The sequence below is a fragment of the Pseudoalteromonas sp. N1230-9 genome, assembly GCF_032716425.1.
Classification (GTDB): domain Bacteria; phylum Pseudomonadota; class Gammaproteobacteria; order Enterobacterales; family Alteromonadaceae; genus Pseudoalteromonas.
The window spans coordinates 1720687-1836029 of the sequence record NZ_CP090419.1; the positions used below are offsets into that span (position 1 = coordinate 1720687).

General features: G+C 39.8%; 104 protein-coding genes (2 of these 104 only partly in view). 59 read left to right on the forward strand and 45 right to left on the reverse strand.

The window, feature by feature from the left end; translation table 11 throughout:
• Together LY624_RS08055 and ubiG are read right to left on the reverse strand one after the other, a co-directional pair.
• Positions 1-644, reverse strand: the 5' portion of a protein-coding gene (locus LY624_RS08055; protein ID WP_341804275.1) for an HAD family hydrolase. 31 nt of this gene lie to the left of the window's left edge; the window shows 644 of its 675 coding nt (coding positions 1-644); its start codon is at positions 642-644; the stop codon falls past the left edge of the window.
• On the reverse strand, positions 644-1354 hold the full coding sequence (gene ubiG, locus LY624_RS08060; RefSeq protein ID WP_130149810.1) for a bifunctional 2-polyprenyl-6-hydroxyphenol methylase/3-demethylubiquinol 3-O-methyltransferase UbiG: 711 nt from the start codon (positions 1352-1354) through the stop codon (positions 644-646). The genes LY624_RS08055 and ubiG overlap by 1 nt, the downstream gene beginning before the upstream one ends.
• Positions 1355-1530: 176 nt before the next feature.
• Between ubiG and gyrA the strand changes: the two genes are divergently transcribed.
• From gyrA to pyrF, 9 genes are all read left to right on the forward strand, one after another.
• The gene (gene gyrA / locus LY624_RS08065) at positions 1531-4227 is read left to right on the forward strand and encodes a DNA topoisomerase (ATP-hydrolyzing) subunit A (protein WP_341804276.1); all 2697 of its coding nucleotides are present in this window, start codon (positions 1531-1533) and stop codon (positions 4225-4227) included.
• A 69-nt stretch (positions 4228-4296) separates the two neighbouring features.
• Positions 4297-5385 (forward strand): 3-phosphoserine/phosphohydroxythreonine transaminase, encoded by a 1089-nt coding sequence (gene serC / locus LY624_RS08070; RefSeq protein WP_341804277.1) that lies wholly within the window; start codon positions 4297-4299, stop codon positions 5383-5385.
• Positions 5386-5387: 2 nt separating this feature from the next.
• A complete protein-coding gene (aroA, locus tag LY624_RS08075; RefSeq protein WP_341804278.1) occupies positions 5388-6668 on the forward strand; it encodes a 3-phosphoshikimate 1-carboxyvinyltransferase in 1281 nt (426 codons plus the stop codon).
• A gap of 104 nt (positions 6669-6772) precedes the next feature.
• Positions 6773-7486, forward strand: coding sequence for a (d)CMP kinase (gene cmk, locus LY624_RS08080; RefSeq protein WP_130149814.1), 714 nt, complete (start codon positions 6773-6775; stop codon positions 7484-7486).
• Between the two features lie 93 nt (positions 7487-7579).
• Positions 7580-9247 (forward strand): 30S ribosomal protein S1, encoded by a 1668-nt coding sequence (gene rpsA, locus LY624_RS08085; RefSeq protein ID WP_062569026.1) that lies wholly within the window; start codon positions 7580-7582, stop codon positions 9245-9247.
• Positions 9248-9309: 62 nt separating this feature from the next.
• Positions 9310-9597, forward strand: a complete 288-nt coding sequence (gene ihfB / locus LY624_RS08090) for an integration host factor subunit beta (protein ID WP_062569027.1) — start codon at positions 9310-9312, stop codon at positions 9595-9597.
• 20 nt (positions 9598-9617) lie between these two features.
• Positions 9618-9899, forward strand: a complete 282-nt coding sequence (locus LY624_RS08095; protein WP_062569028.1) for a lipopolysaccharide assembly protein LapA domain-containing protein — start codon at positions 9618-9620, stop codon at positions 9897-9899.
• A 2-nt stretch (positions 9900-9901) separates the two neighbouring features.
• On the forward strand, positions 9902-11038 hold the full coding sequence (gene lapB, locus LY624_RS08100) for a lipopolysaccharide assembly protein LapB (RefSeq protein ID WP_130149815.1): 1137 nt from the start codon (positions 9902-9904) through the stop codon (positions 11036-11038).
• Between the two features lie 32 nt (positions 11039-11070).
• Positions 11071-11775 carry an orotidine-5'-phosphate decarboxylase gene (gene pyrF / locus LY624_RS08105; RefSeq protein ID WP_058585077.1) on the forward strand — a complete coding sequence of 235 codons (705 nt, stop codon included), beginning with the start codon at positions 11071-11073 and terminating at the stop codon, positions 11773-11775.
• 280 nt (positions 11776-12055) lie between these two features.
• Here pyrF and LY624_RS08110 read toward each other — a convergent pair whose 3' ends face one another.
• From LY624_RS08110 to LY624_RS08125, 4 genes are all read right to left on the reverse strand, one after another.
• Positions 12056-12976 (reverse strand): DUF2971 domain-containing protein, encoded by a 921-nt coding sequence (locus tag LY624_RS08110; RefSeq protein ID WP_341804279.1) that lies wholly within the window; start codon positions 12974-12976, stop codon positions 12056-12058.
• A 189-nt stretch (positions 12977-13165) separates the two neighbouring features.
• Positions 13166-14440 carry a PIN-like domain-containing protein gene (locus LY624_RS08115; RefSeq protein ID WP_341804280.1) on the reverse strand — a complete coding sequence of 425 codons (1275 nt, stop codon included), beginning with the start codon at positions 14438-14440 and terminating at the stop codon, positions 13166-13168.
• A 785-nt stretch (positions 14441-15225) separates the two neighbouring features.
• Positions 15226-16056 carry a CvfB family protein gene (locus LY624_RS08120; protein ID WP_341804281.1) on the reverse strand — a complete coding sequence of 277 codons (831 nt, stop codon included), beginning with the start codon at positions 16054-16056 and terminating at the stop codon, positions 15226-15228.
• A gap of 2 nt (positions 16057-16058) precedes the next feature.
• The gene (locus LY624_RS08125) at positions 16059-17384 is read right to left on the reverse strand and encodes a DEAD/DEAH box helicase (RefSeq protein WP_341804396.1); all 1326 of its coding nucleotides are present in this window, start codon (positions 17382-17384) and stop codon (positions 16059-16061) included.
• Between the two features lie 199 nt (positions 17385-17583).
• On the opposite strand from LY624_RS08125, the gene trhO reads away from it, so the two are divergent.
• The 10 genes from trhO (at position 17584) to LY624_RS08175 (ending at position 33135) form a co-directional block, all read left to right on the forward strand.
• A complete protein-coding gene (gene trhO / locus LY624_RS08130; protein WP_341804282.1) occupies positions 17584-18591 on the forward strand; it encodes an oxygen-dependent tRNA uridine(34) hydroxylase TrhO in 1008 nt (335 codons plus the stop codon).
• A gap of 232 nt (positions 18592-18823) precedes the next feature.
• Positions 18824-19456 carry an outer membrane beta-barrel protein gene (locus tag LY624_RS08135; protein WP_341804283.1) on the forward strand — a complete coding sequence of 211 codons (633 nt, stop codon included), beginning with the start codon at positions 18824-18826 and terminating at the stop codon, positions 19454-19456.
• A gap of 317 nt (positions 19457-19773) precedes the next feature.
• Positions 19774-20751, forward strand: coding sequence for an efflux RND transporter periplasmic adaptor subunit (locus LY624_RS08140; RefSeq protein WP_445936739.1), 978 nt, complete (start codon positions 19774-19776; stop codon positions 20749-20751).
• The gene (locus LY624_RS08145; protein WP_341804285.1) at positions 20751-23828 is read left to right on the forward strand and encodes an efflux RND transporter permease subunit; all 3078 of its coding nucleotides are present in this window, start codon (positions 20751-20753) and stop codon (positions 23826-23828) included. Before LY624_RS08140 ends, LY624_RS08145 begins: the two co-directional genes overlap by 1 nt.
• Positions 23829-23910: 82 nt before the next feature.
• Positions 23911-25809, forward strand: coding sequence for a DUF294 nucleotidyltransferase-like domain-containing protein (locus LY624_RS08150; protein ID WP_341804286.1), 1899 nt, complete (start codon positions 23911-23913; stop codon positions 25807-25809).
• A complete protein-coding gene (locus tag LY624_RS08155; RefSeq protein WP_341804287.1) occupies positions 25809-26516 on the forward strand; it encodes a 3'-5' exonuclease in 708 nt (235 codons plus the stop codon). Before LY624_RS08150 ends, LY624_RS08155 begins: the two co-directional genes overlap by 1 nt.
• 20 nt (positions 26517-26536) lie before the next feature.
• Positions 26537-27418 carry a LysR family transcriptional regulator gene (locus LY624_RS08160; RefSeq protein WP_237118597.1) on the forward strand — a complete coding sequence of 294 codons (882 nt, stop codon included), beginning with the start codon at positions 26537-26539 and terminating at the stop codon, positions 27416-27418.
• Positions 27419-27521: 103 nt separating this feature from the next.
• Positions 27522-28595, forward strand: coding sequence for an efflux RND transporter periplasmic adaptor subunit (locus tag LY624_RS08165; RefSeq protein ID WP_341804288.1), 1074 nt, complete (start codon positions 27522-27524; stop codon positions 28593-28595).
• A 3-nt stretch (positions 28596-28598) separates the two neighbouring features.
• Positions 28599-31673, forward strand: a complete 3075-nt coding sequence (locus LY624_RS08170; RefSeq protein ID WP_341804289.1) for an efflux RND transporter permease subunit — start codon at positions 28599-28601, stop codon at positions 31671-31673.
• Between the two features lies 1 nt (position 31674).
• The gene (locus tag LY624_RS08175) at positions 31675-33135 is read left to right on the forward strand and encodes an efflux transporter outer membrane subunit (protein WP_341804290.1); all 1461 of its coding nucleotides are present in this window, start codon (positions 31675-31677) and stop codon (positions 33133-33135) included.
• Positions 33136-33202: 67 nt separating this feature from the next.
• Here LY624_RS08175 and LY624_RS08180 read toward each other — a convergent pair whose 3' ends face one another.
• The 5 genes from LY624_RS08180 to LY624_RS08200 form a co-directional block, all read right to left on the reverse strand.
• Positions 33203-34780 (reverse strand): BCCT family transporter, encoded by a 1578-nt coding sequence (locus LY624_RS08180; protein WP_341804291.1) that lies wholly within the window; start codon positions 34778-34780, stop codon positions 33203-33205.
• A 341-nt stretch (positions 34781-35121) separates the two neighbouring features.
• A complete protein-coding gene (gene asnB, locus LY624_RS08185; RefSeq protein WP_341804292.1) occupies positions 35122-36789 on the reverse strand; it encodes an asparagine synthase B in 1668 nt (555 codons plus the stop codon).
• A 346-nt stretch (positions 36790-37135) separates the two neighbouring features.
• Positions 37136-38074, reverse strand: coding sequence for a 5-oxoprolinase subunit C family protein (locus LY624_RS08190; RefSeq protein WP_341804293.1), 939 nt, complete (start codon positions 38072-38074; stop codon positions 37136-37138).
• The gene (pxpB, locus tag LY624_RS08195) at positions 38071-38736 is read right to left on the reverse strand and encodes a 5-oxoprolinase subunit PxpB (RefSeq protein WP_341804294.1); all 666 of its coding nucleotides are present in this window, start codon (positions 38734-38736) and stop codon (positions 38071-38073) included. Before pxpB ends, LY624_RS08190 begins: the two co-directional genes overlap by 4 nt.
• Positions 38737-38868: 132 nt before the next feature.
• On the reverse strand, positions 38869-40389 hold the full coding sequence (locus LY624_RS08200; protein WP_341804295.1) for a leucyl aminopeptidase: 1521 nt from the start codon (positions 40387-40389) through the stop codon (positions 38869-38871).
• Between the two features lie 157 nt (positions 40390-40546).
• Between LY624_RS08200 and msrA the strand changes: the two genes are divergently transcribed.
• Together msrA and LY624_RS08210 are read left to right on the forward strand one after the other, a co-directional pair.
• Complete coding sequence (gene msrA / locus LY624_RS08205; protein WP_341804296.1) at positions 40547-41818, forward strand: peptide-methionine (S)-S-oxide reductase MsrA; 1272 nt, start codon at positions 40547-40549, stop codon at positions 41816-41818.
• Between the two features lie 165 nt (positions 41819-41983).
• Complete coding sequence (locus LY624_RS08210) at positions 41984-42667, forward strand: amino acid ABC transporter substrate-binding protein (RefSeq protein ID WP_341804297.1); 684 nt, start codon at positions 41984-41986, stop codon at positions 42665-42667.
• A gap of 78 nt (positions 42668-42745) precedes the next feature.
• Here LY624_RS08210 and LY624_RS08215 read toward each other — a convergent pair whose 3' ends face one another.
• Entirely contained in the window at positions 42746-43165 is a 420-nt protein-coding gene (locus LY624_RS08215) for a hypothetical protein (protein WP_341804298.1), read from the reverse strand.
• A 544-nt stretch (positions 43166-43709) separates the two neighbouring features.
• On the opposite strand from LY624_RS08215, the gene LY624_RS08220 reads away from it, so the two are divergent.
• Positions 43710-43949: a hypothetical protein gene (locus LY624_RS08220; protein WP_341804299.1), complete on the forward strand. Its 240-nt coding sequence runs from the start codon at positions 43710-43712 to the stop codon at positions 43947-43949.
• A gap of 12 nt (positions 43950-43961) precedes the next feature.
• The gene (locus LY624_RS08225; RefSeq protein WP_341804300.1) at positions 43962-44237 is read left to right on the forward strand and encodes a hypothetical protein; all 276 of its coding nucleotides are present in this window, start codon (positions 43962-43964) and stop codon (positions 44235-44237) included.
• 130 nt (positions 44238-44367) lie between these two features.
• Here LY624_RS08225 and LY624_RS08230 read toward each other — a convergent pair whose 3' ends face one another.
• The 10 genes from LY624_RS08230 to LY624_RS08275 form a co-directional block, all read right to left on the reverse strand.
• Complete coding sequence (locus tag LY624_RS08230) at positions 44368-44790, reverse strand: hypothetical protein (RefSeq protein WP_341804301.1); 423 nt, start codon at positions 44788-44790, stop codon at positions 44368-44370.
• A 352-nt stretch (positions 44791-45142) separates the two neighbouring features.
• The gene (locus LY624_RS08235; RefSeq protein WP_130149838.1) at positions 45143-46021 is read right to left on the reverse strand and encodes a LysR family transcriptional regulator; all 879 of its coding nucleotides are present in this window, start codon (positions 46019-46021) and stop codon (positions 45143-45145) included.
• 379 nt (positions 46022-46400) lie between these two features.
• Entirely contained in the window at positions 46401-47057 is a 657-nt protein-coding gene (locus LY624_RS08240; protein WP_054561524.1) for a 3-oxoacid CoA-transferase subunit B, read from the reverse strand.
• Between the two features lie 11 nt (positions 47058-47068).
• Entirely contained in the window at positions 47069-47767 is a 699-nt protein-coding gene (locus LY624_RS08245; RefSeq protein ID WP_055197201.1) for a CoA transferase subunit A, read from the reverse strand.
• Positions 47768-47778: 11 nt separating this feature from the next.
• A complete protein-coding gene (locus tag LY624_RS08250; protein ID WP_341804302.1) occupies positions 47779-48684 on the reverse strand; it encodes a hydroxymethylglutaryl-CoA lyase in 906 nt (301 codons plus the stop codon).
• Positions 48684-50648, reverse strand: coding sequence for an acetyl/propionyl/methylcrotonyl-CoA carboxylase subunit alpha (locus LY624_RS08255; RefSeq protein ID WP_341804303.1), 1965 nt, complete (start codon positions 50646-50648; stop codon positions 48684-48686). The genes LY624_RS08250 and LY624_RS08255 overlap by 1 nt, the downstream gene beginning before the upstream one ends.
• A gap of 8 nt (positions 50649-50656) precedes the next feature.
• A complete protein-coding gene (locus tag LY624_RS08260) occupies positions 50657-51427 on the reverse strand; it encodes an enoyl-CoA hydratase/isomerase family protein (RefSeq protein ID WP_341804304.1) in 771 nt (256 codons plus the stop codon).
• Positions 51428-51437: 10 nt separating this feature from the next.
• A complete protein-coding gene (locus LY624_RS08265) occupies positions 51438-53045 on the reverse strand; it encodes a carboxyl transferase domain-containing protein (protein ID WP_054561520.1) in 1608 nt (535 codons plus the stop codon).
• Positions 53046-53054: 9 nt separating this feature from the next.
• On the reverse strand, positions 53055-54230 hold the full coding sequence (locus LY624_RS08270; protein ID WP_341804305.1) for an isovaleryl-CoA dehydrogenase: 1176 nt from the start codon (positions 54228-54230) through the stop codon (positions 53055-53057).
• Positions 54231-54274: 44 nt separating this feature from the next.
• The gene (locus LY624_RS08275) at positions 54275-54709 is read right to left on the reverse strand and encodes a MerR family transcriptional regulator (RefSeq protein ID WP_054553803.1); all 435 of its coding nucleotides are present in this window, start codon (positions 54707-54709) and stop codon (positions 54275-54277) included.
• Positions 54710-55050: 341 nt separating this feature from the next.
• Between LY624_RS08275 and LY624_RS08280 the strand changes: the two genes are divergently transcribed.
• The 12 genes from LY624_RS08280 (at position 55051) to LY624_RS08335 (ending at position 67619) form a co-directional block, all read left to right on the forward strand.
• Complete coding sequence (locus LY624_RS08280; protein ID WP_341804306.1) at positions 55051-56232, forward strand: thiolase family protein; 1182 nt, start codon at positions 55051-55053, stop codon at positions 56230-56232.
• A 91-nt stretch (positions 56233-56323) separates the two neighbouring features.
• Entirely contained in the window at positions 56324-57814 is a 1491-nt protein-coding gene (locus tag LY624_RS08285) for a CoA-acylating methylmalonate-semialdehyde dehydrogenase (RefSeq protein WP_341804307.1), read from the forward strand.
• Positions 57815-57924: 110 nt separating this feature from the next.
• A complete protein-coding gene (locus LY624_RS08290; RefSeq protein ID WP_341804308.1) occupies positions 57925-59082 on the forward strand; it encodes an acyl-CoA dehydrogenase family protein in 1158 nt (385 codons plus the stop codon).
• A gap of 10 nt (positions 59083-59092) precedes the next feature.
• A complete protein-coding gene (locus LY624_RS08295; RefSeq protein WP_341804309.1) occupies positions 59093-59872 on the forward strand; it encodes an enoyl-CoA hydratase in 780 nt (259 codons plus the stop codon).
• The gene (locus LY624_RS08300; RefSeq protein WP_341804310.1) at positions 59872-61014 is read left to right on the forward strand and encodes an enoyl-CoA hydratase/isomerase family protein; all 1143 of its coding nucleotides are present in this window, start codon (positions 59872-59874) and stop codon (positions 61012-61014) included. Before LY624_RS08295 ends, LY624_RS08300 begins: the two co-directional genes overlap by 1 nt.
• A 17-nt stretch (positions 61015-61031) precedes the next feature.
• A complete protein-coding gene (mmsB, locus tag LY624_RS08305) occupies positions 61032-61922 on the forward strand; it encodes a 3-hydroxyisobutyrate dehydrogenase (protein ID WP_138557510.1) in 891 nt (296 codons plus the stop codon).
• Between the two features lie 9 nt (positions 61923-61931).
• Positions 61932-62693, forward strand: a complete 762-nt coding sequence (locus LY624_RS08310) for an SDR family oxidoreductase (RefSeq protein ID WP_130149847.1) — start codon at positions 61932-61934, stop codon at positions 62691-62693.
• A 147-nt stretch (positions 62694-62840) separates the two neighbouring features.
• Positions 62841-64664 (forward strand): protein kinase domain-containing protein, encoded by a 1824-nt coding sequence (locus LY624_RS08315; protein WP_341804311.1) that lies wholly within the window; start codon positions 62841-62843, stop codon positions 64662-64664.
• A 195-nt stretch (positions 64665-64859) separates the two neighbouring features.
• Complete coding sequence (gene sseB / locus LY624_RS08320) at positions 64860-65657, forward strand: enhanced serine sensitivity protein SseB (RefSeq protein ID WP_341804312.1); 798 nt, start codon at positions 64860-64862, stop codon at positions 65655-65657.
• A 64-nt stretch (positions 65658-65721) separates the two neighbouring features.
• Positions 65722-66057, forward strand: a complete 336-nt coding sequence (locus LY624_RS08325) for a lipoprotein (protein WP_341804313.1) — start codon at positions 65722-65724, stop codon at positions 66055-66057.
• 121 nt (positions 66058-66178) lie between these two features.
• Positions 66179-67285 (forward strand): serine hydrolase domain-containing protein, encoded by a 1107-nt coding sequence (locus tag LY624_RS08330; protein WP_341804314.1) that lies wholly within the window; start codon positions 66179-66181, stop codon positions 67283-67285.
• A 121-nt stretch (positions 67286-67406) separates the two neighbouring features.
• Positions 67407-67619, forward strand: coding sequence for a CPXCG motif-containing cysteine-rich protein (locus LY624_RS08335; RefSeq protein ID WP_341804315.1), 213 nt, complete (start codon positions 67407-67409; stop codon positions 67617-67619).
• 75 nt (positions 67620-67694) lie between these two features.
• Here the strand turns inward: LY624_RS08335 and gloA are convergent, their stop codons facing one another.
• The 4 genes from gloA to acuR all read right to left on the reverse strand — a co-directional run bounded on the left by gloA (position 67695) and on the right by acuR (position 70615).
• Positions 67695-68225, reverse strand: coding sequence for a lactoylglutathione lyase (gene gloA, locus LY624_RS08340; RefSeq protein WP_341804316.1), 531 nt, complete (start codon positions 68223-68225; stop codon positions 67695-67697).
• A 196-nt stretch (positions 68226-68421) separates the two neighbouring features.
• On the reverse strand, positions 68422-68838 hold the full coding sequence (locus LY624_RS08345) for a VF530 family protein (protein WP_237118568.1): 417 nt from the start codon (positions 68836-68838) through the stop codon (positions 68422-68424).
• 90 nt (positions 68839-68928) lie between these two features.
• Positions 68929-69921, reverse strand: coding sequence for an acrylyl-CoA reductase (NADPH) (acuI, locus tag LY624_RS08350; RefSeq protein WP_341804317.1), 993 nt, complete (start codon positions 69919-69921; stop codon positions 68929-68931).
• Between the two features lie 61 nt (positions 69922-69982).
• Positions 69983-70615 carry an acrylate utilization transcriptional regulator AcuR gene (gene acuR / locus LY624_RS08355; protein WP_341804318.1) on the reverse strand — a complete coding sequence of 211 codons (633 nt, stop codon included), beginning with the start codon at positions 70613-70615 and terminating at the stop codon, positions 69983-69985.
• A gap of 368 nt (positions 70616-70983) precedes the next feature.
• On the opposite strand from acuR, the gene rmf reads away from it, so the two are divergent.
• The gene (gene rmf / locus LY624_RS08360; protein WP_062569403.1) at positions 70984-71154 is read left to right on the forward strand and encodes a ribosome modulation factor; all 171 of its coding nucleotides are present in this window, start codon (positions 70984-70986) and stop codon (positions 71152-71154) included.
• A 72-nt stretch (positions 71155-71226) separates the two neighbouring features.
• On the opposite strand, the gene fabA is transcribed toward rmf, so the two are convergent.
• Positions 71227-71742: a bifunctional 3-hydroxydecanoyl-ACP dehydratase/trans-2-decenoyl-ACP isomerase gene (gene fabA / locus LY624_RS08365; RefSeq protein WP_062569073.1), complete on the reverse strand. Its 516-nt coding sequence runs from the start codon at positions 71740-71742 to the stop codon at positions 71227-71229.
• Between the two features lie 207 nt (positions 71743-71949).
• Between fabA and LY624_RS08370 the strand changes: the two genes are divergently transcribed.
• From LY624_RS08370 to LY624_RS08385, 4 genes are all read left to right on the forward strand, one after another.
• Positions 71950-72807: a 6-carboxytetrahydropterin synthase gene (locus LY624_RS08370; RefSeq protein ID WP_130149857.1), complete on the forward strand. Its 858-nt coding sequence runs from the start codon at positions 71950-71952 to the stop codon at positions 72805-72807.
• Positions 72800-73618 carry a M23 family metallopeptidase gene (locus tag LY624_RS08375; protein WP_130149858.1) on the forward strand — a complete coding sequence of 273 codons (819 nt, stop codon included), beginning with the start codon at positions 72800-72802 and terminating at the stop codon, positions 73616-73618. The genes LY624_RS08370 and LY624_RS08375 overlap by 8 nt, the downstream gene beginning before the upstream one ends.
• Before the next feature lie 5 nt (positions 73619-73623).
• Positions 73624-74058, forward strand: coding sequence for an acyl-CoA thioesterase (locus LY624_RS08380; RefSeq protein ID WP_062569076.1), 435 nt, complete (start codon positions 73624-73626; stop codon positions 74056-74058).
• A gap of 144 nt (positions 74059-74202) precedes the next feature.
• A complete protein-coding gene (locus tag LY624_RS08385; protein WP_341804319.1) occupies positions 74203-75117 on the forward strand; it encodes an endonuclease/exonuclease/phosphatase family protein in 915 nt (304 codons plus the stop codon).
• Here the strand turns inward: LY624_RS08385 and LY624_RS08390 are convergent.
• Together LY624_RS08390 and LY624_RS08395 are read right to left on the reverse strand one after the other, a co-directional pair.
• Positions 75090-75494 carry a response regulator gene (locus tag LY624_RS08390; protein WP_130149860.1) on the reverse strand — a complete coding sequence of 135 codons (405 nt, stop codon included), beginning with the start codon at positions 75492-75494 and terminating at the stop codon, positions 75090-75092. The two genes, LY624_RS08385 and LY624_RS08390, sit on opposite strands and share 28 nt — an antisense overlap.
• Positions 75491-76408 carry a glycosyltransferase family 2 protein gene (locus tag LY624_RS08395; protein ID WP_341804320.1) on the reverse strand — a complete coding sequence of 306 codons (918 nt, stop codon included), beginning with the start codon at positions 76406-76408 and terminating at the stop codon, positions 75491-75493. The genes LY624_RS08390 and LY624_RS08395 overlap by 4 nt, the downstream gene beginning before the upstream one ends.
• Positions 76409-76628: 220 nt before the next feature.
• Between LY624_RS08395 and LY624_RS08400 the strand changes: the two genes are divergently transcribed.
• The 14 genes from LY624_RS08400 (at position 76629) to LY624_RS08465 (ending at position 94088) form a co-directional block, all read left to right on the forward strand.
• Positions 76629-77780 (forward strand): glycosyltransferase, encoded by a 1152-nt coding sequence (locus LY624_RS08400; RefSeq protein ID WP_341804321.1) that lies wholly within the window; start codon positions 76629-76631, stop codon positions 77778-77780.
• A gap of 9 nt (positions 77781-77789) precedes the next feature.
• Positions 77790-79208 carry a lipopolysaccharide biosynthesis protein gene (locus tag LY624_RS08405; protein WP_341804322.1) on the forward strand — a complete coding sequence of 473 codons (1419 nt, stop codon included), beginning with the start codon at positions 77790-77792 and terminating at the stop codon, positions 79206-79208.
• Positions 79192-80556: an O-antigen ligase family protein gene (locus LY624_RS08410; protein WP_341804323.1), complete on the forward strand. Its 1365-nt coding sequence runs from the start codon at positions 79192-79194 to the stop codon at positions 80554-80556. Before LY624_RS08405 ends, LY624_RS08410 begins: the two co-directional genes overlap by 17 nt.
• Positions 80549-81259, forward strand: a complete 711-nt coding sequence (locus tag LY624_RS08415) for an acyltransferase (protein ID WP_341804324.1) — start codon at positions 80549-80551, stop codon at positions 81257-81259. The genes LY624_RS08410 and LY624_RS08415 overlap by 8 nt, the downstream gene beginning before the upstream one ends.
• Positions 81256-82392: a glycosyltransferase gene (locus tag LY624_RS08420; RefSeq protein WP_341804325.1), complete on the forward strand. Its 1137-nt coding sequence runs from the start codon at positions 81256-81258 to the stop codon at positions 82390-82392. The genes LY624_RS08415 and LY624_RS08420 overlap by 4 nt, the downstream gene beginning before the upstream one ends.
• A gap of 169 nt (positions 82393-82561) precedes the next feature.
• Entirely contained in the window at positions 82562-84037 is a 1476-nt protein-coding gene (locus tag LY624_RS08425) for a GumC family protein (RefSeq protein ID WP_341804326.1), read from the forward strand.
• Positions 84034-85113, forward strand: coding sequence for a glycosyltransferase (locus LY624_RS08430; protein WP_341804327.1), 1080 nt, complete (start codon positions 84034-84036; stop codon positions 85111-85113). The genes LY624_RS08425 and LY624_RS08430 overlap by 4 nt, the downstream gene beginning before the upstream one ends.
• 9 nt (positions 85114-85122) lie before the next feature.
• A complete protein-coding gene (locus LY624_RS08435) occupies positions 85123-86934 on the forward strand; it encodes a sugar transferase (protein WP_341804328.1) in 1812 nt (603 codons plus the stop codon).
• Positions 86935-87114: 180 nt separating this feature from the next.
• The gene (locus tag LY624_RS08440) at positions 87115-87435 is read left to right on the forward strand and encodes an STAS domain-containing protein (RefSeq protein ID WP_054561490.1); all 321 of its coding nucleotides are present in this window, start codon (positions 87115-87117) and stop codon (positions 87433-87435) included.
• 8 nt (positions 87436-87443) lie between these two features.
• A complete protein-coding gene (locus LY624_RS08445) occupies positions 87444-88301 on the forward strand; it encodes an OmpA family protein (protein ID WP_341804329.1) in 858 nt (285 codons plus the stop codon).
• A gap of 1 nt (position 88302) precedes the next feature.
• Positions 88303-90369 (forward strand): SLBB domain-containing protein, encoded by a 2067-nt coding sequence (locus tag LY624_RS08450; RefSeq protein ID WP_341804330.1) that lies wholly within the window; start codon positions 88303-88305, stop codon positions 90367-90369.
• A complete protein-coding gene (locus LY624_RS08455; RefSeq protein ID WP_054561487.1) occupies positions 90366-91064 on the forward strand; it encodes an AAA family ATPase in 699 nt (232 codons plus the stop codon). The genes LY624_RS08450 and LY624_RS08455 overlap by 4 nt, the downstream gene beginning before the upstream one ends.
• Before the next feature lie 8 nt (positions 91065-91072).
• Entirely contained in the window at positions 91073-92530 is a 1458-nt protein-coding gene (locus LY624_RS08460; RefSeq protein WP_341804331.1) for a SpoIIE family protein phosphatase, read from the forward strand.
• A 103-nt stretch (positions 92531-92633) separates the two neighbouring features.
• The gene (locus LY624_RS08465; RefSeq protein ID WP_341804332.1) at positions 92634-94088 is read left to right on the forward strand and encodes a sigma-54-dependent transcriptional regulator; all 1455 of its coding nucleotides are present in this window, start codon (positions 92634-92636) and stop codon (positions 94086-94088) included.
• On the opposite strand, the gene LY624_RS08470 is transcribed toward LY624_RS08465, so the two are convergent.
• On the reverse strand, positions 94057-95091 hold the full coding sequence (locus LY624_RS08470; protein ID WP_341804333.1) for a glycosyltransferase family 4 protein: 1035 nt from the start codon (positions 95089-95091) through the stop codon (positions 94057-94059). The genes LY624_RS08465 and LY624_RS08470 overlap by 32 nt on opposite strands.
• A gap of 20 nt (positions 95092-95111) precedes the next feature.
• Here LY624_RS08470 and LY624_RS08475 point away from each other — a divergent pair, with 20 nt between their 5' ends.
• Positions 95112-95444 carry an Hpt domain-containing protein gene (locus LY624_RS08475; protein WP_130149875.1) on the forward strand — a complete coding sequence of 111 codons (333 nt, stop codon included), beginning with the start codon at positions 95112-95114 and terminating at the stop codon, positions 95442-95444.
• Here the strand turns inward: LY624_RS08475 and LY624_RS08480 are convergent.
• Positions 95409-96314 carry a gluconeogenesis factor YvcK family protein gene (locus LY624_RS08480; RefSeq protein ID WP_341804334.1) on the reverse strand — a complete coding sequence of 302 codons (906 nt, stop codon included), beginning with the start codon at positions 96312-96314 and terminating at the stop codon, positions 95409-95411. The genes LY624_RS08475 and LY624_RS08480 overlap by 36 nt on opposite strands.
• A gap of 169 nt (positions 96315-96483) precedes the next feature.
• Between LY624_RS08480 and LY624_RS08485 the strand changes: the two genes are divergently transcribed.
• Positions 96484-98454, forward strand: coding sequence for a response regulator (locus LY624_RS08485; RefSeq protein WP_341804335.1), 1971 nt, complete (start codon positions 96484-96486; stop codon positions 98452-98454).
• 50 nt (positions 98455-98504) lie between these two features.
• On the opposite strand, the gene LY624_RS08490 is transcribed toward LY624_RS08485, so the two are convergent.
• The 6 genes from LY624_RS08490 to LY624_RS08515 form a co-directional block, all read right to left on the reverse strand.
• On the reverse strand, positions 98505-99827 hold the full coding sequence (locus tag LY624_RS08490) for a Na+/H+ antiporter family protein (protein WP_341804336.1): 1323 nt from the start codon (positions 99825-99827) through the stop codon (positions 98505-98507).
• Between the two features lie 8 nt (positions 99828-99835).
• Complete coding sequence (locus LY624_RS08495) at positions 99836-101776, reverse strand: transglutaminase family protein (protein ID WP_341804337.1); 1941 nt, start codon at positions 101774-101776, stop codon at positions 99836-99838.
• Positions 101777-101778: 2 nt separating this feature from the next.
• A complete protein-coding gene (locus tag LY624_RS08500; RefSeq protein WP_341804338.1) occupies positions 101779-102738 on the reverse strand; it encodes a DUF58 domain-containing protein in 960 nt (319 codons plus the stop codon).
• Between the two features lie 3 nt (positions 102739-102741).
• Positions 102742-103635, reverse strand: coding sequence for an AAA family ATPase (locus LY624_RS08505; protein ID WP_341804339.1), 894 nt, complete (start codon positions 103633-103635; stop codon positions 102742-102744).
• A 7-nt stretch (positions 103636-103642) separates the two neighbouring features.
• On the reverse strand, positions 103643-104038 hold the full coding sequence (locus tag LY624_RS08510) for a response regulator (protein WP_062569081.1): 396 nt from the start codon (positions 104036-104038) through the stop codon (positions 103643-103645).
• Between the two features lie 300 nt (positions 104039-104338).
• The gene (locus LY624_RS08515; RefSeq protein WP_341804340.1) at positions 104339-105286 is read right to left on the reverse strand and encodes an HNH endonuclease; all 948 of its coding nucleotides are present in this window, start codon (positions 105284-105286) and stop codon (positions 104339-104341) included.
• A gap of 184 nt (positions 105287-105470) precedes the next feature.
• On the opposite strand from LY624_RS08515, the gene LY624_RS08520 reads away from it, so the two are divergent.
• On the forward strand, positions 105471-106400 hold the full coding sequence (locus LY624_RS08520; RefSeq protein ID WP_341804341.1) for a hypothetical protein: 930 nt from the start codon (positions 105471-105473) through the stop codon (positions 106398-106400).
• A 372-nt stretch (positions 106401-106772) separates the two neighbouring features.
• Here LY624_RS08520 and LY624_RS08525 read toward each other — a convergent pair whose 3' ends face one another.
• A complete protein-coding gene (locus tag LY624_RS08525; protein WP_341804342.1) occupies positions 106773-108350 on the reverse strand; it encodes an ATP-binding cassette domain-containing protein in 1578 nt (525 codons plus the stop codon).
• 303 nt (positions 108351-108653) lie between these two features.
• Here LY624_RS08525 and LY624_RS08530 point away from each other — a divergent pair, with 303 nt between their 5' ends.
• Entirely contained in the window at positions 108654-109352 is a 699-nt protein-coding gene (locus LY624_RS08530) for a metallophosphoesterase (RefSeq protein WP_341804397.1), read from the forward strand.
• On the opposite strand, the gene LY624_RS08535 is transcribed toward LY624_RS08530, so the two are convergent.
• The 5 genes from LY624_RS08535 to LY624_RS08555 all read right to left on the reverse strand — a co-directional run bounded on the left by LY624_RS08535 (position 109349) and on the right by LY624_RS08555 (position 112421).
• On the reverse strand, positions 109349-109720 hold the full coding sequence (locus tag LY624_RS08535) for a hypothetical protein (RefSeq protein WP_341804343.1): 372 nt from the start codon (positions 109718-109720) through the stop codon (positions 109349-109351). The genes LY624_RS08530 and LY624_RS08535 overlap by 4 nt on opposite strands.
• Positions 109721-109881: 161 nt before the next feature.
• Positions 109882-110454 carry a tRNA-(ms[2]io[6]A)-hydroxylase gene (locus LY624_RS08540; protein ID WP_062569088.1) on the reverse strand — a complete coding sequence of 191 codons (573 nt, stop codon included), beginning with the start codon at positions 110452-110454 and terminating at the stop codon, positions 109882-109884.
• 49 nt (positions 110455-110503) lie between these two features.
• Positions 110504-111142, reverse strand: a complete 639-nt coding sequence (locus LY624_RS08545) for a sulfotransferase (RefSeq protein ID WP_341804344.1) — start codon at positions 111140-111142, stop codon at positions 110504-110506.
• A complete protein-coding gene (locus tag LY624_RS08550) occupies positions 111132-112043 on the reverse strand; it encodes a substrate-binding periplasmic protein (protein ID WP_341804345.1) in 912 nt (303 codons plus the stop codon). The genes LY624_RS08545 and LY624_RS08550 overlap by 11 nt, the downstream gene beginning before the upstream one ends.
• A 3-nt stretch (positions 112044-112046) precedes the next feature.
• Positions 112047-112421, reverse strand: a complete 375-nt coding sequence (locus LY624_RS08555; RefSeq protein ID WP_341804346.1) for an MAPEG family protein — start codon at positions 112419-112421, stop codon at positions 112047-112049.
• A 121-nt stretch (positions 112422-112542) separates the two neighbouring features.
• Between LY624_RS08555 and LY624_RS08560 the strand changes: the two genes are divergently transcribed.
• On the forward strand, positions 112543-113901 hold the full coding sequence (locus LY624_RS08560) for a DUF2254 domain-containing protein (RefSeq protein ID WP_341804347.1): 1359 nt from the start codon (positions 112543-112545) through the stop codon (positions 113899-113901).
• Here LY624_RS08560 and LY624_RS08565 read toward each other — a convergent pair.
• Both LY624_RS08565 and LY624_RS08570 read right to left on the reverse strand, forming a co-directional pair.
• Positions 113898-114614, reverse strand: a complete 717-nt coding sequence (locus tag LY624_RS08565; protein ID WP_341804348.1) for an SIMPL domain-containing protein — start codon at positions 114612-114614, stop codon at positions 113898-113900. The genes LY624_RS08560 and LY624_RS08565 overlap by 4 nt on opposite strands.
• Before the next feature lie 143 nt (positions 114615-114757).
• Positions 114758-115343 carry the final stretch of an NAD-dependent malic enzyme gene (locus LY624_RS08570; protein WP_130150099.1) on the reverse strand. The gene runs 1109 nt beyond the window's last position, so the window shows 586 of its 1695 coding nt (coding positions 1110-1695); its start codon lies beyond the right edge, outside the window; it ends in the stop codon at positions 114758-114760.

The following is a 115343-nucleotide window of genomic DNA, read 5'->3' on the forward strand; positions in this document are numbered from 1 at the left end:
TGCCAATTGAAATCAGCTTGCCAATCCAGAGCAGCATCAACACTGGGTATATAGCCCCATAAAGCAGTAGCACTATACATATTGGCTGCTTTTGCTGCTTGGATATCACGTTCAGCATCACCGATATACAAACAACGGCTCGGATCAACGTCTAAGATCTCAGCAGTGTGCAGTAGTGGATCTGGAGATGGCTTAGCCACGTCTAGTGTATCTCCGCTCACCACAGCCATAGCATTACTTAAAGAAGGGATTGCTTTGACTAAGGGCTCTGTTAAAAAACTAGGTTTATTAGTCATAATGCCCCATTTAATGTCTTTTTGTTCAAGTGCAACTAAGAGCTGCTCTATACCCTTAAAACATTTACTGTGCACAGCAATATCTGCGGCGTAGTAGTCAAGAAGCTGCTGGCGCAAGGTGAGCTGTTCAAGTTCGGGCCATTTATCACCAAAGCCTACTTCTAATAATGCATTTGCACCATTAGAAGCAGCGGGGCGATAAACATGCTCAGCAACAGGCGCCACATTGGCATCAGCTAACACACGGTTTAATGCGCCACCTAAGTCATCTGCGGTATCGAGTAGTGTGCCATCTAAATCAAAGATAAAGGCATCGAAATCGATAGAGGGTGTTTGTACACCACTCATCAGGCTAGTTTCTCAAAGTGAAGAATGTAATTAACACTGACATCATCATTTAAGCTGTACTGCTTAGAAAACGGATTATAGGTAAGGCCTGTACTGGCTCTTACTTTTAACCCCGCTTCCTCTGCCCACGCAATAAGCTGAGCAGGTTTTATAAACTTCTTATGGTCATGAGTACCTTCGGGCACCATTTTTAAAAGCTTTTCAGCGCCAACAATGGCAAATAAGTATGCTTTCGGGGTTTTATTTAATGTTGAAAAGAATACATCAGCACCTGGTTTGGCAAGTTCTGCTACAGCACGAATAATAGAAGCAGGATCTGGAACATGCTCCAGCATTTCCATACAGGTGATCACATCAAAGCGAGCAGGATGCTCAGCCGCAAACTCTTCTGCGGGTACTTTAATATAATCAACGGGCACGCCGGTTTCCAAACTGTGTAGTTTGGCAACGGTTAAAGGCTCTTGACCCATATCGATGCCGGTCACTTTTGCGCCCATACGTGCCATGCTTTCACTTAAAATGCCGCCGCCACAGCCAACATCTAAGGTTTCCTTATCAAATAAGCCGCCCACTTTATCGGCAACAAAATCCAAGCGAAGAGGATTTATTTCATGAAGAGGTTTGAACTCTCCGTCGCGATCCCACCAACGTTCTGCGATGGCTTCAAACTTTGCAATTTCTGCATTATCTACATTTTGATGTTCGGTCATAAAAAACTTCCTCGTCAATCTGAGGCCATTATATAGGGGTAAATTAATAAATCGCAAAGATTTAGCGCCTGTAAATCTAAATAAATTGTGATAGCATGGTCTGGAAATAATAACTAAAGCTCTGAAGACGGCGCTTTGCCTCTTTATGAGTCAATACTGAAGGAATGTGAAATCAAATGACTGATCTCGCCAATGAAATTCTGCCAGTCAATATTGAAGATGAATTAAAAAATTCCTACCTTGATTATGCGATGAGTGTAATCGTAGGACGTGCATTGCCAGACGTACGTGACGGCTTAAAGCCAGTTCACCGCCGTGTTCTATTCGCAATGAACGAACTCAATAATGATTGGAATAAACCTTACAAGAAATCAGCACGTGTTGTTGGTGACGTAATCGGTAAGTACCACCCACATGGCGACAGCGCGGTATATGACACCATCGTTCGTATGGCGCAGCCTTTCTCATTACGCTATATGCTAGTTGACGGCCAAGGTAACTTTGGTTCTGTTGACGGTGACTCTGCGGCAGCAATGCGTTATACGGAAGTCCGTATGGCGAAAATGTCACATGAATTATTAGCTGACTTAGAAAAAGAAACGGTTGATTACGTACCTAACTACGACGGTACTGAGCAAATTCCTGACGTATTACCTACAAAAGTACCTAACTTATTAGTGAACGGTTCTTCAGGTATCGCGGTTGGTATGGCAACAAACATTCCGCCTCATAACTTAACAGAAGTTATCAATGGTTGTTTAGCGCTTATTCAAAACCCTGATATGTCAATTGCTGACCTTATTGAATATATCCCAGGTCCGGATTTCCCGACTGCGGCGATTATCAATGGTAAAAAAGGCATTGAGCAAGCGTACTTAACCGGTCGTGGTAAAGTATATATCCGTGCTCGTGCTGAAATCGAAGTTGACGAAAAAACCGGTCGTGAAACAATCATCGTTCACGAAATCCCTTATCAAGTTAACAAAGCGCGTCTTATCGAAAAGATCGCTGAGCTTGTTAAAGATAAGAAGATTGAAGGTATTAGCGCACTACGTGATGAATCAGATAAAGACGGTATGCGTATCGTTATCGAAATTAAACGTGGTGATGTTGGTGAAGTAATCTTAAACAACCTTTATGCACAAACTCAGTTACAAACTGTGTTCGGTATGAATATGGTTGCACTAGATAACAACCAACCTAAGTGTTTCAACCTTAAAGAAATGCTTGAAGCGTTTATCGTACACCGCCGTGAAGTTGTTACACGTCGTACCGTATTCGATTTACGTAAAGCCCGTGACCGTGCTCACACGCTTGAAGGTTTAGCGATTGCCCTTGCGAATATCGACCCAATTATCGAACTTATTCGTAAGTCACCAACACCAGCAGAAGCAAAAGCTGCTTTAACAGCACGTTCTTGGGAACTAGGCACTGTTAAAGCAATGCTTGAAAAAGCTGGTGAAGATAACGTAGCACGTCCTGATTGGTTAGCGGCTGATTTAGGTATCCGTGACGGTCAATACTATTTATCTGAGCAACAAGCACAAGCAATTCTAGACTTACGTTTACACAAGCTAACGGGTCTTGAGCATGAGAAGATCTTAGACGAGTACCAAACACTCCTTGATCTAATTGCCGAGCTTTTACACATTCTTTCAAGCCCAGAGCGTCTAATGGAAGTTATCCGCGATGAGCTAGTAGAAATTAAAGAGCAATATGGTGACGAACGTCGTACTGAAATCAGTGCAGCAGCTCACGATATTAGCCTTGAAGACCTAATTAATGAAGAAGACGTGGTAGTAACGCTTTCTCACGAAGGTTATGTTAAGTATCAACCATTATCTGATTACGAAGCACAGCGTCGTGGTGGTAAAGGTAAGTCAGCAACGAAGATGAAAGATGAAGACTTCATTGAACGTCTATTGGTTGCTAACACACACGATACAATCCTGTGTTTCTCAACGGCAGGTCGCTTGTATTGGCTTAAAGTATATCAGTTGCCACTTGCAAGCCGTGCAGCGCGTGGTAAGCCAATTGTTAACTTATTACCACTTGAAGCTGATGAACGTATTACTGCTATCTTACCGGTACGTGAGTACGAAGAAGATAAATACATCTTCATGGCGACTGCATTTGGTACAGTTAAGAAAACACCACTTACAGCATACAGCCGTCAACGTGCGAGTGGTATCATCGCTGTGAACCTAAATGAAGGCGATAGCCTAATTGGTGTTGATATCACTGATGGCACGAATGAAATCATGCTATTCACTGATGCGGGTAAAGTTGTTCGCTTTAAAGAAGCGGAAGAATCAGCTGTCGTTGATGAAAACGGTAACCCAGTTCTAGACGAAAACGGTAACCCAGAAATCCGCTTCAAAGGTGTACGTCCAATGGGTCGTACAGCAACAGGTGTTCGTGGTATCAAGATGGCAGACGATCAACGTGTTGTGTCGTTAATCGTACCTAAATCAGATGGTGCAATCCTCACTGTGACAGAAAACGGTTATGGTAAGCGTACTGCACTAGAAGATTACCCATCTAAGAGCCGTGCAACACAAGGTGTTGTGTCAATCAAAGTAAGCGAGCGTAATGGCGCTGTGGTTGGTGCAGTACAAGTTGACGACAACGACGAAATCATGATTATCTCGAATCGCGGAACCTTAGTACGTACCCGTGTAAACGAGGTTTCTACGGTTGGTCGTAATACTCAGGGCGTTATTTTGATACGAACTATTGACGAAGAGCAAGTAGTTGGTTTACAACGTATCGAAGAAATCGAAGTTGATGAGCTTGAAGCCATCGAAGGCGAGGCCGTTGAAGTAGTCGATACAAATCCTGAAGAAACGGGTGATAACCCACCTTCAGAATAACATTGATTTAAAAAGCGGCTTCGGCCGCTTTTTTTATTAGCACTATAATTACTGGAATGAGGCAAAGTAATGACTAAATATAATTTTTGTGCAGGACCGGCAATGCTGCCGCCGGCAGTTATGCAAAAAGCACAAAAAGAATTTATAGATTGGCAAGGTTTAGGTGTATCAGTGATGGAAATCAGCCATCGCAGTAGTGATTTCATAGAGCTCACTGCTAAATGTGAAGCTAGCCTGCGTCGTTTAATGAATATTAGCGATGAATTTGAAGTGTTATTTATGCACGGCGGTGGCCGTGGTCAATTCAGCGCAGTTCCGCTTAATCTTCACCTTAATGATAAAACCGCTGTTTATTGTGAAAACGGTGTATGGTCGAAAGGTGCGACTTCAGAAGCGGCAAAATTCACTGCCGTTGAAAGCATCAATGTGCGTGATGATGAGCAGCAAAATGGCCAGTTCTCTATTAAACCAGCGAGCAGCTGGGAATTACCTGCGGATGCGTCTTACATTCACTATTGTCCAAATGAAACCGTAGATGGTATTGAAATTTTTGATGTGCCTTCACATCCGTCAGCTCCCATTGTGGCTGACATGTCTTCGACTATTTTATCGCGTGAAATTGATGTGAATCAGTTTGATCTTATTTACGCTGGTGCACAAAAGAATATCGGTCCGTCTGGCTTATCGATTGTTATTATCCGCAAAACGTTACTTGAGCGTGAGGGCCTTGCAAAGCCAGGTATTCTTGATTACGCCTTAGAAGCAAAACAAGGCAGCATGTATAACACACCACCTACATTTGCGTGGTACTTAGCGGCTGAAGTTTTTGAGTGGCTCGAAGCAAATGGCGGCGTTAAAGCCATGGAAGAGCAAAATATCGCAAAAGCAGAGCTACTTTACAGTTTTATTGATAACTCTGATTTTTATAATAATAAAGTTGCTAAGCATTGCCGTTCTCGTATGAACGTACCGTTTTGGTTAAACGATGAATCGCTTAATGACAAGTTTATCAGTGAGTCAAAAGAAGCTGGTTTATTAGCTCTTGAAGGCCACCGTATTGTCGGTGGTATGCGTGCAAGTATCTATAACGCGATGCCGTTAGAAGGTGTTCAAGCTTTGGTTAATTTTATGGATAAATTCGCCAAGGAGAACAGCTAATTATGGAACAGCTTCGTCTTGAACCGATTACAAAGGTAAATGGCAGTGTGACACTGCCTGGCTCAAAAAGTTTATCAAACCGTATTTTACTGTTAGCAGCGCTGGCAGAGGGCACCACAGTTGTAGAAAACCTACTTGATAGTGATGACATTCGTCATATGTTAGGTGCACTAAAACTTTTAGGCGTTAATGTATCGCTTAATGAAGATAAAACAGTGGCAACTGTCGAAGGTGTTGCCGGTAAATTTAAAACACCTAGCGAGCCGCTATTTTTAGGCAATGCCGGTACTGCTTATCGTCCACTTACAGCTGTTTTAGCTGCTGTTGAAGGCGAATACCAACTGGTGGGTGAGCCTCGTATGGAAGAGCGCCCAATCGGCCATTTGGTGGATGCGCTACAAGCACTTGGCGGTGATGTTGAATACCTAAAAAGTAAAGATTATCCGCCTCTGGCCATTAAAGGCGGCAAAATCAACGGTGGTAAAGTTGAGATTGATGGCAGCATTTCAAGTCAATTTTTAACTGCATTATTAATGGCAGCCCCGCTATTTAATGGCGACACAGAAATCACTATTAAAGGCACCTTGGTATCAAAACCTTATATCGATATCACCCTTGATGTGATGAAGCGTTTTGGCGTTATTGTGAGCCATGACAATTACGAAACGTTTTACGTTAAAGGCTGTCAACAGTATCAAGCACTTGAACGTATAATGGTTGAAGGGGATGCATCTAGTGCTTCTTACTTCGTTGCGGCTGCTGCAATAGCGGGCGGCGAAATTGAGATCAATGGGGTAGGTGCTGCATCTGTTCAAGGCGATATTGGTTTTGCCAAAGTCATGGAACAAGTTGGCGCTAAAATTGATTGGTACGATGAAAAACTGGTGGTTCGTAAGGGAGAGCTGAACGCTGTAGATATTGATGCCAATGCAATTCCTGATGCGGCAATGACGCTGGCAACTGTTGCGCTTTTTGCAAAAGGTAAAACGGCCATTCGCAATATCTATAACTGGCGTGTAAAAGAAACAGATCGCTTGTATGCCATGGCCACAGAGCTTCGAAAAGTAGGTGCTGAGGTTGTTGAAGGGGAAGATTTCATCGAAATTACACCACCTAAAACATTTAACGATGTAGCGATTGATACTTACAACGACCACCGTATTGCCATGTGCTTTGCGATGGTGGCAGTTGGTGGTAAGCCAATAACCATTAACGATCCTAAGTGTACATACAAAACTTTTCCAACGTTTTTCAAAGTACTAGAGTCTGTCTCAAGTCAATAAAACAGAAGAAAATATAAAAAGTTACACTCTAAATGCGGATCTATTATCAGAACTGACGTATAATATCGCGGTTTTATTTTGGTGTGCATTGCAGGAGGTTATAAATGCAGGCGTTATCAATGCCCGTTATCACCATAGATGGCCCAAGTGGTTCAGGTAAAGGAACTGTTTGCCGCTTGTTAGCCGAGAAATTAGGTTGGGATGTATTAGACAGCGGCGCGATTTATCGTGTGTTGTCACTTGCGGCACTCCATCATCAAATTGAATTAGACAATGAAGAAGGTCTTGTTCCTCTTGCTGCAAATTTAGATGTGCAATTTTTGGTTGATAGCCAAGCACACACATCGAAAATTATTTTGGAAGGCGAGGATGTCACAACCACAATTAGAAACGAAGAAGTAGGGGCTGCTGCCTCAAAAGTAGCAGCACTGCCGCGAGTTAGAGAAGCATTGTTACGCCGCCAGCGAGCATTTAGAACTGAAAATGGTTTAATTGCTGATGGTCGTGATATGGGAACGGTCGTGTTCCCTGATGCTCCACTAAAGATATATTTGACAGCTTCTGCTGAGGAGCGTGCGCGTCGACGTTTTGCAGAGTTGAACGAACGTGGTCTAGATGTTACACTAAGTGGTCTACTTGAGGATATAAAGGCGCGTGATCATCGCGATATGAATCGTGAAGTTGCGCCGCTTGTACCTGCAGATGACGCGATTGAAATCGACACAAGTGATTTTAATGCAATGCAAGTGTTTGATAAAGTTGTAACTTTGTTAGATGAAGCAGTACTTGCAGGTAAGCTTCCTAAAGCTAAAAAGTAAATTTTTTAAGGTGCCGGCAGGAGGCCAGTGCTATTTTAACAACCCCATGCAGCATGGTTGCTAATTGGTTATTTAATTATTTAGAGACGTATAATGTCAGAAAATTTTGCGCAGTTATTTGAAGAAAGCCTAAAGGGTTTTGAAGCAGAGCAAGGCTCTATCGTTAAAGGTACAGTTATCTCAATCGAGAACAACATCGTACTTGTTGATGCTGGTCTTAAATCTGAGAGTGCAATCCCTGCTGAGCAATTCAAAAATGCTGCTGGTGAACTAGAAGTTGCTGTTGGCGACGAAGTAGATGTTGCACTAGATGCAATCGAAGACGGTTTCGGTGAAACTATCCTTTCTCGTGAGAAAGCGAAGCGTCACGAAGCGTGGATCCGTCTTGAGAAAGCGTGTGAAGAGCAAGAAACTGTTACTGGTGTTATCAACGGTAAAGTTAAAGGCGGTTTCACTGTTGAAGTTGATTCAATCCGTGCTTTCCTACCTGGTTCACTTGTTGATGTTCGTCCAGTACGTGACACAACTCACCTTGAAGGTAAAGAGCTTGAGTTCAAAGTAATCAAGCTTGACCAAAAACGTAACAACGTAGTTGTTTCTCGCCGTGCAGTTATCGAATCAGAAAACTCACAAGAGCGTGAAGAACTTCTTGCTAACCTTGTTGAAGGTCAAGAAGTTAAAGGTATCGTTAAGAACCTTACTGACTACGGTGCGTTCGTTGACCTTGGTGGTGTTGACGGTCTACTACACATCACAGACATGGCGTGGAAGCGTGTTAAGCACCCTTCAGAAATCGTTAATGTTGGCGACGAAATCGCAGTTAAAGTTCTTAAATTCGACAAAGAGAAAACTCGTGTATCTCTAGGCCTTAAACAGCTTGGCGAAGATCCATGGGCAGCTATCGCTGGTCGTTACCCAGAAGGTTCTAAGCTTTCTGGTCGTGTAACTAACCTTACTGACTACGGTTGTTTCGTTGAAATCGAAGAAGGCGTAGAAGGTCTAGTACACGTTTCTGAAATGGATTGGACTAACAAGAACATCCACCCTTCAAAAGTTGTTTCACTAGGTGACACTGTTGAAGTTATGGTTCTTGAAATCGACGAAGAGCGTCGTCGTATTTCTCTTGGTCTTAAGCAATGTATTGCTAACCCATGGCAAGAATTTGCTCGTCTACAAAACAAAGGCGACCAAGTTACTGGTAAGATCAAATCAATCACTGACTTCGGTATCTTCATCGGTCTTGAAGGCGGTATTGACGGTCTTGTTCACCTTTCAGACATTTCTTGGAACACGCCAGGCGAAGAAGCTGTACGTGAATTCAAGAAAGGCGACGAAATCACTGCTATCGTACTGCAAGTTGACCCAGAGCGTGAGCGTATCTCTCTAGGCGTTAAGCAAATCGAAGCTGACCCTTTCAATAACTACCTGGACGCAAACAAAAAAGGTGCTATTGTTAAAGGTAAAGTGACTGAAGTTGATGCGAAAGGCGCAACTGTTGAGCTAATCGAAGGCGTTGAAGGTTACATCCGTGTAGCTGATATCGCTCAAGAGCGTGTTGAAGATGCTACAACTGTAGTTTCTGAAGGCGACGAAATCGAAGCGAAATACGTTGGTGTTGATCGTAAGAACCGCACTTTAAGCTTATCAGTTAAAGCTCTTTTCGAAGCAGAAGAGAAAGAAGTACTAGAGAAGCTTAAGAAAGAAGAGCCTGCGTTCGAAAACGCAATGGCTGCAGCATTCAAAAATGCTCAAAAAGACTAATCTATAGTCTTTAATTGGAAGGGCAGTTTTGCCCTTCCTTTATCTCTTTTTAAGGAAACGTTATGACTAAGTCAGAATTGATAGAACAACTAGCTGAACAACACGCACACATCCCAGTGAAAGATGTTGAAAATGCCGTTAAAGAAATTCTTGAACAAATGGCCGGTTCATTATCTAGCTCAGATCGTATTGAGATCCGTGGCTTTGGAAGTTTCTCATTGCATTATCGTTCTCCACGCACAGGTCGTAATCCAAAGACTGGCGAAACAGTTGAGTTAGACGGTAAGCACGTACCACATTTTAAACCAGGTAAAGAATTACGTGATCGCGTAAATGAGAGTATTGCCTAGTTTTATACAGGAGTAGTTACTTGTTTAGGGTATTAAAAATTGTATTAATAGCGCTGTGTTTATTTATTGCGTTTGTACTTGGTTCACAAAATCCACAATTGGTGCAAATCAATTATTTAATTGCCAGTAATACGTTGCCCTTAGCTGTTGTAATAAGTATCTGCTTTGTTTTAGGTGTCGCCATTGGTTGTTTTATAAGCTTTACACTGTTTTCGCAGTTAAAGTGGCAAAATTATCGCTTAAAGAAAAAGTTAGCGCCTGAAAAAAACAATAAAAAGCTTGTTGCTAATAAAGACACCTAACCATGATTGAGCTTCTGTTTTTACTTTTACCCGTTGCAGCCGGTTACGGTTGGATAATGGGTAAAAACAGTGCTAAAAACCAAGCTCATCAGCTTAATAGACAAATCACCTCTGAATATTCTAAAGGCCTTAAATTTCTCTTAGACAGAGAAGAAGATCAAGGCTTAGAACACCTTATTAATCTACTTGAAGTCGCTGCTGATTCAGTTGAACACTACTCAACACTTGCAACCATGTTCCGCCGCCGTGGCGAGCTCGACCGCGCAATTAAAATTCATGAGCTGTTATTAAAACACCCAAGCCTTGATGAGCAACAAGCTGCTACTAGTCGCCTTGAGCTAGCAGAAGATTATATTATGGCAGGCTTATTGGATGGCGCAGAAGAGCATTTAGTTTGGCTTGTAAAGGCAGGAAACAAAGAAGCGTTAGAGCCAATTATTAATCTTTATTCACAAACCCGTGAATGGGAAAAAGGCATTAATATGTACGAGGCACACAGTGATTTGTTCACTAAACCTCAACATATAAAAGCCATTGCCAACTTTTACTGTGAAGCGGCCTTACAAGATAATGATACGCAAATTATGCGTAAAGCAATTAGCTTAAACCACAAAGCTATTCGCCCATTGTATGAGCTTGGCCACAGTGCATTTATTAAAGAAGACTACGTAAAAGCAATCTACTATTGGCGTGAGCTAATTTGCCAATTTACCTTTTTTGCCCCTGTATTTGTTGAACAGCTAGCTATAAGTTACGAAAAGCTTAATTTAACTCATCAATTCCATGAGCTACTCAACGAGTTGCTCGATAAGGGTGGGGTCCTTATAAAAATAAAACACTGCCAAGCTTTACTAGAACAAGGTCATATTGATCAAGCAATAAAATTTTTAACGGATAGTTTAAAGCGTCATCCGACTATTCGTGGCTTTAGCTTTTTATTACAGCTACTTGCCAAACAAAACAACGATATTAAAGATGTGCTAGACCAAATTGATAAGCTAGTAACATCTTATATTGCAACCAAACCTGATTTTCAGTGCCAACACTGTGGCTTTACTAGTCATACCATTTATTGGGTATGTCCATCTTGTAAGCACTGGGAAACAATTGTTCCAAGCCGTGGCATAGACGGTTTTTAATTCATATTAGTCCATTAGTTTTTAGGAAAGTTATGTCTGTCGAAGATTCAAAAAAAGTATTAATTGCCCTTGATTATGATGATCAACAAACAGCTCTTGCGTTTGTAAAGCAATTATCGCCTGATACGTGTCGTCTTAAAGTAGGCAAAGAAATGTTCACGTATTTTGGTCCTAGCTTTGTTAAGGAACTAATCGACTTAGGTTTTGATGTATTTTTAGACCTAAAATTTCACGATATTCCAAACACAGTGGCTAAAGCTGTAACAGCAGCTGCAAAAATGGGTGTATGGATGGTTAACGTGCATGCCTCTGGCGGCGTTGAAATGATGACCAAAGCAAAACAAGCTTTAGAGCAGTTTGGTGATGATGCTCCATTACTGATTGCAGTAACTGTACTAACCAGTATGGATGCTGCAGAACTTAGTCGTTTAGGTGTAGATAAAACACCAGAAGAGCAAGTGATTTATCTAGCAAACCTTGCCAAAGAGTCAGGCCTTGATGGGGTAGTGTGCTCAGCACAAGAAGCGAAAAAGCTAAAAGCAGAACTCGGTGCAGACTTTAAACTGGTTACGCCTGGTATTCGCCCAGCAGGCAGCGATGCAGGAGACCAAAAACGCATCATGACACCAAAACAAGCCGTAGAAGATGGCAGCGACTATTTAGTTGTAGGCCGCCCAATCACCCAATCGGCAGACCCAGTTGCAACACTAAAAGAAATTAACGACTCACTAAAATAATAACCTTCTTTATTTTAAAATAGTCTCTAAAGAGCATTGTATGCGTGATTTATATCGCGCTATATACAGTGCTCTTTTTGTTTGTTGCAATTTCTGAAAAAATTATCTAGGTCATCTACAAACGAGAATTAGACGGGCGAATAAACTCGTTTATGGACATAAATGAGTTTGGACGAATGCGTGCTTTGTGTCCATAGGAGACTTGGTCATAAGCAAGACCTGAGGCACAAACTTTTATAGACCCCATCAAAAATAACAACAATAGTTCAATTATGATAAATTACCGATATGAAGACTCTGATTTTTCAATAAAACCATAATCTAAAACGTGTTTGAAATTTCGACTAATAAATGCTTTAAAATCGTTTGTATCTGTTAGTAAAGAGCACTTTGAGCCTAAAACAATGCCCTTTAAGCTTCGGGCGGGGAAAGTATGCTCATAGTAAGAAACAATATTCCCGTTAATACATTTAAATTTACTATCTTTGGCGTTGTTAGAGTTATAGATCAGTCTAACTTCTTCTTCTTCACTGAAACTATGATGTTTAAAGAGTAGAGGTGAAGAAAAATAATCTTTACTAGCATTAATCGAATCTAAACTATTGTTACTCTGACTAACAATCATATGACGGATCAATCGTTGAACTAATTTTTTACTATAGCTTTCTTGCTCAGCTTTATCATACATTACATCTCTAATTTCAACTGGAAAACCTAAGTCTCTATTCATTGATGATTCTATCTCACTTCTATCAAAAGCTAGAACAATTCCTTTACCATCATCACCATATGCTCTCCACTGACTAAGCTTATCTCTTTGTTGTGAGAAACAGCAGATATGCGGGAGTAAAGCTGTTGAAATAAAATTTAAAGAAGATGATATTAGTTCACCTATACTTCCTTTACAAAGATCTTGTAAGGTATCAATAAATTCAGGGTTACTCTCCATATCAGGTATCTTACGCAAGTGAGATGTTACAGGGTTTGACTTCTGGTACTTTTCCATAAATTCAATTATATCAAGCGGACTAAGCGTTAATTTATCTAAAGCAGATTTAAGAAGTGTGTCATGAAGCTTCCCCTCAAGACTATCATTAACACCATTTATACTTGTAACCCATAGCGATTGAGTTTCAATTATGCCAAGAAAACCTTGGACTGAAGTATAATGATATATCAAGCCATCTTTATCTATATTCATATAAACCTAAAGGTAATTATCTGTAGTCATTGAGCGAAAGTAACTTTATAGAAACCAGCACCACCCTAAGGTAAGATATAAAGGGAGTGAAGATTGTTCCATACCAAAGCGATGGTAGAGCCGCTATTCCCTCTGGAGGGCTTCGCCAAGCTTTGGCGTCCTTTGGTTTAGGTACTTGTTAGGCAACTACTACTCTTCAACTTCAGTCTCAATTTCATCGTCAAAATCAACGAAAGCTCTATAATGGAATACGTAATCCCCCGCAGGGAGAGCCTTTTGCTTTCCTTTCATGTGAACATTGAAATCTCTAACTGTTCCGCAGCCAAAACTAATATGTATTTCTCTTTCGAGACCATTAAGGTCGACAGGGCCATCAATAAAATCAACATCAAATTCAGGTACATCGCATAGTTGAGGGCTGAATTTACCACTTCCCGTAGCGTAACGCATGTCATGGTCTAGACTCACAACAATTACACCTACATTTTCGTTTTCATTACAAACGCTGACTTCTTGAGATACTTGTATAGATGGTGAGTGATTCTTCTTATTAAAAGAGATTTTCATATTTTTATTAGCAATTTCTTTGGACCTTTTTTCTAGCTGCTCACTAATAATGCGTATTTCATCTATTACATTTTGATCTACCTCTTTCTTGTTTATGCGAGCAGCTTCTTGTATAAATCTACTCACAGAGTACATCCAGAATTGTTGGTCAGTTTCTTTTATAAACTCTTCAATCAGCTCTGGTCGCGGAGAAATAGTTCTACCAGATTGTTCTAGCCACCAGTCCTCTTTCTTATCATCCGTTATAAAAACGACAGAGCAATTGTTCGCTTTCGCGAAGTCTATCGTTTGCAACCAAACAAATAAGTCTCCATATTTTCTTGTTGGATCTTCAGTTGAGTCTTTTGCCGCATCTTTATAACCAGGAGGAATTTTTGATTCGTACCTACTCTCTCCGACACCTATAAGTTCTTTAATTTTTTCAGTTTCATATGGCTGCCCAGTTTTACCTTCAAAGGTAAATTCGATAAATTCGAGAATTTCATCATTTGATAATTTATCTAAAAGTAACTTTTGTTGCGACTCGAGGTTTTCAATAACACTATCAGACAATTCATTTAATTCGGTTAACTTACTATCACTAATAAAAGGATGACGATCTTTAATTGATATTTTTTTTACTAAATCTTTGATAGTTTTTATAGCGCTAGTATATTCTTTCGATTGATCAGACGTAACGGATAGCCTATTTCTAAGAAATTCACTAGCGGCTTGATGAGGGATAAAAACTCTTCCTTTTAAAGATGTAATTGCATTTTGTAGTTCTTTCCTAGTTGCGTCTGAATACCTGTACAAGTTTAATAAAACATTGGCATCTATAATAAAAGTTGAACTTTTCCAATGTTTATTAAAATCTTCATCTTTAGGCCTAAAATGACCAGGAAATATACTTCTCACAACGAATCCTTATGTAGTTGCCTAACAGCTTAATCACCAGAAGAGCATATAGAACTTTTAAATATTGTCTCTATAAACTCCATTCCAATTATTTTTAAATCCGATAATTCATAAACTTACGGATTAGTTAACTAAAAAGCAACAAGAATTTTCAGGGGAGAAACCAAGGCTAATGTCATAGCGAGCCAAATATAGGGTCGTTATGCAAACTCATTGTTATAAAAAACAAATTAAATCATTTTGTTAAAAGCGATCATTTCCAGAACGCTGACACCTTATTCACCACAAAGAGAGAAATAATCTGAGTATTTAAGTGTCTACTTTGAGTCTGGGACCGACGCTCAACTAAAAGCTAATTAAGATCTACTTTTCGCTCGAAGTCGCCCTTAGAGCAGTTACGTTAACTCTTTTTGGGACAGAAATAAGTGAATCTGGAAAGAATGCTTATGGCACAATGCCGACTTTTACTTTTAAATGAAAAATACTCAAATTAGCGTTAGAAAATTTACGATGCCAATTTCTAACGGCTATCAAACCTAGCAAAAAACAAAAAAGAGTAAAGCTTTCACTTTACTCTTTCAGATAATTCAATATCTTGCTAACTCACAACTCACAACTCACAACTCACAACTCACAACTCACAACTCACAACTCACAACTCACAACTCACAACTCACAACTCACAACTCACAACTCACAACTCACAACTCACAACTCACAACTCACAACTCACAACTCACAACTCACAACTCACAACTCACAACTCACAACTCACAACTCGCAACTTATTTCAACCTAATAGATGTTGCTTCAATCTCGATTAAACCTTGCTTAAACAAACCGCCAATGGCTTTTTTGTAGTTTGCTTTACTGGTTGAGAAAGTCTTTTTAATTGCTTCAGGGTCTGACTTATCACCTAGGTGAAGTACGCCGCCTTCGGCTTTTAATTTATCGAGGATTTTTTCGCCTAAGTCGTTCACTTTGCCCATACCTGGTTTTTCAAGTAGTACGTCGATTTTGCCGTCTTCACGTACTTTTTGAATAAAGCCTTTTAAGCGCTGGCCAACAAATAGCTTTTTAAATACCGTGTTGTAGTAAACAACGCCAATGTGGGCTTCGTTCACGAGTACTTTGTAGCCTAGGTCTGTTTTACCCGCAACGATTAAGTCAACTTCTTCCATTACAGAGTAAGTTGGCTCATCTTTCGATAAAAACTTATTAAAGTTGCTCGATGCACAAATACGTTGGCTGGCGTTATCTAGGTATAAGCGTACAAGATAAGAAAAGCCGTCTTTCATTTTTGGCTTTTGTTCGTTGTATGGCGCTAGTACGTCTTTTTCGAGGCCCCAATCCAAAAACGCACCAGTGCTGTTGATGGCTTTAACACGTAGTAGGGCATATTCGCCCACTTCAGCTAAAGGTTTTTTTGTGGTGCCTGTTGGGTGGCCTGCGTGATCTAAGTAAATGAATACTTGCACGCTGTCGCCAGCTTCTAGTTCGTAATCAATTTCTTTGCTTGGTAAGAATACTTCGCCTAAATCACGGCCATCTAAATAAGCACCTTCGTTAGACATTTCGTTAACGAAAAGGGTTTGTGTGGTTCCTAAAATACTCATTGTTATTCCTGTTCTGGCTTTTTCTTACGGCGCATTGGAGCAAAACCATCTACATCAATTGGTGCTTGAATAGGGGCTTTAGGCTTTTTAGGGGCTGCTTTGCGTTTTGGTTTAGCAGGTTTAGCGGCCACTTTTTTCTCTGCTTTATTCCAAACTGTGTTTGGTTTTTTCTCACGCAGACCTTTAAATTTACCAACAAGGCCGTCAACGGTGAAAAAGCTTAATTCATCATTTAAAAATGCTTTAATTGCTTTGTAGCTTGGCCAATCTTTCGGGCCCACTAACGAAATAGCTGTTCCTTTAAAGCCCGCGCGACCAGTACGACCAATACGATGCACATACTCTTCAGCATGTTTTGGTAGATCAAAGTTAATTACGTGGGTCACGCTTAATAAATCAAGACCACGTGATGCAACATCGGTAGTGATCAAAATTTTAAAGTTTTCACGGCTAAAAGCGTCCATAATTTCAAGGCGCTTAGCCTGTGTTAAATCACCCGCAAGTGCTTGCGCTTTAAAGCCTTTATCGTTTAACAATTGGCTTAAACGCTGAGTATCGGCACGTGTTGCAGTGAAAATAATGCATTGGCCAACATTATCTTGTTTTACAAAGTGCTCAAGTAGGGCTTCTTTGTGATCTAGATGATCAGCTAAATAAAGCTGCTGGGTAATATCACTATGTTGCTCGTTAGAGGCACTTAACAGTATTTGTTTTGGTGAACGTAATAAGTTACGTGATAGGGCATCAACTTGTGCATGGTCAAGGGTTGCTGAAAACAATAACGTTTGACGTAATCGGTGATCAGCAAGTTCGTTGATCATTTTAACTTGTTCGGTAAAACCTAAATCTAGAATACGGTCAGCTTCATCAAAAATTAACAGCTCTAACCCTGAAAGCTGTAATGAACGTTGACTCAAATGGTCTGCTAAACGCCCCGGAGTACCCACTACAAAGTGTGGGTCTTTACGAAGCGCTTTAATTTGGTCGTTAAAGTTTTCACCACCCAGTACTTTTACAGCACTAATATTTGTACCGGCAATTAATAGCCTTAATTGGCTGTACACTTGGGTTGCTAATTCGCGGGTAGGCGCAACGATTAAAACGCGAGGGTCGCGTTTACTGAGTGCTTTTTGTTTCATTACGCGCTGTACAGCAGGTAATAAAAACGCCAGCGTTTTGCCCGATCCTGTTTTTGACTGTGCAAAAATATCATGGCCTGCGATAGCTGTTGGTACCGCGTGAGCTTGAATGTCAGTGGGCTGGGTGATGCCTTGATGCGCAAGTTGTTTTTCGAGGCGTGTATCAATCCCAAGTTCAGTAAAATGCAATGCGTAATCTCCGATGAGCAAAATTTGTAAATCTTGTTCATTATAACGCACTTGCCTCACTTGGAGACAGTAAAAACACAGCTATTTCGCATCAGTTTTTGCAATTATCGCTAATTCGCGTAAAATACGCGCCCTCAATGCGCCGGATTTGCGATTCGGTTAACGCCCCTCATGGGCATTTAAAGCAAAAGGTAAAACCATGACTGCTGTTCATAAAGACAATGTAACTAGCGAGCACTTTGTTGTTTGCGCACTTTACAAATTTGTAGCCCTTCCTGATTTTGAAGCGATCCGCCAACCACTACTTAAAGTAATGGAAGACAATGAAGTACGCGGTACTTTGTTACTTGCGGCTGAAGGTATCAACGGTACTGTTTCTGCTAAACGTGAAGGTATCGATAACCTACTTGCATGGTTAGATGCACAACCAAACCTAGACAACATCGTGACTAAAGAGTCATACGATGACGAATGTCCGTTCTACCGTACTAAGGTAAAACTGAAAAAAGAAATCGTAACTATGGGTGTTGAAGGTATCGACCCACGTGAAGTAGTGGGTACATACGTAAAACCAGCGGATTGGAATGCGTTAATTTCAGATCCTGAAGTGATTCTTATCGATACGCGTAACGATTACGAAATCGAGATCGGTACTTTCCAAAATGCGGTTGATCCAAATACTAAAACATTCCGTGAATTCCCAGCGTGGGCAAAAGAAAACCTCGACCCTGAAAAACACAAGAAAGTCGCTATGTTTTGTACCGGTGGTATTCGCTGTGAAAAATCAACTGCGTACATGAAAGAGCAAGGCTTTGACGAAGTATTCCACCTTGAAGGCGGTATTCTTAAGTACTTAGAAGAAGTACCAAAAGAAGAAACCATGTGGGAAGGTGAGTGTTTTGTTTTCGATAACCGTGTTGCGGTAAATCACGATTTACAAAAAGGCTCTTACGATCAATGTCACGCGTGTCGTATGCCAATCACTGAAGACGAAAAGCAAAAGCCTGAATACATGGAAGGTGTTTCGTGTCATCACTGTCACGACAGCCTAACAGAAGAACAACGTGCCCGTTTTGCTGAGCGTCAAAAGCAAATAGAATTAGCACAAGCGCGTGGCGAAGGTCACATCGGTAACGAAGCGCAAGAAGTTCTTCGTAAGCGTAAAGAAGCTAAAAAAGCGCAAAAAGAAGCACAGCGCCAACAGTAATTCTTAGCTCTATGAATTGATAGAAACCCCAGCATTGTCTGGGGTTTTTTGCGTTTAATTATAGTGAAAACTTTAATGTTGTTCCTTAATGGTGTACATTAGCGCCACTTTTGATAAATTTTATACAACCAACTGATTTTAAATATTTTATACAGAGCTTTAAATTGGCTAAATATAGCGATTAGCCTGCCTTGCTATTTAAGAATGTTGTAACAAAAAGAGAAGGATATCTATGAAATTAAAGCTTACAACAGCGGCACTATGCCTAATGCCGTTACTGTCGCATGCCAATTCTAATAATGAGTTCAGTTACTTTGGTTTGGCTCTACAAAATAATAATTACGATATCAATTTTATCCCTTCGATAGAGCAAGGTTCTTTCGCACCACTAAATTACAGTGATGAGCAGTCAGGTAAAGGCTTTAGAGGTTTTTATGGTTATCAGTTTAACCAATATTTTGCCGTTGAGGTGGGACTAGGCTTACCTGGAGAAGCAAACTTTAATATTTACCGTGATACGGTCAATAATAAAAATGAACCGACCAAGGAGACTGTGTACGAGGGAGATTTTAAAACACTTTCTTTTGATACACGAATTATTGCCACTTACCCAATTACGGGGAGCTTTTTCCTAAGAGCACACGCTGGTGCCTACGTCTGGGACAATGATTTTAGCTACTTACAAGAATCAGCAGAATCTTATAGCGTGGTTGAAAAAAGTGATACCGGAGTATCCTTGTTAACGGGCTTTGGTGTTGGCTATGGTTTTAATGATAACGTAGCAGCTACAATCGACTATGAAAAAACCGACATAGCTGATATTTCAACACAAACAATCGTGGCATCGCTTGTGTTTAGGTTTTAACAGTTACCAAAGTAAACATCTAGTCGCTCGATTTATTTAAAAAGTGAGTAGCCATTGCCATACTACTCACTTCCTAGTAATTACTCTTTACTTAATACCAGCGCTATATCAATTAGCTAATAATATTTTGCTTGCAGCCCTTGATTAATAAGCTTTACCAGTCTTTATAATGACATTAGCCGCACTGAACTGCTATTAATCGAACATATCTTCTTATTGATCACAAAGCTGTTACACTTCGTAACAATTAAAACGATTCTTATTTAGGTGAAATTTTGAAGCTTGGCAGATTTCAATCATGGACATTTTTAGCCTGTATTAGCTTTATAACAGTAGCGCATGCAGCAAATGTTGTTGTACAACCCGTTAGATTAGAACAAACAAAACAGCAAATAAAAGCTGTTGGTAACGCTGAGGCAATTCATTCAGTAACACTTTATCCTGCTGTAGGGGATAGAGTCACCCATGTACATTTTAAACCAGGAGACAATGTCGAAAAAGGTGAATTGTTGCTTGAGTTAGATTCTCGCCGTCAAAAAGCAGCCCTTACAGAAGCTCGAATTACATTACAAGATACTCAGCGCACTATGAAGCGATTAGTTGAAAGTCATGCCAGAGGAGCTGTCCCACAAAGTGATCTAGATGATGCTAAAACCTTATTTGAACTGGCTAAAGTTCAGTTAACTCAGGCTGAAACTGAATTAGAAGACCGCCAAGTGCGTGCCCCATTTAGTGGCGTGATGGGCCTTACCGACGTTGAAGTAGGCGATAGGATCACCACCCAAACAGCTATTGCAACGATTGATGACACAACTGAGCTTTACATTAACTTTAATGCCCCAGAGGCCGCAGTTAATGTATTGCGAAGCAAAGGCAGTGTGGAAGTGACTCCTTGGCTTAGCGAAAAAGCTTACGAGGCAAAAATTGCACAATTGGATTCGCGTATAAATGGACAAACGCGCACTTTAAGAACGAAAGCAAAACTTGATAACTCAGCCAAGCAGTTTATGCCGGGGATGAGCTTTCGAGTAAATATAAATATACTTGGTGATGATTTCGCTGTAGTACCTGAAGCTGCCATGATGTGGGGCGCTGCAGGCCCTTATGTGTGGAAAAGTGCTGATAATAAAGCAACCCGTGTTGATGTCAAAATTGAACAACGATTAGCAGGACGTTTACTCGTGTCCGGTGGATTAAAAGAAGGTGATTTACTCGTAACTGAAGGTGTTCAGCGTTTACGACCTGACCAAGAGTTAGTTCATATTAATGATATTAAACTGGCCAAGGAGCAATAATGAAACAGCAACCTATGATGGAAGATTTACCATCAATGGCGATACGTCGGCCAGTATTAATTGTGGTGCTGAATTTGTTGATCATCATTGCTGGTATTGCGGCGATTGCAGGTGTTGAAGTTCGTGAATTACCTGACGTGGATAGACCTCGAATTACTGTTTCAGCCTCATTTCCTGGTGGCTCACCTGAAACTGTTGATACAGAGGTGACCAGTAAGCTTGAAGGAGCGGTAGCAAGGGTAAGTGGCGTTAAGACTATTCGCGCTCAAAGTGAAGAGAATAACGCTCGCATTGTGGTTGAGTTTCGCCCCGGTGTTAATCTGGATGATGCAGCAAATGAAACCCGAGAATCAGTCGCGCGTGTTCAGCGTGAATTACCTGAGGAAGTTGAACGTGTATCTATTATAAAAGCCGATAACGATGTCGAAGCGGTCGTATCGTTAACGGTATCAAGCGACAGCTTATCACTTGAGGCGCTAACAGAGCGCGTTGATGTCGATTTAGCACCGCAGTTTTTAACTATTCCTGGAGTTGCTGATGTACGCTTAAACGGCGACCGTGAACGCGTATTACGCGTTCGAATAGACCCACTTAAACTGAGTAGCTTTAATTTAACTGTGCCTGATATTGCTAACGTGCTTCGTCAAGCGCCTTTTGACGTACCAGCGGGAAGCTTAAAGTCGAGCGATCAACAAGTGATTGTGCGTGCCGATGCAACGTCTATTTCTGCTGAGCAGGTAGCCGATATTATTGTTCGTGATGATACTCGGATTGGTGATGTCGCTGCGGTGTATTTTGGCCCTGCAGATCCGCGTTCATTTGTAAGACTCAATGGCACGCCTGTGATTGGTATGGAAATTATTCGTCAAGCACAGTCAAATACTATCGAAATCTCTGATGAAGTTCTTAGCTTAATTGAAGGAATGCGCGAACGTTTTCCTGAAATGGAATTTACGCTTACCTCTGATGATGCACAGTTTATAAGAAGCTCCGTTGATGAGGTTATCAACTCTTTATTACTGACTGTATTGCTGGTGGTGATTACGCTGTGGGTGTTTATTGGCTCATGGCGAGCAACCCTTGTTCCCGCATTTGCAATACCCGTGGCATTAATTGGATCGCTCGCGCTTATTTGGGCACTAGGTTTTTCGATTAATATTCTCACCTTGCTTGCATTAGTGTTAGCAACCGGTCTAATTGTTGATGATGCGATTGTGGTGAGTGAAAACATACAGCGGCAACGTGGTTTAGGGTTGGGTAGGCGTGCAGCAGCGGTTATTGGCACGCGTGAAGTATTTTTTGCGGTAGTAGCAACGACCGCAGTACTTGCCGCAGTATTCGTGCCTATCGCTTTTTTACCTTCAACAGCAGGGCGACTGTTTAGAGAATTTGGTGGGGTACTAGCCGGTGCAGTAATTATTTCCAGCTTTGTAGCCCTTTCATTAGTACCTGCACTGACCTCTAAGCTGAAATTAAAGCAAGGTGGTTTTCATCCTTTCGCTAAATTGGGACATGGTTTAGCAGCAATATATAAACGCTCTATTCATGGTGTGCTTGAACATGCGTGGTTAACATTTTTTGCGTGTTTATTGGTTGCTGCAGGCTCTGGTGCACTTTATTTCAATTTAGATAATGAGTTATTACCGACAGAAGATCGCGGCAAAATTAGGATTTTTGCCCGTGGCCCAGATGGGGTTGGCCTTAATTTTATGGATAGGCAAGCTGTGCAGATGGAAGATATTTTATTACCTTATGTTGAAAGCGGAGAAATTGAGTCAATTTACACTGTAGTTGGGCAGTGGGATCCTAACATCGTATTCATTACAGTTCCGTTAAAACATTGGGATGAACGTCATTTTAGTCAGCAAGAAATTATTGATAAAATTCGCGAACCATTGGGTAATATTCCAGGAGCAGCGGGTTATCCTGGCGGCTCAAATAGCTTGAACTTACGTGGTCAAGGTGGGGGAATCGAGCTTGCATTACTTGGCCAAGACTATTTAGAGATATTTAAAGCCGCACAAGACTTCTCTGCTGAAATTGAAAAAGCGATGCCAGCTGTTGCTCCTGTGCGTATTTCGTATCAGCCATCGCAGCCACAATTGCGGGTTAATATTGATAGGCGCCGTGCTGAAGAGTTAGGGGTATCGCTCAGTGATATATCAGTGACGCTTCGAGCGGCAATTAATGGTGATGATATCGCCGATTTAAACATTGGTGACCAATCAATCCCAATTATGCTGCAAGCTCAAAACCAAACAATAACTAACCCTGGTGATTTAGCTAATCTATATGTTGGTACGCGCGATGGCGAGCTAGTACCACTTAGCAGCGTCGCAACGATTACGGAAGAGGGTGTTGCTGCAGAGCTTGAGCGCCATGCACAGCGTAGAGCCATTGAGCTTAGTATGGAGTTACCTGAAGATGTGACAATCGCTGAGCTGGTTACTAAAATTCGTGAAATTTCGCAGCAAAGTTTACCAAGCGGTATTAGCCTTGCGTTCAAAGGTGAAGCCCTTACCTTTGAAGAAACCGCCAATGAAGTACTTGTAACCTATGTTCTAGCATTCTTAATAGTTTTACTTGTGTTGGCAGCTCAGTTTGAGAGCGTTAATAGTGCCATAGTGGTAATGATAACCGTGCCTTTTGGTATTACATCGGCAATATTAGCCCTGTATTTAACGGGTACCTCATTGAACATTTACTCGCAAATTGGTTTAGTGATGCTGATTGGTTTGATTGCTAAAAATGCGATTTTACTGGTGGAATTTGCTGACCAGCTACGGGATCAAGGCCGCTCTGTTAGAGTTGCAGTTGAAGAAGCCGCTTTAGTGCGTTTACGACCTATTGCCATGACATTAGTCTCAACTTTACTGGGTGCTTTACCGCTCATTCTTTCAACGGGGGCGGGAGCCGAAGCACGAAATGCAATAGGCTGGGTTGTATTTGGAGGCTTAGCACTTGCTGTGTTATTTACGCTTTATTTAACCCCTGTTATTTACCTCGGTTTAGCGCGCTTTACTAAACCAAGAGGGGATGAGTCTAAACAACTTGCCGATGAGCTTGAAAAAGCTTAATTCATTAAAATCGGCTATTTTTCTTTGAAAAAATAGCCGATTACGCTCACAATCAAGAAAAAGTTTCTGACTAGGTACGCATATGCAAGCCGAACACATCGATATTGCCCAATTTTTGAAAGATCATGCTCCTTTTGATGATCTCCCTGATGAGGCTATTAATAAACTCGCATCACAAGTTGAAATTGCTTATTTTCGCGCAGGTACACAAATATTAAATTATGGCGAAGATATCGCTGATTTGTACGTTATTCGTACCGGTGCGGTTGAAATGTATCGTCGTGACGGAGACTTGTATAACCGTTTAACTATTGGCGGTATTTTTGGGCAAATGGGTTTGCTAATGAATCGCAAAGTTCGGTTTCCAGCCAAAGCACTTGAAGACACACTTGTTTATTGTATCAATGTAGAGTTATTTAATCAGTATTGTGACCAGTTTGAACCCTTTGCGGACTTTTTTGAAGCCGATGGCAATGTGCGCTTACATCAAGCAATCGTTGAGCAAGCTGATAGTAACGACTTAACTACAGCCAAGGTAAAATCTTTATTGCACCGTGATGTTGTAACGGTTGCCAAAGATGCAACAGTTCAAATGGTGGCGCAGGTGATGACACAAGAGTCGGTTTCGTCAGTTCTAGTCACTGATGCAGACAAACCTATTAGTGATGACCCCGATGATGATGACGGTCAAGTAGTGGGGATCATTACCGATAGAGACTTACGCTCAAGTGTGATTGCAAAAGGGCTGAGTTATGAGTCACATGCTCAGCAAATAATGCAAACAGATTTAGTACTCCTTGATAGCAATGCGTATGTATTTGAAGCCGTTCTTGCGATGCTTAGAGACAACATTCATCACTTGCCTATTGTGGTGAAGAAAAAGCCTATAGGTGTTATTTCATTATCCGATATTTTACGTTATGAGTCGCAAAGTAGCTTGTTATTAGTGCGCGGTATATTAGCACAGCAGTCGGTGGAAGATTTAGCTCATTATGCAAGGCAACTGCCGAGTGTGTTTGTACGTATGGTGAATGAAGATGCCAATTCACATATGATTGGTACGGCAATGGCTGTAATTGGGCGCACATTTAAACAACGCTTGCTTGATTTAGCTGAAGAGCAGTTTGGCCCACCGCCTGTTCCATATTGTTTCATTGCATTAGGGTCTATGGCACGAGATGAGCAGTTAATTGTGACCGACCAAGACAATGCCATTATTCTTGATAATAGTTTTGATGAGTCTTTGCACGATGATTATTTCCAAAAGCTCGCTGATTTTGTCTGTGATGGCTTGGCTGAGTGTGGTTATAAGTACTGCGATGGTGAAATTATGGCGTCATTTAAAAAGTGGCGTTTAACACGAGAGCAATGGCAAGAACAATTTGCAGGCTGGATAGCAGAGCCTAAGCCTCAAGCTTTATTACACAGTTCAATCTTTTTTGATTTGGACGGCGTTTATGGCAAAACCAAATGGGCTGATGAATTAAAGCGTTTTATTGCAAAAGAAGGGCGTAGCAATAAACGATTCTTAGCCAATATGGCAGCTAATGCGCGTAACCGAACTCCACCTTTAGGCTTTTTTAAAGATTTCGTTTTAGAGCACAATGGTCAGCACAAGCGTTCTATGAATTTGAAACGCCGTGGGACAGCACCTTTGTCTGATGTTATACGTGTACACGCACTGGCAATTGGTAGTCGAAAGCAAAATTCATTTGAGCGCATTGAAGATATTATCGATGCAAAGCTTCTTCCTGAAGGCAAAGCGCAAGACTTACGAGATGCCCTTGAATATATCGCTATGATCCGTATTCGACATCAAGCATGGCAAATTGACATGCTTGATGAAGAACCTGATAACGATTTAGAGCCACATTTGCTATCACCTTTTGAGCAGCGAAACTTAAAAGAGGCGTTCGCTATCTTAGATAAAGCGCAAAACTTCTTAAAATTTCGCTATTCAGCCAATTCAGGAATGAAATAATGGCTGCTCACCCTTCAAAAATTGATTGGCCGAAGCGTTATGAGCTGTTAGCTGAAAAAAGTACGCACCCAGTGATTAAAAGTTTCTACCAGTCAGCTGTATCAAATGCCAGTTTACCAATTAGTGAAGTACCATTGGTCGCGTTAGATTTTGAGACGACCGGTCTAAATTTTGATAAAGATGATATTGTTAGTGTGGGGTTAGTCCCTTTTACATCAAAACGAATTTATTGCAAAGACAGCGCCCATTGGCTCGTACAACCGCAGCAAAAGTTAGATGAAGAGTCTATTGTCGTACATGGAATAACACACTCTGAGCTCAAACATGCCCCTGATTTTTCGTCAATTATGGAGCCGGTACTTAAGGCTTTAACAGGTAAAGTCATCGTGGTTCATTTTTCGCCAATTGAAAGGCACTTTTTGTATCAGGCAATGATGTCACGCGTTAATGAAGGGGTAGAATTTGCCGTTATTGATACATTAGAGCTTGAAAGAAGGGCTTTGAAGGCAAAGCAGGGATTACTAGGCCGGTTATTTAACTCCAAACTTGGCTCGGTAAGGTTAGCTGATTCACGAACACGCTATTCGTTACCCGCATATCAAAACCATAATGCTTTAAATGACGCCATAGCAACCGCCGAGCTTTTACAAGCGCAACTCGCTTACCATTACCGACCTGATACTGAATTGTCTCAACTCTGGTTTTAGATTTTCAGTAAGGAGCAATTGTGAAAATAGATGATATTAAGCTTTTTATGCTGGTGGTTGAGTTACAAAGCTTTTCAAGTGCCGCAGAAGCGCTGAATCTACCAAGATCAACCGTGAGCAGACGAATTAGTGAATTGGAAACACAGCTGAGTGCCAAGTTACTAATTAGAACAACACGTAATCTAACGCTAACGACCACGGGGTTAGATTACTACAACAATATGCTGAATATTATTCCCCAACTTGATAAAGCGAATGAAGTTGTAAGAACTCAAAGTCACAGTCCAACTGGGCGTATAAAAATAGGTTTTTTAAATGAATCAGACATTCTTTGTCATGATATTTTGCAGGGTTTTTTACGTCAATACCCGAACATTCAGATCGAAACTCACCTAAGTAGCTTGGGTTACCATGACATTATTAGCTATGGTTTAGATGCCAGCATTCATATTGGACCAATAGCAGACAGCTCCTTTGTAGCGCGCCAAATCAAGCCTTTTAAACGTAAGTTATATGCGGGCAGGCAATACATTGAAAAGTTTGGTAAACCTAAGTCGTTAAATGAGCTTCAAGATCATTCTATAATTTTACTGCGTTGGCCTGATGGTCGGCTAGAAAATACCCTGCAATTTCAAACTGAAAGTGTAGTAGTAAACAGCCAATTAATTGTTAATAACTCCTATTTTATAAGGCATAGCGTATTAGCTGGCTCAGGAATAGCATTGATGCCTGAGATTGTTGTGAAAGATGCCCTAGCCGCTGGGGAAGTCGTTGACATACTGCCAGAATACGAAACTATGATTGAGGATATCTGGTTAGTTTACCCAAGTAGGCAGGGTACTTCTCATGCCGCTAGGTTATTTATTGATTATTTCTTAGATGAAGTAAACAAGTGGCAGTAATTGTCTCAATAAATGGAATAGTGTTTGCCGCTATAGGGTAATTATCTCACTATTATTAAATAATATAATCGCTTTCCCAAAACAACATATGGAAAGCTATATTATGAATAGTTTAAAAACTTTATCTATCTTAGCTGTGGCAATCGGGGTCACGGGTTGCCAAGCTGAGCTTAAAACACCAGAAAAACCACTTAGACCAGTCAATGTTGTTCAATTAGAGCATAAGGAAAACGACAGAAATTTCAGGCTTAGTGGCGTAATACAATCACAAAAGCAGGCTGATTTGTCGTTCCGCGTTGCGGGTAAAGTTGAAAATATACATGTAAATGAAGGCCAGTTTGTCAGAAAAGGTCAAATACTTGCTTCGTTAGATAGCCATGATTTTGAAGTGCAAGTCAGTGAGTTGCAAGCACGCTTTGATGAAGCCGTTGCAAGTAAAGAGCTGGCAGGGCTTGAGCTTTCTCGTATTCGCAATGCCAGTAAAGATGGCGCAATAGCAAGTATAAAGCTAGACCGTGCTGAAACTATGTATAGCCGTGCAATTGCTAATGTAAAATTAGTTACACAAGCCCTGCAAAAAGCAGAAGACTCGCTACGTTATACCAACCTTAAAGCCCCATTTGATGGTGTTGTCGCACAGATTGCTATTGATTCATTTGAACAAACATCACCACAATTTTCTGTTTTAACCCTTCATCAACCAGATTTACTCGAAGCGGTCACTGATGTGCCTGAAGGCGCTATTAATGAAATTGCACTTGGTATGCCTGCACAGATTAATTGGCATGGGCACGATAATTCTTTATCAGCGACCGTGACGGATATAGCAAGCGTGCCACATCAGCTTAAACGCACTTATGAAGTCACTTTTGGAGTTAAAAATCCGAATAACGAGCCGCTTTTTTCCGGCAAGCCTGTGTATGTAGACCTTAATATTGTAGATGAAGAAGGTAAGTTCTGTGTTCCTACGCAAGCACTGGTGCAACAATCAGTAAATAGTTTTGTGTTTAAAGTTGAAGGGAATACAGTTCAAAAGCTACCGGTTGAGATAACAAGCCAAAAACAATCGGTTGTGTGCATAGATGGTAAGTTAAAGCGCGGCGATTATATCGTTACTTCAGGCAGCGCATTTGTTGAAGATGGTCAGCAAATAAGTTTTGTTCAAGAGGTGAAGTAAGCCATGAATTTATCTACTTTCGCACTTCGCCAACGCACATTTGTGATTTTTTTCACAATACTTTGCATGATTGCTGGTGTTTACTCTTATTTTGACTTGGGTAAGTTAGAAGATCCTACTTTTACCGTTAAAAGTGCTGTTGTTGTTACTCTTTATCCTGGTGCATCAGCCGAAGAAGTTGAGCAGCTCGTAACGGACAAAGTTGAAACGCGGCTGCAAGAAATGGGGTCACTTTGGAAGCTTCGTTCGTTATCTCGCCCCGGAAGCTCAATGATTTTTGTTGACCTCAAAGAAAGCTATTCTTCTGAAGAGTTACCTCAACAATGGGACTTATTAAGACGAAAAGTTCAAGATGTTAAATTAGAGCTACCGATTGAAGCTCAAATATCGGTAGTACAAGATGAATTTTCTGAAGTTTATGGGATGTTGTTTGCTGTCTATGGTGACGACATTCCAATGCATCAACTAGATGATTATTCGAAAGAATTACAACGTCGAATTAAAGCTGTTGATGGCATTAAAAAAGTGCAATTACATGGTGTGCGTAAACAGGTTGTCAATATTGCTGTAAGCGATACAAAGTTAGCACAAAGTAATATCTCTATGTTGCAGCTTGTTGATCAACTTAATGCTCAAACAAGCCCAGTGAATGGTGGAGACTTTGATATTGGCAAAGAGAATATTCGTGTTGAGCAAACAGGCCAGTATCAAAATCTTGCTGACATACAAAATTTAATGATTCGTACAGGTATCAATGAGCTTAAAGATAGTTCTGGAGTCGTACGTCTTGGTGATATTGCCACTGTTACTATGGGTTATGAAACACCAATCAATACAGCTAGCCGTTTTAATGGTCAACAGGCAATTACACTGGCTGTTAGCCCAGAAAATGGCATAAATGTCGTTAATATTGGTGATGAGTTGAAATCTGTACTTGCAGATTTTGAATCTGAACTGCCTATTGGTGCAAGTGTTGGCATCATTGCTTATCAGCCTGATGAGGTTACAAAATCAATCAACAACTTTGTCGCTAATTTAATTGAAAGTGTCGTAATTGTTGTTGTTGTGCTGTTCATTTTTATGGGCTGGCGCAGCGCGACAATTGTTGGTGTTAGTCTGTTCTTAACTATTTTATTTACATTAGTGTATATGAATATGACTAATGTTGATCTTCAGCGTGTGTCACTTGGTTCATTTATTCTTGCCTTGGGTATGTTAGTTGATAATGCGATTGTAATTGTTGATTTATTTGTCGCTAAGTTAAAGCAAGGTATACAAAGAACAGAAGCCGTTAGAGAGTCCATTTCAGAAATGGCTTGGCCATTATTAGGCGCAACTGTTATTGCGGCGATGGGAACAACGCCAGTGCTGTTTTCACAGACAGACTCTGCCGAGTTTTCCCTATCAATAGTGCAAGTGTTATGTAGCTCATTATTGCTCTCGTGGGTTGTAGCAATGATAGTTACGCCACTACTATGTTGGGCGTTTATCCGTGTAGATGACAACCAAACAAAGCAGAAAGAGTCTAAGGTCATGGCAGGGTATCGCAAAGCAGTTAACTGGACTGTCGATAATCCTAAAAAAGCAGTTTTAATGGTCGTTCCTTTGCTTGTTGCAACACTCCTCGCGGCACCAATGCTAAAAGTAAACTTTATGCCAAGCTCAGACCGTGCAATTGTGTTTTTAGATTACTGGCTACCCAATGGTGGTCGAAGTGATGTTGTTTCTGAGGACATGAAAAAAGTTGAACAATGGTTACTCGCACAGCCAGAAGTGAAAAGTATTTCAAGCTACATTGGTGAAAGTGCGCCCCGTTTTTCTGTAACAGTTGAGCCAGAGCCTCTAGATTCAAGCTATGGGCAAATCCTCATTAATACACAGGATTTTGCAGGCATAGCACCATTAGTTGAGAGAGGCGACCAATGGTTAGCTGCTGAGTTTGCACATGCTGAACCGCGCTTTAGAGATTTAAAATTAGCGACGAAGGATAAGTATTCAATTGAAGTTAGATTTGAAGGGCCGGATCCAGAAGTATTAAAGCAACTGTCAAAACAAGCTAAAGACATTATGAGCTCAGATCCAAACACCAAGTATGTGCGTGATGATTGGCGTCAAGAAAGTAAGGTTCTTGTTCCAATTATAAATCAAGAAGCGGCAAGGCTAGCGGGTGTAAACCGTACTGATATCGCAAGAGCACTTAACCAAGCCTCTGAAGGCATGCAAATAGGTTCTTTGAGTCAAGGTGATGACTTAATCGCAATTAAGCTAATCAATAGCGATAGCAGTATTGAGCAGCTTGATAATATTCCAGTGAGATCATTACTTTCAAGCCATAGCGTGCCACTTGGGCAAGTTGTCGATGATATACAAATAAAAGGCGAGCAAAGTGTAATTTGGCGTCGAAATCGTCAACCAGCCATTACTGCACAGGCGGGTGTAGTTAATGCAACTCCTGCATCAGTACGTTCTGAATTAGCACCTCAAATAGAGTCGATGACTTTACCTAAGGGCTACAGCATGCACTGGGGAGGAGAGTATTATGATGAAAAACGCTCGATTGATGATCTTTTAGAGCAGAACCCTAAAGCGACAGTATTAATGCTGCTTATTTTAGTGGCCATGTTCAATGCATACCGTCAGCCACTGATCATTTTTATCACTCTACCACTTGCAAGTATTGGGATTATTTGGAGCTTAATTGCATTAGATAAACCATTTGGCTTCATGAGTATTGTCGGCATGATTTGTCTGTCAGGCATGATTATTAAAAACGGTATTGTACTAATGGATCAAATTGAGCTTGAGCGAAAAAATGGCAAACGTATTGTTAATGCAGTGAAAGATGCAACTCTCAATCGTACTATGGCAATTTCAATGGCTGCGTTGACAACGGCACTTGGCATGATTCCATTATTAACAGACAAGTTATTCGACCAAATGGCCGCCACTATAATTGGAGGGTTGATGGCCGCTTCTGTTCTATCACTGTTTATTATGCCTGCACTATATCGTTTGTTTTATGCGAAAGAAGAGCGATTAGAAAAGCAACTGCAACACGATAAAGGCGAGGAGTATTAAAATGAAAAAGCTAACATTAACAATCATTTCATCAGCATTACTTATTAGTGGCTGCTCTATGACGCCAGATTATGAAAGACCAGACGTGAGTGTTGCTGATGTGTATTTAAATGCATCAAATTCGAAAGAGATACAACAGCAATTAACACAGCAAAATTGGTGGCATAAATTTGCTGATGAACAACTTATTGAGCTTGTTGAGGATGTTCAACAGCAGAACATTAATATTAAACAAGCCAGTGAGAGGATTAACGCAGCGAATGCTTATCATCAATCAGTCGCATCGTATAAAGTTCCGACTCTTTCTTTAAGTGCAGGTGTGGTTGATTTACGGTTTAGTGAAAATGAAGCCGTTGCCGGTGGGTTAATTGGTGATATTGCCTTACCAGACAGTTTTGGTGGGGGCTATATCTCCGGTGCCAGTAGAGATAGTAAAGATCATTTTGTCGGTTTAAATGCCAGCTGGGAGCTAGATATATTTGGACGTATAGAGAGTATGTCTGCCGCTGCAAAAATTAGAGCTGAACAAGCAGAGGTTATGAAAACAGCTGTCAATACAGCTGTTACAGCTGATGTTATTAACAACTATTTGCAGTACCGAGGCGCGCAATCTCGCCTTGCTATTGCTCAGCAAAATGTAGTGCAACAAGAACAGTCTTTAGCGCTCGTTAGATCATTATTTGAAAATGGTTATAGCTCTGAATTAGATATTGCCAATGAAAAAACAATGCTCGCGACGACTAAATCGGCACTCTTGCCACTTAAAACAGCACAGCAAGTTCACCTGAATCGCATTGCTATTTTGCTTGGTGAGTCCGTGAACCAAACTAAATTGAGATTTACTGATGCACCATTACCACAAATGCAAGGGCTGGTGCCAACAGGGTTACCTTCACAACTACTGACAAGACGTCCCGATATCGCACTGGCGGAGCGAGAAATTGCTGCCAAAAATGAAGAGGTGGGTGCGGCTATCGCCGCTAAATACCCAAGCCTTTTCCTTACTGGTGCGCCAAGCTTTGTAGCGGGTGACTTTGATGATCTTATTAATTCGGATTCAATATCTTGGTCATTAGGCGCTGGAGTAAGTTGGAATATATTTGATGGCGGCCGAGCTCAGGCCATGGTTGATATGCAAAAAGCCAATTTTAAACAGTCAGTTTTAAGCTATCAGCACACTGTTAATGCTGCATTTAATGAAGTTGAAACAACGCTCTACGCGTATGCGAATGCTCAGCAATTCAATACTCAAATTTCAAAAGCTGTAAGTCATGCTGAAATGGCATTGGATAAAGCAAGAGTTTTGTATCGTGCTGGTTTAAATGATCATATTTCAGTTCTAAATGCGCAAAAACAGAACAACCAACTAAAAGATGCAGAAGTTTTAGCTAGATTAAACACTGCAACCACAGTCGTAATGTTACACAAAAGCTTAGGAGGGGATTGGCAGATAAAAAAATAGTTTAAGATATTCCATATGTTGAAACAAAACCCAACAAGAACTGACTCTCCTGTTGGGTTTTTATTTTTTATCGTCCTCTTGGCTCAGTTCTTAAACCAAGCAGCAAGCTCACACACATTAGCAGCAGTACTACGGTGAAAGGTAAGCCTGTTGATACAGCGCCAGCTTGTAGTGCCTCTATTGCTTGCGTGCCACCAATCCAAACTAGAGCCGCAGCAATTGCGCCTTCAATGGTCGCCCAGAAAATGCGCTGTGGTACAGGTGCATCGACCTTACCGCCTGCAGTAATCGAATCGATAACTAATGAACCTGAATCAGAAGAAGTGATAAAGAACACGAGTACCAGCACAATTGCAATGAATGAAAGCACTTGTGACATAGGTAATGCTTCAAACATTTGGAACATAGCCAGTGGTACATCAGTTAAACCTTTCTCACCTAGTACACCCACTTTATCCACCACTTGTTCAATAGCGATACCACCATAAATTGACATCCAGAAGATAGTCACAACGGTAGGCACAAGTAATACGGCAATTAAGAACTCACGAATTGTACGTCCTTCAGATACGCGCGCAATGAACATACCTACGAACGGTGACCATGAAATCCACCAAGCCCAGTAGAATACAGTCCAGCCATGCATCCATGTTTCATCTTCACGGCCATGCGGGTTACTCAGTGGAATAATGTTTTCAACATAACCCATTACCGTATTAGGAAGGTTGCCAAATGCTGCAGAAAAACCAACAAGTGCAACAAATACAAGTAATACAAAAGCGATAAGCATGTTTACGTTACTAAGCAGTTTTACACCGCCGTCGATACCGCGAACTACAGAAATCACAGCAAGTAACGTCACACCAACAATAACGCCAATTTGTAAGCCAATGCCGCTATCGGTTCCAAATACATGATTAATACCTGCAGCCGCTTGTTGAGCGCCTAAACCAAGAGACGTTGCAAGACCAAATAGCGTGGCAAGTACAGCTAGAATATCAATAAGGTGACCAGGCCAGCCCCACGCTTTGTCACCTAAAATAGGGTAAAAAATTGAACGAATAGATAACGGCAAACCTTTGTTATAACAAAAGAATGCGAGTGAAAGCGAAACAACCGCGTAAATTGCCCAAGGGTGTAAACCCCAATGGAACATAGTTGCACCCATTGCTAGTTTAGCGGCTTCTGGGGTGTTAGCTTCAACACCGAGTGGTGTTTCATACCAGCCTGTAAAGTAGGCAACGGGCTCAGCTACGCCCCAAAACATTAAGCCAATCCCCATACCTGCAGCAAATAGCATTGCCAGCCATGAAATACGAGAGTGAGTTGGTCGCGCTTCTTTACCACCAAGTCGGATATTACCGTAAGGAGACACAATCAACGCCAAGCAAAACAATACGAATAAGTTTGCTGACCACATAAAAAAGCCATCAAAATTATTAATAATGTCATTCTTTATACCGTCAAGGGTTGCTTTGGCCGTTTCGGCGTCAGAAATGAGTGTAGCCACTAAAAATAGCGCAATTAAGCCTGCACTAATACCAAATACGGGGTTGTGCACATCAAAGCCCCATTTTTGTACATTGTCCTGACCGACAGTGTAGTCTGTATTGTCGATACTGTACTTATCATGATGTTCGCTCATGAATACCTCTTGTTGTGATTTTATTTAGCAGATAGCTAAACGGCCGGTAGGCACACAAATTAGCTATATCAGTATTTTTACGTTAGAAATTTAAAAATAGTTTGAATACTAATCATAATAGTGCCCATGATTAATCTTTAGTGTAGGAGGTCGTACACAAATGTAAATGCTTTTGTCCCTAAATATCCGAATAAATACAGTTTTTTAGCTTGTTTGAATGTAATTTAAACAGTTATGGCGCAGGTAGATAATTATTTGATGACAGTGAAATTTTCGAGGAGATAATTTGTTACGTTAGTTAAATAGCTGCAAGTGGTGACTTGCAGCATAATATCAAAAGCTTATTTTTTGTACGCGTCGTTGTGAACCCCAGCAGCACGACCAGAAGGGTCAGCATTGTTTTGGAATGATTCATCCCAAGCCAGTGCTTCAGGTGTTGAGCAAGCAACCGATTTGCCGTGCGGAACACATTTAGCTGCTGCATCGCCAGGGAAGTGTTCTTCGAAAATACTACGATAGAAATAAGCTTCTTTAGAATCAGGCGTATTAATCGGATATTTATACTTCGCATTGGCAAGATCTTGATCGCTTACTTGCTCATTCACATACTCTTTTAAAGTATCAATCCAGTTATAACCTACGCCATCAGAAAACTGCTCTTTTTGACGCCATAGCACTTCGTCTGGTAGATAGCCGTCGAATGCTTCACGAATAATGTGCTTTTCGATTTTACCGTCTTTACACATTTTCGCTTCAGGGTTGATGCGCATTGCGACATCAACAAACTCTTTGTCTAAGAACGGTACACGTGCTTCAACTCCCCATGCAGCCATTGATTTATTAGCACGTAAGCAGTCAAACATATGAAGCTTAGACACTTTACGATTGAGCTCTTCATGGAACTCTTGCGCATTTGGTGCCTTATGGAAGTATAAATAACCACCGAATAATTCGTCAGCACCTTCACCCGACAACACCATTTTAATACCCATGGCTTTGATTTGGCGTGCCATTAAATACATAGGTGTTGAGGCGCGGATGGTTGTTACGTCATACGTTTCGATGTGATAAATCACTTCACGCAGTGCATCAATACCTTCTTGAATAGTAAAGTGAATAGGGTGGTGAACCGTGCCAATCATATCAGCTACTTTTTGTGCCGCAGCTAAGTCAGGTGAACCTTCAAGCCCAACCGAAAATGAATGCAGCTTTGGCCACCATGCATCAGATTCGTCGTTATCTTCAATCCGTTTTGCAGCAAAGCGTTGCGTTATAGCAGAAATAACTGATGAATCTAAACCACCAGATAGTAATACACCATAAGGAACATCACACATTAATTGACGTTTAACAGCTGCCTCTAGGCCTTGTTTTACATCACTTGCTTTTGCATCGTTGTCTTTTACAGCATCAAAGCTTTGCCAATCACGGCTGTAGTACTTACGAAGTTGACCATCTTTGCTCCATAAGAAGTGCCCAGGAGGGAATTCTTCAATATGTTTACAAATTGGCGATAATGCTTTTAATTCTGAGGCAACATAAAAGTTACCGTGTTCATCGTGACCCGTATAAAGCGGGATAATACCGATATGGTCGCGGCCTATTAAGTAAGCATCTTGCTCTTCGTCGTACAAACAAAACGCAAAAATACCATTTAAGTCGTCTAAAAACTCAGGACCTTTTTGCTTGTATAAAGCCAATATGACTTCACAGTCTGATTGCGTTTGAAAAGTAAAATCGCTTTCTAGATTTGCAGCTAACTCTTTGTGGTTATAAATTTCACCATTAACAGCAAGTATATTAGTACGTTCAGGGTTATACAGTGGTTGGGCACCACTTGATACACCTACGATAGCAAGGCGTTCATGAACTAAAATCGCTTTATCAGACGAATATACGCCAGACCAATCTGGCCCGCGGTGTCTTAAAAGTTTTGACATCTCAATTGCTTGACCACGCAATTGTGTGGGATCAGATTTAATATCTAATACACCAAAAATTGAACACATAGTGACTCCTCATTCCTATTATGTGTGCAGTTAACATAAATTTAAAACTGCGAACCTTTGTTTTAACAGAAATAATTACCTAAGTCACACAGGTTTTTTAAATATTTAAGAATAAAATATGCACCATAATAGGTGAGCGTTGCACCAAAATGATCAATAACTATTTTGCAATAAGCTCATAGACAATGGATAAATCTGAAATCGCTCTATATTTAAAGGCGGGCAGAAATTTTTTAGTTAATCTTTGCACTGGTTTTGTGCAATAGAGTGCTTAATAATTTGTGCTGGTGATCTTGTGTATACAAGATCTATAAATAGAGCAGCACCGGGGGGGCTGCTCACTATTTTACTGTTTATTTTTATATTCTAGAGCAATCTTTAATTGATTTAGATGAGAAGTTAGCTTTTGTTGTGCTTTGGTTGCCTCATTTAAACTGACGAATTCAAAGTGTAAAAAATCCCCCGGTTTTAATTGGGCAAAGTGTCTCAAATCAGCCTCAATAACTGTACCTAGCAATGGATAACCACCGGTTGTTTGAGCATCATTTAAAAGAACAATAGGCTCGCCACTCGGTGGCAACTGGATACTACCAGGCATGACTGCCATAGAAGGTAATGATAAACCATGTTCTAATTTGCATTCATCACTACTTAACCTCGCTCCCATGCGGTTACTACTGGGCGAAATATGCCATGAATGATTAATAAACTTGTCGATGCTTTGCTCTGGCAGTAATTTATTGTGAGGGCCTTCATAAACACGTATGTGTGTACTTTTTGGTGGAAGCATCGCACCTAAACCAATTTTGGTTTTGTACTGTGGTGTTATGTCTATGCTGTCACCAGGGTTTAAAGCGTTACCATGTAAACCACCAAACTTAGCGGTTAAATCGGTAGAGTAAGAGCCTAATATAGGTGTTGGTAATTGCCAAATACCCCCTATAGCAAGGTAGCTTCGAAATCCATGTCGTGCAGCATTAAGTTTTAATACATCGCCTTTTTTTATGTAATAACTCCAGCCGGGTTGAATAGGGTTACCATTGACTGTAGCTTTCATATCCGTGCCGTGTAGGGCAATGTAGTAATCATTATCGAATTTAATTTCGGCAAGACCTAACGTGATTTCAAGTACAGGGCAATTATCGGGGTTACCGACTAATCGGTTACAAATAATTTGTGCATATGGGTCGATACAACCTGATTGACCAATACCTAAATGTCTTGAACCTGTGCGTCCTTGATCTTGTATAGACATTTGCATACCCGGTTTAACAACGGTGATCACGATAGCACCTCCTTAATTGTAAACTCGATGGTATCACCTGGCGCAAAAGCGCAAGGAGAGGGAACATTAATATCAAATAATTTAAAGTCGGTGTGACCTATAATTTGCCAGCCACCTGGCGAAGTTTCTGGGTAGATACCAGTTTGTTCACCGCCAATAGCAACTGAGCCTTTAGGAACAGATGTACGAGGAACGCTACGTCTCGGTGTGTATAATTTATTATTTAAACCACTTAGATAGGCAAATCCTGGCTGGAATCCTAAAAATAATACATGGTAGGTGCCACTACTATGTAATTGTACTACATCATCCACACTTAGGTTGTGATAGTGTGCAACATGCTTAATATCAGGGCCATGAACTCCACCGTACCGTGTCGGTAACTGATGGTGGGTAGAGTTAAATTTTAATGATGAGACTTCAAGCCAGTGCTCATTCAAAGATGATAACCAATATTGACGTCTTAAAGGATCGTTTAAATATAAAGTCAGATTATTGTTTGCAGGCACCACATCGATAAAATCACCAGATTGTTGGCAGAGTTGTGCTAAAGCCCAGACTTTTTTTTGTGTTTCTAGAATTGTCTGTTCTGAATGACTTACATCAAAATAAATGCAGTGAGTGGTAAGTACAGTAATCGATGGCGAGCTGTATGTAGTCATTGCATCCCAATTTAAAAGTGATTAGTCATAGCAACATAGCATAAAAGCACGAATTTGTTGATGTAAATACAGTTTTTGTATTTTAATCGAGTGTTAATTGCCTACAACCTGGTGTTGTAGGCAATCTTTTTGTTACTGGTTGTTTAGAAGCCAGTTAGATAACAAACGCACACCGTAACCAGTGCCGCCTTCAGCAAGCTCATCTTTTGCTTTGCTGTTAAGCGCATTTCCGGCAATATCAATGTGAACCCAGCGAGTTTCACCCGCAAAGTTTTTCAGGAAGCTTGCTGCTGTTGTTGCACCCGGACCATGTGAACCAATATTTTTTAAGTCTGCGATATCAGACTTTAGTGCATCTTCGTAGCCAAGGGGTAAACGCCATACATTTTCGTTTACTTGCTTACCAGCGATCGTTAGTTGTTCTACTAGTTGGTCATCCTCAGAGAAAATGGCGGCATAGTCATTACCTACAGCACCAATTTTAGAGCCGGTTAATGTTGCAACGTCAACCATAATACTTGGTTTAAATTTATCACGGGCGTACCACATTGCATCACTAAGCACTAAACGACCTTCAGCATCGGTGTTTACAATTTCTACGCTTAGACCTTCGGCTGTGCGTACTACATCGCCAGGTGCAACGGCAAATTGTGACACCATATTAGCTGCCATGCCCATTACTGCAACGACATTAGTATCAGCTTTTGCTAGTGCCATTGCTTTAACCGTTCCAAGTACCGCTGCTGCACCGGCCATATCTGATTTCATGCGGGCAATTGATGCACCTGTCTTTAGACTATAACCACCAGAGTCAAATGTAATACCTTTACCCACTAAAGCGATCGGTGTATTTTTGTTACCTTGATAATGCGCAACAACTAAACGTGAACCTTGTTCGCTCCCACGACCAACTGCTTCTAGTGCACCCATACCAAGTTTTTTGATTTGCTTAGGCTCTAAAATAGAAATTTTGACACCTAACTTTTTAAGTTTTTTTGCAGCTTTTGCAAAATCAGCCGGCGTCATTTCAGTTGCAACTTCACTTGTTAAGTCGCGAGCTAAAAATACACCTTCTTCTATATGTTGTAGTAAAGTATGGTTTTTGACCGCTTGGTCTATATTTTCTACATCGACTGTATAGCTCACTAAGTGACTATCTTTTTCTTTTTTGTAAACTTCAAAGCGGTGGTCACGTAGATTTGCGCCATGGGCAAACTCTGCAGCATATTTAGCGTTAGTTTCTTGATCAGTGATTGTCGAGAAATCAAGGCTGACGTTTTCTTGTTTTGCTTTATGTAGCTGCGCATGAACATTGCCACCAAGCTTTGCCATTTTTGCTGCATCTAGCTCTGCTTGTTCACCTAAGCCAACTAGAAGAATACGTTGATGCTGACTACCATTTGGAGCAATGATCTCTAATGTTTTACCATATTTAGCTTCAAAGTCTGAAAAATCAATCACTTTGTTGATGTGAGTTTGTGTCTCTGAGGCTAAATGGTTGAATTTGGCGATTTGTGTTTCAGTGTCTAAAAACAATACCAAAGTGTTATCTGTTGCTTGAATAGATTGCTTAAAAGTGAACTCTGCTGCATTCACTTGCGTAGCAAGCGTTATACCCAATGCAAGAGCAGATAAGCTATGTGCAATTCTCATTTATATATCCCAATGTTAAAAAAAGCTTTTTTTACCCTATTAACACTAAAGAGTTAAATTTTAAGCGGTGAATAGCCCGTGGGATGCGTTTAAGTTGAAATATTTTATATTTCTCTTAGGTCTATTAAATACACACGCTATGACGAGGTAAATTAGTATGACAATTAAGTCTTTATTGGTGGCATGGTTCACCGTCAGTGCAGTTGCTAGTATCAGTCCCGTTTTGGCCAAAGAAGACCTGTCTAATGCAACTAAGCATATTGAAACTATAGTATTAGGTTCGGGTTGTTTTTGGGGAGCAGAAAAACGCTATGAAGCCCTCAACGGTGTGCTCGATGCGGTATCGGGTTATGCTGATGGCCAAGGCTTTAAGGCGACATATAAAAATATTACACGTAGCTCTCGTCGTTTTGATGAAAACAATTACGCTGAGGTAGTTAAAGTAACTTATAACAGCAACAAATTAACGACAGAAGATCTTTTAAAACATTACTTTGAGAGTCATGATCCCACACAGCTTAACCGGCAGGGCAATGATATTGGCACACAATATCGGTCGACTATTCTAACCAGCAACTCCAATCAGCTTGTTAGTGCAAATCGCCTTAAAGAAGAGTATCAAAAAAAATTATCATCTGCAGGCTTTGGTGAAATTAAAACGGTTATCAAACCGCTTGATAGGTTTTTTAAAGCAGAGGAATATCACCAAGACTATATAAAGAAAAATCCGAATGGCTACTGTCCTGATCATTCTACAGGGGTTGTATTTAACCCATTAGAAAAGCCTAAAATAGATAACACTGCTTTACTCGCTAACAAACATATTGTAGTAATAGATGCTAAAGGCTATTGCCCGTATTGCGAAAAATTTAAAAAAGAAGTTGCTAATGCTTACAAGGGCACAATCCCTATGACTTTTCGCCATGCTGATCAACTTGCTGGCTTTGTTATTAACACACCTACTTGGGCAACACCCACACTTTTATTTATCGAAGATGGTAAAGAAGTTTATGGGCGTCAAGGGTATGTAAATAAGGAGGAGTTTTACAAAGCATTGGGCGCATTTAAATTGGGGGACAGTGAGGCCTTTCGAGTGGCATTTCATTCCAGAACAGACAGCCCGTTTTGTAAGGAATATGACATTTTTAAAAATACCCCAGATGGCATTTTTATCGATAAATTAAGTGGTGCACCATTATTTGATACTCGAGATAGATTTAATTCAGGAACAGGCTGGTTGTCTTTTACTCACCCCGTTAAAAATAGTGTAACGATGCATGAAGATAATAGCTATGGTATGCAGCGCATAGAGCTAAAATCGAAAAGCTCAGGGATTCATTTAGGGCACTTATTTCCAGGGGAAGGTCCAAGAGGACAAGATAGATATTGCATCAATGCAACAGTACTTGAGTTTGTTCCGCGTAGTTAAATGTTATTAGTAAAAATTAGTTGAAACCATAGTTATAGCCTATCCTAAAACTATGGCTGGAGAAACTAGATACTTTTTGTGTTGAAAACCAAACTAATTTATACGTTAATTTTAAAATTGTGCTTATTTTCTAATGGATTAGTGTGTAAGGAATTAAAAGCCATCGTGATAGGTGTAGAGAATATAGAGTATCTACCTTATTACGATGGCAGTGACAGTAAAAAGCCTAACTTCACAGGATTTAGTGAAAAATTGCTTAAACAATTCAGCAGAGAATTTGGTTATAGCGTTAAGTTTTATCCCGCCCCTTTAAATCGTCTTTATAGGGATCTGGTTACTGAAAACTATATTGATTTTAAATACCCTGACAATCCGCAGTGGCAAAAATCGTTTAAAGATACATTTTCTAAATCTAACCCCATTATTTACTCAGAATCTATTTTGGATACAGTTACAGGCATTGCGAGTTTGCAACAAAGTACCAGGCTTTCGGACTGTAGTAGGGTAGGTAAAGTTCGAGGCTTTACATCACAAAGTTATAAATCACATTTTATGAAAAAGCAGATAGACGTTGTGGAGACGGCTGATACCAGTGAATTGATTTCTTTATTATTGTTAAAGCGAATAAATTGTATTTACATATCTAAAGATGTTTTGAACTATAAAATGCGAGAAGAGTTTGAAAACAGAGTGCCCGTGTACTTTCACGATAAACTTGCGGTAGATGTGCAAAGTTTCCATCTATCAACAGTTAAATATCCTGATGTTATTGAGCAATTTAATTTATATTTATCTACCCACAGTGACCAAGTTAGAGCTTTAAAGCAGCAGTTTGATATTGGCCTTTAATCAGGTCGAAAAAAAGCCCGGTCAGAACACACAAGAACCGGGCTTTCGACAACAATTTGGTTGGGGGAACCTTTATAACTACAGCGCTAAGTTTTGCTTTGCACGGCTTAAGTTGTGGTTTACAAGTTCATTTTTAGAAATTTGTACTGCTTCATAAAAGTCAGAAAGCGCGGCTGTATCGTTTTCAGACATGATGCGTGCAACACCTCGGTTACTAAGTGCAAACGATGTTAACTCGCGGCGTTTGTAACCTGGTACTTTACTTGTACTTAGAAGAGAAATTGCTTGTGTACACAGGCTTTCTGCTTCTGAAAAATTCTTTTCTTTAACGCTTAATGCACAGCGGTTGAAGGCAGTTTCGTATTGGCTGGTTGCATTATCGTTGGTTTGCGCTTGCTCAATAACCATCAGTTTATAATCAGCTTGTGCGGCTACTGCCATCGCTGAGCAAGTTAATAAAGAGCTAAGTGCAATAGTGGTTACAAGTGTTTTTAACATGATAGTTTTCCTTTGAATAAGTTGGTGTTTCTTGCCAACGAATGAACTTTAAAATATTCCTATAAGCTAAACAAACGATTAAATTAAACCTGATAGATGAAGAAATTTAATCTATAGAGTAATTACTCAGAACTTGAGGTTTTTTGAGGGTTGAGCGTATGTAATGTCGATTCTAGTATCTTTAACAACTGCAATAAGTTTGGCTGAGTGCTTATAAATTTTTATGCCTGGCTCATTTATAGAAACGTTAGTTGCATCTGTAGACTGTGATTTTTATATGGAGATAGGTTTAGATAAACGAGATAACTTTTTAACAGTAGCCATTGGTTAGTAACTTTGTTAACAATAGCTTTTAAAAATTATGGACAAAGCATTTCAAGGTGACATTTAAATTCCAAGTTACCTGTATTTTTACAAGTTGAAAATGCTTCTGAACCTGAGTAAATATGCTTGTATATGAGAATCGCGGTGTTTAGCAAAACAATTAAAATTTTTGTCAAAGAATCATAGACAAGCCAATATTGAGAATCACAAGGAAAGAATTATGAAAACAGGGCTTTTATCAATTGGATTTTTATTTATATCAAATGTTGTGTTTGCTGATTGTAAAGTTGCGCTTGAAGAAAGATTAAAAGAAGATTTAGATCTTACATACCAGCAATTTGATCAGACTTACGATGCTGGGTTTAGGTTACTTGAAAAATCAGGTTGTCATGCTGAAGCCGCTATTCTGATTAAACGTTTTATTACCCATAATAATTCAAAAGAAAGCTCATTAACTTGACATTTAGCTCAAATGGAAGGGCTAGCGGGTAATTATAAACACGCTGTTTTTCACGCAAAAAAAGTATTGGACCCCGATGAAGACTTAAGTAATTCGAAAATGTATTGGAATGACTTTGTGTTAGGAAACATCGCTTTTTGGACTAAAGACGAAGCAAAGCTAAGAAAGCACATAGCGAATATAGAAAACGGTCAAAGTTTTAAGCCTAACCAAATAAACCTGAACTATCTGAATCAGTTACTCAAATATTTTGATTTAAGTTACAAACAGGCACTGACTGAAGCTTAAAGTAAGCTTCGTTAGCTTAATCTCTAAATCGCTAATAGAATTTTGCACTAAGCAAAAAATGATCAGTACATAAACGACAAAACCCAGCCGAAGTTGGGTTTTGTTTGAGACAACACAATTCTGTGAGAACTTATAATGCTAAGTTCTCTTTCGCACGCGTTAAGTTGTGCTCTACTAACTCGTTACCTGAAATTTGTACTGCTTCGTAGAAGTCAGACAGTGCAGCTGTGTCGTTTTCAGACATGATGCGAGCAACACCGCGGTTGCTTAAAGCAAATGACGTTAATTCACGGCGTTTATAAGCAGGTACTTTGCTTGTATTTAGTAAACTGATTGCCTTTGAACAAAGCGTTTCAGCTTCGGTAAAATTCTTTGCTTGAACACTTAACGCACATTGGTTAAATGCTAATTCGTATTGACGGTTAACCTCAGCACTTGCCTGTGTCGATTGGTCAATCACCATTAATTTATAGTCACTTTGATCAGCCATTGCCATAGCTGAACAAGTTAATAAAGAGCTAACTACAACGGGTTTCATAAGTGTACTAAACATAATCTTTTCCTCTGTTATATCGGTATCAAGTGCCGACAATTGAACTTTAGTTGAGTGGAAAAAATTCAACAAACGATAAAAAAACACTCAATAGATGAAGAAAATTAACTTATAGACTTTAGTCTAATGTAATAATTTAAGACTAAGCGCTGTGTGCATTAGTTTATAAGGGAGTACTTAAATTGTCATAAATTAAAAGTATAGAGTTTTAAGGTTTAATCGGCTTTTATATATAACTAAGACGCTTATTACTGATGGTAATGTGGGCTAAAACGAGTTAAAGCTTAGTTGATTGTTATTTAAGATATTATAGATTTAGATAACCCTCAGGTTTCTCTGAGGGCCATAATGACTACTTAAGGTGTTTAAAAGTATCAATCATCCATTTTATAAATAGCTCTAGTTGTGCATTGGTTTCACTTGGTTCGTGTTGCACTAAGTAATATTTATCCTTGGTTTTTAATGGCATATTAGTGAAATTAAATAACCATTGCTCATCAAACCAAGTCTGACTGATAGGTAAGGGGATTAGGGCAATACCCATGCCCTGTTGCGCAGCACGTGCCACACCAAACATACTATCAACCTGAATAATTTGCTTTGGTGCAAAGTCATCAATACCAGCATGCTCTGCCCATTGGTGCCAAGCCCAGGGACGTGCCTTATGAAGTATTAAAGGAACTTCATTTAATGCCTGAAAAGGGTTTTCTTGCCATGCTTGCCAGTTTTCTTTATTGCAAGCTGGCGTATACGATAGCGAAAACAACTCATGTACAACCCCTTCGTGCGGTTTAGACGAAGACAATACAATCGATAAGTCGCTTTGCTTAGTTAGCTCTTTACGCGTTTTTAAGGTATTTAACTGTAAGTTTGTATTTGGGTGATCGCTAGTCCATTCGCTCAGTTTTGGCATTAACAGCTCACTGGCAAAAAACTCAGGTAGCGTAATACTGATCGTTACGTTCTCTTGTAACTGACTAAACTCATTGATGGTTTTTTCTAGCGCTTTGATCAGCGGTGATACAGAGTCATAAAAATTTTTCCCTGCAGCTGTTAAGCGGATAGAGCGGGTTTGACGTTCAAACAGTTCAATACCCAATTGTTCTTCTAATTGTTTGATCTGATGGCTTACGGCTGAAGGCGTAAGGTAGAGTTGGTTTGCAGCATCTTTAAAGCTAAGGGTGCGTGCAGCAAAACAAAATGAGCGTAAGCCACGAATAGGTGTTTGCATAGTTAATTTCAGTAAGTCTCAATAGCGCTTGTTAGTTAATTAACTGCTAAGCAATTATTATCCCAAAATGTAAAAAGTAAGAGAGTAAAAGTTGAATATAGCTAATATTTGCACAAATGCATAAAAAAGACTCTTTAATTAATTGTTTAATCTACTTTTATTGCATTTAAAAGATTTTAGCAGTTTTCTGAAACAGGTAACACCCTATACTTCAATGACTTTCACTTCACAAAGTTAGGGCATTTTATACTATTTATGTGACAAATTGGTGCAACTTAAAGTAAATCAATAGATAAAAAAAATCCCTCTTGCGAGGGATTTTGGGTAACTCAGCGCCATTGGCACTGGGAATGAGGTCGGTACATGGGATGTGAGTGGCTTAAAAAGCCATCTCTGGAACATCACCTTCAACAAGCAATTTGCCTGCCGTTTTGCTAATAATTTCATCTACCGACACGCCCGGAGCACGTTCGATTAGATGAAATGCGCCGTCTTTAACTTCTAGTACGGCTAAATCAGTTACGATTTTCTTTACACAGTTAACCCCAGTTAGCGGTAAAGTGCAACTTTCTAATAACTTAGAGTCGCCATGCTTGCTTGCATGAGTCATCGTAACAATAATATTCTTCGCGCCAGCAACGAGGTCCATCGCGCCACCCATGCCTTTAATTAGCTTTTTTGGGATCATCCACGATGCGATGTTACCGTTCTGGTCAACTTCAAATGCACCTAATACTGTTAAGTCTACATGACCACCCCGTATCATGGCAAAACTATCTGCACTATTAAATATTGCTGCACCTGTGGCTGCTGTCACGGTTTCTTTACCCGCGTTGATCATATCTGCATCAACTTGGTCTTTGGTTGGGTACGCACCCATGCCTAATAAACCATTTTCAGACTGCAACATAACTTCGATACCGTCAGGTACATAGTTAGCAACCAGAGTAGGGATACCAATACCTAGGTTTACGTAATAGCCATCTTGTAGTTCTTGTGCAACACGCATTGCAACTTGTTCACGTGATAATGCCATTTTATTGCTCCTTAATCGCGAGTTGTTACACGTTCAATGCGTTTTTCAAAGTCACCTTTGATCACGCGATTAACATAAATACCTGGGGTATGAATTTGGCTTGGCTCAAGTTCACCTGGCTCAACAATCTCTTCAACTTCAGCAACGGTAATTTTACCTGCTGTCGCGGCCATCGGATTGAAGTTCATTGCTGTATGGCGAAATACAAGGTTACCGTAGCGGTCGGCTTTCCAGGCCTTAACAATGGCAAACTCACCTGTAATTGATTCTTCTAAGATATACGGGCGACCATCAAATTCTTTGACTTCTTTGCCTTCGGCAACAGGAGTGCCGTAACCTGTAGCTGTATAAAACGCAGGAATACCCGCACCACCAGCGCGCATCTTCTCAGCGAGTGTCCCTTGTGGTGTTAAAACAACATCAATTTCGCCATCGAGTAGTTGTTTTTCGAAAAGCGCATTTTCACCCACATAAGAAGCGATGATTTTTTTAATTTGCTTATCGTGAAGTAAAATCCCTAAACCAAAATCATCAACACCGCAGTTGTTCGAAACAACGGTTAGATTTTTAGTTTGTTTACGCTTAATTTCACTGATAAGTCCTTCAGGAATACCACACAAGCCAAAGCCACCAGCGATAATAGTATCGCCATCTTTTAAACCTTCCATTGCAGCTTCATAACTTGAAACCACTTTATCGAAACCGGCCATGAGCCTACTCCTTAATTATTCTGAGTGTTCTTTAGAGCAAGTGATACCTTGCTGACAGGTTGTTTATTTAGTGCACTGCAAATAGCCCAACCAGCTTTCGCCAGTATTTCTAAATCAATTCCATGCTCTATGCCAAGCCCTTGTAGTAAGTAAACTACATCTTCAGTGGCAACATTTCCTGACGCACCTTTGGCATAAGGGCAGCCACCAAGGCCTGCAACAGCACTATCAACCGTTGCTATACCGCGTGTTAGGGCGGTGTAAATATTTGTGAGCGCTTGTCCATAGGTGTCGTGAAAATGTACAGCGAGTTTTGATTTATCAATATGTTGCAAGAGTAAATCTAATAACTCATCGACTTTTTTCGCCGTACCTACACCAATGGTGTCGCCAAGGCTAATTTCGTAACAACCAAGCTCTAATAATCGCTCTGATACCTTTAATACATCATTGTAGTCGACATCACCTTGATATGGACAACCCATGACGCAGCTAACATAACCTCTAACACGAATGTTATTCGCTTTGGCAAAATCCATTACATCTTTAAAGCGGTCAATACTTTCATCAATAGAGCAATTAATGTTCTTTTGACAAAACGCTTCACTTGCTGCTGTAAAGATAGCAAATTCTTGTATGCCGACTTGTTTTGCTGCCTCTGCACCCCGTAAATTTGGGGTGAGTGCACTTAAATTAACGTCTGGCAAACTTAACGCGCTTATTACATCGCAAGAGTCAGCCATTTGTGGCACCCATTTAGGTGACACAAAGGCGCCTGCTTCAATATCTTTAAGCCCAGCATCTGCAAGGCCGTTGATAAGAGCGACTTTATCTTGAGTGCTAACGGCGGCTTCATTTTGCAAACCGTCTCTGGCGCCAACTTCTACAATGCGAACAAAATCAGGAAACTGTGCCATTACGCCTCCGGCTCTTCAACAATCGCGAGCATATCACCATGACTCACCAGTTCACCTTCAGCAAAGCAGTAGCTCGTTAATACACCATCATGCGGGGCATTAAGGGTGTATTCCATTTTCATCGCTTCGATGATGATAACCGCGTCACCTTTAGTAACCGTACTACCCACCTCAACTAAATGTTTAACAACAGTACCATTGAGTGGTGCAGCGAGTGGCAATGCATCACTTTCGTGTTCACTAATATAGTGTTTATCAATCAGCTCTAGCACCGTTTGCTGTGCTTTGTACATCACTGTGATGTGAGAGTCTGTTTGATTGATATGACCCACGATTTTTTCGCCATTAACAACTAAGTTTGCAAGGCCATTTTCAACCTTACCCGAGGTTGTATAGTCAACCCCATCTAAGCTAATTTCAAAGCCTTCTGCTGTTTTAACCGCATGAACGTTTAAATCAACAAACGGAATTGTTATTTTAGCGTCACTGTTTAGCATAAAGCCTGTTAATTGTTGCCATGGGCTGCTGCTTTCACCTTTTAGTTGATGTGCAGACGCATAGGCTGCCACAACAGTTGCAATTACAGACTGTTGCTCGTTTTTAGCAACAAGTCGCTCACCTTGGTCCTCAATAAAGTGCGTATCAGGTGCACCTGCTTGAAAAGTAGGGTGGTTAGCAAGGTTATGTAAGAAATTAACGTTACAGCTAAAACCTGATAGGTGGAATTGCTCTAGTGCTTTTGATAAACGCCCAAGCGCTGCCTCACGGTTATCGTCATGAACAATTAATTTAGCAATCATAGGATCGTAGAACGGGCTAATTTCATCACCTGCGGCAATCCCTGTATCTATACGAACAAATTCAGATTCGTTCGGTGTGAATAGGGCGTCAATGTGGCCAGAACACGGAATAAAGTCATTACTTGGATCTTCTGCATAAATACGCGCTTCAAAGCTGTGGCCTTGTAGCTGAATATCTGCTTGGTTAAGTGGTAATGCTTCACCTGCAGCAATGTTGATTTGCCAATTCACCAAATCAACACCGGTTACCATTTCTGTTACTGGGTGCTCTACTTGTAAACGGGTGTTCATCTCCATGAAGAAGAATTCATCACCGCATAATAAAAACTCAACAGTACCTGCTCCGCGATAGTTAATCGCTTGGGCACAACGTACCGCCGCTTCACCCATTTCTTTACGAAGTGCATCAGATAAACCCGGAGCAGGGGCTTCTTCAATTACTTTTTGGTGACGACGCTGTAATGAGCAGTCACGGTCGCCTAAGTACACACAGTTACCATGACTATCGGCAAAAACTTGTACTTCAACATGGCGAGGTTTGGTGACATAGCGCTCTAACAGTACTAAATCGTTACCAAAACCGGCTTTTGCTTCACGTTTTGCACCTTCAAGTGCACTTATAAAGTCTTTTGCGTGTTCAACAACTCGCATACCTTTACCACCGCCACCAAAAGCCGCTTTAATCAGTACCGGGTAACCAATTTTTTCAGCTTCGGCTTGTAAGAACTCAGTATCTTGGTTGTCACCATAATAACCAGGCACTAAAGGTACATTTGCTTGGTGCATAATTTCTTTAGCGCGGGTTTTTGAGCCCATGGCTTCAATGCTGGATGCTGGCGGGCCAATAAAGGCGATATCATTTTTCTCACATGCGAGCGCAAAGTCACAGTTCTCAGATAAAAAACCATAACCTGGGTGAATACAATCAACACCTGCTTGTTTTGCAACATCGATTATTTTGTCTGCCACTAAGTATGAGTCTTTACTTGGCGCAGGACCAATGTGATACGCCTCATCAGCAAGCTTTACGTGCTGAGCATGTTTATCGGCATCTGAGTAAACAGCAACCGTTGTTAAGCCCATTTGCTTTGCTGTACGCATAACTCGGCAGGCAATTTCACCACGGTTGGCAACGAGAATTTTTTTCAATGATTTTGTTGTCATAATGGTTCCTATTTCTGCCAGTTAGGGGCACGTTTTTCAAAAAATGCAGTCAGGCCTTCTTGGCCTTCTTCAGATACACGTATGCGTGCAATGCGCTCAGCGGTTAACTCAATCAGTGCATCATCAATTACGTTGCCAGCGACATCATTTATTAGCTGTTTTGCTGCTTTAACAGCAACAGGACCATTGTTGACAAGGTTTTGTAAGTGTTTGTCGAGCGCTGTTTGTAAATCGCCGGTGATCTGGTGAATTAAACCCAGTTGCTTGGCCATATGCGCGTCAAAAATCTCAGCCGTTAAAAAATAACGACGTGCAGCGCGTTCACCAATAGCTTTAATGACATAAGGGCTTATAACCGCAGGAATAAGACCCAGCTTTACTTCACTTAAGCAAAATTGCGCATCGTCTTGGCAAATCGCGATATCACAACAGGCAATCAAGCCTAAGGCACCGCCAAATGCAGCACCTTGTACGGCACAAATTGTAGGGTGAGGGCTTGTAGCAAGGACTTTCATAAGCTTTGCCAGCTGCATAGAATCCGCTAAGTTTTCAGCAAAGTCATTGCCAGCCATCGACTTCATCCAGTTTAAATCAGCGCCAGCAGAGAAGTGCTTACCTTCGGTTTTTAAAACCAGTGCGCGCACATCGCAACTGTTTGCGTGTTCAATTAAACGGATCAGCTCACTAATGACTTCTTCGTTAAATGCATTGTGTTTTTCAGGGCGACTTAGTACCAGTACAGCCACATTTGATTTTGTTATTTCGAGTGTTACTGACATAAGGCCTCCATTACATTCTAAATACGCCGAACTGCGAATCGCGCTCTGGTGCATTTTTAGCTGCGCTTAAGGCAAGCCCTAATACATTGCGGGTATCAGCAGGATCGATAATGCCATCATCCCAAAGGCGGGCACTGGCGTAATATGGATGACCTTGTTTTTCGTATTGCTCGATAATTGGCTTTTTAAACTCACTGACTTGCTCATCAGTCATGCTTTCGCCTTTACGGGCTAAACCGTCTTGTTTAACTTGTGCTAGAACGCCAGCTGCTTGTTCACCACCCATTACAGAGATACGGGCGTTTGGCCACATCCACATCATGGTAGGCTCAAACGCGCGGCCACACATACCGTAGTTACCTGCACCGTACGAGCCACCAATTAATACGGTGAATTTTGGTACATCAGCACATGACACAGCGGTAACCATTTTCGCCCCATGTTTGGCGATACCTTCGGCTTCGTATTTTTTACCAACCATAAAGCCAGTAATGTTTTGTAAAAACACCAAAGGAATTTTGCGTTGTGCACATAGTTGTATAAAGTGTGCGCCTTTTTGCGCTGATTCACTGAATAAAATGCCGTTGTTGGCAACAATACCGACAGGGTGACCAAAGATTTTTGCAAAGCCGGTTACTAAGGTTTCGCCAAAGTAGCGTTTAAATTCATCAAATGATGAATCATCAACAACACGGGCAATTACTTCGCGTACATCAAATGGCTTTTTAAGGTCAGTACCCACAATGCCGTAAATTTCGTTAATGTCGTAACGCGGCGGTTTAACATCATCAAGTAACGGTGCAGTAGGGCGTTGATAGTTAATTCGTTCAATACATTGGCGAGCAATCGAAAGTGCATGGGCATCGTTTTCAGCATAGTGATCGGCAACACCTGATGTTTTACAGTGAACATCAGCACCACCGAGCTCTTCAGCACTCACTTCTTCACCTGTAGCCGCTTTAACCAGTGGCGGACCAGCTAAGAAAATTGTACCTTGCTCTTTTACGATAATACTTTCATCAGCCATCGCTGGTACATAAGCACCACCTGCGGTACATAAACCCATTACGACTGCAATTTGTGGGATGCCTTTACCAGACATACGAGCCTGATTATAGAAAATACGGCCAAAGTGTAATTTATCTGGAAATACATCATCTTGTTCAGGCAGGTTTGCACCGCCTGAATCAACTAAATAAATACACGGTAAATGACAACGCTCTGCGATATCTTGGGCACGTAGATGTTTTTTCACTGTTAGTGGAAAGTATGTACCGCCTTTTACGGTTGCATCATTGGCGATGATCATACATTCAACGCCTTTCACACGACCAATCCCAGCCACAACACCGGCACAAGGAATAGCTTGTTCGTATACACCAAAGGCAGCAAATTGAGAAATCTCTAAAAATGGCGAGCCTTCATCAAGTAGCGTTTCAATACGGTCACGAACAAACAACTTACCACGGCCTTGATGGCGCTCAATTAGGGCAGGGCCACCGCCTAAACGGATATCCGCTACTTTTTCACGTAAATCACTTACGAGAGCGGCCATGTTGTCGTGATTTTGCAAAAATTGCGGATCGTGTGGATTTACACTCGATTTTAAAATCGTCATAACAAGGTCCTATCGGCTTTCAGTGAATAATTCGCGACCAATTAGCATGCGGCGGATTTCAGAGGTACCTGCGCCAATTTCATATAGTTTTGCATCACGTAATAAACGACCTGTCGCGTATTCGTTGATATAACCATTACCACCTAAGATTTGGATAGCATCAAGGGCCATCTTAGTTGCCAGCTCTGCGGCATATAAAATCGCACCAGCGGCATCTTTACGCGTTGTTTCGCCGCGGTCACATGCACGAGCTACCGTGTAAACGTATGAACGAGCTGCATTCATTTGCGTGTACATGTCAGCAATTTTGCCTTGAATAAGTTGGAATTGACCAATTGGGCTATCAAATTGTTTACGCTCATGAATATAAGGAACCACAATGTCCATACATGCTTGCATAATGCCAAGCGGGCCAGCAGCTAAAACAACACGCTCATAATCAAGGCCACTCATAAGTACTTTTACGCCTTCGTTTAAGTTACCTAGAATGTTTTCTGCTGGTACTTCGCAGTTCTCGAGCACTAATTCACAGGTGTTAGAGCCACGCATACCAAGTTTGTCTAGCTTCTGCGCAGTAGAAAATCCTGGTGTGTTACGTTCAACGATGAACGCTGTGATCCCTTTAGGGCCGGCATTTAAATCTGTTTTTGCATAGATAACAAAGGTATCGGCATCTGGACCATTGGTGATCCACATCTTGTTACCGTTAAGTACAAACACATCGCCTTTTTTCTCAGCTTTTAATTTCATTGATACAACGTCAGAACCCGCATTTGGCTCACTCATCGCAAGGGCACCAATGTGCTCACCGCTGATAAGCTTAGGCAGGTACTTTTCTTTTTGAGCCTGTGAGCCATTTCGGTTGATTTGGTTAACACATAGGTTTGAATGAGCACCATAACTTAAACCAATCGATGCGCTTGCACGGCTAATTTCTTCCATTGCGATTACATGCTCAAGGTAACCAAGGCCCGCACCGCCAAATTCTTCAGGTACTGTCATACCTAATAATCCCATTTCGCCAAGCTGTGGCCAAAGTTGATTAGGGAAGGCATTGTCTATATCGGTTTGTTCTGCAAGTGGGGCAATTTCTTGGCTCGCAAAGCTATTAACGTGATCGCGGATCATGTCTGCTGTTTCGCCAAGTCCGAAGTTCATTTCTTTGTATAGTGAAATAGTGCTCATAATGTGTGTTCCTGTGAGAGTCTGTTGACGAGATTGTTGTCAGGTTATTCGTCTAAATTATTAAGGGTTTCACGACAGCGGCGTTCTGCTGTAACCAATTCCATCAGTACAACTTTAATGTCGTCCATCTGTTGGCTTAGGTCTGCTTTTTTCTCTGCGATAAGGTCAAGCATAGTCACTAGCTGTTTAGCGCTTGATTTATCTGCGTCGTACAGTTCAAACAAACGGCCCGTTTCGGCCAAGGTAAAACCTAAGCGTTTACCGCGTAAAATAAGTTTTAGTCTTACTTTGTCGCGTTTTGAATAAATACGGGTTTGACCATTGCGATCAGGTGAGATCAGGCCTTGGTCTTCATAAAAGCGGATAGAGCGGGTGGTAATATCAAATTCTTTTGCTAGTTCGCTGATACTAAACGTTTGCTCATTGCTAGCAGGTTCAACTGCCGCGCTTTCAAAGTTTGTTTGATTGTCTTGTTTCATGATTTATTTACCTCATTCGAATAACACCAATATAAGTGAAGTTTACGTAAAGGTAAAGGGTGATTTGGGAGTTATACTTTAGACTTATAAAGATAACTGGTTGGATTTGTTGAAAAGCTTTATTTATCTAGCCTTGTAAGCAAATGTTCGATTTTTCATACAACAAAATACAGATAAGTTTACAGTTTTACCAGCCGCAAAAATGTTGATTTTAGATTTACGTTGGCGTAAACGTAAATATTATGTATGCTGAATTAAATCGAAATTAAACTATAACAAATTAACTGTTTGGTTACACATGATTTGAACACATGATGATAACCACTTACATGGAGCCAATTATGACTACTGAAGCCGTTGTTATTGTTGCCGCAAAACGCACCCCTATGGGTGGTTTTATGGGCGCACTAAGTGGTGCACACGCAACTGATTTAGGTGCTACAGCTATTAAAAGTAGCTTAGAGCAAGCCGGTTTATCTGCCGATAAGATTGACGAAGTGATCATGGGCTGCGTATTACCAGCTGGTCTTGGTCAAGCACCTGCACGCCAAGCAATGTTAAAAGCGGGTCTTAATCAAGGTACTGGCGCTACAACAATCAACAAAGTATGTGGTTCTGGCTTAAAAGCTGCAATGTTTGCCCATGACTTAATTAAATCAGGCTCTATCAACTCAGCGGTTGCTGGTGGCATGGAAAGCATGAGTAATGCCCCTTATATGTTACCAAATGCACGTTCAGGTATGCGTATGGGTCATGGCGAAGTAAAAGATCACATGATGTGTGATGGCCTTGAAGATGCTTACGACAACAAAGCAATGGGTTGTTTTGCACAAGACACTGCTGATCAGTATTCAATTGGTCGTGAACAAATGGATAACTTTGCGCTTAGCTCACTAACTAAAGCGAATAGTGCGATTGAAACCGGCGCATTTGCAAACGAGATTGCCGCGCACACTATTTCTACTCGCAAAGGTGATGTGACCGTTGCGATTGATGAGCAACCAGGCAATGCACGTCCTGATAAAATCCCGGGTTTACGTCCTGCATTCAAAAAAGACGGTACGATTACAGCTGCAAACTCGTCATCAATTTCTGATGGTGCAGCAGCGCTTGTGTTAATGCGTGAATCAAATGCTAAAGCACAAGGTTTAACACCACTGTGTCGTATCGTTGCTCACAGCACACATTCTCAAGCACCAAGTGAATTTACTTTAGCACCAGTTGGCGCAATGCAATCGCTTTTAGAAAAAGCAGGTTGGTCTGTTAATGATGTTGATTTATGGGAAATCAACGAAGCGTTTGCCATGGTGACTATGCTTGCAATTAACGAGTTAAAACTTGATGAAAGCAAAGTAAACGTAAACGGCGGTGCCTGTGCACTTGGTCACCCTATTGGTGCAAGCGGTGCGCGTATCTTAGTTACCTTAATTCATGCATTAAAGAATCGTGGTCTTAGCAAAGGTGTTGCCTCACTGTGTATCGGTGGTGGTGAAGCTGTTGCTATGGCAATTGAAGCTATTTAATCACTTTAGAATTTTAATCTCTCACAGCCGCAACGTATTTTAAAAACTATCATGTTGCGGCCTCTTTATACCCACTGGGGAGGAGTGCCTCATGCACCAAGTACCTTTATTTATCAACGGCGAATTTACCCAATCAAGTTCATCGCAGTTGATTGATGTTATCAATCCTGCAAACCAAGAAGTGTTAGCTCAAGTCCCGTGTGCAACGGATACTGAAATGGATGCAGCCATTGCCTCTGCAAAAGAAACATTTAAAACATGGAAAGAAGTGCCAATTTCTGAGCGTGCGCGGATTATGATGAAATACGCTGCACTACTAAAAGAAAACCATGACGAGCTTGCGACGATTATTTGTCATGAGCTAGGTAAAACATTTGAAGATGCCAAAGGCGATGTTTGGCGTGGTATTGAAGTTGTTGAGCAAGCAGCCAATGCACCATCACTAATGATGGGCGAAACAATGGAAAACGTAGCGCGTAAAATCGATACTTACTCTTACATGCAGCCACTGGGTGTATGTGCGGGTATTACGCCATTTAATTTCCCTGCGATGATCCCATTATGGATGTTCCCACTGGCTATTGTGTGTGGTAACACCTTTATTCTTAAACCATCAGAGCAAGATCCACTAACACCGATGCGTTTAGCTGAACTATTTGTTGAAGCGGGCGCGCCAAAAGGGGTGTTACAAGTTGTTCATGGCACAAAACCACAAGTTGACCGTTTATTAGAAGACCCAGCAGTACGTGCTATTTCATTTGTTGGCTCGTGTGGTGTAGGTGAATACATCTATTCAAAAGGCACAGCAAACCTTAAACGCGTACAAGCTTGTGTAGGTGCAAAAAACCACATGGTTATTATGCCAGATGCAAGTAAATCGCATGTTGTAAATAACCTAGTCGGTGCGTCTGTAGGTGCTGCGGGTCAGCGCTGTATGGGTATTTCGGTTGCTGTATTTGTTGGTCAAGCGAAAGACTGGGTTGATGAAATTAAAGCAGGCTTTGAAAACGTACGCCCTGGTGTATGGGATGATGCAAACGCGGCTTACGGCCCACAAACATCAAAAGCTGCTAAAGACCGTATTCTATCACTTATCGCAAGTGGTAAAGAACAAGGTGCAACGTGCTTAATTGATGGCTCTGACTTTACTGTTGAAGGTTACGAGCAAGGTAACTGGGTTGGTCCAACGTTATTTACTGATGTAACAACCGAGATGGATTTATACAAAGAAGAGATCTTTGGTCCTGTATTGGCTTGTATGTTTGTAGATACTCTAGAAGAGGCGATTGAGCTTATCAATAACTCGCCTTACGGTAACGGTACTTCGTTATTCACATCAAGCGGCGCTGCTGCACGTAAATTCCAACATGAAATCGAAGTAGGTCAAGTTGGTATTAACGTGCCAATTCCCGTGCCACTACCGTTTTTCTCATTCACAGGTTGGAAAGGCTCATTCTACGGTGACCAACACACCTACGGTAAGCAAGGTATTCGTTTTTACACAGAAACGAAAACAATTACTTCACGTTGGTTCGAGGATGATATCGCCTCAGGTCCGAACATGAGTATCAACCTTAAATAAGCTGTAATTAATTTACTGCTGAGCGAGCACATGCTCGCTCAAAGAACACACATTTAAACGACAACAATCGTTATTCACACAAGAATAAGACAACAAAATAGAGGTCTACTATGGACTTTAATTTAACCGAAGATCAGCAAGCGTTTGCTGAAACAGCCCGTCAGTTTGCAGAGTCAGAACTTGCTCCACATGCAGCTAAGTGGGACCAAGAACACATTTTCCCTAAAGACACCATTAAAGCAGCCGGTGAGCTAGGCTTTTGTGGTTTATATACCCCTGAAGAAGCGGGTGGCTTAGGTTTGTCTCGCCTAGATTCAAGCATTATTTTCGAACAGCTTGCAATGGGTTGTACCGCAACAACCGCTATGTTGACCATTCATAATATGGCAACCTGGATGATTGCAAGCTTTGGTACTGAGGACGTTAAAGCTCAGTACTGTGAGCAATTAGTAATGGGTGAGTTACTTGCGTCTTACTGTTTAACAGAGCCGGGTTCTGGCTCTGATGCCGCATCACTAAAAACCAAAGCGGTAAAAGAGGGCGATGAGTATGTGATCTCAGGTTCTAAGATGTTTATCTCAGGTGCTGGTGAAACTGATTTACTCGTTGTTATGGCGCGCACTGGTGGTGAAGGCGCAGCCGGTATTTCGGCATTTGTTGTGCCAGCTGACGCAGTAGGTATCGAATACGGTAAAGCTGAAGAAAAAATGGGCTGGAATGCACAGCCAACACGTTTAATTAGTTTTGAAGGTGTCAGAATTCCTGCGGCTAACTTACTAGGCCAAGAAGGCGAAGGCTTTAAGTTTGCAATGCAAGGCCTAGATGGTGGCCGAATTAATATTGCTACCTGTTCATTAGGTACAGCACAAGCAGCTCTTAATACTGCGCGCGAATACCTAAAAGAACGTGAGCAATTTGGTAAGCCATTAGCTGCTTTCCAAGCACTGCAATTTAAGATTGCCGATATGAACACTGAGCTTGTTGCCGCTCGTCAAATGGTGCGCTTAGCCGCATTTAAACTAGATACCGGTGACAGCGAAAAAACCACTTACTGCGCGATGGCAAAACGTTTTGCTACAGATGTTGGTTTTAAAGTCTGTGACGACGCACTACAAATTCACGGCGGTTACGGTTACATCAAAGAATACCCATTAGAGCGTCATTTCAGAGACGTCCGTGTGCATCAAATTCTTGAAGGCACAAACGAAATCATGCGCGTGATTATCGCACGCCGTATCTTAGCTGAGTCAGCTGGCGACATTCTATAAGGAGCAACCTATGTCTAATCCATCGATTGATTTAAATATTGAAGGTAACGTAGCGGTTTTAACCATGAATAACCCGCCAGCGAATACCTGGACACAAGATACATTAACCGCGCTTAAAGACACCGTAACTGAGCTAAATGCTAACAAAAATGTCTATGCATTAGTGATTACAGGTCAAGGTGAAAAGTTCTTTAGTGCTGGTGCTGATCTGAACGTATTTGCAAGTGGTGATAAAGGCGTTGCTGCTACTATGTCAAAAGAGTTTGGTGATGCATTTGAAGCACTAACAAATTTCCGTGGTGTATCAATTGCGGCAATTAATGGTTATGCCATGGGTGGTGGTCTTGAAGTGGCTCTTGCTTGTGATATTCGTATAGCTGAAGAGCAAGCTCAAATGGCACTGCCTGAAGCGAAAGTTGGCTTACTGCCTTGTGCTGGCGGTACGCAAAACCTTGCATGGCTTGTTGGTGAAGGCTGGGCAAAACGCATGATCTTATGTGGCGAGCGCCTAAAAGCAGACAAAGCTCGCGAAATTGGCCTTGTTGAAGAAGTGGTTGGTGCTGGCGAAAGTTTAGCTGCAGCAATGAAACTTGCTAACCAAGTTGGCGAGCAAAGCCCAGTTGCTGTGACTGCATGTAAAGAACTTATTCAAAAAGGTCGCACCCAACCTATGGCCCATGCATTGCCATTAGAGCGTGAGTTATTTGTACAATTGTTTGATACGAAAGACCAAAAAGAAGGCGTGAATGCATTCTTAGAAAAGCGTAAAGCAAATTGGGTAAATGGCTAATGACTAACGTAACACTACTAAATCATCAAGATGCGCCTGTGGTGTTTGAAACTGCAGAGGCCGAGAGTGGCCTCATTGCAATTGCGACACTCAATGCGCCTAAGTCTTTAAACGCTTTAAATTACGACATGATCCAACTGCTTGAGCCTCAGCTTAGAAAATGGGCTGACGATGACGCCGTTGCCATGGTCGTGCTAAAAGGGGCTGGCGAGAAAGCATTTTGTGCTGGTGGCGATGTAGTAAGCCTGCATAAAGCAATGAGCACAGGTGAGCCTGCTAACTACATTGAAGACTTTTTTACCCTTGAGTACAAATTAGACTACCTAATTCACTGCTATGAAAAGCCAATATTACTTTGGGGTAATGGCATTGTTATGGGGGGCGGCCTTGGCTTAATGGCTGGGGCAAGTCACCGAGTGGTAACAGAAACATCGCGTATTGCAATGCCTGAGCTAACCATTGGTTTATACCCTGATGTGGGCGGCAGTTATTTCTTACATAAAATGCCTGAGCAAGTGGGTCTATTCTTAGGGTTAACTGCGGCGTCTATCAATGCTGAAGATGCCTTGTTTGTTAATCTTGCTGATCACTATGCAACAGCAGATAAATATGACGCTATTTTAACGGCTATCACCGCTGAAAAGTGGGGCAAAACAGCCTCATTAAACCACGAAAAGCTGACAAATATTCTAATCTCTATTGATAATATTTCAGGCCGTGTTCCTAAAGGCAATGTAAAAGATAACTTACCGGTTATTCAAAAGCTGGCTGAGTTTGATTCATTGCAGGGGAAAATTGACTACATTCAAGCTTTACAAACTGAAGACAAATGGCTTACTCGTGCGCAAAAGTCATTAGCGCATGGTTGTCCGCTTAGTTGTGCGCTGGTAGAACGTCAATTAGCTAATTCAAAAGAGATGACGTTAGCAGATTGCTTCAAAATGGAGTTAGGCATGTCAGTTCGTTGTGGCGAAGTAGGCGAGTTCCAAGAAGGCGTTCGTGCGCTACTAATCGACAAAGACGGTGCACCTAACTGGCAGTTTAAATCGATTAGCGATATCGACGAAACAGTTGTAGATAGCTTCTTTACAGCACGCTGGGATGAACAATCTCACCCACTTAACTCATTAACGTCATCTTAAGTCCAAGGGGTAAACAAATGGCTAAATTAACAATAGGATTTATTGGTTTAGGCAACATGGGTGGCCCAATGGCGGCAAACCTTGTCAATGCAGGTCATACAGTTCGTGTGTTTGACTTAAATAAAGCAGCGGTCAGTGAGCTTGCTGATAAAGGTGCAATTGCTGCTACCGATGCAGCTGAGTGTGCCATTGGCGCTGATATTTTTATCAGTATGCTACCAGCAAGCAAACACGTTAAGTCGCTTTACTTAGGCGAAACAGGTCTTATCAACTTACTTGATAGCAAAACTTTGGTGATTGACTGCTCAACCATTGATGCCGAATCAGCGCGTCAAGTAGGTAGTGAACTTGCTCAAAAAGGCATTGATTTTGTTGATGCACCGGTATCAGGTGGTGTAGCAGGTGCAACAGCGGGTACTTTAACCTTTATCGTCGGTGGTGAGCAAAGTCACTTTGAAAAAGCCAAGCTGGCTTTAGTAGATATGGGTAAAAATATCTTCCATGCTGGTGATATTGGTGCAGGCCAAGTCGCAAAAATCTGTAACAACATGTTGCTCAGCATTTTAATGGCTGGCACTAGCGAAGCACTACAAATGGGCATTAACAACGGGCTCGATCCAAAAGTGTTAAGTGACATCATGACCGCAAGCTCTGGCCGTAACTGGACGCTTGAGCTTTACAACCCATGCCCTGGTGTAATGGAAACGGCGCCAGCAAGTAATGATTATAAACCAGGCTTTATGGTTGATTTAATGGCGAAAGACTTAGGTCTTGCTATGGAAGCGGCTCAGCAAAGTAATTCATCTACCCCAATGGGGTCAATGGCGAAGAATCTATACACTATGCTTCAGCATCAAGGTGCGGGGAGTGATGATTTTAGCGCTATTTTTAAATTATTCTCGAAGTAGGAGATTGTTGTGGAAATTAAAAACAACAACATTGTAATTACCGGTGGTGCGCAAGGTTTAGGCTTTGCGATGGCCGAGAAATTTGCATCCCTTGGCGCGAACATCGCCCTTATCGATATGCAACAAGACGTACTTGATACTGCAGTATCAGCGCTTGCCAAGCATGGCACAAAAGTCATGGCGTATGCTGCTAATGTTACAGATGAAGATGCAGTGGTAGCAACGTTTAACACGATTAACAAAGACTTTGGCCATATCGGCGTGTTAATTAACAACGCGGGTATCTTACGCGATGGTATGTTTATCAAAGCAAAAGAAGGCAAAGTGGTAGATAAAATGTCGTTGGCTCAATTTCAATCTGTGATTGATGTGAACCTGACCGGTGTATTCTTAGCTGGTCGTGAAGCTGCGAGCCACATGATCGAGTCTGGCAAAGGTGGCGTTATTGTTAATATGTCGAGTGTTGCCCGTGCTGGTAACATTGGCCAAACAAACTACGCAGCGTCTAAAGCCGGTGTTGTTGCGATGACAACGGGTTGGGCGAAAGAATTAGGTCGCTTTGGTATCCGTGTTGGTGCAATCGCACCAGGTGTTATTCGCACTGCAATGACAGATGCAATGAAACCAGAAGCAAAACAACGCATGATGGCAGTAACGCCAGTGGGTCGTTTTGGTGAAGCACAAGAAATTGCCCAAACAGCACAATACATTGTAGAGAATGACTTTTTTACAGGTCGTGTTGTAGAAATTGATGGTGGTATAAGACTTTAATTTCAACTACCCATTGAGTCCCAAAACGGTAAGCTTTGCTTGCCGTTTTTTTGCTTTAAGTCGCAACAAACCTTAATTGAACTCAGCCCTTGTAATTAACTTTCCTACATTCAATAATTAAAGTCGTTTTCTACCTTGAGAGATGCAGTGAATCCTAAACAAATCCGCAATTTTTATATCAATGAAGAACAGTCTGTTTATTTGCTGTCTCACCATGATGCTAAAAAGCACCGTCAATGGCTTAACATTTGTATTAAACAGCTAACCTTGCTTGGTTACAGTGACGTTGAATTAATTGGTTCTGGTGCATTTGGCTTTGTATTTGCGGGTGTTGATGACGAAGGTATGCCTTGGGTTTTTAAGTTTTCACGTATAACCCTTGCACAAAGTGTACGTGACCGTCTTGAAGACGAAGCGTATATGCTTTCGCAAGTGAATAATCCACTGGTGCCAAAATTTTATGCATTTGAGCGCATTAAAAAGCAAGGCATTTTAATGATGGAGCGCGCTTTAGGTGAAGACTTAGAAAAAATCTCCATCAAACAGGGGCGTTTTAGCGCAGCAAAAATTATGGCGCTGGCGCTTAAGCTTCGTAATGTTCTTATTGACTTACGTGAACACAAAAATGGCATCAGCCCACAACCAATTGTACATGGTGATATTAAACCCTCTAACATCGTTTATGATGAACAAACAAATAAGTTGTCGTTGGTGGATTGGGGCAGCTCTGTTTATGCACAAATAGACGCAGAAGGTAATCCGGTTGCCAGTAACTTTATGGATCTTATGTCTGCTGATATCAGCACCACTAATGCACGCATGGGGGATGTGTATTTTATTGGTGATGAGCAAATGTCGGGCGGGCAGTCATCGCCACGTTTTGATGAGCAAGGTGTTGCTTCAACCCTTTATGCACTGGCGTCTGCACAATCGTGTCGATTTGGTGCTGCTGTTATTCCGGCTACAAGCCTCAATTTACCTATGGAACTTGCCCGTGTTATTGACGGTATGCTATCAAAAAATAAGGCCACTCGTGATGGTGCGGGTGATTATTTTATGCGTAACATGCCAACAATGGCCAAAGCTTACCTACCTGAGTTACCCCGTAAAGTCATTCGCCCTCATATTCCTTATTGGTTTAGTGAGTTTGATGAGCACCCAGATACGGTGGTTTATAGCTCCCGTAAGCAATTTCTGAGACAAGCAGACCATAATCAACAATTACTTGATGTAAACGATGCCCAGCTCGATAGATACTACAAAGAATTTTTATTTGATACCGGCGACACCGAAAAAGCATTTTTGGCCTCTATTAGCCGATTAGCAAAATACCCAGTAGTAGGGGGGCTGAGTTTTCATTGGAAAGAAAACTCACTGTTTGTTGAGTCTTCCCTTATACTGCATGATGAAACACTCGGCACTGCCTTTACCGATGCGATTAACAACACGGTGATGTTAGCGCAGGGGATTGAACAAAAAGGTCTCTTTAAATGTTGCTTATTTGATGCGCGTAAGACCATTCAGCTCGAGCGTGATGGCACAGGTGCGTTTAAATTTGAACACTTACCTGAACTTGATTATGAAGTAATGGATGTACAAGCCTCAGATGTAACCAGACCACACTCCTACTTTGAAGATGGTAAAGATCCTGATGAGCAATTACAGCTCCCGAAGAAGGTTATAAAGTGTGTATTTGAGCTAAACCAGATACACCATACGGGCTGTATCATTTTTGAAGCCTTACCTGATAGGATGAAAATACATCATTACTATCGTCTGCTTGATGCAAGTAAAGAGCCTGAATTTAAACGTTTGCTAAGTAAGTTGATGCAATATGCAGTAAGTATAACTGATGTAGGTGTAGCTGGCTTTATGAAACTACCTTACAAAAATACCCGTGAATTTGATTTATGTGCTAAACAAGCCGATGAGTTTTACCCGCGTGATCCGAAAAGAATTTTGGTGGAATGAGTTATTTAACTAGGACTCATTGTAAACGGTATTGAAAACACAACTTTCCAAAATAAAATATAGAACACGCATTATATTGTCACTTTTTGTACACGCGCGATAATCGTGGTTTAATGCAAGCAGCTAATTTCAAAAAGTAAAGCATTACTCGCTTCAACCTGCCATTTTAGGTGTAAACCAGCTTAAGGAAGAGTTGTGGAAATAATCGAAGAAAATAAACTTGAAGAACTATTAAGACTAGCGGCAGATGAACCTGCTCATCGGCCAGAGTTTTGCGAAACTTTACTTAATTCAAACGTGTTTTTACTGGGTGCTACAGAACAAGTAGAGGCTTATGGGCATAACAACCTTGAAGCTGGTAGTCACATTCAAATACAACACTGGCAAAGAGCTGATGGCTTATCTGTCATCCCGTTTTTTTCGTCTTTAGAAGTGCTTCAAAAATCCATTGACACTGAACAGTCGTATTTGATGCTGCCAGCCCGCTCTTTATTTGAAATGACACAAGGAGCAACATTATTCCTCAATCCTAAGTCAAATTATGGTAAAGAGTTTTTACCACAGGAAGTGGCTCAGCTATTAACCACAGGTATCAGTCAATCTCCAATACAGAGAGTTGTCGAGAGAGAAACAACAGTCCTATTGGGAGAGCCCGCTAATTATCCTCATAAAATGATTGACTCTTTAACTCAGTTATTCGCAAAGCATAGAAATGTGAATAGCGCCTACCTTGCTTTAATGCACGATAAATCCGTTGATGAAAAGCCGCATTTAATTATTGGCATTGAAACAGATGGTGACGCTAAAAAAGTGATAACAGAAGCAGGCTCTGTCGCCACAGATACATTACCAAAAGGTGAATCAATAGATTTTTATCAAATCACAGAAAATGACTCTGGTTTAAGTGAGTTTTTGCTAACTCAAATTAAGCCCTTTTATGAGAAAAGATGGGGAACGAAGCTTTGTTCTGCGCTTGGCTCAGGGAAGGCATAAAAATCTTTGGTATTTTAAATGCTTAGTTGTTTCACAATGTGGTGTTTAGTAATCGTGAGGGATTATGAAAAAGTTTATTTTACTTGTTTTAGCTGTGCTCGCTCTGACTTCTTGTAGCAAGCCTTTGCCAGCGGATAAGTTATCTTACGTAGGTGAGTGGGAAAGCAAAGAAATGTACTTACTTATCCATCAAGACGGTACGGTGGTATATGAGAGGGTCCAAGATGGTGGGTCAACATCTATAAACGCGCCGTTAAAAGAGTTTAGAGGAGATGACTTTGTAGTAGGTGTGGCTTTTTTTACCTCTAATTTCGATGTGACAGAAGCACCACACTTGGTTGATGACCAATGGGTAATGGTTGTTGATGGCGTAAGACTAACAAAAAACCAAGGTTATTAGATATTGCTGTAAATACTTATAGGAATTTACTTAAATAATAAATAGTAGGTTGTTTTTATTATAAGAGATTCTTACTTTAGAAGCGTGTATTTACGTTATTTAGTATTTCAAAAGGGATGTTATGAATAAATTATTATTTTTTATTGTTTTTTTCGTTATTAGTAATGCTCAAGCAGCTGACACGACTTTTTTCTCAGAATTAAAAGCCGAGCTTGATCAGGCTGTACCAAAGATTTTAGACAAGCATAAAGCCCCAGGTGTAGCTGTTGCCTTTGTTCAAGACGAAGAGGTTACTGGATTTCTTTCTTATGGTTTTGCTGATATTGAAAGTCAAAAAGCGATTACAGAGAATACCATGTTTAATGTGGGCTCAATATCAAAAGTAGTAACTTCGTGGGGGGTTATGCAGTTGGTGGATCAAGGTAAAGTTGAACTTGATAAACCAATAAATAATTATTTAAAACGCTGGAAGATACCTAAGTCTGAGTTTGGAACTGAAAATGTAACGTTAAGAAATGTTCTGTCGCATACATCGGGCTTGTCTCTCGGCCCTTATTTTGGTTGGGGCTCATCGACAGATATTCCTTCGATTGTTGATTCATTAAATGGCAAGAATAATGGTGCAGGTGATGTAAAATTAATACATACACCAAATACAAAATGGTCCTACTCAGGTGGTGGGTACTCTATTGTTCAGTTACTCATAGAAGATGTATCGGGTTTAAGTTTTGAAGACTATATGCAGAAAAATGTACTTAAGCCGCTCGGAATGAATAACTCAACATTTAATGTAACACCTGCTGTTATGAGTAAATCAGCAACACCGTATGATGAAAATGCAAAGAAAACATCCATGATCTACTTTGCTGAGCAAGCTGCTGCGGGTTTACAAACAACTGCTATTGATTTAGCACGATTTAATTTAGCCGTGCTTAAAAATAAGGAAAATAAATACAATGGCTCTCGCCTTTTATCACAAGCTCTAATTACAGAAATGATTACACCTGTGGCAAACACAGGGGGGCGCTGGAGTATGAGTTATGTTGTCGATTCAGAAAATAAAAGTTTAGGCTTCGCTGGATTCAACCAAGGTTGGATAGCCTTAACACGGTCGATTACAGATCAAAATAGAGGCTACGTCATACTTACCAATAGCAGCATAGGAAGCGTTAGTAATGATATTGATAGTCTTATTTTATCTAAACTGCGCAAGCCTAAAAGTGAGTAGTTTATTGCAACTAAGCTTACTTAATAGGTATTTTTGATACTTAATAAGGTGGTTATGTTGAAAAGCATTGAGATAAGAACAATCTACTTAGTATAGAACTCAATAATAGGGGGTCGTACTGATGAATCAATTAACTGAAAAAACGATTGCATGTCCATATTGCGGTGAACAAATAGATGTTTTACTTGACCACGCAGACTTAAATCAACAATACATCGAAGATTGCCAAGTTTGTTGTAAGCCAATAAATTTTTTAGTTTTTGAAAACAGTGATGAAGAACTTTCTGTTTCTGTATCAAGCGATGATGAAAGTTGTAGCTTTTCTAACTATTAAAAAATGAAATACTAAGATTTCTAATTAATCAAATATTAAAACCTGCTAGATGGCAGGTTTTAATATAAGGTTTTCTTATTTATGATCTTCAATTATCTCAGTGATACCCTCTGCCGAGAGTATCTCTATCCAATAACCATCAGGGTCTTTAATAAAGGCTAAGCCTTTCATAGAGCCATCGTCTGGTTTTTTTACAAACTCAACATCGTATTTTGCAAAGCGCTCACATGCTGCGTACACATCAGGCACGCTAATACCGATATGACCGAAGCCTTTTGGTTCATCATTTCCACTATGGTAACCTGTAAAGCTATCGTCGTTTTCTGTGCCCCAGTTATGTGTAAGCTCGACAAGAGCAGGGCGGCGAAACACCCACTGTGCTTTTTCTTTATCGGTGCCTGTTGGTATGTCTTGCTCATAGCCTAAAAAGTACAGCGTAAACTCCATTTTAGGGAAGTCATATTTACCCAATAACTTCATACCTAAAACGTTTTGGTAGAAATCTAATGAAGGCTTTGGATCTTTAATACGCAGCATTGTTTGCTGCATTAGGTAACCTTGCGTAGCATTTGCGATTTGTTCTGGTGATTCGTTGTAGTTAGACATACATGTCCTTTTTAGCTGATATTTCTGGTAATGTAATTAGTCTAACATATTCACGTTACCCTTAAATTAATAACAAATATTTTTGACGTGCTAAGACAATCCTTCAGTTCTTAATTTGCGTACCCAAATAAAAAACCGCCCAAACAGGCGGCTTATTTCAACTTACAGCTAAAAACTGATAGCTCAAAACTTAAAGTCAATTACCCCAAGGATTACTCGCACTTGAACGTTGTTTACGAGCTCGAGCAAGTTGTTTTGCTTCTTTTTTAGCGTGGATGCGTTTGGCGTCAGTAAAACTTAACTCACACGGTTCACCTGGTTTTTGATCAGCTGGGATCACACGATCGCGCGGCGGTAATTCGTAGTTTACATCGTCAGGGCGCGGTAAGTTTTTAAGACGATACAAATAAAAGTTCTCGACTTTTTCTTGTGCCCATTGGGTTTTACGTAAAAACTTAACCGCAGATTTTACATCTGGGTTATTCTTAAAGCAGTTCAAACGCATATAGGCGTGGAGTAATTCCCAGCCATATTGTTCGACAAGCTCTGTGACGACTTGCTCGATACCAACACCTTGCAGTGGGTTATTGCTGAAAATTTCTTTATTACTCATTAGGCTGTCCGATATTACAAAACTAGGGTAAGTATAATTGCCTTTACCCTTGTTTTATAGCTAACTTGCTAAGAATGTTTATATTCGCGTCTATTCTTTACAATTAACTACTACACGGCCGCGAATTTCACCTTTTAATAGGGCTTCGGCATTTGCAACGGCATTAGAAAGTGGAATTTCTTGCGAAATAGCATCGAGGTACTGAGCCTCAACTAACTCACTTAAACGTTGCCATGCTTCAATTCGGTCGGCTTTTGGGCGCATTACACTATCTATGCCCATAAGACTAATGCCACGAAGGATAAACGGTGCTACCGTTGCCGGAAAGTCCATACCTTGTGCTAATCCACAGGCAGTTACAACACCACCGTATTTAATAGATGCGCACACATTGGCAAGGGTGTGACTGCCCACAGAATCAATTGCGCCAGCAAATTGCTCTTTTGCGAGCGGTTTACCAGGTTCTGAGAATTCATTGCGAGATAGAACGCGTTTTGCGCCTAATTTTTTAAGGTGGTCTGCTTCATTCATTCGACCTGTTGTTGCAACCACATCAAAGCCAAGCTTATTTAATAAGTAGATTGCAAAACTGCCCACACCACCATTAGCACCGGTGACAAGTATTTCGCCGCTTTGTGGTGTGATACCTTGTTTTTCTAAGGCGATAATACTCAGCATTGCGGTATAACCTGCCGTACCAATTTGCATTGCCTGTTTTGGTGTTAAATTAGCGGGGAGGGGGATAAGCCAATCTGCACTCATAGACGCTTTTGAACTCAAACCACCTAGGTATTTTTCCCCAACACCAAAGCCATTTAACAGAACTTTATCACCTACTTTAAATTCATCGCTTTTAGACTCTGTCACTGTACCTGCAAGGTCAATCCCAGGGATCATAGGAAATGTTCTTACTACAGGGCCTTTACCAGTAATCGCTAAGGCATCTTTGTAATTTAACGTACTGTAGTCAACATCAATATTTACATCGTGCTGGTGGATGCTCTCTATAGGAAAGTCAGTGTAGTGGGCACGATAACCTTGATCATCTTTGTTGATAACTACCGATTTTACTGATGTTGTCATGTTGACTCCTTTTAGACCGATCGTCTTTTAATGGTTAAAATAAAACCGTATTAAAACGGCTTTATAAAATTAAGCGTAAAAATTGTGCTGTATAAAGGGTAAGTGGTTCACTTGATTTATCAAGTTTAGAGCGCATTACTGCGCCTTCCCAGCCGATCCAGAAAAACTCAGCAAGCATCTTACAATCTGATGATTGAGGTATTTGCTTTTGCTGCTTTGCGTCAACTAGGCACTGCTCAATTAAAACTTGCCAGCTGGTGTAAGCTTGCTTAATACGTTCTATCATTGGCTCATCAAGGTAACTGAGTTCTTGATTTAAATTGCCAATTAAGCAGCCACGATTAAACTCAAACTTTGCCATGCCGTGTTTGGCGTCGTTAGCAAACAGTACAACTCTTTCAAGCGGGTTTATTTTTTCATCAGTTAGATGGCGTTTTAACTTTGCTTGAAAATAGCTGTCGTAAGCATCAATAAGTGCTAAGCCAAAATCATTTTTACTTTTGAAGTAATGATAAAAAGAGCCCTTAGGTACCTGCGCTGATTTTAAGATTAAATCAATGCCGGTTGCACTAAAGCCTTTTTCGGTTAATACAGCTAAACCCGTATTAATTAATAGGGCGCGAGTATCTGCATTTGAACGTGCTATTTTTGGTGGCCTGCCACGACGGCTTGGCGTTGTGTTATTTGTTTGCATACTTAATATTAGACCGATCGGTTTTTAATATGCAAGTAATTAATTGCCTAAATTGTAATCATCATAAATTTGTCATGATTACAATTTAAATGGGAACTTTGCTGAAACGGCTTAGGTCACAATTATGAAGCTAAAAGAGATAAAAATTTTTAGCCGAATTTAAGTGTATTTATAGGTGGTTTTAGATGAGAGGTACGACCACTTAGTCATTTAAAATGTTAATTCAGTTGAGCATCAGCATGTTACTTGTTGTCAATTTATTTAATTGCTTTTTGCTATTTGAATTTAACAGTTTTATTAACTATTCATTAAATGTAGATGTCAATTTCGCTACATATCTATAAATATAAAAGGTGAGGATATTACCTATGAAGAGACAGAAAAGAGATCGTTTAGAAAGAGCTCATTCTCAAGGTTATAAAGCAGGCTTGGCAGGCCGTTCCAAAGATCAATGCCCTTATCAACAAATCGACCCTAAATCTGAATGGTTAGGCGGCTGGCGCGAAGCAATTGAAAACCGCAATATGTTTAAAACTTAATATAGGCACCTGTTAATTTACGCAAAAAAGCCCCATGCAGGGGCTTTTTTGTATCTGCAAACAAGTAAAAAACTAGAATGCAGTTGTATCTTGGAAAAGACCTACTTTAAGATCTTTCGCTTCATAGATTACGCGGCCATCTACTTCAACAGTACCATCAGCCATACCCATGAATAATTTACGTTTGATAACACGTTTCATGTCTAAACGATAAGTAACTTTTTTAGCTGTTGGTAGGATTTGACCTGTGAATTTAACTTCACCTACACCGAGTGCACGGCCAAGGCCAGGACCACCAGACCAACCAAGGAAGAAACCAACTAATTGCCACATTGCATCAAGGCCAAGACAACCAGGCATAACAGGGTCACCTTTGAAGTGGCAGTCAAAGAACCAAAGATCAGGGTTAATATCTAACTCGGCAACGATCTGCCCTTTACCGTGCTCGCCGCCATCTTCAGTAATTGAAACGATGCGATCCATCATAAGCATGTTGTCGCTAGGTAGGCGGCAGTTGCCTTCACCAAACATTTCACCTTGACCGCAAAGGATTAGTTCTTCTTTTGTATAGCTGTTTTTAGGTTCCATAACTCTTATTCGTCGCTTAGAAATTGCCCTGTACTTTAGCGTACACTTGTACGCTAAACAACTCGGAGCAGTTAAATAATTTATATTTTCAGCTTGTTTTATGACCACTTAATTAAACTGTTACAGATAAAGGGAGATAAAACCGCGCATTGTGAAGTAAAAATCATTATAATTGCTGTGATTCTTTAACCAGTCTAAAGGAAATTTATGATCCTTTTTGTAAACTCACTGACAGTGATTGATTTTTCTTACTTGTGTAATAAACGCGGCGCAGTTGGCGAGAGCTGGATTGTGGATTTAACTCTACATGGTCAGTTGAATGATGAGTCGATGGTGCTGGATTTTGGTTTAGTTAAAAAGCAAATTAAAGGCATTATTGATGACTGTATTGACCATAAACTTGCTGTGCCAGCAAAATTAAATGGTTCACTAACGCAGCATGCAGAACATAGCGTGCTAGATTGTCACTTCGGTGATAATTATCACTTAGCAATGAGTGCACCAAATCAAGCCTTTTGTTCTATAGATGCTGATATCATTGATGAAAACTCAGTGACTGAGTTTTTAATTAAAACGATAATGCCCCAGCTTCCTAATAATATCGAAAAAATCGAAATTAGCTTAAAGCCAGAACATAGCCAAAGCTTTTACTATCATTACAGCCACGGCCTTAAAAAGCACGATGGTAATTGCCAGCGTATTATTCATGGTCATCGCTCTCAAATTGGAATTAGCCTTGATGGTATGGCTATGCCTCGCTTACAAAAAGAGTGGGCAGATAAATGGCAAGATATTTACTTAGCGACAGCTGAGGATGAAATAAACAAAGCTGAACTTAAACATATAAGCGCTGAGAGTAACGATGTGTGTTTTGCTTATACATCACAGCAAGGTTATTTTGAAATGGTGATAGATAAATCACGCTGCGACATTTTACCTTGCGATACGACGGTTGAATGTATTGCTGATTATTTAAGTTCACAAGTTAAAAACCAATACCCTGAATCAGAAGTAAAAATTACCGCATATGAAGGGGTTGGCAAAGGGTCTATTAGTTATGCATAAAGGATTACTAATAGCAGCATTTGCAGCATTATTTTCTTTAACTGCAAGTGCTGTTGAATTAAAAGGACATTTAACTCAAGGCGGTTTAGTAACTGGCCAAATTGAAGGCGCTAAAAGTGTTAGTTTCAATGGCGAGCAACTTAAGCTTTCAACAAATGGTGAGTTTGTATTTGGCTTTGGCCGTGATGCAGATACGAATCATAACCTCTCTTGGGTTGATAGTGCTGGTGTGAGCCACGAGCAAGCCATTGTAATCACTAAGCGAGATTACAAAATTGATAAAATCACCGGTGTTGCAAAAAAATATGTTTCGCCACCTAAAGAAGTGTCTGAGCGTATTGGCCGTGAAGCTGTTGCAGTACGTAAAGCTAGACAAGTAAATTCTGACTTACGATACTTTTTAGACCCTGTTTATAAGCCTGCAAGTGGGCGTATTTCAGGTGTTTATGGTAGCCAGCGCTACTTTAATGGTGAGCCTCGCCGCCCACATTTTGGGTTAGACATTGCCAATAAAACAGGTAGCCCTGTGTATGCACCAGTAAGTGGTACGGTGGTGTTTGCTGATGCCGATTTATACTACTCTGGCGGCACCTTAATTCTTGACCATGGCCATGGCGTTACCTCGACTTATATTCATTTAAGCAAATTGGATGTAAAAGTAGGGGATGAAATTACGCGTGGTGACAAAATTGCTGAGATCGGCGCAACAGGCCGAGTTACCGGCCCTCATTTAGACTGGCGTTTTAATTGGAAAAAAGAACGCCTTGACCCTGCGCTAATGATGCAAGACACATTAGCTAATGAAAAGTAGAGACTATGACACAACAAATCGATCGTGACGCTATTATTGCACAGCGTATTATTGACTCAACAACGTCAGTAACAAAAACTGTTTTCCCTGGCCGTACAAATCACCATAACACATTATTTGGTGGAGATGCGCTAGCTTGGATGGATGAAGTCGCCTTTATTGCAGCAACCCGTTTTTGTCGTAAGCCACTTGTAACGATTTCGTCTGACCGTGTTGATTTTAAAGAGGCTATTCCGGCAGGTACATTCGCCGAGCTAATTTCAAAAGTTGTTCACGTTGGCAATACCAGCCTTAAAGTAGACGTAGAAATCTTTTTAGAAAGAATGCATAAAGATGATAAGCATTTAGCTATTTCAGGTAGCTTCACGTTTGTAGCTGTTGATGATAACCACAGACCAACACCGGTAGTTTGCGATAAGATGATCAATGGTTTCGAATAACACTTACTATAAGTTTTAAATAAATTAAGTACCTTCGGGTGCTTAATTTATTACGCCTAAAGAACACATCATACTATTTTTGCCATATCAATCTCTCAGCAAGGAACAAAATATGCAGCTATAAATTATCAGAGGAGGAGAGCGATGCGTTTAATATTATTGATCATTTATCTATTAATTCTATTGCTGGCTTTTAATCAGTTCGATTATTACTTGTTTGATTTAGCATCTGCTTTGCGAGGCGTGTTGATTATATGCAGTTTTTTACCAGCAATACTAATATTGCCATGGAGCAAAAAGCTTTCTTTTAGTTTAATTGTTTTAAGTATTGGCTTAGTGCTATTTCATTTTAAGCCTTACTCGTCAGCTGAAGAGATTCAAAACACAGATATCAAAGTCGCTCAGTTAAACTTGCAATATAGTAATCCCAACTTAGCAAATATCATCACTAACCAATTTATAGAAAAACAAAATGATATTGTCGTGTTATTTGAGTTTAATGACACACAGCGTCATATGCTTGATGAGCTCAACACGAAATATCATTTATTTGGTTATGCTGAAGTTGAAGGGGCACCATTTGGCATTATAGTGATTTCAAAACTACCAATCGTACAAAGACAAATTAAACGCTTTGATAACCCTAAACTTGGCTACGTAAAGCTTAGTTTTTTACACAATAACGTTATGTTAAATAGTGTTTTTTTACATCCTCCATCACCTAGGACTCAAAGTTTATGGAGTCAGAGAAACTTAGTTTTAAGTGAAGTTGCTAAAGAAATTTCAAAGTTAAAGGGGAGTTGGCTCGTTGCTGGTGATTTTAATACAGTACCTTGGTCACGGTTCTTTATAAATAATAAAAGCAGTTGTTTTAATCACACAGGTTTTTATACAACGTGGTCTTTGAAAAATCAGCTAAGTGATTTAAAAGTTTTGGGTTTACCAATAGATCATTGCTTAGTGAGTGAAGATGTTTCTTTATCTAATGTTGGTGTTAGCTCTGTCAACGGCAGCGACCACAAACTGCTGCACTATGAACTCACATTTTCAAAGCATTGATTAAGTTTAAGATGGCTATTTTCAATTAATATATCAACTAGCATGGTTAGCTCAAAATTATCCCATGGCTTTGCGGTGATCATATTGGCAAGTTTATTATTCAAGGCATCTTTAGATGTTTCTAGGTCTGCATAACCGGTTATTAAAAGTCGAGAGCAGTTAGGTTGTATTTGTTTAATATCTTCTAAAACAGCAAAACCACTAATAGCAGGCATCAACAGATCACAAATAACCAAACTAATCTGACTCTTCTGCGCATACTCAATTGCCAATAGAGGGTCGCTGAAACAAATCACATGGTTGTTAGTACCTAATAATCGTTTTAGCGACCGTAAAATGGCTTCATCATCATCAATAATTACAATTGTACTTTTCATGAATGAGCTCCTAAAAGATGTTTTAAATCATACAAAACATGTTTCAGGTTGCGTTTATGTGGGTACAACCAAAAAGCCTTGTTTGAATACATTAACGCCTTTGAATAATGACCAAGTTCACGATAGAACTCACCATAGCATTCGCTTAAACGAGCTTTAATTTTCTTCAGTTCATTATTCGATACAACTGATTGGTTACGATTAATTATTTCAACCATTGACGCTAGTCTATTTTCTCTATTTGATGTAATAGAGTTAGCACGCATTAGATAGTGCATTGCGCACAGCGTTGAATAGGCAACATCACCATGTTTAGCTATTTTTAGCCAGCAATCTAAATCGGTAGCGCTACTTAATTTGTTGTCAAAACCACCCACATTAACCATGGCTGAGCGTTTAACCATGACTGACGAAGTTCCCACAATGTTGGTGGTGATCATTTGACTAATTGGATTATCAAGTAATTGGAAGTCTGTGTTTTCTTTATTGCATTTAAATTCGGGCCAGTAATCAAAACAGCCGATGATGTCCTCGTTCTTTTCATTAAAATGCATGTAGTCAGTAAAACTTAACACGCAATCTGGGTGTTTTTCATGAAATGCTATCTGAGTTGCAAGTTTATCTGCTGACCAATAATCATCGGCATCTAAAAAAGCGAGGTACTCTGAGTTTGCTTGAGTGATTGCAAGGTTTCGTGCTGCAACAACACCTTTGCGTTGTTGGCTAAAAATCCGTACTTCTTTTTTTTCAGAGGCTAGTTGTTGTATATAATCGATACTGCCATCAGTGGATCCATCATCGACGATAATGATTTCGAACAGAACATTTTTTTGCTGATAAATGCTGTTAATACATGTATCTAAATACTGTAAGCAGTTGTAGTTTGGAATAATAATACTGACTTGGCAGGGCATAATAGTCGCTCCGAATAATTGGTTTGTTTAAAACAACCACGCAATTTAGACGCCAGCTTAAAATTGTATATATGAACAATACAGTGTGTATTTTTCTCTTTGTGCATTGCATTTTGCAAATATTGAGCAAGATTTTATCTCATTTTGGGAATTTATAAGCTTTTTTATTGGGTATAGAACTTGCCCTAGCTCTCCTAATAGTTTTTATAGGAGCGTTTTTATGAAGCACATTGCTATTTTAGTCCCAAGCTTTCCAATTGCATCAGAAACTTTTGTTGTAACAGAAATAAAAGCGTTGCTAAATACTGGTCACAAAGTGACAGTTTTTACATTTGAAAAAACCAGCGTGTTGATTAATTTAAGCTGCGCGATCGAAGTAAAAGTGATCTTAAAGCCAGCATTTAAGTTAATTTTACCAGCCGCCTTAAACATTTCTAAGTTGGCTAAAGCAACCTATACAGCAGCACAGTTTAAATCAATTTCAACGCAATCATTGCTTGCTTATGGTTATCAAATTGCACGCTATATAAAAGCCGCAAAGATAGAGCACTTGCATTGTCATTTTATGCATGGTCCGCTTTCATACGGTATAGTTGCTGCAAAAATTGCGGACATTACAGTTTCTTCTATTGGCCACGGTCATGACGTCTACGTAAACAATGCTGACTTAAAACCAAAATTAGCACTGTGTGATTTTTCGATAGCTGTTTGTGAAGAAATGGCTATGCAATTTAAACGCTTTTCGAAGAGCAATGTTAAATTGCTGCATTGCGGTATTGACACCAGCCAATTTAAATTTGCGCCTTCTTCACTTAATGAATCTGTACGTTTGATTTTTATCGGCCGTCTTGTCGAGAAGAAAGGTTTACAATTTCTATTACCTGCACTTAAGCATATCCCAAAAGAGTTTGGCATAACCCTAGATATAATAGGGGACGGCCCAATGCTTAACGATTTAATGTATATGGCTGAAGAGTTAGGTATTCGCAAATCTATACGCTTTTTAGGCGAAAAACCTCATGATTGGGTTAGCTCAAACCTGATTTACTATTCTGCGCTTATCGCCCCTTTTTGTGTCGCAGAAAATGGCGACCGTGATACAGGCCCATTAGTTTTAAAAGAAGCCATGGCCTGTGGCCTTCCTGTACTGACTACCACTTTAATGGGAGCAAACGAAATTGTTACCCCAAGTGTTGGTATGAAGTGTATGCCTGGTAGTATCTCAGGGCTCAGCAAAATGCTTTATAAATTTCACCAACTATCACCACATAAGCGTTATCTGCTTGGTCAAAATGCAAAGCAACATGTTAACGAGCATTACAACGCAGTTAAGCAAGCACAGCAGCTTTCCAAATGGGTTGAATCTTTATAGGGAGGTTTTATGAGTAGCTTAAAACAAATCGGTTATTTTGCTCTAGCAATCTTTGCAGTGAAAGGATTGGGCTTTTTGCTCTTACCAATTACAACTCGCTTTTTAGAAAAGAGCGAGTTTGGTGAGCTGAACTTTTTAGTGACCATGTCGGCGCTATGCTCTTTAGTGGTTTCTCTTGGCTTACCCGAGCTATTACTAAAACAACAGTACACATCTTTTCGTGAGAAAATGGCATTATTTAGAGATGCTCTGGTATTAACAATCTGCTTTAGCGCGTTATTCTTAGTCTGTAGCTTTGTATTTAGCGAGCAAATAATCACAACTTTACCTGCACAAATAAAGGTAATTGATTTTAGGTTACTTATTATAAATTTAACTTTTGCCTCGGTACTTGCTATCCCGTACACCTACTATCGGTTATTTGGTTACGCGCAAAAGTATTGTTTTTTTAGTATTGCGCATGCTGTCATACAAACTTGTTTAACAATCACTTTATTAGTCCTCGGCCTTAGTGTAACCGGTGTAATGGTTTCTGGTGTTGTCTGCACTTTCATTATAATGTGTTTAAGCTTAAGTGACATGAGAAGTGCTCTTAAAGTCAGCTATTCACGCTTTAGCTGGAAAATAAAAAAATCACAGACTGCCTTCTTAACCTCAATTATCGCATCAGGTTTGTTTGTGTATGCTGGTAATGGGGCTGAGAACTGGTTCATCGTTGCCGAATTTAACGAGAGTGTATTGGCTAGTTATTACGTAGCTGCGCAATTTGCCATTATTACTTCGTTTACCTTTGAGCCAATTAGGCTTTGGTGGTTCGCCAAGCGTTTTAGCTTAATTAAGCAAGATAAAACGCAATATCAAAATTATGCAATAACCTCATTAAATGCAGGCTTAGCTATGTGTGTTTTAATGAGTGTGCTAGCACCAATCGCACTAAACTCAGTGCTACCTACTGAATACCACGGTAAAGATAGCTGGCTGATTCTATTAATTATTGTTGTTTCCATACGCCATCATAGCGATATTTTTAATATTGGTTGCTACATGCACAAAAATGGGGTGTTTGTATCCATTATAAACTTCTTTACAGCGTTTTTAGGTCTTAGCTTACTGTACTTTTTAGTGCCTAAACTTGGAGTTGAAGGCGCTATTTTGGCGTTAATCATTATGCAAAGCTTTAAATTAGTTTGCCTTTACTCTGTTAGTCAGCATTTAGAACCTCTAAAGCTAAATTTTGCGGCCTTAATACCAAGCTGGTTAGCATTAGGATCTATAACACTCATCACTTTACAGTTTAGCGAACTTAGTTTTGCTAAATGGATCATATGCTTTATCTATCTTGTTGGTCTGGCCTATCAATATAGAGCATTAATTAAGCAAGTAATAAAAAGCTTAATGAAGGAGCATCACTATGCTCAACTACTATAAACAAAATCAATTATTCATTAATGGCATTTTAGTAACCTTACTTGTGGTTGTTACCTATGCCACATTAGGCCCAATAGCAGTTTTTGCATTGCTGCTATTACCTTTTGCCGCTTTCACTGCAGTGAAGGTAAGTGTGGCCTTTATAATTTTGTTTATTTTATTCAGCTACTTTAGATTGCACGAAGCTTTTCCTTTTTTAATGCCTTTTAAAATTCCTAAGTTACTCGCGCTTGCATCCTTATTGGGAATAGTTTGGCATCTGTTTATCTCACAAAAATTAAAGCCACACTGGCATACTAATCATTTGATATTTTTTGCTTGGTTTATTTGGCTGACTGTTTGTGTTTTTAGTGCCTCTAATCGGGGTTTAGCGATGGAGTACTGGTCAGGAGTACTGACAAAAGTACTTATTATGGTATTTGCAATCTCCTGGTGGATGAGCACATTAAAGCATTTTAATGTGGTTAGAATTGGCATCATGATCTCAGGAGCCGCTATTGCCTTGGTTGCCCTGAGTAACAAAATGAATGGAATTGGTCTAGTTGAAGGAACCCGCGTCACTATTTCTCGTGAGCTGCGTTCACAGTTAGGTGACCCAAACGATTTATCGCTGGTAATGATGTTCCCTGTGTCTTTTTTAGCAGCCGAAGTGTTTGATTCAAATGCGCATAAACTAAGACGTATCATAGCCTTTATCTGTTTGATCACGGCAATTAGTGGCGTAGTTGCGACGCAAAGTCGAGGTGGTTTACTCGGCATTGCTGCTGTACTTAGTTTTTTCATTTATCAAAAAGTTAAAAACCCAATTGTTGTTGGCTGTATTGGTGCGGTAGGCATGTTAGCTATGGTTGCATTTGCGGGTATCGCAGACAGGCAAAGTGGTGGCTCACACGAAGGGGGAGTAGATGAATCAGCAATGGGCCGTATCTACGCATGGCAAGCGGCAATCAATATGGCGATACATAATCCATTAACTGGGGTTGGGGTTAATAACTTTGTCGTTAACTACTATTTTTATAGCCCACATTGGGATGGCAAGAATCATGCAGTACACAGTACATGGTTTCAGGTGTTAGGTGAAACAGGCATCGTAGGAATATGCATTTTTGTACTCGTGATTGCCTGTATTTATCGCACCTTAAACCGTGTTTTTTTAATCAATAAACAGATTAATGACAAACAAATAGATGTAAATGCGAAAGCGCTAAAGGGCGGCCTAATTGGCTTTATGGTATCAGGAACCTTTTTAACTCAGGCATTTACATGGCCTATTTATATCATTCTTGCTTTAACTATTGCCTTAGAAAAGCTTGTAATTGATAAACAAAGGGAGACTTCACATGAGTGAACAAATTAAACACTGGCTTAAATCAAGCGACAGTGCAATTGCAAAATCGCTTTTTCAAGTTGCAAAATCGATTCGCAATCCGCAAATGTGGGTGATCCCAGGTATTCATTCATTAATATATAAACTGCATTTATTGGTTAAAACTTTAGTAAGTGAGCTAGGGCGCATTTTTTATTACACACCACTATTTAAAAGCCAAATTAAGGGCTCAAAAGCAAATTTATACCTGTATTCTGGCATGCCGCAAATATTAGGAAAACTTGAAATTAGCTGTAATGACAACACGCGAATTAGTGGCATCAGCACTTTTTGTGGGCGTAGTCATGGTAATTACCCCCCCAAACTGATTATTGGTAGTAATGTGGATATTGGTTGGCAAAATGCGTTTTCTGTTGGTCGTAAAATTGTACTAGAAGATGATGTGCGTTTAGCGGGCAGGGTATTTTTAGCTGGCTTTCCTGGTCACCCTCTAAACTCTGAACGTCGTGCTCTTGGTGAGCCTGATGACGATTCACAAGTTGGCGATATCATTATCAAACAAGGCGCTTGGATAGGCACCGGCGCAACTGTGCTTGCAGGTGTAACAATAGGCGAGGGTGCCATAGTTGCTGCAAGTGCTGTAGTTACTAAAGATGTGCCAGCAAATACTATTGTTGCTGGTAATCCAGCAAAAATTGTTAAACAGCTGGAGGATTCGCTATGAAGTTTATTGTATTCGGCGAAGACTGGCAAAGCCACCCAAGTAGTACACAGCACCTATTTAAACAACTAGCAAAACAACATCAGGTTATTTGGATTAACTCGATTGGTATGCGAAAACCAACACTTCGCTTGATTGATGTGAAACGAGTTTTTAATAAATTAAAAAGCCTTTTTTTATCTAAGCGCAATAGGCCAAAAGCTGAAACAACGAATACTAGCCAAAACATTAATTTAACAGCACACACATTAGCGTTTTTACCTTGGCACGATAACGTTATAGTAAGGCTATTTAATAAATGGATTTTTAATCAAAAAGGTTTCATAGATGATGAGCCAATTGTTTATTGGCTTAGTGTGCCTACTGCAATTAGTCTAATTTCACCGCGAGTGCAGGATAAAGTCATTTATTACTGTGGAGATGACTTCTCGGCACTTGCGGGTGTTGATCATAAAATGGTCGCGCCTTTTGAAAGTGACCTTATCGCAAAATCAGACACCATCTATGTTGTGAGTGAGTTTCTTGCCAACAAAATGCCAAAGTCTAAAGTTAAAATGCTTTCTCACGGCGTCGATTTAGAACTTTTTACCACGCAAACCACAAAAGCCGTTGAACTAGAGCGAATAAGCAAACCTATTATTGGTTTTTACGGCTCCTTGAATGCTTGGCTCGATAAAGCCTTACTGTTGAGACTAGCCAAAGAAAGGCCTGAGTATCAATTAGTATTGATAGGCCACCTTGTCGAAGACTTCTCTGCTCTCCTCAAGTTAGACAATGTAACCCATATACCGACTGTAGATCATCATCGCTTAGCTTCATTTTCTCAGCATTGGCAGGTATCTATCTTACCATTTGTTGACAATGAGCAGATCAGAGCCTGTGATCCACTTAAATTAAAAGAATACATTGCCACAGGCACACCTATTGTGACAACACGCTTTGCTGCGGTTAACCCATACCAAGAAACCATATTGATAGCAGACAACCACCAGGGATTTATTGAGCGTGTAGACTATGCTGTTAGTCTAAGTAAATCAAACAACTTGAATTGGCGAGCAAATCAATCTCAGCAGGCAAGTGATCATAGCTGGCAAGCAAAAGCCAAGTTAGTCTGTAAACAACTTAGGTTTTGCTAAACAAGCCTTTCTACCCAAAGCTGCATTTTGTACCAGTACAAGATGCGGATTTTTTCATTTTGGCTCACTAACTGCAATTAACTAACTATCTATAGAAATCTCGGTTGTTTTTATCAATTTGCAAATTAAAACCGAGCAATTTCGCAAAATGCAAAGCAAAAGGTAAAGTATGTTAGTTAAAGAGCAGATCAAACGGTTAATTTATTTAGGGCTTTATGCGCTTTACACGCGTATTAAGCTCTTTATTATTCCGTTTTGCATTGTGCCAATCGTCGTCATTGCACTTGGTTTATCTGCGCAAAAACAATATACCAATCACGCAACCATCTTAATTGAAGAGTCAGCACTACTTAATCCTTACTTAGATGATCTGTCTTTCTCGTTTCAGCTTTCTGATCGTATGGCAGCACTGCGTACCTTAGTTATCAGCCGTAAGGTACTTATTGCTGTAGCAAAAGAAACCCAATTAATAGCTGAAGATGCTACGCCAAAACAAGTTGAAGAAATTCATCAAAAACTATCTAAAGCGTTATCACTTTCGTTAATTGGCGATGAGCTGGTCCGCATTAACTTTATTTGGCATGACCAATCACAAATGAAGCCAGTGCTTGAAAAGGTGGTAGAAAAATTTATTGAACGTTTATTAGCACCAACAAAGGCGTCACTTGATACTTCTGAGCAGTTTTTCTTTAAGCAGCTGGATAGTTTACGCGAAGAACTTGAGTTATCTGAAGAAGCACTGGCTGATTTTAAAACCAAAAACAGTAACACCTTACCCGATGTTTTACATAGCAATCGTCAAACCTTCGACAGCTTACTAAGTGAAAAACAACAAAAGCTGATTGCTCTTTCAGGGGCTAAAGCAAAACTGAATGCCTTAGTGAGTAAAGTTGGACAAGCCAATCCAATTTTAGGCAATTTAGAAGAGAAGATAATTCGTACTGAATCTGAATTAAGTCTTTTGAGAACACGCTATACCGATAAACATAGCAAGATTATCGAGAAAAAACGCACACTGGCAAACTTAAAAAGTCGCCAACAGGCGCTGTTAGCATCTAGTGAAGAGCTAGACACAACGAATCTTGATCAGTTATGGCAAATGGTGAATACGCTTCCGTCCGGTGATGGTAAAGAGAACAGCGTTTTAGTTTCACAACTTCTTGCGCTTGAAGAGGCCCGTAATAATTTACTTCAGCAAGAGCAAGAATTTGCAATGCTCGAAGAGCAAGTGCAGCTTGTCAGTGAACGTCTGTTAGTAACCAGTGATGTAGAAAGACAATTACGTAAACTAGAGCGTGATTACGATGTTAAACAGTCACTTTATAAAGACATGCTTAGCCGTTACGAAATGGCCAGAGTCACAGGCAAATTAGTTAAATACGAAGGACCTGACAAAGTTAAAACTATCGAACGAGCTTATAGCCCAACACAACCTATCAATACCTCAATGCTGATGACCGTTATCGTTGGCATTGTGCTTGGGATTTTCACAGGTAGTGCAAGCGTATTTGTTGCTGCACTTTGTGATAGTCACTTAAAAGATATTAAAACCATAGAAAAACTTACCAGCGCAGAGGTGGTAACAGTACTTCCTATCGTCAATGCCGAAACTAACTTCGGTAATATTGAAGGAGATAAATCATGAATGTCATGCACTTAGTTCAACACCTACAAGTAGGTGGCCTAGAAAAAATGGCAATTACTTTGCTCAAAAACAGTCAATTTAGTAGCTCGAGTATTATTGTTTCGCTCGAAGGAGACAGACACTCTGCTTTTGAACAGTGGCCAGAATTAGAAGAATTTAGCCATCGTGTTATTTGCTTAAACAAAAAACCAGGCGTGAGTATTTCTGTTATCGCAAAGATAAAGGCATTAATAAAAGAGCATGATATCGATATTATTCACAGTCATCATGTTGGCCCTGTTATTTATGCGGGCTTAGCGTGCGCATTGTCGGGTGATTCAGTTCGTCACATATCAACAATTCATGATGCCTGGTATTTAAACAATGTTAAACAATGTACTTTCACTAAATTACTTGATTCGCTAACTAACATTTATTGGGTTGCAGATGCACACATTGTTGCCGATGAGTTTAGAGCTAAAACAGCAATCATTCCTGAGCGCACAATTTTAAATGGTATAGATTGCGATAATTTTGTTGCAATTAACCAATCAACCGCCAGAAATCAGCTCAATTTACCCCACAAAGTTAAGCTAGTTGGCTGTGCTGCAAGGTTAATTGCGGGAAAAGGACACAAAGATCTTATTCATGCATTGCATTACTTACCTGAAGTATACCATATGGTTTTTGCTGGAGATGGCGATCAAAAAGTTATTTTAATGAACTTGGTACGTAATTTAGGGCTTAACAACCGTGTGCACTTTTTAGGCAACGTTCACGATATGCGAGCCTTTTATTCAAGCATTGATGTTATGTGTTTGTATTCACAACGTGAAGGTTTGCCATTATCGATTATTGAAGCCATGGCATGTGGTATTCCAGTTGTAGCGTCTGATGTAGGTGGTATTCATGAAGTTCTCACAGATAACGAAGGTGAACTAGTGTCTTTGAACGAGTTTAACAAGCTTGCACCGGCTATTTTGAGAACATGTAAACTGCCACATGGTCTTTGCATTCGTCATCATGCTATTGCAGTCGCAGATGCAAAAACCATGAGTAGTAAATACGACAATTTATATTCTGCATTAGCAGTGTAGGAGCCAACCATGACTATTTTTACTACATTATTTATCATTTTAATGTGTATTGTTGCGTATCATCATGTTGGCTACCCATTACTGCTAAAGTGTGTTGCAGGCAAAAAGCAAAAGCACAACAAGCAAGCCGTTTTTGATGACAACTATAAACCGAATATTGCTGTTTTGATGTGTGCGTACAATGAACAACAGCATATTGCAGAAAAACTTTATAACTTAGCATCATTAGTTTATGACACACATCATTATTCTATTCATGCTTATTTTGATGGTTGCACCGATAAAAGCTATCAACAAGCTCTTAAAGCACAGCAGGTATTACATAAACAAGGCGTGCAGTGTTACTTTCATCATCGTGATGAAAACCAAGGGAAAGTACAAGGATTAAATACCTTGATGGGGATGGCAAAATATCACAATGATATTTTACTGTTCACTGATGTTAGTGCTTTATTGAGTATAGATGCATTAAACAAAGTGGCTAAGCAATTTAGTGATCCGCAAGTGGCAATTTCGACAGGTGTTTACACCTTAGATGAAAATGCACAAGATGCGCAAAAAGCCTACTGGCAGTACCAAAACCAAGTGAAAAAATCTGAGTCAAACCTTGGCGCTGTGATTGGCGTACCAGGAGCTATGTTTGCCATGCGTGCTGAGTATGCAAATGAATTAGAGAAAAACACCATTAACGACGACTTCGTGCTCTCAATGAAAGCTTTAAGCAAAGGGGGTAAAGCCGTTGTCGATGAAGATGTTGTCATTTACGAACGTGAATGCGACGAACAAAGCGAAGATTATAAACGCAGAGTACGTGTTGGCGCTGGTAACTGGCAGCAGATTAAAGCACTGCTTTTATTACTTAATCCGCGCTTAGGCTGGACGTGTCTAAATTTCTTTTCGCATAAAGTCCTACGTGGAGTGATGCCAGTTATTTTAGCGGGTATTTATGTCTGTGTCTTTTTAGAAGCCCTCGTGTCGCAATCGTTGTGGTCTGAACTTATCGCAACAGCAATTTTATCACTTCATACCGTGCAAGCGATTAAAACGCTATTCGAGATTAAAAAACATATTCCTATCGTCGATAAAGTGAATTACATCTTAAATAGCTACTTTTTAGCACTTTGGGGGATCATCCGTTACGAGCAAGGTTATTTTAATAACCCATGGCAACGGGTGAAAACGGCAAGTAAAAAACCAACAAAATCGATTATTAAAATCATTAAGCGAAGCTTAGATATTACAGGTGCCTTATTTGCGCTAAGTCTTGTTTGGCCTGTTTGTTTAATTGCAGCGCTGGCTATAAAGCTAACATCTAAAGGTCCTATCATCTTTAAGCAACTTAGAGTGGGTGAAAGCTCAGATGACTTCGTTGAGTTATTTTATGTTTACAAGTTTCGCTCTATGGTGGTTGATGCTGAGTCACGTTCTGGCGCTGTATGGGCTAGTAAAGATGACCCAAGAATAACGGCAGTAGGGCGCTTTATGCGTAAAACACGAATTGACGAACTTCCGCAATTAATTAATGTGCTTAAAGGCGAGATGTCTCTAATTGGTCCAAGACCAGAGCGCCCTGTATTTTATGGCAAATTAGAAAAAGACATCCCTTATTTTTGCCAGCGTACTTACGGTGTTAAACCAGGTATTTCTGGTCTTGCCCAAGTGATGAACGGCTATGACGAAACTATAGACGATGCTCGCAGTAAAATTGGCTGGGATTACGCCTATTCACTGAGTATGTCTTCACCGCGTGCTTGGGTGAAACTTGAGTTTTCAATTGTGATTAAAACATTACAAGTTGTCTTTACGGGCAAAGGGCAGTAAACCACGTCCTTTTTGCAAAATAAATTAAGCAAATCACGTTGCATAATGCAAATTAACAGCAAAAAGTTAATTGCATTATGCATCGCCCCATCATTTAGTCTTTAAATTTCAAAACGTTATAAACTGGCATTTTAGTTGTACTAGTTACTATGACTAACCAATTTAACTAAGGTGAAGATCATGGCTAACAACACATCATTTTCTAACGATACCAAACTAATTTCACTACCTAGTGACTTTTCTGGTCTAGCCGTCGATGGCTTTAAAGATCAGTTTGAAGAAGTTGCGCATGGCAAACAGCAAAGTGTGGTACTCGATTTTAGCTCTACCACATTTATTGATTCATCTGGAATTGGTGCCATGGTGTTCCTGTACAAACGCATCGAGAAAAAAGGACAAAAACTATCACTGCTTAATGTGTCTGGGCAACCACACAAATTAATGAGTCTATTAAGAGTTGATAAGACGATTCCATTTATCGAACAAGCTGATATCGCGTGAGGTGATTTATGAAGCACATACTATTTACAATCATTTTGCTAACGCTTGGTGGATGTGCTTCTTGGCCTGATGAGGGGCAAGGAGGCTGGGCTGAAAAATATCAAAATTATCCGCTTACTGATGAACAACACGAGATGATTTACGACACACAAGAAACCGTGGTAATGAGCGAATTTGAACATCATGTTTTAAAGTTAGATTTATTAAAAGCACAGGGGATACAGCAATGTATGCCAGCTCAACTGCTAAAAGCACAAATATACGAAAACCGTATAAGACGCCTAATAGCAGCACAAATGTGGTCTGATGCTGAGCATGATTTACTTATTCACTATCACGGTTTAAATCAGCTTGCGAAGCACTTTGAAACGGTTAATGCGATGAGCCAATGTGCAGGCGTTACTAACACTGAAAAAAACATGACAGCATCAATTAAAGACCAGATCACTGAGCTTTTAAATAGTGATAATCAGTTTTCATTGAATGATTTTCAGGTTACTCCTAAATACGTTACACGTTTAGCACAAGCGGCTGACTTAATTAAACAAGTTGATGAGGTTAACTTACTGCTTGTTGGTCATGCTGACATTAGTGGTCAGCAACAAAACAACTATGAGTTAGCACTTAAGCGTGCAGAAACAGTAAAACACTGGTTAGGTATTTATGGTGTAAACCCAGCAACAATAACAACCTTAACACAAGGTAGTTTAACGCCGTACAGCGACGAACCTGACTCACGCTCAAAACGTCATTCAGATAGGCGTGTAGAGGCAATTATTATCGACATGAGTGACGATAAAGCCACTAAACAAAAACATGCATTATCCAGCTGGACCAAAATCTTAAATGGTCCTAAGGAGCAATAACATGAAACAGTTAATCTTACTTTGCTTACTTATATTCGCATTACCTACTTTCGCAGAAGAGATTGAAGTCGGTAATAAACTTTACTTATACCTACCAGGTGAAGCTGAATTTAGCGAACCGTTTGAAGTCGATAAAGAAGGCGCTATTACCTTACCTGAGCTAGGTCGTTTTAAAGTAGCTGGCTTACAGCTAGATGATGTGCAAAGCCAACTACACACAGCATTAAGTGAAATTTATGTGGCGATGGATGACTTTTATGTCGAAATTCACTCACGAGATATTTTTATCAATGTTATGGGCTATGTGAACGACCCATCACAAGTAAGTATTCCTAAAGATGGCAACATTCAAATGGTCATCGCCCGTGCAGGCGGCTTAAAACCAGGCGCTCAATTAGACCGTTTACAAATTCGCCGTGGCACCGAGATGATTGAGTTTAACTATAAAGCCTACTTAGATTCAGGCAACATTGATTTATTACCTGCATTACAAAGCGCTGACACGGTCTTTGTGCCAGTGTCTCCGCTGTTAGGTAACGTACAAATTGACTTTGATGCACAAACCTTAAGTGCATCAGGTGATGCAAGTGATAACAGTGCTATTACTTTACTTGGTGAAGTACATAACCCAGGTAGCTTTTCATTTAAAGAAAACATGAGTGTACTTGATGCGCTAATGCGTGCTGAGGGTGTAACCCGCTATGCAGATGTAACCAAAATTCGCGTTATCGTAGATAAAACCCCAGTCGTGTTCGATTTAAAAGCGTATTTAGATAAACCTAATAACGACACTATGCCAGAGCTAAAAGCGGGTTCTACTATTTATGTGCCTATTATGGTGGATGATGTAAATACCACTTCAAGAACAGTTTATATCATGGGTGAAGTACAAAAGCCTGGCGCTTATGAAGCAGCAGATAACACCAGCTTCTTAGACATACTTGCCAATGCAGGTGGGCCAACTCGCTTTGCCGAAACGCGTCAAATAAAAATCTTAACGCCAGCCGGCGAAAGCATCCTGTTTGACCTGCAAGGCTACAGTGAAGGGCTCATTGCTGTAAAAGTGCCTAATCTAAACCCAGGTGATGTAATTTTTGTACCAGAAAAAACCGATCAAAATGAAAAAAGCTGGTTAAAAGTACCGCCTAAACGTGCCATCAAAATCATTGGTGCCATTTTATCTCCAGGCCGCTATGAGTGGAGCCCTGAAATGGACTTTACAGACTTACTTGCCCATGCCGGCGGTCCAACCAAAGGGGCAAACATCAATGACATTAAAATTGTTAGAAACGGCGAAATCACTAAACGTTTTGATTTAGAGCAATACACGATTAATGATTCGGGTAAATACGCATTACCTAACTTATTGGCTGGCGACACCATTATTGTTGAAGAGCTACCGGTTGACCCTGCAGACAATAAGTCTCAATGGATCCGTCAAGAATCAAGCAAATCAATTTATATTATGGGGCAGGTGGGCTCACCAGGTCGCTATGCATTTAATACAAATATGCACTTTATCGACATTTTAGCCGCCGCTGATGGCCCTACAGATAACGCCGATTTACGCAATATTCGTATTACTCATCGTAACGGCAATGCAGCAAGAGTAAGCAAATTAAACCTTGCACTGTATTTTGAAACCGGTGATGAAACTTTATTCCCGCATGTGTTACCGGGCGATACTATCTACATTCCAGAAAAAGATAAAGACTGGCTACGTACACCGAAAGAGCAAGTAGTTCGTATTATGGGTGCGGTTGAAAAGCCAGGTCGTTATAGCTTTGATGACACTATGACCGTACTTGACGTATTAGCAGAAGCGGGCGGCCCATCAAGCTCAGCGCTTATCGACAAAATCGTGGTGGTAAATCATTCATGCTGTAAAGAGCAGTCTCGTGTATTTGATTTAGAAGAATTCGTTAAAAACCCTAACTCAGCGTATATCCCTGTATTACGGGCTGGCGACACCCTGTATGTGCCAGACAAAGGCCAGGACTTAATGAGCCAGTTTAAATCAAACTTCTTAGATTTTATTACTGTTTTAGCTTTAGTGGTGGGCTTATGAAACTAATACCAGCGCAATACCAAGAACTTGAAGCCGTGTGTAACGAAATAGATAACAGCAAAGCCCGTTGTATCTGCTTTATTTCGTTAACCGGCAACGAAGGCTCTACATCACTTTGTGCTAGTGTTGCACAGCGCTTAAGTTTGCAAGCAGCCAAAGTACTTATAATTGACTTAAATCCGTTAAACCCATTTAAGTTTGATGAACCAAAAAAACCAGAGTCTTGGTGCTTTAGTGATATTTCGTGTCAGCTGAATATTATCAATACTGAGCAGGTAGACCTGCTCACCATGGCGCACCTTAAAGAGCTTGAATCGGTGAAAAATAAAAGCGTACTAAATGATGCCATAGAGCGTATAAAGCAAGAATATGACTATATATTTTTAGATATGAGCCCTGCTCTTAAATGTAATCGCGGTAACGTACCGCTGCATGCACTTAGTTTATGTACCGAACTGACATTTTTAACGGTATCGCTTGGTTATAACGACGAAGAAGCTTTATGTCACGGCATGGCAAATCTAGAGCACGCAGGCGTTAATAACGTAAAAATTGTTGTTGCGCAGCATCAGTTTGCTCCATTGGGTAGCCGCATCGTGAAAACGCTCAAAGCGTTTCAACCAAAATGGCCTAAACTCACAGAGTACTTATTAAACAAAGTTATAAAACAGCGCTGGTTATTTTTACCTTATTGAGAATCTGAATGGACTGCTTATACCAAAAATCATTTAGTTTAGATTGGCCTACAGTCAGTGAGATTCGCCATATTTTAAAACATGTTTTGACGGCGATCAGTGTTAAAAATCAAGATATTGATGCTGCAGGGTTAGTAGCAACCGAATACCTTACCAATCTGCTACGCCATAGCCAAGAAACCTCAATGCATGTGCAGTTTACTATGCATAAACTGCCCGATAAACAGCTTTTAATTGAATTTAAAGACAGCATGCCAAGCTATGATTTATTTAATCAACAAGCATCAGGCTGGCAATTAGACAGTGGCGAGTTAGTTGAAGGGGGCATGGGGGTTGCGCTCATCAAGCATTACTTTCCAAATGCTTGTTATAAAACTGTTGGCCAGCAGAATACGTTCTCTTTTTGTTTAACCAATATAGATAAACGACCCACACTTATTTACATAGACGATGATAAAGCACAACTCGCTTTGCTGAATGCTTATTTATCTGAGCATTTTCAAGTTATTTGCTGTGAAGACAGTGAATCGGGGTGGCAAGAAATTCTCACCTCTGGGGCAACAATTTTATTGCTTGATCATAAACTTAAAAATGGAACCAGTGAGCCATTACTTAAAAAACTCAACCAATCTAACCTAAAAACTAATTTATCTGTGGTTATGCTGACAGGTGATGACAGTGAAGAGCTAATAAAGCGCATAAACCTATTGGGGGTTGATGATTATTTAGTAAAGCCAGTTAGCAAAACACGTTTACTCCAAAGCATTGAGCGGATTGTGCATCGTTTTTCAGCACTAAAGTATTTAATTAATGAAGAACGTATGCAAACCAAACAAAAAATAGGCGAGTTTAATGCCTATAATTTTGGCTCAATCATCAGTCAAAATGGCGGGGATTTTTGTATGTACCCCCACCAGCAGCAAGCGCCTGTGATTATTGGCGATATGATGGGGCACGGTATAACAGCACTAAAAGAAAGCTTTGCCATCAAGGGATTTTTAAGTGGCTGTTTAGCGACAGAAATCCCGATACAAAACGTTTTAACCACCTTGAATCAAGCCCTGTATGAACAACGGTTATGTAAAACTAGTCTAGTCACTTTACTAATAAGTTTTATTGAAAATAACACACTTCACTGGTTTAACGCAGGTCATCCTGCGCCTTGTGTGATAACCAAAAATGGTAAATTGATCCAGCTAAGCGGTACTGATCCCTTACTGGGCCTTAGTGATGATCATGTTTATCAACATTATAGTTATGACGTAAATGACGTTGAACACATTTTATTATTCACCGATGGTTGGCTTGATAATCAGAAATTAAGCGATGTTGATCAAATAACTGCCAAGTTAAGTGACGATAATTTGCAAAGTGAAGAGTTTGCTTATGCACTTTGGCAGGCAAGCCAAGTTGAGTTATCTGCTGAAATCGACGATGCCTCGTTAATTGTGATCAATAAACACTAAAGTTTGAGTTTACAAACCGGCCAAATACGCACTAAGCTACTAATAAGGAACTGTTAAATAATCACTTTATCTCAGCATAAAACGATAATAAAGGAAGTCTGTAATGCCACCTAAAATACTCATTGTTGAAGATACAGAATCGCTAGCGCTGATGTACCAATCTTATTTGATCCCAACTGGGGTCGAAACATGCATTGCCTACAATGGTGAACAGGCCGTCGTTGCTCTACAGGAATTTGAGCCTGATTTAGTGATTTTAGATGTTATGCTGCCAGATATGAACGGGCTAGATATCTTATCCTCTTTAGACCCAGACACAGCTCCACAAGTGATTGTTTTAACAGGGCATGCCACTAAAGAAATGGCAATCAAAGCCATTAAACTCGGTGCCAGTGACTTTCTAGAAAAACCAATTGAAGCCGATCGTTTTCGCATTACAGTAAACAACGCATTAAAACTTAAAGATTTAAAACAAACAGTCAAAAGCTATCAAACCACTTACGAGAACGGTAAATACTACGATTTGATCGGTAGCTCATCAGAAATGCAATCTGTTTACCAAATCATAAAATCAGCATCCGTAAGTAAAGCCACTGTATTTATCACTGGTGAAAGTGGCACTGGTAAAGAGCTCTGTGCCCGTGCGGTACATTTAGCATCACCACGTGCTAACAAACCGTTTGTAGCCCTTAACTGTGCAGCTATACCCAAAGATTTAATTGAAAGTGAAATATTCGGTCATTTAAAAGGAGCGTTCACTGGCGCGATAGCCAATCGCGAAGGGGCGGCAGGCCAAGCTGACGGCGGTACGTTGTTTTTAGATGAACTATGTGAAATGGACATCAATCTGCAAAGTAAGCTACTGCGCTTTATTCAAACCGGTTGTTATCAGCAAGTCGGTAGCGAAAAAGAAGTGAAAGCGGATGTGCGCTTTGTGTGTGCCACCAATCGCGACCCTTTATTAGAAGTGCAGGAAGGCCGTTTTCGTGAAGACTTATATTATCGCCTACATGTTATCCCTATTGCCTTACCGCCTTTAAATCAGCGTGGCAAAGATGTAATCGAAATTGCCGATGCTCTTTTTAAAAAAATAAGTAAAGAAGAAGGCCGCGCATACAAAGGCATGTCAGAAGGCGTTAAAAATCTATTTTTGAGCTATGGCTGGCCTGGTAATGTTCGCCAATTAGAAAACACCATCCGTAACATTCTCGTTTTGCATGATGAAGCTTACATTGAAGCGAGTATGATCCCAGCACTACCAAACGCACAAAATCAATCACAACCAGTCGCAGCAGCGGTTAATGCTATAACCCCAGAGGTGATGCCGTCACCAAGCTTTGCTGCATCATCAACTGAAATCACTCCTGTCATCAGCAAGGTAGCAACAGTATTTTCTCAAGCTGATATTGAACCGCTTTGGTTGGTAGAAAAACGTTATATTGAGCAAGCCATTGATGCTTGTGATAACAATATTCCAAAAGCTGCAGCTCTTTTGGATGTTAGCCCATCAACCATTTATCGTAAAATTAAAAGCTGGGAAGAGATGCAAGTAAGCTAGAGTTATAAACTCTATCTAACTGTTTAAATTGCTGTTCCCCAGAAAAACGTTGTTTAACAAGTCGTTGTGCACTGCCTAGCATGTAGCTTCTTTGATCAACGCTTAACATAAGTACGTTGTTTAACTGCTTTTGTAAACCACCGCTTGTAATTTCAGTCATCATTAACCCATTTGAGAGGTGATTAATTATCTGTGGTAACTGACCAACAGGCGATGCAATAACTAGCACCCCTTGTGCCATTGCTTCTAATGCCACCATTGGCAGACCTTCAGCCCGAGAACAGATCACTAATACATCAAGCTGTTGCCATATTTGTTGTTGTTCACACTGGCCATGATAAGTCACAGCGGATAAATCAAGGTTATTGACCATAGGGCCATCACCAAACATGTGAAAGTTTAAGTTTGCTGTGTTGAATCGCTTGGCAGTTTCAATAAAAATATCAGGGCCTTTTTCGTGGGATAAACGCCCAACAAAGCCGATATTTAACTCATCATTATTTTTTAGATCTAAAACTTTAGTAGGTTCATTTACTGGAATAAAATTTTCAAGTAATTCAGCATTGTAAAGCTCTTCAGTCAGTTTGCTAGAAACAGCAAAATTGCGTGAAAAGTAACTTAGCAGTTTGTCGAGTTTATTGTATAAATAAACCTTCCCCGTGCCAGCTTCTCCAGCATGATAGGTTGAAATACAAGGGCGGTTTTGCCAGCGACACACTAACTTGCCCATGATACTTGCCTTGTACCCATGGGTATGTAGTAAAGCTGAACGAGGAAACATTTTTAGTATTTCGTTCAAGCTTTTTAAATTTCCGCCAGCAAAACCGAAAGTGATATTTGCATTTTCTAAGCGCTTATATAATTCACGGTTATTATGATCTTGATAAAATAGTACCGAGCTCATAATATTGTATCGTTCTAAGAGCTTACTCATGGCAATCAAATGGCTTTCGATACCACCAATTAAGCTTGAATCTACAAATAAAATAACACTATATTTCATATTCACTCCAAGGTAAGACCATGATAGATACTGCGACCTACGCGCAATTACAACAGGATGTTGGTGACGACCTAGCAAAACAGCTTTTGCAGGTATATATTACTGAGTCCCGCCAAATCGTTGCTGATCTTGCTGATGCAACGAAACAGTCTGAAATCGAAATAAATGCCCATAGTTTAAAAAGCAGTAGCCGTAGCTACGGGGCATTAGCTGTAGGCGGCCTTGCAGAACAAATCGAGCAAAAAGCGAAGGCATCACAATATGATGACGAATTACAAAGCTTTATTGCCTTACTGCAAGACCAATTTGCACAAACCCTAACTCACGCGCAAAGCTTGATTGCTGCTGACTAGTTGCTCAGCTTCTAGTCTCAACGGCATTTTTAATATTTCGCCAAATACATTACTCAACTGCTCAATGTCGTGCTGTTGGTTTGGCGATTTAACAACATCGTCAAAGTGCGACACAATTTCACTAAGCGCATCTAAAGAGATGCTTAAGTCACAAAAGCTGTAACCGAGCATGCCTTCGAGCCAATCAACCGGTTTCATATCAAGCGATTTAATTACACTGGCTTCTTTTGCAATATTTTCGATAAACACGCGGCATGCTGATGTTTTTTGCACCGCTTTAGCTATGTCTTCAACTAACATAGCGGGCATTACACTGGTAATTAAGCTACCAGGGCCAATTATTAGCATATCGGCGTTTTCAATAGCTTGAACCACTCCAGGCGCAGCATTTACGTCTTGTGAGAGAGTTACATAGTCAGGAAGCTCTTTTTGTGAATCAATTTCGCATTCACCAAATACTTTGATACCTGATGACATCACAGCCAATAAATCGGTCGGCTCGTCTGACATAGGAAGAATTGTTTCTGAATTACCCAGCATAGCATTGAACCAAGCTACAGCTTGAGTTGCTGAGTTAGTTTGCTCAGTTAAGCTTAATAAGGCTAAATTACCAAGGCTGTGACCATTTAGTTCACCACCATCAAAACGGTGGTGAAAAACTTGATGGATTAATGAGTCACTATCAGCTAATTGCAAACAACAACGTCTAATATCACCAAGGGCAACGACATCTTGGCTTTGACGTAATTTACCTGTGCTGCCGCCGTTGTCTGTGGTTGCAACTATGGCAGTTAAATCAGCGCAATGCGGTCTAATTGCACTTAACATATGGGATAAACCGTGTCCGCCGCCTATGCATACTATTTTCATCACTCATACCTCACTGAACTTTATTAATAATTGAAAGCAGCTGCTATACCAAGTTTTCAGTTTCTATAAGATGATGAAATTTAATAAATTAATTTTGTTTTTTTATGGCTAATCTGAAAACTGTTTTCTATATTTGCAATATGCGATGCATTATTAACTAGGAATGGCCATGGCGGAGTTAAACTTAGAGCAATTACAAATTGAGTTAAAAGCATTTCATGGCATAAATGATAGCCACACTCTCAAAGCTCAACTTGAAAAAGTGCTTCTGCCATATTTTTCGTTTAAAGAGTTTTGCTTAATAAACTTTGAAGACTCAAAAGCTTCCCTCGAAATGCGCACAATAAAGTACATTGAATTTGATGAAGCTTTATTAAAATCCAAATTACAACACACACAGTCACAGTGGTTGCTTAATGAAGATAACTCGCTGTTTTATAGTAATGAATTTGTCAACAACCTAATTTTTCATGTTGAGATATCTGAGCATACAACTCAGTGCATGGTATTTTTTGACATAAAACAGCAAGTTAAATTTAATGAAAAATCACAAGCTGGCATCATGATTTTATTGCAACAAGTAGCGGTTCAACTAGCTGCGCAAACTCGGCTTAATCGGCAAAAGTTTCACTCAACCTCCTTATTAACGCGACTTGGCGAGTTATCTGAGTTATTTAGAGACTTTGCGAGTGAATGGTTTTGGCGTACTAATAAAGAAGGGCTATTTATTAATGTTTTAACTACAGAGAGTCACAGTAACTTATACAAACGCCACTTTTTACATAAAAATTTTGCTTCCATCATCACTGAACAAGAACAAAGCCAGTTAAAAAAATGGTCTCATTTTAAGCACTTAATCGCTGATCATGCTGAGTTTTTAGATTTTGAATTTGAAGTTAACTCGTCTCCACCTGCATGGGTGTCGTTTAGTGGTAAACCACAATTTGATTCAAGTGGAAAATTTAGGGGGTATTTGGGCATAGCTAAAGACATCACTGTAAGTAAAGATCGTGAACAAGCACTGCAACAAGCCAAAGAAAAGGCTGAAGAAGCAAGCCTTGCTAAATCTCAATTTCTAACTGTAATGTCGCATGAGATAAGAACCCCAATGAACGCAATCGTTGGTATGCTTGAATTACTTGCTGATTCCGAACTAAGTGATAAACAAAATCGCTGGCTTGATTATGCTAATTCGAGCGCAGACCTGTTGCTAGATTTAATTAGTGATGTACTGGATTTTTCTAAAATTGAAAGCGGCTCGATGGAGCTCGATATAAAAGCCACTGACGTAAATGCACTCGTTAAAAATATAACTTCACAATTTCAAGAAACAACACAGAATTCAAAAGTGGTGTTTTCAACTGAGTTAAAAGAAGGGTTACCAGATAAGATCAATATAGATGGAGTGCGAGTGGGTCAAATATTATTTAATATTTTAGACAACGCAATCAAGTTTACAGAAATTGGCACAGTAAATTTTATTGCTGATTTTAGCGATACACATCTATTGTTTGAAGTAGCTGATACAGGCCAAGGTATACCATCCTCTCAAATTGAGTCTATTTATGATGCTTTTAAGCAACACGACTATGGAGTAAACAGACAAATCGAAGGTATTGGCTTAGGCCTTAGTATCACCAAAAGTCTTGTTGATTTAATGAAAGGGGAAATTAAAGTCACAAGTAAAGTTAATATTGGTACTAAATTTACTATCTGTATTCCCTATACAATAGTGACAAATGATAAACAAACTGTAGAAAATGACCAACCGCTTGAACCAATGACAATTCTCGTCACTGAAGACAATAAAACTAACCAAGTCTTGATTAAAGCTTTTCTAGAGAAGTTAAATCATCACGTAACGCTTGCAGACAATGGTCAACAAGCTATCGATAAAATTCAACTTAAGCATTACGATCTAGTGCTTATGGATATGATGATGCCAGTGATGGATGGTATAACAGCAACGAAGTATATTCGTAATGAGCTAAACATGGCGCTGCCAATCCTTGCACTAACAGCTAATGCTTCATACCAAGATAAAGCAACATGTATTGAAGCAGGTATGAACAAAGTGCTGACAAAACCAATTCGTTTTCACGATCTAAATCGCGCCTTACGGATTTTATTCAGCCAATGAAAAGGCCCCAATTGGGGCTTCTTCACACGAAAACCTGCACGTATATAAATCTACAAAACCATAGCCGCAACCCAGCCTGCAATAAGTAGCGGAATATTAAAGTGGATAAAAGTAGGTACCACAGAATCCCAAATATGGTCGTGTTGACCATCCGCGTTTAGGCCTGATGTTGGGCCAAGTGTTGAGTCTGAGGCAGGGGAGCCTGCATCACCTAAAGCGCCCGCGGTACCAACCAATGCAGCAGTTGCCATAACCGAAAAATTAAGTTCCATACAAAGTGGTACAAATAGGGTGGCTATAATTGGCACTGTTGAAAACGAGCTACCAATGCCCATAGTGATTAATAACCCTACGAGTAAAATTAATGCTGCGGCAAGAGGCTTGTTACCTTCAATTAACCCTGCGGCAGAGGTAACTAATGTAGCGACATCACCCGTTGCTTTCATCACCGAAGCAAAGCCCTGTGCTGAAATCATAATAAAACCAATCATCGCCATCATAGCAATGCCTTTACTGAATACATCGCCGTTTTGCTCAAGCTTAACAACACCAAACAAGGTAAATATCGCTACACCAACAAGGCCGCCTAAGATCATAGAGCCACTAATATTTTGTGCGATTAAAGAGCAAAGTACGGCAGCAATACCAACAGCTAACACCTTTTTAGGCTGCTCTATCACAACCTCTTGTTGTTGCTCTGTTAGGCTATGAGACTCATAACTACGGCGTTTTCGATAGCTGATAAATACCGCAACCAATAAACCAAATAACATCCCAATAGCTGGAATGATCATTGCAATTGGTACTTGTGTATTAACAATCTCTAAGCCATTTTCAGTGAGGTTTTTGTGCAAAATGGAATATAAGTAAATGCCACCAAAACCATAGGGTAGCACCATATAAGAGGTGGCTAAGCCGAAGGTTAAGATACACGCAATGGCACGCCTATCAAGACGTAACTTGTTAAACACAACAAGTAAAGGCGGAATTAGAATTGGGATAAAAGCAATATGTACGGGTATCAAATTTTGCGATGAAATCGCACAGAGTAAAATAATACTTAATATAAGATAACTAAGCGTAGTTTCGCCTCTATGGCTATTCTCGTTTACTTGCTTAAGTAACTTAGACGCTAAAATACGTGTTAAACCTGACTTAGAAATAGCCACCGCAAACGCACCTAACATCGCATAGCTCAGTGCTATTTCTGCGCCACCCGATAAGCCATCATTGAATGCATTAACAGTTTCAGTTAAACCAAGGCCTGCGGTTAAGCCCGCAACAATAGCACTTACTGTCATCGCGACAATGACATTAATTCGACAAAGCGTTAAAACCAGCATCAACATAACGCCGACAATTACTGCATTCATATTGTTCTCTATTTGGCTGTTTTGAGAGAGTTTAACAGAACTCGCACACGGTTTTTGCGATTTTGAGTATATGATTGTTGTTGATAGCGTACTTCGACGATTATTTGCTCAAATTCGTTTAAATAAGGCTTTGAACTTGGTATCTGCTGTTTGATCAAAGCGATATTTTGTAGTGGTGTGTTGGTATCAAGAGGCGAGTGGCCTTGCTTTTTAGCCCACTGATAAAGCTTAGTGATGTCATCAACCAATGGATCGCTACTTCGAACTGGGCGCTTACTATATAAAAAATAGCCAGTAAAGCTCAGTAATAAAGTACCTAACACAACTAATGGCGTAAGCCATGCTGACTTATTACCAAACAGTGAGTCAAATAAACTTTGCTGTGATTCTTGGTCAAACGTAAGCACCCAGTTAGTCCATTTATAGTCGAGCTCTTCAAGCTGAATTCTAAGCCAGTTTATTGCTTTAAAATGGCTCCAGCGCTTTAGACCAAAGTTAAGATTGTCGTTAAAGCTTTCGTTTAAATCCCCCAGTTGTGATAACGAACCATTTAAACGCTCTGGGGCAACAACAGCGGTGGCATCGAATATGTGCCATTTTTGGTCGAAGAACACCTCAACCCACGCATGCGCATCATACTGGTAAATGTTAAGCGTAGCGGCTTTAGTTTGTTCTCCTCCTAAATAACCCGACACAACACGGGCAGGGTAACCAGCGACACGAAACATAAATGCAGCCGTGCTGGCATAGTGGCCACAAAAACCACGTTTGGTATCAAACACAAACTGGTCTAACGTATTATCACCATACATTGGCGTAGGTGTTAATGTGTAAGCAAACTGCTGCTGATTAAAGTAATTAAGTAATGCGTTAAAGTAACCTTGCGCATTTTCATGCTTAGCAGCCAACTCTTTTGCCAATGCTGTTGTTTGTGGATTGGTTGTTTTCGGTAAGCGAGTGTATAAGCGTTTTTCAAAGCCATTCAGACTCAGCGTAGCCTCACTACTGATTACCGCGTATTTAATGTTTTTGTTTAAGTTACCTTTGCGTTTTAACAAGCCATTGTAAGTAGCGTGCACATCTGAATTAGTACTGTGTGCAAAGCCAAGGGCAAATAGCCAACTTGAAGATGAGGGCTCTGCAATAACCTGATAATTAACGCTATTACTTTGAGTAATTGTACGGCGAATTGGGTTAAATTGTTGAGACTTCAAAATGTCCGATATTAACCAGTCACTACCATTAAACTCATCATGAATAAGGCTTCGCCAGTAATAGGGGGCTTGTATGGCTTGCCCTGGCTGTTGTTCTACCCGAAATACTAGGTCATCTGACTCAGCTAATTTCGCAATAGAAAAGGGGTTAACTTGCTCTGATAAACCCGTTTTCGCGAGCTTTGGCCCCGGTAGCTGCCAAAACGCCGGTATTTTAGGTAAAAACAAAATCAAAAATGCTGCTATTGGTAAGGCCAGTAATATGGTTTTAAAACTTTGTTTGTTAGCGGCCTTAAAGCTTTGCGGGCTAGTTAAATAGCCAAGTACCGCAAAGTTAACAATATAAAGTACACTGACTACCAAGGTTTCAAATAACCCTTGATGGAATAAATACACCGTTGAAAGGTTAAAAAACACCAGTAAACACACAGTTTGATACTGTTTAACGGTTTTCGCTTGTAACAATTTAAAGTTGCTAGCAAGTAGCATCATGGATACAAACAACTTTACCGTATCGCTCACACCAACCAGAACAAATAAAGCAATTAAGCTAACTGCAGCCAAAATATTTGCCACCAATCCATTTAGTTTTTTATAAAACTTACCTAAAAACAGGTTTAAAAAGCTTAAGCCTGCCAATATGACTAAAAATGGAGTAGGTACTTCAGTAAACAAAAAACCACTGATAACAATAAACAGCAGTGATAAAACAGTATTTATAAGCGGCGTATTCATAATTAAAACTCCGCTAATGCTTGCAGGCAGGCTTTTTGATGATTGATCCCTTGGCCTTTAGCAATGTATTTCTTGGGCAAGGTTAACGAAAAAGCCATGTGTTGATCGGTTAATTGGTTTACCAAAAAGCATAATTGGCTTAAACGTTGTTCGTTATTGCCAGTTATCATATTGAAATTAAGCGCTAATTCCTGTGATGCATCACTGGTAAACTCTTTCGTTAATAGCTGCTGAGTTTTAGCGTAGTGTTTCCACGATACCTTATTAAGCGCTGTACCTTGCACAAAAGGGGTAAGTTGATGAAAGTCATCATTACCCGCTTTAACTTGTGCGTTATCGCCGTCGTGTTCGTCATTGTCATGGAGCTGAGTATCAAGCTTTTCAGAAGCGATAGGCTGTGGGTAAACATACACCGTTTCTGTTGGCTCTATGTAACTCCACACAGACACTAAACCAAATGGAAAGTGACTAATAATTTTAACTCTATCAAAGTCATAAGCACCACGTTCACTGTATTTAAGTGCTATTTCAACGGTCTTTTTCTCTTTATTTTGTAGTGACACAGTTTCAGATTCAAGGTTTTCATTAACTAGTTTTATAAGTTCACAGTGTGATTGTGCTTGTACTTGAAAGCGCGCAAAAGGGGCTTCTGGCGCATAACTTCCATTAACTGACTGGTATTTAACTGATAACCCCCTTACATTTTTATAGCCGGTGAGTATCGCAAACAGCAAAACAACCACCATTAAATACGCCATGGCTAAAATCAGGTTGTTTTGATAGTTAATGCCCATTACAAAATTAAGTAGTGCAATCAGTAAAAACTGCCCACCGAGTTTTGAGGGTAATACATAAATCGTTTTATGTTGAAGCTCAATTTCGTTAGATTTATGCTTGTTTTTTAATAACTTATTAAAAACCGATTGACGAAATTGATTAACAAAAGCAGGGCGCTTAAACATGTTTTATAAGCTTACAGGCACATGTTTTAGCGCATAGCCGCTATCACCTGCGTTTAAGCCAAGCCTGTGGTCAGTCACACTTGGAAAAACCGCTTGTACGTCTTCAGGCATCACAAAATCACGACCTTCAATATACGCCCATGACTTTGCAGCGCGGGCAAGCGCAATACTGGCTCTTGGAGATAGTGGGTTTACAAAATGATTATCTTGGCGAGTATACGCAACGAGCTCAAGGATATAATCAACCACTGCGTTGCTTATCGTTACAGTGTTTATTTCTTTTTGAATAACAGTAAGTTGCTCAGGGTTTATGCGAACAGGCAAGTCATCATAATTACGATTATTTAAACCTAAAATGAGGTTTTTCTCAGCGTGTTTATCAGGAAAACCTAAACTAATACGCATGAAAAAGCGGTCTAATTGTGATTCTGGTAACGGATAAGTGCCAGATTGATGCACAGGGTTTTGCGTAGCAATCACAAAAAATGGTGATGGTAGGGCGTGTTTAACCGAATCTACCGTTACTTGTTTTTCTTCCATTGCTTCTAACAGTGCACTTTGTGTTTTAGGACCTGCACGGTTAATTTCATCGCCTAAAACAACTTGGCTAAATACAGGACCTTGATGAAATGAAAAACTATGTTCTTTAGCATCAAAGATGTTAGTACCAAGAATGTCAGAAGGTAATAAGTCACTGGTAAATTGTATACGTTGATACGACAAGCCAAGCACTGCGGCAAGTGCATGAGATAACGTGGTTTTTCCCATGCCTGGTAAATCTTCAATTAACAGGTGGCCTTCACTAAATAAACACGTAAGGGAGAGTTTGATTTGTTGTTGCTTACCAAAAATAACCGTTGATAGGTCATCTATAATGAGTTGGATTGTCGAATTCATAAACTACTTAATTTGTTATGGTTTCCATCAATTCTAGACGTTTCATAACAGAGTCGACTTTTTTTGCGTTGAATGGTTTGGCGATAAAACCTTTAGCACCAAGTTCCCAAGTGTTTTGAACATTCTCAAGACTGTTATGGCCAGAGCACATAACAACATGTGTATGTGGATGATGGTCGTTTAAGTATTCAAGAATTTCCGTACCATCAGTATTGGGTAGCTCAATATCTAGAAAGATAACGTTCGGTGACTTTTCTTCGATAACAGTTTTAGCTGATTCAAAGTCTCGACTTTCTAAAATATCTTCAAAGCCAAGACCAGTCAAAATTTGGTTTAGATAATCTCTGATGTCTTGCATATCATCAATTATCAAAATAGGTTCTAACGGCTTCACAAATTCCATATTGTTACATCTTATCGTTACATCTCAAGTTGATAGTTTTAATATAAGTCATGAGATAAGTAAGCTCAAGAAACAGACACTAATAAAATGAATAATATGATAAAATACCCCCTTAATGTCCGATACCGTCTAGTATTGGACTTAGTATGTACAGAGGATAGGTATGTCTATGTATAGATACTTAACTTCCTATAATTTATATTATGTTAAATTAACTAAAATAATTAAAAGTGGGAATTAGAATTGCTAGCTTACCCACTTTATTTTCAGTTTAAGTCAGTATTTACAGCTGAATGAAACCTAATCAACAGGCCAAAATATAACTTTGCCAAACATGTCGTTATTCCGCTTATTTAATTGATCTTTTAATAGCTCAATAAATTTATTCTCGGAAATGCCTAAGGCACTATGATTAATATTTGAAATATTTAATTCAGAACCATCAAGATTTTTATAGCTATCCATTTCATTTAACTGTTCATTATTCACCAACACTTTAAAGTCAGAATCTATAATGATATCCCCTGAATCATAGAGACCATGGATGTCTCTTCTCAATAGCAAGCAATTCCATGGGTGAAAAGACTCATCAAGTATTGAAGTCTTGTGATGTACTATATGTGCTGCCTCTAAAGCAGATTTCGGTGCATCACCTGTTATAATACATTTTCTGCCGTATACACGAAATGCATTCAATCTAAACTTTCCTTGAGCATCACTATCACGCGCCGAAGACGTATTCTGTTTATTTGGCTTAGCATCTATGAGACTACACTTTAACTGTAGGTTAAAGATAAATGTTTCTGAACGCTGTTCAGGTTTTGGTAATCTGGATTTATAGTAACCCTTAGCACGAACCCCATTTATTATTTCACGATGATAAGCTATGGAAAGTGGCTTAGCCCTTTCGACTTGCATGTCAGTAAGCTTTTCTTTAACTGACTTTATTCCTGCAACATAAAACCTTGGATGCTTACTTTGAAAGTTAAGGGTGAAAATTGCAAAGCCTTTATTCGGCTTGAATCTACCAAACTCTAATCTGGTGTTATTTTCCCTTGTCCAAATATCTAGCGCTCCAATCTGCTCATGCAAAGTTTTAACAAGCCATTTAATAAATTCCATAGTGTTTTCACTGACGCCACCAACACTTCCCTGAACACAGAATAGTACTAATGCTTCTTCAACTTCTTTAAGTCGCGATGGAAAATCACTTCCAACTTTAACAAGTAATCTTTCACTATTTTGCATCAACATCCCTTTTTAATTCTGAAGTTTTCAGCAATTTAAAAACTTAGCTAATTTAACATATATAATCAAAGCACTTAAGCTTATTATGCATACATTGCTCGAGAAGTGGTGGATGTTGTAGTAGCAAACATTCAAAGTAATGGTGCAATTATTCGCTCTATAAATCGAGCTGCTTAGTTGTTAAGTGATTGAGATTCGTGTAAAAAAGGAGTTTTTATACGGGGGAATGCTTGTGAAGTATTTGATAGAATCATTAGGGAAAAATTTAGTTAGTTTAGTAGTGTTAATAGTTTTATTAGGGTGTTTAACTTTAGCAATTGTTTTTGAAAAACGTTTTAATTTTGAATATTCATGGCCTATGGATAAATGGATGAATTCCTTTATTTATTTAAATAACGCAATATCGCCCCTTCTTTTGTTAGCTTCAGTAATACTTTTATATCAAACTTGGCTTGGCTCTCGTGAAGCACTTAAAGTACAGAAGCGTGAATTAGAAGAAACTAAGAATGTGCTGAAAGAGCAAACTGACACGCAGAACTTTGGTGTATTTAAAGATGCACTATTTGAAGTTACCGACTCAGTTGCATTAATGCTAGAAACAAAAGTGTTACTAAAAAGAACTGAGAGTGATGTACAACTTTTTATCGAAAAATCTTGGGGTTATAAAGTTAATCAGGAGTTATTGACGGATGATGAGAGGATTATGACTTTTAAAAGTTTTTTATGTCATTACTTTGAAGTAATGAGTGTAAAACCTTTAGAAGAAGACTCACATACGGCAAGTTTTAAAAGACTTTTGATACCTGGTGAAACCTTTCCTTATATAGAGAAAGTTAAAACAATTGCTTTACTGTTTCACAAACAAAAATTAAATGTTCATTTCGACACTTTAGAAATCATTATTTTTCACCGTTTGGATATGTTCACTTGGTTATTGTTTGTTGAGATCGCATTTTATCTGTTTAAAACATCAAAAGAGGACGAGAAAAGTTCAGCAGAACTTGTCTTTGAAGCAATTGCTGGTTTAACATGCAGACAGTTAAAAGAAATTAGTTGGATACATGCACTTTCAGATGAAGTACTTTTTGAGCTTCAAAAACGAAAACTAATATAACTATGTAAACCCCTTTCCAGCCGAAAGCAAATTCCCTAAATTTACTCGTTACCAGCGTTTTACTTAAAGCCTGGTAACGATGGCAGTTCCACTTCCCTAACCCAAACGAGCTAGACGCTCTAACTTTAAGTTAGTGCCTAATAGCCAAGTGCATTTGAACAAAGTCAAAAAGATACCGAGATATATAGGTATTTCACCTAGTGCTATTTCATGCAGCACGACAAAACCCACGCCGTAAATAGTGGCCCATACAGGGATCGAGGGTTGAGGTGGATGATGAAACAGCCACTTCTTGGTAATTTGTAAGCCATGGGTAAATTCATTGTAATGTACCTACAACCACCCTAGCACGCTTATTTATAACTAGCTATTTTATAACACAATTTGCCTACTATAGCCGATGCTTTCTACAAAGTATTTATCATGGCTTACGAGTATAAAGCCGCCTTTAAAACCCTTTAATGACTGAGCTAAAAGCTGTTTTGATTCAAGGTCGAGATGATTATCGGGCTCATCGAGTAACAAAAATGCGGTGCTTTCAATATTACTGACGATACACATGGCGAGCTTCATTTTCTCGCCACCACTTAAAAATACGGCATGTTTAAAAACAGCATCTTTTCTAAAGCCAATACTGGCAAGTAGAGTACGTGCGGTACTCTCATCTAGGTTTTTGCAGTAAAGCATGATGTTTTCAAGCAGGGTTAGCTCGTCGTTTATTAATGTAAAATGTTGGTCTAAATAATAGAGTGCTTGATTGCAATGTAACTGCCCTGCTTTTACTGGTATGTCGTATGTCAGAGTTTTAAGTAAGGTTGATTTACCAGTGCCATTAGCACCCGCTAAATGAATTTTATCATCACTGAACACCTGTAAATTAATTGGTTTTTGTGTGCCGTGCGCTAATAGAACGTCCTTCAAGCTAAGCACTTTGTGGTGTTTAATCTCAACAGATTGCGCTAAATAAAATTGCTGCGCTTTAGTTTGTTCAAGCTGGCTAGAGAGCTCATGTTTATTTCGAGTGAGTTCACCCTCTCGCTTAGCGGTATTTTTGATTTGTGATGATAAATTGGCGCTGGCTTTATCTTTTTTGGTATCCATTAACTTTTTGGGTTGGCTGCCAGACTTTCTAAGTTTTGCACCTTGGTTTGCTCGCTTTTGTGCTTTTTGCTTTTGTAGTTGCTCTGCTGCTTTGAGTTTAGTTTGCTGTTTAACAACGTGGTTTAACTTGTTTTCAAGAGCATAAACTTGTTGCTGTTTTTGCGTTTGGTACTCAGAAAAACACGTGCCATATTGTGTTAAACCAAGGGTTGTTAGCTCCCAAATTTCATGGGCTTGTTCTAACAATTCTTGATCGTGACTTATTAGTAATAATTGCCCTTTAAAGTTGTGTATTTGATTTATAAGCCAGCTTTTGCCTTTTGCATCTAAGTGGTTAGATGGTTCATCCAGTATTAAAATGCCAAGCTTAAGGCAGTTTAACTGTGCCCAAAGCTTTAATTGACTAAGCTGGCCGCCGCTTAAATGTTTGCTAAAGGTATTAGGGGTTTTGCTTTTTACGCCTAGCCTTAAAAGCTCTGCGTTAAAGCGATCTAGTAAATCCCAATTACCCTCAAGCAAAGTAAAGTTTTGCTCTGTAACTTGCCCTTGGTTTATAGCATCAAGGGCATTAAATACAGGCTCTAAGCCAATAGCCTCAGCAATTGTTTGGTTTTCAGCCTGATTTACATCGTTCATTTGCTTATAAAAGCCAAGGGTTGAATGGCAAACAACCGTGCCAGAGCTAGGCTCTTTTTGCTTCGCGAGTATTGACGCTAATATAGATTTACCACAGCCATTTTTGCCGACTAAGGCAGCAACTTTAGCTGTGAGTGAGAATGAAAGGTCGTTAAATACAACATCGCCATTGCCATGTTGGTAACATAAATTAAAAGCTTGAAGTTGTGGCATAGTGCCTCCTGTATTACAGGGGCAGTGATACCAATTCACAATAACACTTAATCATTATTAAGCGAATTGGTATTAAGCGCTTGATCACACGAGAAGTAATATAGTGTAAGTGATAGTGAGCAACGCCTACTAACCCTGTTGGTCCAAAAAGATAAAAATGAAATTGGATAACAGGTTTAGATGTTCATGTTGGCGGTAACTCCTAAAAAATGAGGTTAGATAATAACCAGTTAATACCTAAATAGCAACGAGTTATGCTAGTCTTAAGTCATTGAATGCTTGAAGGACTACATTTTGAATTTAGTGAATTGCCAAGTTGTATTACAAAACCAAACGCAAGTTAAACTTCAGTTAGATAAAAACAAGCGGGTCTTTGTTATTGGCGATTTAGATGCTGACTTAGCAAAATTTGAACAAGCGCTTAAATCTGTTAATTTTGATAAAAATCACGATGTGCTGTTTTCGCTTGGTGATGTTATAGATAGAGGTAATGATAGCGTAAAGCTTCTTCAACGCTTTATTGAGTTGGGTGTTTACATGTCATTGGGTAATCACGAACATATGTTGCTGGAATCATTATTGGCACATGATGAAGCCTACTTTTCGTTATGGGTTAAAAATGGTGGTCGCTGGCATATAGATGCAAGTGATGATGAACTTGAATTTGTTTGCAATTACTTACGCAAACGCCCTCTTTCATATTTGTTAGATTATCAAGGTGTTAAAATAGGTTTATCACACACTGTATCGCATAATTGGAATTGGTTGGTCCCTTCGAAAAATAAACAATTTGCTGTGTCTGCACTTTTGTGGGAACGAACAATAGCAAAGCAGAAGATAGTTGAAGATAACCTGAGCGTTGATTTTTCTATCCATGGTCATAACACAACTCAACGCGCCTATTGGCTTGGCAACACTTATCATATAGATACCAACTACCTTGGCGGGAAGCCAACGATTGTAGAGCTTGAACCTTTAATTAATCAGTACAAAGCCTTTTAATGTAAAGTGGCAAGTCTCGTCACTGCGTTTTCTTCGAGGTATTGTTTATATTGATAGCGGGCGTGCCAAAGTTGCTCATTTGTTTGCTGCAGATAGATTATAGGTCCACTGCTCTTCTTAGCTAGGTTTGTTAGTTTTGTATATTCAAGCGTATCAATCTTACCATCACTAAAATAGCTTCTAGCGACTTGCAAAAACTCTTCATCTTTGTAGATATCGCTATGCCATATGAGTGAGCGATACATACTTGCGGTTATTTCGCGTGGCTTATCATTTGAGCTAAAGAGTTTAACCTCGGAGTAAATCGAGTTACCTGTGATTACAATCCCTATTAATGAAAGCGTAGTGAGAGTCATCATCCATTTCATGCTTCTATCCTCACAGTTAATTACTTTTAACTATAGGAGAGAAAGATGAATGCTTGCTGTTTATTTAATCAATTTGTTGTGGGTTAAGTATTCTCTAAACACTTAGTTATTGTTTTAAATGTTGTTTAACGTATCAGGTAAAACCTAATACGTTATCAACGTTAATGCAGTGCAGCTGTAAATGGAATTTGCTTACAAATTTCTGCTTCAGCAACGAGGATCTCTTCTAATCTTGTATCCACTTCTGCTTTGTCAAAGTATTCGTATGCAAGTTCTACAAATAAGTTTTTATGTTTTTCTTCAGATTTAGCGATAGCTACATAAAAATCTTTTTCTTTACCAGCAGGAAGTGCCTCTGCAACTAAAGAGAAGCGTTCATGACCTCGCGCTTCAATGACGCCAGCGACTAATAAACGGTCCATTAAAAACTCATCACGGCCGTTTCTGAATAATGCGCGAATATTCTTAATATAAGGATCTTTTTGATCATTACCTAATGAAACATCACGTTCCATTAAAAGCTTGAGTACTTGTTTAAAATGAATCATCTCTTCTAAAGCTAAATCAGTCATAGCTTTAACCAGCTTACGACGATCTGGATAATGAGATAGCATTGACATAGCCATACCAGAAGCTTTTTTTTCAGCTGCGGCATGGTCTTGCAAGAAGGTATCAAAGTCTGCAAGAACACCTTCAGTCCATTCAAATGGCGTGTGATATTTTAATTCAAACATAATAGTGAACAACTTAACTAATAATGGCGGCGATTTTAGCGTATTTACGTTATAAAATCTTGTGATTGTAACCCAGTGACTTATCTATTTTTCCATTTCGTGTAGAGGCCACTTTGTTAGGGTGTTTAATGTCATTCCAAGCTGTTACTTTGCCCGCTATATTCAGTGGTTTAAAGGTGATAGTTTGCTCTGTTTGAAGAAAGCTTTGTAGTAGTTTAGGACTTTGCTCATCAGCAACATCCAAAGACAAGAGCTGGTGCTCTCGCCCTCTAAAATACTCAGAAACTTGATTTTGGTGGCGGTTATAACACTGTGTTAGGTATTCGTCAGATTCAATATCGGACAAATTAAAACGGCCAAAAGTATCTAAGTAACAACGTTTAAGGTGAGTATTAAAACCACCATCTTCTCGCATTAAGTTGGTATGCATTCTTGTAAGTAGTTGTCTTATTGATGGCAACCATTTAGTTAGCTCACGCTCTAAATTAATAAATCTACAATTATCAAAGTGCTTGTCGAGTAGTTTATATTCATTGAACACAGGGGTATCGGCAATTACTTCTGCGCTGTGAATTGATTGTTGGGTATAAGCAGTGTGTGCGGTTTTATATCCTAGCTCTAAAAAGCTATGGCATATGCTGGTTGTGCCTGTGCGTGGCAAACCGATTATAAATATCTTATTTTTCATTCACAGTCTGTATTGTTAACCACAAAGACGCATCGTCTACTGGGGTTAGTGGAGGTAAATCTTTGTTCTCTAATTCTATAATAGTCTTAGTGTGTATGCTGGCATTATTGATTGCTGCACCATTATATTTATAAAAAAGGCGATCAAATTCACCATTTTCACGCATGATGTTAATACCTTTAGTCACTGCGTCAGCAATGTCAGTGTTGTTCTTATTAAAAAAGAAATATATTGGGCTTGGGTATTTCAGCATGAGTTGTGGTAACACTTCAAGTTCCATATCATTTTCAAACATTGCTTTTTCTATATCCACTTCCAAAATTGAACGAGGAAACAATTGCCCTCGCCCTTTATTTAGCATGTTAAAAAGTGACGTATAATCTAAAGAGGTAGATACAACTAGTCCGTTATCTCGTAATATTTTTGTATCTGGCCAGTCTTGCCCTTGAACGAAGTAAACCGTTTTTAAATCATCTAACGTGTGCAGTTGCTCTAGCTGTTTTAATTGCGATTGGGTTGTTAAAAGTAAACGCCATCCGTATAAACCTTTAAACAAAGGCACTCTTAACGGGAATAATCGTTGCTCTCGCTCAATCGTTGTCATGGTCCAGTTGACGTTGATCTCTCCACCAACTTCTATTTGTCTTAGTACGCGGCTTTGACCTAGAAGATGCTTAGAAGGAGTTAGTGTGAACTTTACACCACTCTGTTCTAAAGCAGAGCGAAGTAAAATGAGCGGATAAAGCACGTCTTCATCTAAATTCGGCATGGTCTTAGGATAGACAACACGGAGCGTTTGATTTTCTGAAGTTATGCTTGATGTTGGATTGTCTATTTTTACACTTGCAAACACGCTTTGACAATATAAAAAAAAGGCAAGTGTAAAAACAGACGTTTGCATAAGCTAAATAACTCGTGTAATTAATAATAAAACTGCGCTTAATAACATCGTTAAAAATGTAAGCGCCATACCAATAACACGGAATTTCAATTGATTTTCTGCTAGTGCGTAACTGTGGCAAATGCGTCCGACGACTAACATTAACCCTAAAACATAGCAGTAATGGCTTGAAAGACCTTGATACTCTACTAAAAATAGCAGAATCAACGAAAAAGGCACGTATTCGATAAAATTTCCGTGGGTGCGAATTGCAGCATTTAATGTGCTGTCTCCGCCGTCTCCCAACGAGATTTTCTTCTTTTTGCGTAGTTTAATTACCCTAAAACTTAACTGGATGTACATTATCGCCAAAACGGCTGCAAATATTGAAACAATCACATTTTTTCCAAATTTTTATTTAACATTAGACGCTTAGCCAAGTTTATTGCTAGGCTGTTTGTATATTCTTAACTATTATGACTTGATCATATCGAAAGTCTAACTGTTCTTAAGGAAGTGCATGTTTACGCCAAGAAAATTAGCCGATAACTACCGAGAAATGATAAGCAGTATAGGGTTTTACCCATCTATGCTCTCGGTGATGTTTTTAGTTTTTGCTTTAGTGACAACGGCTATTGAATATTCGTCTTTATCGATGGAATTTAAAGAGCTAATTGGTGTGTTACTGGTCGACAGTGAAGAAAACGCCAGAACTATCTTAAGTACACTAGCAGGCAGTATTATTTCACTCACTGTATTTAGCTTTTCGATGGTAATGATTGTATTAAATAGTGCCAGTGCCGGCCTATCTCCCAGAGTACTACCTGGCCTAATTACTCGTAAATCACATCAACTTGTACTGGGTTTCTATTTAGGCAGCATTATTTACACCATTATTATGCTTATTAATATCCGTACTATTGGAGATGGAGATACGGGGATCCCTTCTTTAGGCATCTTGTTTTCATTAATTTTTGGCCTTATTTCATTGGGCTTTTTTGTTTACTTTATTCACTCAATTTCTAAAGCAATTCAAGTGGATAATGTTCTCAATGATTTGTTCAAGAATACCAAAGCTGAGCTAAAGAGTATTATTTCAATGCAGGAGGAGAACCCTGTTAACGACTTTCCTCGCTTTGATGATTGGCATAGCATTAAAAGTAAAACAGAAGGTTACTTTAAAGGTGCACACAGTGATAAATTATGTGCTTTGTGTAAAAAACATAACATCAGAATTTATATCTCGGTTAAACAAGGTTTTTTTACGGTTAAAGGTTATCCCTTTTTAAAGTGTGATACGGATTTATCAGATAAACCTGAACTTGTAGAAGAGCTGCTTGCTTGTTTTATTTTTTATATCGAAGAATACATTCGTGACCATTACCGCTATGGTATGACGCAAATTTCTGAAATCGCAGTAAAAGCAATGAGCCCAGGTATTAATGATCCTGGTACGGCAGTAAAAGCGATTGATATGTTGAGTATTCTACTTATTAAAAGGCTCAATATTAGCGATGTGAACTACTCGCTGAAGCATGCTGAGGGTGATAAGCCGTATTTATATCTCCACGAAACATCTTTTGACGAGCTATTGCACGATAACTTTACCCCTATACGCAATTACGCCAAGGGTGATGCCTATGTAATGGTTAATGTACTCGAAGCATTTAAAAATATTCTATTTAGATCGTCTGAAAACAGTGAAGCCACAGAGAGCCTATTCATTTATTTAGAGGCGATAGTAGAGGATATAGACCGCAATACAAATAATGATTACGACAGAGAGCAAATTACCAACATGCTAAAAGCAATTGCGAGAATATCTGAAGACAAAGGGGAAAAATTGGTGGCAAAATTTACCACCAATTCTGAAGATTAATTTTCGATGAGGTAAACAGCGTAACTACTGGCCGTGATGGTGATTTCACCACTTTGATAGGAATCAGGCACGTAGTTACCTGATGCATCTGCGGCAACCATCATTTTTTCAGCACGCATATACGGTTGTACATCGCTCCTTAGAGGACTGTTCGAAGCCGTATATAAACCTTTAAGCTCTACACCATAATCACTAGCAAACTCTTTTGCTGCTGCTTTGGCATCTTTTATTGCGAGCTTTTGTGCTTGTTTGTGCAGTTCATCATAGCGGCTAGAAACAAATTGAGTTTGATTTATTTCATTAATACCTGAATCAACAAGTTGTTGTAATAAAACTGGGTATTTTTTTAAGTCTTCTAGAGTCAAAGATAAGCTTCGCGTTACACGGTAACCAACAAAATTTTGTTTACCTGTTTCTCTATTGTATTCAGTTTGCCTATGAATCGAGATATTAGAAGCATAAATACCTTTTTCATCTACACCTTGGCTTTTGGCTAACTTTATCGCTTTAGCCATTGTGGTGTCAGCTTTATTTTTTGCTGCTATTAGGTCTTTATCAACTTCGACGATACCCACTGTCAGCTTGACGTTATCAGGAATAGCGGTAACGGTTGCTTGGCCTTGAATGTAGATATGAGGTGAATCAGGTGCTGATTGAGCAAATACATTTAAACTGATTGCACTGGCAATTGTGGCAAAAACGAACTTACGCATAATTCATGTTCCTTAACTATAAACTCCTATCATTATCACCTTAAAGGGTTAATTCAATATGAACAAGGTGATTGCGCAAATTTTTTAATAACGATAAAAAAAACAGGCTTAAAAGCCTGTTTTTTCTAAATAGAAATAAAGAATTAAATACTACGACGTTTGTAGTTACGGTATTCAGGTAACCAGTAATTCTTTTCGATTGCAGCCCATAAAGCTTCATCGCTTAATTCTAGTGCAACGCCCTCTTCCATCGCTTTTTTAGCGACAGCAAAAGCAATACGTTTACTTAAAGCTTGGATCTCAGTTAAGGCTGGTAACAAACTACCTTTACCAGTGTTAGCGCGAGGCGATGACTCTGCTAACGTTTCACTTGAAACAATTAACATTGCATCTGTAATACGGGTTGCTTTAGCTGCAATAACGCCTAAGCCAATACCAGGGAAGATGTAGCTGTTGTTACATTGAGGAATTGGAAATACTTGGCCATTGTAATTAACAGGATCAAATGGGCTACCTGAAGCAACGATTGCTTGGCCGTCTGTCCACTCGATTACATCTGCAGGAAGCGCTTCCACTTGCTTCGATGGATTACTCAATGGGAAAATAATTGGCTGTGCACATGATGCATGCATTGCACGAATAACTTGCTCTGTAAATAATCCAGGTTGACCAGATACACCGATTAAGATGTCTGGTTGTGCACAGTGCATTACATCAAGAAGTGATGCG

Coding starts and splice junctions, on each gene's coding strand:
- LY624_RS08135 (WP_341804283.1), top strand. CDS start 18,824: ATGAAATTAAAGCTTACAACAGCGGCACTATGCCTAATGCCGTTACTG.
- LY624_RS08460 (WP_341804331.1), top strand. CDS start 91,073: ATGGACTGCTTATACCAAAAATCATTTAGTTTAGATTGGCCTACAGTC.
- LY624_RS08150 (WP_341804286.1), top strand. CDS start 23,911: ATGCAAGCCGAACACATCGATATTGCCCAATTTTTGAAAGATCATGCT.
- LY624_RS08270 (WP_341804305.1), bottom strand. CDS start 54,230: ATGAGCACTATTTCACTATACAAAGAAATGAACTTCGGACTTGGCGAA.
- fabA (WP_062569073.1), bottom strand. CDS start 71,742: ATGGAACCTAAAAACAGCTATACAAAAGAAGAACTAATCCTTTGCGGT.
- LY624_RS08235 (WP_130149838.1), bottom strand. CDS start 46,021: ATGCAAACACCTATTCGTGGCTTACGCTCATTTTGTTTTGCTGCACGC.
- LY624_RS08390 (WP_130149860.1), bottom strand. CDS start 75,494: ATGAAAAGTACAATTGTAATTATTGATGATGATGAAGCCATTTTACGG.
- LY624_RS08375 (WP_130149858.1), top strand. CDS start 72,800: ATGCATAAAGGATTACTAATAGCAGCATTTGCAGCATTATTTTCTTTA.
- LY624_RS08500 (WP_341804338.1), bottom strand. CDS start 102,738: ATGTTTAAGCGCCCTGCTTTTGTTAATCAATTTCGTCAATCGGTTTTT.
- LY624_RS08330 (WP_341804314.1), top strand. CDS start 66,179: ATGAATAAATTATTATTTTTTATTGTTTTTTTCGTTATTAGTAATGCT.
- acuI (WP_341804317.1), bottom strand. CDS start 69,921: ATGACAACATCAGTAAAATCGGTAGTTATCAACAAAGATGATCAAGGT.
- LY624_RS08225 (WP_341804300.1), top strand. CDS start 43,962: ATGGAAGGGCTAGCGGGTAATTATAAACACGCTGTTTTTCACGCAAAA.
- LY624_RS08415 (WP_341804324.1), top strand. CDS start 80,549: ATGAGTGAACAAATTAAACACTGGCTTAAATCAAGCGACAGTGCAATT.
- LY624_RS08260 (WP_341804304.1), bottom strand. CDS start 51,427: ATGTCAGTAACACTCGAAATAACAAAATCAAATGTGGCTGTACTGGTA.
- LY624_RS08510 (WP_062569081.1), bottom strand. CDS start 104,038: ATGGAATTTGTGAAGCCGTTAGAACCTATTTTGATAATTGATGATATG.
- LY624_RS08285 (WP_341804307.1), top strand. CDS start 56,324: ATGCACCAAGTACCTTTATTTATCAACGGCGAATTTACCCAATCAAGT.
- LY624_RS08560 (WP_341804347.1), top strand. CDS start 112,543: ATGTTTACGCCAAGAAAATTAGCCGATAACTACCGAGAAATGATAAGC.
- LY624_RS08275 (WP_054553803.1), bottom strand. CDS start 54,709: ATGAAACAAGACAATCAAACAAACTTTGAAAGCGCGGCAGTTGAACCT.
- LY624_RS08155 (WP_341804287.1), top strand. CDS start 25,809: ATGGCTGCTCACCCTTCAAAAATTGATTGGCCGAAGCGTTATGAGCTG.
- serC (WP_341804277.1), top strand. CDS start 4,297: ATGACTAAATATAATTTTTGTGCAGGACCGGCAATGCTGCCGCCGGCA.
- mmsB (WP_138557510.1), top strand. CDS start 61,032: ATGGCTAAATTAACAATAGGATTTATTGGTTTAGGCAACATGGGTGGC.
- LY624_RS08385 (WP_341804319.1), top strand. CDS start 74,203: ATGCGTTTAATATTATTGATCATTTATCTATTAATTCTATTGCTGGCT.
- LY624_RS08465 (WP_341804332.1), top strand. CDS start 92,634: ATGCCACCTAAAATACTCATTGTTGAAGATACAGAATCGCTAGCGCTG.
- LY624_RS08255 (WP_341804303.1), bottom strand. CDS start 50,648: ATGACAACAAAATCATTGAAAAAAATTCTCGTTGCCAACCGTGGTGAA.
- cmk (WP_130149814.1), top strand. CDS start 6,773: ATGCAGGCGTTATCAATGCCCGTTATCACCATAGATGGCCCAAGTGGT.
- LY624_RS08325 (WP_341804313.1), top strand. CDS start 65,722: ATGAAAAAGTTTATTTTACTTGTTTTAGCTGTGCTCGCTCTGACTTCT.
- LY624_RS08280 (WP_341804306.1), top strand. CDS start 55,051: ATGACTACTGAAGCCGTTGTTATTGTTGCCGCAAAACGCACCCCTATG.
- pxpB (WP_341804294.1), bottom strand. CDS start 38,736: ATGACTACATACAGCTCGCCATCGATTACTGTACTTACCACTCACTGC.
- LY624_RS08165 (WP_341804288.1), top strand. CDS start 27,522: ATGAATAGTTTAAAAACTTTATCTATCTTAGCTGTGGCAATCGGGGTC.
- acuR (WP_341804318.1), bottom strand. CDS start 70,615: ATGCAAACAAATAACACAACGCCAAGCCGTCGTGGCAGGCCACCAAAA.
- LY624_RS08175 (WP_341804290.1), top strand. CDS start 31,675: ATGAAAAAGCTAACATTAACAATCATTTCATCAGCATTACTTATTAGT.
- LY624_RS08245 (WP_055197201.1), bottom strand. CDS start 47,767: ATGGCCGGTTTCGATAAAGTGGTTTCAAGTTATGAAGCTGCAATGGAA.
- LY624_RS08400 (WP_341804321.1), top strand. CDS start 76,629: ATGAAGCACATTGCTATTTTAGTCCCAAGCTTTCCAATTGCATCAGAA.
- LY624_RS08370 (WP_130149857.1), top strand. CDS start 71,950: ATGATCCTTTTTGTAAACTCACTGACAGTGATTGATTTTTCTTACTTG.
- LY624_RS08480 (WP_341804334.1), bottom strand. CDS start 96,314: ATGAAAATAGTATGCATAGGCGGCGGACACGGTTTATCCCATATGTTA.
- LY624_RS08240 (WP_054561524.1), bottom strand. CDS start 47,057: ATGGCATTATCACGTGAACAAGTTGCAATGCGTGTTGCACAAGAACTA.
- LY624_RS08435 (WP_341804328.1), top strand. CDS start 85,123: ATGACTATTTTTACTACATTATTTATCATTTTAATGTGTATTGTTGCG.
- rpsA (WP_062569026.1), top strand. CDS start 7,580: ATGTCAGAAAATTTTGCGCAGTTATTTGAAGAAAGCCTAAAGGGTTTT.
- asnB (WP_341804292.1), bottom strand. CDS start 36,789: ATGTGTTCAATTTTTGGTGTATTAGATATTAAATCTGATCCCACACAA.
- ubiG (WP_130149810.1), bottom strand. CDS start 1,354: ATGACCGAACATCAAAATGTAGATAATGCAGAAATTGCAAAGTTTGAA.
- LY624_RS08535 (WP_341804343.1), bottom strand. CDS start 109,720: ATGAAATGGATGATGACTCTCACTACGCTTTCATTAATAGGGATTGTA.
- LY624_RS08335 (WP_341804315.1), top strand. CDS start 67,407: ATGAATCAATTAACTGAAAAAACGATTGCATGTCCATATTGCGGTGAA.
- LY624_RS08265 (WP_054561520.1), bottom strand. CDS start 53,045: ATGACGATTTTAAAATCGAGTGTAAATCCACACGATCCGCAATTTTTG.
- LY624_RS08455 (WP_054561487.1), top strand. CDS start 90,366: ATGAAACTAATACCAGCGCAATACCAAGAACTTGAAGCCGTGTGTAAC.
- LY624_RS08170 (WP_341804289.1), top strand. CDS start 28,599: ATGAATTTATCTACTTTCGCACTTCGCCAACGCACATTTGTGATTTTT.
- aroA (WP_341804278.1), top strand. CDS start 5,388: ATGGAACAGCTTCGTCTTGAACCGATTACAAAGGTAAATGGCAGTGTG.
- LY624_RS08180 (WP_341804291.1), bottom strand. CDS start 34,780: ATGAGCGAACATCATGATAAGTACAGTATCGACAATACAGACTACACT.
- LY624_RS08425 (WP_341804326.1), top strand. CDS start 82,562: ATGTTAGTTAAAGAGCAGATCAAACGGTTAATTTATTTAGGGCTTTAT.
- LY624_RS08110 (WP_341804279.1), bottom strand. CDS start 12,976: ATGAATATAGATAAAGATGGCTTGATATATCATTATACTTCAGTCCAA.
- LY624_RS08145 (WP_341804285.1), top strand. CDS start 20,751: ATGAAACAGCAACCTATGATGGAAGATTTACCATCAATGGCGATACGT.
- LY624_RS08440 (WP_054561490.1), top strand. CDS start 87,115: ATGGCTAACAACACATCATTTTCTAACGATACCAAACTAATTTCACTA.
- LY624_RS08545 (WP_341804344.1), bottom strand. CDS start 111,142: ATGAAAAATAAGATATTTATAATCGGTTTGCCACGCACAGGCACAACC.
- lapB (WP_130149815.1), top strand. CDS start 9,902: ATGATTGAGCTTCTGTTTTTACTTTTACCCGTTGCAGCCGGTTACGGT.
- trhO (WP_341804282.1), top strand. CDS start 17,584: ATGACTGCTGTTCATAAAGACAATGTAACTAGCGAGCACTTTGTTGTT.
- rmf (WP_062569403.1), top strand. CDS start 70,984: ATGAAGAGACAGAAAAGAGATCGTTTAGAAAGAGCTCATTCTCAAGGT.
- ihfB (WP_062569027.1), top strand. CDS start 9,310: ATGACTAAGTCAGAATTGATAGAACAACTAGCTGAACAACACGCACAC.
- LY624_RS08395 (WP_341804320.1), bottom strand. CDS start 76,408: ATGCCCTGCCAAGTCAGTATTATTATTCCAAACTACAACTGCTTACAG.
- LY624_RS08505 (WP_341804339.1), bottom strand. CDS start 103,635: ATGAATTCGACAATCCAACTCATTATAGATGACCTATCAACGGTTATT.
- LY624_RS08515 (WP_341804340.1), bottom strand. CDS start 105,286: ATGCAAAATAGTGAAAGATTACTTGTTAAAGTTGGAAGTGATTTTCCA.
- LY624_RS08490 (WP_341804336.1), bottom strand. CDS start 99,827: ATGAATGCAGTAATTGTCGGCGTTATGTTGATGCTGGTTTTAACGCTT.
- LY624_RS08215 (WP_341804298.1), bottom strand. CDS start 43,165: ATGTTAAAAACACTTGTAACCACTATTGCACTTAGCTCTTTATTAACT.
- LY624_RS08470 (WP_341804333.1), bottom strand. CDS start 95,091: ATGAAATATAGTGTTATTTTATTTGTAGATTCAAGCTTAATTGGTGGT.
- LY624_RS08410 (WP_341804323.1), top strand. CDS start 79,192: ATGCTCAACTACTATAAACAAAATCAATTATTCATTAATGGCATTTTA.
- pyrF (WP_058585077.1), top strand. CDS start 11,071: ATGTCTGTCGAAGATTCAAAAAAAGTATTAATTGCCCTTGATTATGAT.
- LY624_RS08200 (WP_341804295.1), bottom strand. CDS start 40,389: ATGAGAATTGCACATAGCTTATCTGCTCTTGCATTGGGTATAACGCTT.
- LY624_RS08430 (WP_341804327.1), top strand. CDS start 84,034: ATGAATGTCATGCACTTAGTTCAACACCTACAAGTAGGTGGCCTAGAA.
- LY624_RS08250 (WP_341804302.1), bottom strand. CDS start 48,684: ATGGCACAGTTTCCTGATTTTGTTCGCATTGTAGAAGTTGGCGCCAGA.
- LY624_RS08485 (WP_341804335.1), top strand. CDS start 96,484: ATGGCGGAGTTAAACTTAGAGCAATTACAAATTGAGTTAAAAGCATTT.
- LY624_RS08230 (WP_341804301.1), bottom strand. CDS start 44,790: ATGTTTAGTACACTTATGAAACCCGTTGTAGTTAGCTCTTTATTAACT.
- LY624_RS08450 (WP_341804330.1), top strand. CDS start 88,303: ATGAAACAGTTAATCTTACTTTGCTTACTTATATTCGCATTACCTACT.
- LY624_RS08295 (WP_341804309.1), top strand. CDS start 59,093: ATGTCTAATCCATCGATTGATTTAAATATTGAAGGTAACGTAGCGGTT.
- LY624_RS08345 (WP_237118568.1), bottom strand. CDS start 68,838: ATGAGTAATAAAGAAATTTTCAGCAATAACCCACTGCAAGGTGTTGGT.
- LY624_RS08525 (WP_341804342.1), bottom strand. CDS start 108,350: ATGCCACAACTTCAAGCTTTTAATTTATGTTACCAACATGGCAATGGC.
- LY624_RS08495 (WP_341804337.1), bottom strand. CDS start 101,776: ATGAATACGCCGCTTATAAATACTGTTTTATCACTGCTGTTTATTGTT.
- LY624_RS08445 (WP_341804329.1), top strand. CDS start 87,444: ATGAAGCACATACTATTTACAATCATTTTGCTAACGCTTGGTGGATGT.
- LY624_RS08550 (WP_341804345.1), bottom strand. CDS start 112,043: ATGCAAACGTCTGTTTTTACACTTGCCTTTTTTTTATATTGTCAAAGC.
- LY624_RS08300 (WP_341804310.1), top strand. CDS start 59,872: ATGACTAACGTAACACTACTAAATCATCAAGATGCGCCTGTGGTGTTT.
- LY624_RS08540 (WP_062569088.1), bottom strand. CDS start 110,454: ATGTTTGAATTAAAATATCACACGCCATTTGAATGGACTGAAGGTGTT.
- LY624_RS08475 (WP_130149875.1), top strand. CDS start 95,112: ATGATAGATACTGCGACCTACGCGCAATTACAACAGGATGTTGGTGAC.
- LY624_RS08405 (WP_341804322.1), top strand. CDS start 77,790: ATGAGTAGCTTAAAACAAATCGGTTATTTTGCTCTAGCAATCTTTGCA.
- gyrA (WP_341804276.1), top strand. CDS start 1,531: ATGACTGATCTCGCCAATGAAATTCTGCCAGTCAATATTGAAGATGAA.
- LY624_RS08220 (WP_341804299.1), top strand. CDS start 43,710: ATGAAAACAGGGCTTTTATCAATTGGATTTTTATTTATATCAAATGTT.
- gloA (WP_341804316.1), bottom strand. CDS start 68,225: ATGTCTAACTACAACGAATCACCAGAACAAATCGCAAATGCTACGCAA.
- LY624_RS08380 (WP_062569076.1), top strand. CDS start 73,624: ATGACACAACAAATCGATCGTGACGCTATTATTGCACAGCGTATTATT.
- LY624_RS08420 (WP_341804325.1), top strand. CDS start 81,256: ATGAAGTTTATTGTATTCGGCGAAGACTGGCAAAGCCACCCAAGTAGT.
- LY624_RS08290 (WP_341804308.1), top strand. CDS start 57,925: ATGGACTTTAATTTAACCGAAGATCAGCAAGCGTTTGCTGAAACAGCC.
- LY624_RS08565 (WP_341804348.1), bottom strand. CDS start 114,614: ATGCGTAAGTTCGTTTTTGCCACAATTGCCAGTGCAATCAGTTTAAAT.
- msrA (WP_341804296.1), top strand. CDS start 40,547: ATGACAATTAAGTCTTTATTGGTGGCATGGTTCACCGTCAGTGCAGTT.
- LY624_RS08120 (WP_341804281.1), bottom strand. CDS start 16,056: ATGAGTATTTTAGGAACCACACAAACCCTTTTCGTTAACGAAATGTCT.